Origin of the sequence: Bacillus sp. CDB3 (assembly GCF_002081505.1) — a bacterium.
GTDB classification, from domain to species: domain Bacteria; phylum Bacillota; class Bacilli; order Bacillales; family Bacillaceae_G; genus Bacillus_A; species Bacillus_A cereus_AT.
The window spans coordinates 57672-173014 of sequence record NZ_ALBR01000097.1; the positions used below are offsets into that span (position 1 = coordinate 57672).

Here is a 115343-nt window from a genome sequence, read left to right on the forward strand (position 1 = left end):
TGCGGTTTTGTTTCAGAGTCGCCTACAATCCAAACGATAATAGGGAATAAGATAGGCGCGAATAGTACACTAAAGTATGATAAAGCTGCTAATATTTTGTTTCCGTTCATATATATCACCTCATAAGTAATGTCCGTTGTTTATACCTTTAGTATGCAGTAAATTTGGCGAGCGTCCTATCGATTAACATTACAAGAATGTGACTCTTTTGTAAGATTTCTATTTTAAATAATATAATTTTCAAAAAAATCTTTTTAAATGGAAATTGTTGTGATAAAATTAATGAAAACGTTTTCTTAAACGTTTTTTATTTTAGACTTAAAGGTATGATGACCTGATAGTCTATTGATGGGGTTATGTTTATTTAAAAGGGGATTATTGAGGGGGAGAGAACAATGAACACATGGACACAAGTTTATGATCCGTTCGGGAACATTTGGATTTCTGCAGCGGTCGCACTTATTCCGATTATCTTTTTTTTCTTAGCTTTAGCAGTTTTCCGTATGAAGGGGTATGTGGCAGGATTTATTACAGTTGTACTTACAATTTTGGTGGCGTTATTTGCATATAAAATGCCATTCACAATGGCAATGGCAGCGACGGGATACGGTTTTTTATACGGATTATGGCCAATTGCGTGGATTATTATTATGTCAGTATTTTTATATAAAATTTCCGTGAAAACAGGTCAATTTGATGTTATTCGTGCATCTGTATTATCAATTACGAATGACCATCGTTTACTTGTTATTTTAATCGGTTTTTCATTTGGAGCATTTTTAGAAGGGGCAGCAGGATTTGGTGCACCAGTAGCGATTACGGCAGCGCTTCTTGCAGGTCTTGGCTTAAATCCTTTATATGCGGCTGGTCTTTGTTTAATCGCAAATACGGCACCAGTAGCATTCGGAGCGATGGGAATTCCGATTACAGTTGCTGGACAAGTAACTGGTATTGATCCACATAAAATTGGACAAATGGCTGGGCATCAATTACCGTTCTTATCATTATTTGTTCCATTCTTTATCGTATTTTTAATGGATGGATTTAAAGGAGTAAGACAAACGTGGCCTGCTTTATTTGTAGCGGGTAGCTCATTTGCAATTACGCAGTTCATTACAGCGACGTTCTTAGGACCAGAACTTCCGGATATTACATCAGCACTTGTAAGTTTAGTGAGTTTATCGCTTTTCTTAAAAGTTTGGCAGCCGAAAGAAATTTATCAATCTAAAGAAGCGAATAGTGAAGTAGCTGCGGCGACGACGGTGACATCTATGCCGAAACTAACAGTAGGAAAAGTAGTAAAAGCATGGTCTCCATTCATTATTTTAACTGTGATGGTAGTCATTTGGAGCCAAAGTTTCTTTAAAGCGTTATTTGCTCCGGGCGGTGCTTTAGAAAGTCTTGTGTTTAAGTTTGAAGTTCCGGGCTTGCACAATTTAGTAATGAAAGCAGAGCCAATTGTAAATAAACCAACGCCGTATGAAGCAATCTTGAAATTAGATATTTTATCAGCGACGGGAACAGCAATTTTAATTGCTTGTATCATTTCTATCTTTATTTTGAAAATGAGTGCAAAAGATGCAGTAGTAACATTTAAAGAAACGTTAAACGAACTGAAGATGCCAATTCTATCTATCGGATTCGTATTAGGATTCGCATTTATCGCAAACTATTCTGGTCTATCTTCTACATTAGCGTTAGCACTTGCTGGAACTGGCGGACTATTCCCGTTCTTCTCACCATTCTTAGGTTGGATTGGGGTATTCTTAACAGGGTCTGATACGTCAGCGAATGCACTGTTCTCGAATTTACAAGCGATTACAGCGCAGCAAGTCGGTGTATCTGAAGTACTTCTCGTTGCAGCAAATACAACGGGCGGTGTAACAGGAAAAATGATTTCTCCGCAATCGATTGCAATTGCTTGTGCGGCAGTTGGACTTGCTGGAAAAGAATCAGATTTATTCCGCTTTACAGTGAAGCATAGTTTGTTCTTCGTAATTATTGTTGGTATTATGACGTATGTTCAAGCATATTATTTAACGTGGATGATTCCATAAACAACAAAAGAAATAAACTTTGCATTTTTCAGATTATCGTGTATGATGGGAAAGTATTGAAAATTAAATCAGTGATAAACTAGGGGTGCCTAACGTATGCGTAGGCTGAGAGAGAAGCGCGTGAACTTCTTAACCCTTTGGACCTGATCTGGCTCGTACCAGCGTAGGGAAGTTAACGGCTTTACATAATGATGCCTTTTATGAGCCAGGTCCTTATTTTTTTATGGACCTGGCTCTTTTTATTTTGGCATGCGCTGGCCATATCTCGTCCTTGTCACGAACAGGGGGGCAACAAAGGTTATGAAACAATCTGTTTCAGCTGAGCAAATTGAATTGAAATCGAGTTTACCAGGAAGTAAGAAAGTATACGTGGATGGACCACGTGAAGGTATGAAAGTACCGATGCGTGAGATTGAACAAAGCGATACAAATGGTGTTCCAAACAAGCCGATTCGTGTGTATGATACGAGTGGCCCTTACACAGATCCTGCGTATAAAGTGGAGCTGGAAAAGGGGATTCCAACGCCGCGCCATTCTTGGATCATGGAGCGCGAGGATGTAGAGGCATACGAAGGGCGCGAAGTGAAACCAGAGGATGACGGTGTGAAGGTGGCTTCGAAACATACACCTGTTTTCCCGCAAATGGATCGCAAACCACTTAGAGCGAAGCAAGGTGAAAATGTTACGCAAATGCATTATGCGCGTAATGGCATCATTACGTCTGAGATGGAATATGTTGCGATTCGTGAAGGAGTAGAGCCTGAGTTTGTTCGTAAGGAGATTGCAGAAGGTCGTGCGATTTTACCTGCGAATATTAACCATCCGGAAGCAGAACCGATGATTATTGGCCGTAATTTTCACGTGAAGGTAAATGCGAATATCGGAAACTCTGCTGTATCTTCTTCTATTGCAGAAGAAGTAGAGAAGATGACGTGGGCAACGCGCTGGGGTGCAGATACGATTATGGATTTATCTACAGGTAAAAACATTCATACAACACGTGAGTGGATTATTCGTAATGCTCCTGTACCAGTTGGAACGGTACCAATTTATCAAGCGCTTGAAAAAGTAAACGGAATTGCAGAAGATTTAACGTGGGAAGTGTATCGTGATACGTTAATTGAGCAAGCGGAGCAAGGCGTTGATTACTTTACGATTCACGCTGGCGTATTACTTCGTTACATTCCGATTACTGCAAAGCGTACGACAGGTATCGTTTCACGCGGTGGTTCGATTATGGCGCAGTGGTGTTTATTCCATCATAAAGAAAACTTCCTATACACTCATTTTGAAGAGATTTGTGAAATTATGAAGCAGTACGATGTTTCGTTCTCTCTTGGAGATGGATTACGTCCAGGGTCGATTGCAGATGCAAATGATGAAGCACAATTCTCTGAGCTTGAAACGCTTGGTGAATTGACGAAAATTGCTTGGAAACATGATGTGCAAGTGATGATTGAAGGACCTGGGCATGTACCGATGCATTTAATTAAAGAGAATATGGAGAAAGAACTTGATATTTGTCAGGGCGCGCCGTTCTATACACTTGGACCGTTAACGACAGATATCGCACCAGGTTATGACCATATTACATCAGCAATTGGAGCTGCGATGATTGGTTGGTTTGGAACTGCGATGCTTTGTTATGTAACGCCGAAAGAACATTTAGGATTGCCGAATAAGGATGATGTCCGCGAGGGTGTTATTACGTACAAAATTGCAGCCCATGCGGCTGATCTTGCGAAAGGGCACAAAACGGCTCATCAGCGTGATGATGCACTTTCAAAAGCTCGTTTTGAATTCCGTTGGCGCGATCAATTTAATTTATCTTTAGATCCCGAACGTGCGATGGAATACCACGATGAAACATTGCCAGCAGAAGGCGCGAAAACGGCTCATTTCTGTTCAATGTGTGGACCGAAGTTTTGTAGTATGAGAATTTCACATGATATTCGTGAATATGCGAAAGAAAATGATTTAGAAACGACAGAAGCAATTGAAAAAGGAATGAAAGAGAAAGCGGAAGAATTTAAAGAAACTGGTAGTCATTTATACCAATAACACGTTACACCTCTTTACTTGATTGATCACACTGTACCTAACTTAAATATAGAAGAAGCCCCTTTGCTAAGACGGTAGCAAAGGGGCTTCTGTTGTCTATAAGGCGAAGAATAGGTGTACCCAGTAGTACAAGAGGAATAATGTGACGACTGTTGTGAGAGGAATAACGATAAGGGATACGCTTAAATAATCTTTCCATTTCACTTTAATTTTGTTTTGTCTTAGTATATACATCCAAATGAGAGAAGCTAGCGTACCGATTGGTAATAATAGTGAACCGATGTCACTTCCAATAATGTTTGCGAGATAGATAGTTTTTAATGTGACTGGGTCTAGTCCCATTTCTGTTAATGTGATTGTACCAATCATAAGTGCAGGGTGGTTATTGAAGACGTTAGAGAGGAGAGAAACGAGTCCGCCCATTGCAAAGCTAGCATAAAGTAGATGCTGACTTACAACTGGCTCGAGCCATTGTACAAGTGCGGCTGTTAACCCTGCATTGTGAAGCCCGTAAATAATTACATACATAGAGAAAGCGAAAATTAAAATGTGCCACGGTGTCTTTTTCAAAATATCGACAGGGTTTGTTCGTAAGTAGTACCATCTCCAAATGAGAAGAACGAGTGAACCGAGTACGGCAACAATTTCGATTGGAATCGATAAGAAGGATGCAACGAATAGAAGACAGCGCATAAGGAAGACGAAGCCTAATACTTTTAACATAAATTTTGTACGTTTTTGTTTCGTATCAACAGAATTTTTTCCTTTTAACGGGTGGAAGTTTTTCGTGAAGAATATTTCTTCGATATCATATGAAGAAACAGGTAATCTTTCTGGTAGCTTTTTCTTTAAAACTGTATACATAAGCCATGACATAAATAGTAGTCCTAATGTTGCTGGTACAAACATCATAGCTGTGTGCATATAAAGAGTCATATGAACGATATTTAATGCGATTAAGTTTACGATATTACTTACACCAATTGGTGCACTAGATGCAGTAGCGATTAAAGCACCGCTTAATAAATAAGGGATTTGTTGATGAGGTTTTAATTTAAGGTTTCTCAGTAGTAAAATTAAAATCGGTGTTGTAATTAAAATGCTACCGTCGTTATTGAATAAAAGAGTCATAAGAAAACAAAGTAATTGAATATACCAGTATAAACGGCGACCGGAGCCCTTTGCTAAATTTGCAAGTTTTGCTGCGGACCAGTGGAAGAAGCCGAAGCTTTCTAATATAACCGCCATAACGATGGTCGCTAATATTGTTATGGAGGCACCGCCAATTTTACTAATAATGTCCATGACGTCTGGTTTTGATACAAGCCCAGTAATCAGGATAATGGCAGCGCCAATTGCTGCCGGCCACGCCTCATTTAAACCACGAGGTCGCCAAAAGATAACAATCATCGTTAAGAAGAATACAATAATAGTAATCCATATTTCAATGCTCATATTCTGCCTACCTTTCTATTTTTCCTCGAATCAATGTAGCTTGTCTCAAGGGTTATATTGGTAGTATATTCGGCAAAAAATAAGAGGAACTAGACGTATAATAGAAGAAAGTGAATATGTGTTTTTCAAGCTATAGGACAAGTATACATACTAGTGAAATAACTATTGGGATAGACGTCTAATAAATGAGGGGCATTCTATGTACGAATGCCCCTCATTTATTATTTTTCTTTCAAAAAAGTTCGATCCTTCAAGAATAAATTCCAGAAGAAAATGAATCCGGGTAGTAAAATTGCAATTCCGATTGCGTAAAGAATAAGAAGTGCATAGAATGTTTCGACCGTCGTAAAGCTTGTAAATACAGTTACGTCTGGGTAAATGATATACGGTAAATGGGCGACACCGTAAGCGTAGCTTGCAAATGCATATTGAGCGACGACAGCTAAAACTGCAATGCGAGGAAATCCTAGTGTGCCATACTTCTTATTTGTCCACCAAAGGGAGGAATATCCGATAACAAATAAAACGATAGAGACTGTAAACCATGGGAATTGCTTTATTAATCCTTGCATAAGCCAGTGTGTTTCAGGGTCCATTACAACGAGGGCAATAATAGCAGTAACGAGCGTTGCCGGACCAAGTATGATGGCATTTCTTCTATAAATTTTATATGCATCTTCTGAACCTTGTTCTCTCGCAAAATCAGCAAGGAAGAGAGAAGATAGAAATAGTTCCGAAGTTAGTCCGAAGAGCATATAACAATAAATAACAGGACTTGAAAGAAGTTTTCCGTAAAGGAGTACTTCTTTTCCTTCAGACATTGTAATATATGCACCTTCTGTAACAGGTAAAACGGTAATTAATAGGGCTGGAATTAAGAGCCCTGTAATACCTGAAATAATCCGAAGAAGGTGTTGGTACTTTGGCAGGGAGTAGGCAAATACCATAAATGTACTACGGATTGCAACGAGTACTAGAATTAGCATGACTGGTACGAACATAACGGTTGCAAGTGTAAAGGCTGCTTTCGGAAAGAAACCAAGGAAAGCGACAACGACAAAAACGAGAAACGTATTTGTTACTTCCCAAGTTGGTGATAAGTATCGATTGGCAAGCTTGGCAGCAAGTGTCGGATGTTTAGCGTATACCATGCCCCAAAAACCCGCTCCAAAATCAATAGACCCGAGTATACTGTATACGAAAATAAGGGCCCATAAGATGATGATTGCAATGCTTTCCTCATGCACGAGAATCGCCTCCTTGGTGATGTAAGTCATTCTTTAACGGATGTTTCTTAAAGAATGTCCGTAGTACGAAGACTGTTAAAATACCGAGTCCGATATATAAAATGATGAATAGAATAAATAAAGGACCGACGAAATCAGCGCGTGTAGAAGCATCGACTGTACGTTGCATACCATAAATTGTCCACGGCTGACGACCACTACAGCTGAAAATCCATCCGAATTCAATACCGAGCATCATAACTGGCCCACATGCGGCAGCTCCCCAAAGAAGCCACTTCGGTAACTCTGATCCTTTTTTCCGGTAAACAAAGTACCAATATAAGAGAGCGATCGCTGCAACTGCAAAGGTAAAGGCAGCAGTGCCTACCATTAAGTTGAACAGAGTATGTGTGTAAAATGGTGGCCATGTTTCTTGAGGAAATTCATTTAGCCCTTTTACAACAGTGCTAGGATCGAGTCCAACTAGTAAGCTGAGCATGTTCGGAATTTCGAGTGCATAGTTTAGTTCAAGTGTATTAGGATCCACAACCCCGCCAATCGATAAAGGAGCGTGTGATGTCGTTTCAAATAAAGCTTCAGCAGATGCTAATTTTTCAGGTGAGTGCTTATGTAAGGCAATCGCTGATTCATGTCCCGAGATCCACATCGTAGCACCTGTAATAAATGTAACGACAAGCCCTAACAGTAATCCTTTTTTATGATAAGCAATTTCACGCGCACTTAAATTTTTCTTTAATAATTTAAATCCAGCGATGGAAGCGATGACGGCCGCTCCGGCTGTATAAGCTGTAATAACGACGTGGAATGCACTTGTGCCAAAGCTTGGGTTAAAGAAAGCTTTCCAAGGATCAACGTTAAAAACTGAGCCATCTGGTCCCATTGAAAAGCCCGCAGGTGTATTCATCCATGTATTTGCTGATGTAATAAGCACGGCGGATGCAGTGGCGCCAATCATAACGAAAAATAACGAGATTAACCTCATAAATGGAGGTAATTTATCAGCTGCATATACATAAATAGACATGAATAAAGCCTCTAAAAAGAAGGCGAAAATCTCAATTTGAAACGGAACGGAAATAACTTGGCCAACAATTTTGGCGAAACCAGGCCAAAGAAGTGAAATTTGTACACCAACAATTGTTCCAGTTGGAATTGCTACACCGAGAAGGATAGCAAAAGCCTTCGTCCATCTTTTTGCCATAATGGCATAGTCGGAATCTTTCTTCCAGTGATAGAGTATTTCACTTATAAAAATCATCAATGAAAGCCCGACTCCAAGTGTTGCAAAGATAATGTGGAATGCTAGTGAAGAACCAAAAAATGCTCTTGCTAATGTTACGGTATCCATATGTATACTCCTCTTCTTTTTTGCCATTATTTTCTGATTGAATTGGAAGATTTATTCAATAAAATGCCAAAAATATATATGCATTAAAAAAAAGGAATGTGTTAATATAGTTTTGAATATTCGAAAAAGAAAGAAATGTTCATTAGGTAATATTTTGTTTGTTTTTTAGAGAAGAATATTTTATAATCTTTTATGCGAACATAAGTTCTGTTTTGGCGTGTTACGTTTATGAAATGAAGAAGTTTATGTGAAATGGAGAGGGTGTCTTATGTATCCTGAAGTCATTAAAAAGATGGCATTTTCAAAAGAGCATAGAGATTTATTATTAAAGTTATATAATAAAGAAATTACGCGTCGTGAATATGATCGACTTGTGGAATCGCTATATAGACCTTCTAAAGAGGTTTGTGAGGGGTAATATAAAAAAGACAATCTAAATGATTGTCTTTTTTCAGGCTGTGGAGAAAGTCTTCTCCACAGCCTGTTTTTGTGTCTGAACCTCTTTTTATGTGTCAACACTGATAAAAAAGAGGAAAAGGAGAGATTTCTTATGATGGGTGCTTTAAAAAATCATCGCGATGAACGTGTATCTGTTTCTGTAGAAGAGTTAGTTCCACAAGATCATTTCCTTCGTGCGATTGAAGCGACAATTCGTTTTGATTTTATTGAGGAGAAGTTACGCCCTTATTACTGTGAAAACAATGGACGTCCGTCAATCCATCCTATCGTTTTATTCAAAATGATGTTTATTGGATATTTTTATGGTATTCGTTCTGAGCGTCAATTGGAAAAGGAGATTAAAACGAATATCGCCTACCGTTGGTTTTTAGGGTTTTCTCTATCAGATACTATTCCAGATCATTCTACAATCAGTTGGAATCGCCGTACCCGTTTTATTCATACAAATATTTTCGAAGAAATTTTTGATGAGATTGTGAGGCAAGCGACGGAGAACCGGATGGTGGGAGGACGTGCACTGATGACAGATTCTACACATATTAAGGCCAATGCTAATAAAAATAAATTTGTACATAAATATAAAAAAGAAAAGGCAAAGTTTTATATAGATGAACTAGAAGCTGCGGTAATCGAAGATCGTGAGGTACACGGAAAAAAGAATTAAAACCTAGAAAGGAAAGTGATACCCCTACTAAAAAAACTCGTATAAGCACTACGGATCCAGATAGTGGATTTTTAATGAGAGATGGAAAACCGAACGGTTTTCATTTCTTAGATCATCGTACAACTGATGCGAAGTACAATATCATTACAGATACCTATATAACGGCTGGAAATATGGCAGATTCCGAGCCGTATTTAGCACGTCTACAAGCTCAAATTAATAAATTCGGATTTAAGGTGGAAGCTGTAGCTCTTGATGCAGGCTATTTTACAGGTTATATCTGTAAGAAATTATCAGAAAGAAATATATTTATGGTGATGGGGTATCGCCGATTTGGAAAGCGAAATAAAGAAGTACCGAAAAGCCAATTTAAATATGTAGAAGAAATGAATGCATTTGCTTGTCCGATGGGATGTATTTTAGAGTATGCGACAACGGATCGCGAAGGATATCGTCAATATAAATCGAATCCAGAAGACTGCGCTGTTTGTCCGCTACGTGAGGTGTGCTTTTCAAAGAAACAGAAACAAAAAGTTATCACTCATCATGTATGGGAGAAATATAAAGATATCGCTAGAAAAAACAAGCTAACAGTTACAGGGAAAAAGTTGTATAAAGTACGCTGTTCAACTATAGAGCGAAGCTTTGCGGACGCCAAAGAACTCCATGGCTATCGATATGCTCGGTTTCGGGGGCTGAAGTCTGTCCAAATGCAGGCTTATCTCACCTCAGCTTGTCAAAATATGAAAAAAATAGCCCTCCATCTGACCAAAAAGGGTCTGGTGGAGGGCTATTTTTCTAAATTCTATTATTTTATGTTGTTTTCATTTGCTAAAATCAAAAAGATTTCAGAGTGTTGGGAACCCTAAAGGGTTTCCCAACACTCTGAAAAAAGACAATCTAAAGGATTGTCTTTTTTATATTCGCGTATGTTCTGATAAATTTAGGTTAGCCTTACTAAGGAGGTGAAAAGTTTGCGAAAACGTTTATATATAGGGATTGGGGTTATTCTCTTAATCGCTTTAGGAGGAATTGTATTTTGGTCGGCTTTACAAGGAAACCGTACGGAGCATTTTATTTTAAGACATATGGTAAATGAAAATGGAACACTTGCAACGTATCGTTTAGCAGATACAAAGGCAGGAACAGGTGAGGCGAAGGGTCGTGAAGCTTTATCAGAATCGGCAGGACTATGGCTACAATATACTCTTGATAAAGATGATCAGTCACTATTCGATGAACAAGTAAAGGTTATTCAAAATAATTTTGTACATAAGGATCACATCGTTTTATGGAAAATCTCTGAAAAGGGAGAAATGCAGTCAGCCACCAATGCACTTATAGATGATCTTCGTATTATTGAACAATTATATCGTGCTTATGAAATGTATCAGGAAGAGCGCTATAAAAACCTTGCTGATCAATTGAGCAATGCTGTACTTCGTTATAATAAAAAAGATAATTATTACGTGGATTATTATGATGCAGATGCAGGTAAACAAAATAAATTTACAACAACATCTTACATAAATCCTCATGCATTCTCTTATATGAAAAAGTACGGGGAAATTTCTGCACAGCAGTATCAGGAAGTCGTGCAGTTTTTAGCAAATTATCCGAGAGAGGGTTGGGCATTTCCGAAAGAGTATAAAGAAGATGGTACATTTACATACGATAAAGAAGTGAATCTTATTGATCAATCATACGTTGCGTATCATCGTAGTTTAGGTGGTCTTTCATCAGATGCTTATTTGGAGTTTATAAAGAAAAAATTCCATGAGGACGGAAAGTTATACGGTCGTTATAACTTAGAAACGGGAAAACAAACGGTAAACTATGAATCACCAGCATCTTATGGATTAACAATTTTGTACGTATTACAAACAGGTGATACAAAGTTTGCGAAGGAATTGTATGAATGGATGACTACATTCCGAAATGATAACGTATTTAGTAGATATTACGGTGGATACGTAACAGGCGAAAATAATAATACGCATATTTTCGATAATGTATTACCACTTTTAGCTGAAATGGAATTAGAGAAGAGCAAGAAATAGAAGGTGCCATTCCTAAAGGAATGGCACCTTCTCAGGCTGTGGAGAAAGTCTTCTCCACAGCCTGTTTTTGTGTCTGAACCTCTTTTTATGTGTCAACACTGATAAAAAAGAGGAAAAGGAGAGATTTCTTATGATGGGTGCTTTAAAAAATCATCGCGATGAACGTGTATCTGTTTCTGTAGAAGAGTTAGTTCCACAAGATCATTTCCTTCGTGCGATTGAAGCGACAATTCGTTTTGATTTTATTGAGGAGAAGTTACGCCCTTATTACTGTGAAAACAATGGACGTCCGTCAATCCATCCTATCGTTTTATTCAAAATGATGTTTATTGGATATTTTTATGGTATTCGTTCTGAGCGTCAATTGGAAAAGGAGATTAAAACGAATATCGCCTACCGTTGGTTTTTAGGGTTTTCTCTATCAGATACTATTCCAGATCATTCTACAATCAGTTGGAATCGCCGTACCCGTTTTATTCATACAAATATTTTCGAAGAAATTTTTGATGAGATTGTGAGGCAAGCGACGGAGAACCGGATGGTGGGAGGACGTGCACTGATGACAGATTCTACACATATTAAGGCCAATGCTAATAAAAATAAATTTGTACATAAATATAAAAAAGAAAAGGCAAAGTTTTATATAGATGAACTAGAAGCTGCGGTAATCGAAGATCGTGAGGTACACGGAAAAAAGAATTAAAACCTAGAAAGGAAAGTGATACCCCTACTAAAAAAACTCGTATAAGCACTACGGATCCAGATAGTGGATTTTTAATGAGAGATGGAAAACCGAACGGTTTTCATTTCTTAGATCATCGTACAACTGATGCGAAGTACAATATCATTACAGATACCTATATAACGGCTGGAAATATGGCAGATTCCGAGCCGTATTTAGCACGTCTACAAGCTCAAATTAATAAATTCGGATTTAAGGTGGAAGCTGTAGCTCTTGATGCAGGCTATTTTACAGGTTATATCTGTAAGAAATTATCAGAAAGAAATATATTTATGGTGATGGGGTATCGCCGATTTGGAAAGCGAAATAAAGAAGTACCGAAAAGCCAATTTAAATATGTAGAAGAAATGAATGCATTTGCTTGTCCGATGGGATGTATTTTAGAGTATGCGACAACGGATCGCGAAGGATATCGTCAATATAAATCGAATCCAGAAGACTGCGCTGTTTGTCCGCTACGTGAGGTGTGCTTTTCAAAGAAACAGAAACAAAAAGTTATCACTCATCATGTATGGGAGAAATATAAAGATATCGCTAGAAAAAACAAGCTAACAGTTACAGGGAAAAAGTTGTATAAAGTACGCTGTTCAACTATAGAGCGAAGCTTTGCGGACGCCAAAGAACTCCATGGCTATCGATATGCTCGGTTTCGGGGGCTGAAGTCTGTCCAAATGCAGGCTTATCTCACCTCAGCTTGTCAAAATATGAAAAAAATAGCCCTCCATCTGACCAAAAAGGGTCTGGTGGAGGGCTATTTTTCTAAATTCTATTATTTTATGTTGTTTTCATTTGCTAAAATCAAAAAGATTTCAGAGTGTTGGGAACCCTAAAGGGTTTCCCAACACTCTGAGAAGGTGCCATTCCTAAAGGAATGGCACCTTCTATTTGTGGCGTTATTTGTTTATAAATCGATATTCCTTGTCGATATAATTTTACGTCCTAATATTGGAGAAGTAATCAATCACGAATTCACGAAATTGCTGGGCAGTTTTTGATAAGTAACGTTTCTTCGACCAACTTAAGCCAATGGTTCGCTCACAATTAGGTTCAATAATACGTAACTTATTTGGTGCTAAAGTAGAGTTTTTTAATAAAGTTAAGCTTGGAACAAATGCGATGCCAAGACCTTGCTTAATGAGGTCGCTAATCACGGTTGGTTCATCTACTTCAAAAGCGATATGTGGAGTGAAACCAGCTTCTTTACAAAATTCATCTGTTAAGTGCCGAAATCCGTAACCAGTGTTCATACTAATGAACGGTTCGTCTTTTACTTCATGCAGATGGATACTTTCGCGGCCTGATAAACGATGGCCTGAAGGGACGACTAAGAAAATTTCTTCTGTAATAAGTGGTTCCCAAACGATCTCCTCGCCTTCAATTGGTACAGAAGAGATACAAAAGTCAATTTCTATATTATCTAGTTGCCGTTTCATAGAAGGAGTAGACGCGAGAAATTGCTGGAATCGAACGTTAGGATGTTCTAGTAAAAAAGAACCGAGCAGTTCTGGTAATATTCGCGGAATAGAAACGGCTAGCGTAATAGAGCCTTGTTGTAATTCAGCTAAGTCTTTAATTTCTCGTTCCCCTTCACTTAATTCATGAAAAATACGTTCTACTCGTTTTAAAAATACTTTCCCGAAAGAGTTTAATATAATCTGTCGACCTTGGCGATCAAATAATGGGACGCCTAAGTCCTTTTCTAGTCTAGCAATTGTTTTGCTGAGTGAAGGCTGCGCGATATGCAATTCTTCAGCTGCTTTTGTCATATGTTCTAATCGTGCGACTGTCTGAAAGTATTTTAATTGAAGAAGTTCCATTTCTAATCTCCTTTCTATAGACCAAAAGGAATGAATTTATAATTAAAGATGTATTATACAGTATGGAAAGTGACGTGTATAGTAAATCTGTTAAACCATTCGACGGGTGTTAAATTGGAAGAAGGAGTATGTTTCATGAAGGGAATTCAACTTATATTTAAAGATTGGAAGGCGATGTGGAACCATAAACATGGACGTATCGCTTTAATTTTTTGTTAATCGTTCCTTTAATTTATTCAGGATTCTTTTTAGCTGGATATTGGGATCCATACGGAAATTTAGATAAATTACCAGTTGCGGTTGTGAATTTAGATCAGGGTGCTGCGATGGATGAAAAAACAATTCATGCAGGAGACGATTTCGTTAAAAATTTAAGAGAGAATAAGGAACTGGCTTTTCATTTCGTATCAGAAAAAAATGCTGATGAGGGGCTCAAAAAAGACAAGTATTATATGGTTGTTACGATTCCAGAGGATTTCTCTAAAAAGGTAAGTACACTTATGGATGAGAAACCAGAGCCGGCAAAGTTGCAGTACAAAGTAAATCCGGGTAAAAACTTTGTAGCAGCTCAAATTGGAACGACAGCTGTTGAAAATATGAAAACAAAAATTTCAAATAGCATTACGAAATCTTATACAGAAGGTGTCTTTTCAAAGTTTCAAGATTTGGCACAAGGGTTGAGTGATGCAAGTAACGGTGCTGGGAAGTTACATGAAGGAACGACGGATGCAAAAAATGGGGCGAATCAGCTTGCAGATGGTATTCATCGTTTAAGTGACGGGACAGTGAAGTTGAAAGAAGGAAGTGGTAAGCTTGCCTCTAGCCAATCGGCGTTAACAGGGGGAGCAAATGAGCTTAGTCAAGGAGCGACATCACTTCATAGTGGTATGGAGTTACTAGCGCAAGGTGAAAAAACTTTACAATCAGGAGTTAGTGAATTAAGTGCTGGTACAAATGAATGGGTGAACGGAAGTGAGAAACTTGCTGAGGGACAAGTAAAAGCGGATGATGCGGCAAGTAGTATGAAGAAGCAATTAGAGGAGTACATGAAAAGTCATCCAGAAGCACAGCAAGACCCTGCTTTTCAAAAAATCGTTGCTACTTCTAATGGATTAGCTCAAGCAACAAATACTTTGAATAATAGCCAAAAACAATTGACACAAGGCGCGAAGAAGCTTGCTGACGGTCAGCATAAGGTTGAAGAAGGCATGAATACATTCGGAGTTAAGTTAAGTGAAGCTACTGCTGGAACGAAAAAGATAGCAGATGGCACTTCGAATTTAGCTGATGGATTTGCGAAGTGGGGGAATGGATTTACTTCTCTACAAGAAGGTGTAAATCAGCTTGCGAGTGGTGGAACGGAGCTAAATAACGGTGCTGAGAAGTTAACGAACGGACTTGTTAAACTTGACGAGGGTGCGAAAGAACTTTCCACGAAATTGGGAGAGGGCGCAGAGAAGATAGCAGATGTTCGCAATGATGATGCACGCAATACGATGTTTGCAGAACCAGTTCAATTAGTGAAGTCAACAGTTTCTGACGTGCCTAACTACGGTTCAGGTATTGCACCATATTTCTTATCACTTGCATTTTATGTTGGCGGAATTATGGCATCGAATATTTTACCGCTTGGCCGTAGACAAAATATGAAGGTAAGTGGAACGGTACACTTTGTTAATAAACTAGGATTGGTATATTTAATTGGACTTATTCAAGCGCTACTTGTAGATGTAGTTGTGCTAGGCGTTATGAAATTAGAAGTTGCCAGTGTGCCACTCTTTGTTTTATCAAGTATTGTTATTTCCTTTACGTTCATGACGTTTATTCTTATGTTAGTAACGGTATTTGGTCTTGTTGGGAAGTTCGCAGCGGTAACGCTCCTTGTCCTGCAATTAGCGACGAGTGGGGGGACTTTCCCAGGAGAATTAAACGTAGCTGTTCTTAGCAAAATTGGACAGTTTCTCCCAATGTCTCATTCCCTTAGAGGATTACAAGATGTTATCTCTTTAGGAGATTGGTCGCAATTACAAATGCAAATTTTAATATTGTTATGCTACCTCGTTGTTGCTGGAGGAATTGCTTGGATTACGAGTCATATACAGCATAGAGAAAAAAGTGCAGAACAAGTTTCTTAAAATAAAAGAAGCTATCCGAATTTTTCCGGATAGCTTCTTTTATTTCTTTTCCATTACTGCAAAGTAATTATTTTCATTATCAGCAAAGTTGAATGCTCTACCAGTAGGTAAATCTACAACTTGTCCAACTGTGACATTTTTCTCAGAAAGATCTTTATATAGTTGATCTAAGTTAGTAGAGAAGAACATAAGTGAAGGCGTATTTAAGTTTAATTCAGGTTGCATCTTCGCAATTAACGCCTTATCGTGAAGGACGATACTTGTTCCGGCTTCTTTAGTTGGCGCAATTTCAATCCAGCGAAATCCTTGACCGTTATTTTCTTCCGCAACGATTTGGAATCCTACTGTTTCTGTCCAGAATTGCACTGATTCATCTTGGTTATTTACATATAACATAATTTGTCCAATTTGATTAATCATAGGTGTGTCCTACTTTCTTTTCTTGTATGGAATTCTATTATATCAAAGATATGGTTTGAATACCTTTTCGTGATTTTTCCGAAGTACAATCTTCGCCCATTTCATATTTGTCGTAGGGGAAGGCCCTGTAATCCAAGTATGAAAGGGTAGTATGCTGCAAAGGACCATTGCTGAAATAGAGATTGTGGCCGTTAGTATAAATAATAATAGGCTATATAATATTGTGTTTTCTTGCAATGTGAATAAAGAAAGAAATTTTGTACATAGTTGTAAGAAGAAAAAATGAGCTAAATAAGCACCATACGTGTAATTTCCGATAAATCGTAAAGCTTTATATAAGAAACCGCGTCGCTGTACAATTGTAATAGATAGCACGTATAGTATGATAATTTCGCATACAATATATAGAAACATAGATGGTTTTAAATAAGTAGAAACAGTTAAATGAATAGAGTTCACACCGTAAAAACTAAATAACTCATAATTGATAAATAAAAATAAAATAAAGAATAAGATTGTTATAAGCGGGATATGTTTCATGACGAATAAACGCCAAGTTTTTAATGATACAGCAGCTATTCCTCCCATGACGAAATAGAATGAGTAAAAGAAGAAGGAACGATCTGTATAATGTAAAATGGTTGAGCTCGTCAATTTCTCTCCATTAAAAATGTAGTGAGAAGAGTACCACATTAAAAGGAAATATAGGCAAGCGAAAATGGTCATATATTTGTATATGTCTTTTTTATTTTCTGTTCGTTTTTGAAACCAATAAAATAGTGTGCATAGTAAAGGGAACAATAAGTGAATTTGGAACATCATAATAACGTACCAAAGATGAGGTGCAGCCGTTCCGAGTAATAAACTTTTTATTCCGCCTTGTAGTGTAATGGCGTCGTTTGTTGTTAATAGATAAAGAATAGACCAGAAGAAATAAGGAATGAGTAAATGTGCGGCTTTTTCATAAATATATTCTCTGTAAACGAGTTGCTTCGTATATAGCCGAATTAAATGGAAGCCGACGATAAATATGAATGCAGGTGCTGAAAATTTTGCAAGATTAAATAGCATGCCCATAATGAGGGATTGCTCGAGTAAGACATTTCCTTGATTCATTGTATATAATAAGGAACTTTGCAAAACGACAGCAAGAAATGCAATGCTTTGCAAAACTTTGAATTCTGGTGCGCTTTGAGTCATTTTATACATCTCCTTTTCCATACATGATTATAGTACGGAGAATGGATGATAGGTGTGGAATATTTGTGAAGATTATAACAAATTTGTGGCAGAATGGGATTATATTAACGTTTTTGCTAATCTATCTATCGTAACTTGAAATGTATCAACGATTTTCCAAATATATTGATTCACTGACAAATAACGACAAAAAGAGGATGCTCCAACGAGCATCCTCTTTCCATATATTAAGCAAATTTATTTTTGATCCAGTTTTTACCTTCTACAAGACGAGCTGTCATTACGGCACAAGCGTTATCTCCTGTTACGTTTAACACTGTTGCAGGAGGGTCAATGATTGTACTAATTGCTGCGATAATTGGTAATGCTTCTGGCGGGAAGCCGTATAGAGAAACGATTAACATTTCACCAATCATACCGCCGCCTGGAATAGCACCCATTACTGTTCCTACTAATAGAGAAACGACAAGTGCGATTGCCAATGTTTTCGGTCCTTCGAATTCCATGTTGAAAATACCGAATAAGAAAGCAATTTTTAATACGCCGCCTAAAACAGATCCATCTTTATGAAGTGTAGACCCAAGAAGGACAACTGTTTCACGAACGTCAGAAGAAATACCCATTTTCTTCGTTGCTTCTAAGTTAGCTGGAATACTTGCGGCACTACTACAAGTTGCAAGAGATGTAACTGTAGGAGAGACCATGTTCTTCCAAAATACTTGTACACCTTGTTTGCGACCTGCAAGGTACGCATAGAATGTAAAGAATACAAAGAAGTAAATAAGAGAAGCTGGATAGTATACCATTGCTGCTCGGAAGTAAGTTCCAAGAAGTTGCGGTCCGAATTCACCAACTAATGCTGCGAAGTAAGCAGCTAGTCCGATTGGAGCGTAGTACATAATGAAAGATACAACTTTCATTGAAATTTCTGCACCAGCTTGTAAGAACGTAGCGAATGGTTTCCCTTTTTCACCAACTGCTGAAGTTGCAACCCCCATTAAAATAGAGAAGAAAATAAGGGCTAACATGTTCTCGCGAGATAGTAACTTTGAAAAGTCTGATACTGTTAGGATACCAACAATTTGATCAGCAACACTAACTGCTTTTTCAGCTTTATCAGGCTGTGTTAGTTCTAATACAACACCTTGTGCTGGCGGGAATACTTTCACGATAATAATCATAAAAATAGCAGCTAAAATACTTGTAAATAAGAAAGTTCCAGCCATACTAGACATAATTTTACCGAAACGTTTTAATCCATCCATATTAGCAATAGATGACGCGATGCTAAAGAATACTAAAGGTACAACAATCGTAAACATTAAGTTTAAGAAAATGTCACCAAGCGGCTTTAAAGCAACTGCATCGGCACCCATGAAATAACCAATGAAACCACCAATTAGGATAGAAGATAATAAAATAAGTGGAAAGCGATATGCCTTCATAAATAAACCCTCCTATCGATTATAAAAAAAATCATACTGAATCATTATAGCGAGTTAGAGACGTCTTTACTAGGAGAATACGGATAGATGGAATAGCGCGAAAACCAAGAAATTTTTGTTTTTAAGCTCGGCATACAGTTAGAAATCTAGACATATATATTTGTAACCTAGTGGTGGCGAGGGCTGCACCATAAATTAGGTGTAGAAAAAGGGGGAGGGAAGCAGGATGAATATTTTGCTTTGCTGTGCAGCGGGAATGTCTTCCAGTTTGATAGTTACAAAAATGGAGAAAGCAGCAGGGGCAAAGGGGATAGAGGTAAAGATTTGGGCTGTATCAGGTTCAGAAGTACGAAATCATATTGATGATGCAGATGTACTTTTACTTGGGCCGCAAGTACGCTATTTATTACCGAAAATGAAAGAATTATGTAAAGAGAAGGGAATACCTGTTGATGTAATTCAATCCGTCCATTACGGGCTTTGTAATGGAGAAGCTATCTTACAAGCAGCTTTGTCAATGAAACCATGAGGAGAGTGGGATAGATGATACGGTTTTTAGAGAAATATGTGATGCCAGTGGCAGGAAAGGTTGCAGAACAGAGACATTTGCAAGCGATTCGTGATGGAATTGTTTTAACGATGCCTTTCTTGATTATTGGATCTTTTTTTCTAATCATTAGTGCTCTTCCGATACCCGGGTATAATGATTTTATGGCAGGAATCTTCGGAAAGAATTGGAATGTAGCATTAGGGTACCCAGTGGGGGCTACTTTTAATATAATGTCTTTAATAGCTGTTTTTGGAATCGCTTACAGATTGGGAGAATACTATAAAGTAGATTCGTTAGCATCTGGTGCATTATCACTTGTGACATTTTTACTTGCAACTCCATTTCAAGTTGCATATATTGTTCCGGGTACGAAAGAAAGTATACTGGTAGATGGAGTAATCCCAGCGGCATTAATGGGAAGCCAAGGTTTATTTGTAGCGATGATTATTGCAATTATATCTACTGAAATTTATCGATTTGTTGTACAGAAAAAGATGATTATAAAGATGCCAGAGACAGTTCCGCCAGCAGTAACGCGTTCATTTGCTGCGCTTATTCCAGGCTTTATTGTTGTGACGGTTGTTTGGATCATTAGATTAATTTTTGAACATACGACTTTCGGTAGCATCCATAATGTTATAGGAAAGCTTTTACAGGAGCCTCTTAGTGTACTTGGGGCTAGCCTTTGGGGTGCGGTAATCGCAGTTATCATTGTCCATGTACTTTGGGCGTGTGGAATTCATGGAGCTGCAATTGTTGGTGGTGTAATGAGTCCGATTTGGTTGTCGTTAATGGACCAAAATCGAATTGCTTTTCAGGCTGGGCAAGACGTACCGAATACGATTACTGCACAGTTCTTTGACTTATGGATTTATATGGGCGGTTCTGGTGCAACACTTGCTTTAGTTGTAGGAATGTTATTATTTGCACGAAGTCAGCAATTAAAAAGTACCGGACGATTATCGATTGCGCCAGGTATTTTTAATATTAATGAAATGGTGACTTTCGGTATGCCGATTGTAATGAACCCACTTTTACTTATTCCATTTATATTGGTGCCAGTCGTGTTAACGGTTGTTTCTTATTTTGCAATGGAATGGGGATGGGTTGCACGTCCGAGCGGAGCTGCTGTACCTTGGACTACACCTATTCTTTTTAGTGGATATTTAGGATCAGGCGGAAAAATTTCAGGGGTTGTTTTGCAGGTCGTTAACTTTGCACTTGCATTTCTTATTTATTTTCCATTCTTAAAAATATGGGATAACCAAAAAGTAGCGGAAGAAAAGGGGGAGTAAAGAACTAAAATGGATACGATAGAGACGAAAGCTTTTCACTTGATTTTGCATGGTGGTAATGCGAGAAGTTGTTCAATGGAAGCAATTGATTGCGCAAAGCGCGGTGAATTTCAGGAAGCAGAAGCGAAACTACAAGAAGCTTTAAATGAATTGCAAGAGGCGCACCGCTTACAAACAGAGCTCATACAGAAAGAGGCTGCCGGGGAAAAAAACGAAGTTACCCTGCTGATGGTGCATGCACAAGATCATTTAATGAACGCAATTACAGTGAAGGAATTGGCGAGTGAGTTTGTAGAATTATATAGGAAGATGTCGGTGGATGAATGAACCTTGCTTAGGCAAGGTTTTTTTATTTTATTAAATAATAGTGGGTTAAAATAATAAATTATTTTTCATTAAAAAAAGTTTTTTAGTGTTTTTTTGCTTAAAACACAACTAGACAACTAAACACTAATCTATTTTCATACAGTTATGTGTTAAAAGCGTGTTGTTTTATAACACACTGTGTGTTTTTTGGGGGACACACTGATTGAAAACGTTAACACACAAAGAAAACACTCGGAAAAGTGTTGATTTTAGTGGTTTTAAAAAGTTGGCACGCTAATTGCATTAATAAATAGCGTAAAGAAAAATAAATAAACATAAATTTTTTATACTATACAAGGGGGATTTTCAAATGAATATTTTATTATGTTGCTCAGCAGGGATGTCTACAAGTTTACTAGTTACAAAAATGGAAGCGGCTGCAAAAGCTCGCGGTCTAGAAGGAAAGATTTGGGCTGTATCTGGGGATGCAGTAAAAACGAATATCGATCAAGCAGATGTATTATTACTAGGACCACAAGTTCGTTACATGCTTTCTTCAATGAAAACGCTTGCTGATGAGAGAAACGTTGGAATCGATGTTATTAATCCAATGCACTACGGCATGATGAATGGAGAAGCAGTTTTAGATCACGCATTAACACTTAAAAAATAATTAGGGGGGAAGCGAAATGCAAAAGTTTATTGCATTCATGGAGAAATATATTGTTCCTGTCGCTGGTAAAATCGGATCGCAACGTCACTTAGCTGCGATCCGTGACGGATTTATTGCAGTTATGCCACTTATTTTAGTTGGTGCACTGGCATCACTAATTAATGGTTTTCCATCTGAAGTTTTCCAAGATTTCATGAAAGGTTTGTTTGGTGAAACGTGGAAACAAGTTGGCGGTGGAATGTGGACTGGTTCTTTCGCGATTCTAGCACTAATCATTGCATTTACAACAAGTTATAACTTAGCAAAATCTTACGGCGTTGATGGTTTGTCAGCAGGTATTATTTCATTTGGTGCGTTAATTATTCTTACACCAACAACACCGAAAGAAGGCGGATTGAACTTAGCTTGGACAGGGGCACAAGGGTTATTCGTAGCAATCATTGTGGCACTCCTTGTTACTGAAGTATTCCGTTTCTTTGTACAAAGAAACATTACTTTTAAAATGCCTGATGGAGTACCACCAGCAGTTTTAAGATCTTTCGCAGCTATAGTTCCAGCATTTGTTATCTTAACAGTAGTTGCAGGTATTCAATTAGCAGTGAAATTAGCTGGTACAAGTGTTCATGAATTTATCTTTAATACGATTCAATCACCACTGCAAAGTTTAGCAGGGACATTACCAAGTGCAATTATCATTGTACTTCTTGTTCATCTTCTTTGGTTCTTCGGTTTACATGGTCCGAATATCGTTGGTGGTATTATTGAGCCATTATACTTACCGGCATTAGAGAAAAACATGAATTTATTCAAAGGTGGTACATCTGCATTTGATGTTCCAAACATTATTACAAAACCATTCTTTGATACTTTCGTATATCTTGGTGGTTCTGGTGCAACATTAGCATTCTTAGTAGTGGTATTACTCGTAGCGAAAAGTGCGCAATTACGCGGTGTATCTCGTTTATCAATTGGACCAGGTGCATTCAATATTAACGAACCAGTAATATTTGGTACACCAATTATTTTAAATCCAGTTTTATTCTTACCGTTTATCATAACACCAATTGTATTAGTAATTACTTCTTATACAGCTATATCTATTGGCTGGGTACCAAAAACAGTTGTGATGATTCCATGGGCAACACCACCGATTATTAGTGGTTATCTTGTAACAGGTGGACACATTTCTGGTGCGATTCTACAGTTATTCAACTTTGTAATTGCGATGGTAATCTACTATCCATTCGTTGTATTATGCGACCGTTCTGTTGTTCGTACTGAAAAAGCAGCAGCACAAGGAAATAACAACTCTGTACCTATGTAACATAGTAATTGTTCTCACAGACAACATGATCTGTGAGAACAATTACCTTTATATCATGTTCAAAAAGATGAAACCCATCTACAAGAACACCAAACAATCATTAATAAAATAATAATTTTATAGAAATGTTCAAACTGAAGGGGTATTTAAATCGGTTGAACCATAATAGAGAGGGCGGTAATTATGATGACTACAGCAGAACAAATTCCATTCCAATTAATTTTAAATAGTGGTAATGCACGAAGCTTTGCAATGGAGGCACTTCAATTTGCCAAACAGGGGAAAATGGCAGAGGCTGATGAAGCGATGGTAAAGGCGAAAGAAGCCATTAATGAAGCGCATCATTTCCAAACAGAGCTCATACAATCAGAAGCAAGAGGAGAAAAAACAGAGATTAGTGTTCTTTTAATTCACGCACAAGATCATTTAATGAATGCGATTACAGTAAAAGAATTAGCAGCAGAATTTATTGACCTTTATAAAAAGTTAGAAGCGAAAGGGGAATAAAGCATGACTGGAATTAAAATTGCTACAATCGGCGGTGGATCTAGTTATACACCAGAGTTAATTGAAGGATTTATTAAGCGTTATGATGAGCTTCCTGTTCGTGAAATTTGGTTAGTAGATATTGAGGCAGGAAAAGAAAAGTTAGAAATCGTTGGTAACTTAGCGAAACGTATGGTGAAAAAATCTGGTTTACCAATCGAGGTACATTTAACACTTGATCGCCGCGAGGCATTAAAGGATGCTGACTTCGTAACAACGCAGCTTCGCGTAGGTTTATTAGAAGCTCGTGCAAAAGATGAAGCAATCCCATTAAAATATGATGTAATCGGTCAGGAAACGAATGGTCCTGGTGGTTTATTCAAAGCGCTGAGAACGATTCCTGTTATTTTAGATATTTGTAAGGACATGGAGGAACTTTGTCCGAATGCATGGTTAATTAACTTCGCGAATCCGGCTGGTATGGTAACAGAAGCTGTCCTTCGTTATACAAACATTCAAAGAGTAGTTGGTCTGTGTAACGTTCCAATCGGAATTCGTATGGGTCTTGCGAGATTACTTGAAGTAGATGCAAGTCGCGTACATGTAGATTTTGCAGGTTTAAATCATATGGTATACGGATTAGATGTATACTTAGACGGCGTAAGTGTAATGGATCGTGTGTTAGAGCTTGTAACAGATCCAGAAAAGCAAATCACGATGGAAAATATCGCTGCGCTTAACTGGGAGCCAGACTTTATTCGCGGTCTTCGTGCAATTCCGTGTCCATACCACCGTTACTACTACAAAACACGTGAAATGCTAGAAGAAGAGAAAGAAGCTTCGATTGAAAAAGGTACACGTGCAGAAGTAGTAAAACAATTAGAAGATGATTTATTCGAGTTATATAAAGACCCGAATTTAGATATTAAGCCACCACAATTAGAAAAACGTGGCGGAGCTTATTATAGTGATGCAGCATGTAGCTTAATTACGTCTATTTACAACAATAAAGGTGATATCCAGCCTGTTAATACACGAAACAACGGAACAATTGCAAGCTTGCCACATGATTCTGCTGTTGAAGTGAACTGTATTATTACGAAAGAAGGTCCAAAACCAATTGCGGTCGGAGATCTTCCAGTACCAGTTCGCGGTTTAGTACAGCAAATTAAATCATTTGAGCGCACAACAATTGAAGCTGCTGTTACAGGGGATTATCATAAGGCGCTGCTTGCTATGACAATTAATCCACTTGTACCATCAGATAAAGTTGCAAAACAAATTTTAGATGAAATGTTAGAAGCTCATAAAGAGTATCTTCCACAATTCTTTAAAAAGATAGAGAAATAAAGCGGCGCTATTTAGCCCGCTTTTTTTAATTCTAGTAGGAGGTATTACGATGATTAAGCTAATTGTAAATGCAGATGATTTTGGTCTTACAGAAGGTACAAATTACGGAATTATTGATGGACATAAAAATGGGCTTGTAAATTCAACGACGATGATGATGAATATGCCAGGGACAGAACATGCTGTAAGCTTAGCGAAAGAGTATAAAACGTTAGGGATAGGAGTGCATCTCGTATTAACAGCAGGAGAACCGCTGCTTACAGATGTACCATCACTTGTAAGTAGCGATGGATTGTTTCATAGACAAAGCGTCGTATGGGAAGGGAACGTAAATCCAGAAGAAGTTGAGAGAGAATGGACTGCTCAAATTGAGAAATTCCTATCTTACGGATTAACACCAACTCATTTAGATAGTCATCATCACGTGCATGGATTACCGATCTTGCACGATGTTCTTGAGAGATTAGCAGCTAAATATAATGTTCCGATTCGTCGTTGTGAGGAAGAGCGAGCAGTACGCCCGTTTTCTGACGTGTTTTACAGTGATTTTTATGCGGATGGTGTGACGGAAGATTACTTTGTAAAGTTAAAAGAAAGAGTACAAGGTGAACAAACGGTAGAAATTATGGTGCATCCAGCTTATATTGACCCAGAGCTTGTGAAACGTTCTTCTTACGTAATGGATCGTGTGAAAGAATTGCGTATTTTAACGGAGAGCGAGTTGCCTGAAGGAATAGAGCTTGTGAAGTTTTAATAGGAAAACGACGGCTAAATAGGGCCGTCGTTTTTTTAGGTTTACAAAATGAATAGAACATATCCACCAAAGGCTCCGAGTATAACGATAACCCAAGGTGGCGTTTTCCAAAAAGCGAGTAAGCAAAATAGAAGAGAAGCAAAAACGAAATCTACAGAATTCATAATTGTACTCGTCCAAATTGGATCATAAAAAGCTGCTAATAAAATACCGACAACGGCTGCATTCACTCCAAGTAGTGCGCCTTGTATGTAGGATACTCTCCTTACACTGTCCCAAAATGGTAAGACGCCAATAACGAGCAGGAAGGCAGGAAGAAAGATCGCGATTGTTGCAACAATTGCTCCGGCGGTTCCATTTAGCGCTGCGCCTATATAAGAGGCAAATGTAAATAGTGGTCCTGGTACTGCTTGTGTTAATCCGTATCCAGCTAGAAATTGTTCTTTTGCCATCATCCCGTTTTGTACAAACTCACTTTCAAGAAGAGGAAGTACGACGTGTCCTCCGCCAAATACAAGTGCACCAGAGCGATAGAAACTATCAAATAAAGCGATGTAATAAGAGAACGGTCTTAATATTGGTAGCACTATTAATAGTCCGAGGAATAGGACGAGACAAGAAACTGCTATCGTTTTTGAAATAGGTACTTTTATATTTTGAGATTGGCTAATTGGTTGGCCACGATATAAAAACCAACCAATAAAGCCAGATACTATAATGAGAATGACTTGTGTCCAACTACTTGGCCATAATAAGGCGATTGCGGCAGTTACAATCGCGATTGTTGCCCGATTTCGGTCCGGTGTTAACTTTTGAGCCATTCCCCATATTGCATGAGCGACAATTGCAACCGCTACAAGTTTCAGTCCATGAATCCAGCCCGTACTTCCAAGTTCGAACTGATTAAGGAATGAAGCGAAGAAAACTAAAACGAGCACAGACGGTAGGGTGAATCCAATCCATGAAATAATGGATCCTAATAATCCCCCGCGTAATAATCCAATCCCCATCCCGACTTGACTGCTGGCTGGTCCAGGAAGGAATTGACATAGTGCTACTAAGTCACCGTAACTTTTTTCATCCATCCATTTTCTTTTTTGTACGTATTCGTGATGGAAATAGCCGAGATGAGCGACAGGACCTCCAAATGAAGTAAGTCCTAATTTAAATGAGACGAGAAAAATCTCTAATAATGTGTGAAAGGTGTATTTGTTATTTTCCAAAATAACCTCCTAGAATGTTTTCCTAAGTGCATTATACAAGAGGCAATAAAGTGAATGAAATGATTTCTATGTAAAGATTTTGTGAATCTTTTAGTTGTAATTAAAAATTGAAAAAGTCATAAATGATTATGTCTAAACCATAAAGTAGTAGAAGTAGTACTGGGAAATTTATATAAGGAGAATGCCCGTATGACAACACATTTCTTTGCTAGGTTAACAGGGAAGAGGGAAATACCTCCTGTAAATACAGAAGCTTATGGTGTAACAGAGTTTATTTTTAGTGAGGATTTAAAGAAGTTGCAATATCGGGTCATATTGAAAAACATCGAAAAGGTTACATCATGCCAAATTCATTTAGGGAAAGCGGATCAAATTGGTCCAGTTGTTTTAAATTTGTTTGGTCCGCTAAAGCAAGGTATTAGTGTGAATGAAGGAGTTGTGACCGGTGTAGTCAATGTGGAGGATTTTGAAGGACCTTTACAGGGGAGAGCGTTTGATAGCTTACTTCAAGAAATAATTCAGGCGAATGTATATGTAAATGTTTATACGAAGTCCAATAAGAAGGGCGAAATCAGGGGGAGAATAAGGAAAGTAAAGAAATAAACGAAAAGGCTGTCCAAAAAAATTGGAACAGCCTTTTTTATTATACTGGTTGCCGTTTTTGTGAAGTATTGTCGGTAAGTTGATATATTTAAAAAATCGCCGATATAAGTTCACTTACTACGCACTAGGTACTACTCGAAAATATCGCCTAGATCAATTTTTTACAGGTTGATTTTTGATGAAGAAGTCCATTACATAAAATACTTCGTCATCTGGTATTTGTATTTCAAATGTATTTTCAATAGGTTGCAATGCTTTTTTTACTTTCATGTACATCCAGTACTCATCTTGTCTTCGTTTTTCTTTATCAGGATGAGGGAGGAGACTTTCGCCTTTTTGAAGACGGTCAACCATGCAGCTCATATGCAAAATCACACCCATTAAACTGTCAGGAGTTAGCTGTAAAGAAATTAATTCTTGAATTGTATTTAATGCATAACGAATTGTTTTAATAAGTAATGCGCCATCGTTACGCTGCATTTGTTGTTCAAGAATATCAGCCATTTTCGCATATGTTTCTTCATACGTAATTAATTCTTGAATTGGCTGAATCGCTGTGTAGTTCACAATGTCTTGGAAGTGGTATGTTAAGCATGGTACTTGTACATCGAAATTCGTGACGATACAAATGATATTACGCTCTTTTTTTATGTTCTCGATCATTTTTGTTAAATCTTTTTCGTGAACGATACTAATCGGAATAATTTCAATTAAGTCTTTATCAAAGCGTAAATAGTTCTCTAACATTTTTTGAATTGCTAAAGCACTTCCTTCGCCAGTTAAGCAAGCTGTTAAAATAACAGATTTCATTGGTGACAGCGGCTTTTTCTTTTCTTCTTGTACATTTAAATAGAACGGCGTTAAGTTCTTCACTGTTTCATATAGTGCATCTAATGAGTAGCCAAGCTGAGCTTTTCGAGCTGCTTCTAGTGCGTGTGGTGTGCTCGTCATGGAAAGAACACGTACAGGAATTTTGAATTCAGTTTCTAATATATCACCAATATAAGCGAGAGATCCCATATCAACAAGTAAGAGAAGCCCGTTTACATTTTGAAGTGTTTTCATATACACCTTAACACGCTCTAAGAAATCTTTCGGTGATTCATGCAAGGGCATATCGATACCAGTTACTTCATCAATACCGAGAAGTTCGTTTGCGACGTTTGCCATTTCTGTTGCGATGCCATTACCATGCGCTAATATTAATACTTTTACTTCTGTTTGTGAGGCAGGAATTGGGTCAACAACGAAGAACATTGTTAAAAAGCCTGCTTCATCAATAGGCATTGTTATTTGTAATTCTTCTTCTAACAGTTGAATACATTGCATAGCTACGGAAAAAGCTTCTTTATATTTCGTACGAATTTGATTTAATTGTGGGTGGTGAATTTGTTTCCCGCCCTGTAAGCGTTGTAGAGTTGTCTGTACATGTAAACTTAAAGCAAGAAACACTTTTTCATCAAAAGTCTTAGATAAATGTTTTTCAGCTAGTTCTGCAATTTTTTCACATACGGAAACGATATTACGGTCCACAATTTTAAAAACATTTTCATGACTTGTTTTTTTAGACATTTGGTTAAAATATTGAACGAAAAAGCTTTGAATATCATTTTCTATTAGTAATTCTAATTCTTCCTCTTCAATGCCGCGTGCTTGAAGTTCTTCATATTTATAATCAATATAATCGTAAATAGAAGAACGTTTTTCATCTTCTGTTTTATGCTTGCTCCAGCCTTCATCACCTGTAAATACAAATGTTTCATTTGGTATTTGGTATAGGTGACGGCTCTTTCTCTCGATAAACAGTCCTTCTTTCATATACCAAGGTAAATCTGTACTTGAAACACCGACAGAATCACGTTTTTTTGTTACGAAATCAGAATAAGCTTTCGCGCAGGCAATTTGTACATCCGTTTTCAATTGGCCGATGTTATTTGGGCAATTGTAAAAGACGAAGGATCGCATTGCGTTTGGACTAACATGAATCTCTTTTCGTAGCCGAATCGCTTCATTTGTGAAAAATAGTTGCAACAAAGCAAAGCGTTCTTTATGCGTTCGCTCACGAAGTGGTGGAAGCGTAACGGTCATTGGAATACGTCTTGTAAATGTTTTTAATAAAAATGAGTTTGGTTCTTCTGTTGTTGCAGTAATAATTAATACTTGTGCCTTACGTTCATTTTCTGTTTCTCCAAGGCGGCGATATACTCCGCGATCAATAAATGTGAAGAGCATTTCTTGTCCTTCTGGAGGGAGACGATGTACTTCATCTAAGAAAAGGATTCCTTCATGGGCCTTTTCAATTAAACCTTTTTGATCACTGGCACCTGTATAAGCTCCTTTTTTTATCCCAAATAACTGTCCAAGTAGTAGTTGTGGATTGTTTGCATAATCAGCACAGTTAAAGACGATAAAAGGCGCATCTTTTGGAAGTTGTTCCACTTCAATTGCATATTCGTGCATTAAAGAAGCGAACATCGATTTTCCGACACCTGTTTCTCCAAGTAGTAAAGTATGCATACCGTTTGGAGGGTAGAGAATAGAAGCTTTTGCTTTTTCAATTGCAATTTTTAGGCTTGTATTTTCAATTGCAAATGTATCTAATGAAGTGCCCTTTATTGAATGCGTTTCCAAGGAAGTATTCGTTTCTATATAAAAACGGACAGGACGTGTACTCGTTTTTAATAAACGATTATCTTTCACGAGCTTGTTTAAGTCGCTACTAACATTTGCACGGTCTAACTGTAGAAGTGTAGCGAGTTCAGATGCTGTTACACCTTCTGTATAATTCCCTTTTTGTATTGCGTTAAAAATGAGATCTATTCGTTTCATTTCTATTCACCTCGAAACTTCATCACTATTTAAAATTTTACACAAAAATGGGAAGTGTGGGAAGAGAAAAATAAAACAGCTTTAGTATATAGGCACTAAAGCTGTTACAATCTTGTGTCTTTCCAAAAATTCACTTCGAGATGGGAAGATGGATTGTAGGGAAGTAGTTCATATCCTTGTGATTGCAAATAATCAATTACTTTTGGAAGTATTTGCACTGTGACACTAGAATCATGCATTAAAATAACCTCTACTTGTTCATCGCTTTGATTTCGCACTCTTTCTAGTATTGCGGAAGGATTATCATAGCTTTTCCAGTCATATGTATCAATTGTCCAATCCCACATTTTATACTTGGAAGATACGAGTGCGTCGCGATAATTCTTTTTTAAATAAGGCATGCTACCGTATGGGACACGAACGAGATGTGTATTTAGATGTGTAACTTGCCAGACAATATTCTGGGTTTGCTCCATTTCTTCAATTAAAATTGATGGATCGCCAGTATAAAGACGTTTTACATCATGTGACATACTATGGAGACCAATATAATGTCCATCTTTAATCAATCGCTCCATCGTTTTTTTATAATGTGGCACTTTTCCGCCAATAACGAAGAAAGTTGCTTTCCCGTTCTTCTCTTTTAAAATATTTAAAATTTGTGGTGTGTATTTATTCGGTCCGTCATCAAATGTTAAGTACGCAATTTTTTTTGTAGGAGAGGTAGTTTGAGTGCTTTGTTGATCTTCTGCTTGAATGTCTGTAGTTGCTTCCGTATTAGATGATGCGTACATAGTAATAGTTAAAAATAAAATTATACATTGAAGTAATCGCTTGATCATAACATTCACCCTCAGTTTGACAATCAAGATGTAAAAATGAAAATTTGATACTTTTTTCGTTATACGTATATCTTTCTCCAATAGAGGCACTCTCAAACAATCTATATTTTGGAAATGGGGAATAAGGATTAAAAAATAAAAAATAGCATCCTCTTTTTCATAAGAGGATGCTATTTGAATATTTCATAAAAGTAAAGGCTATACTACAATTAGTCTTCGCGTTTTTTCACTTTTTTATAGAAGGAAATAATTGGTTTGTAACGTTCATGTACAAGACCGATTACTTCAGCAATAATTTCTGTAAAGAAGATTAAAACGAAAAGAAGAATAATGGATAACCATAATGTCGCACTACTGAAAATGATTGCATTTACGCTAAAGAAAATACCAAGTGCGTAAATAATTAGTACCGTTTTACGATGAGAGAATCCCATTGCAAGCAAACGGTGATGTAAATGCGACTTATCTGGTGCTGAAATAGGCTTTTTATTGACGATACGGCGGATGATTGCAAATGTCGTATCAAATACAGGTACACCTAAAATGATAACTGGAACGATAAAGCTGAATAACGTTACGCTTTTGTATAATCCAAGTAACGAAATAACAGAAATACAGTATCCTAAAAATAGTGCTCCTGTATCTCCCATGAAAATTTTTGCTGGATGGAAGTTATAGAATAAAAATCCAATTGTACTTGCTAATGTAATCAGTGCTAGAGGTAATATAATAGCCGCTCCAGTACCCCACGGACTAACGAAGGCCATATATGCTAGCGTTGCAAGTACGATAGATGAAATCCCAGCGGATAATCCATCTAATCCATCAATTAAGTTGATGGCATTTGTGATACCTACAATCCAAAATACTGTAATTGGATAAGCAAGCCATCCGAGTTCAGTATCTCCGAGGATTGGAATATATAATACTTGCACTAATAATCCACTTTTTACAATCATGATGGCAACTAATAGTTGTCCACCGAATTTTACCTTCGCAGATAGTTCGTACATATCATCTAAAATCCCGATGATAACAATAATGATAGCACCTAAAGTTATCGATAGCATTCTTTGTTCGTACAATCCACCGACAATAAATCCTACAGCTACACCGATAAAAATTGCTAACCCGCCAAGACGAGGCATAATTTTTTGGTGTACTTTACGTGCGTTTGGTTTATCTGTTGCTCCTATTTTGAAAGCTAATTTAATAACTAAAGGAGTAACGACGAGTACAGTGATGAAAGATGCCAAAATGGCATAAATCACTTGTGAGTCCATTAATACCCCACCTTTTATAGTTTAACGTAATTTTTCTAATTGTATTTATCTGAAAATTATGATGTTTATTTACAGGCTCATAACATATGGTATCACAAAAAGATTAGAATTCAATCTTTTTTTCTTTTAGCTGTAAATGGAAGTGCATAGAATATATGACAATTGTATATAGAATGTTGGATCGTTTGAGAAGGTTGTTCATATTGCGACTTGAAATATGACAGTATATCTGCCTCGTATATAACAAGTATTTTATTATAAGTGTTGCACGTAAAAATGAGTAAGTTTCGTGTTAAAATGTGGGAATTTACATTTTATATATATTGCATCATTTAACTTTACAAAATCTTAAAAATGAATAAAAAAGACAATTCATATAATAAAGAAGAAAAGAAGTTTTCTTATTTTTAGCGAGAGAGGGGGAAGCACAGGGGGACTTCTGTGTATTCGTATATTTTCTTATATATATATTCCTGTGCGAAAGGAAAATGAAAATTACGATAATAGGTACCGGATATGTTGGATTGATTACAGGAGTAGGATTGGCGAAATTGGGACATTCAGTCACATGTTTTGATATAAATAGTGAAAAAATTGAACGGATCATACAAGGCGAGTTACCTATTTATGAGTGTGGATTAAATGAATTAATAAATGAAGAGTATGAGAACAATCATTTAACTTTTACAGCAAGCAGATCAACTGCATTTAATGATGTAGAGTTTATATTTATTGCAGTTGGAACACCATCTTTATTAGATGGAACAGCAGATTTAACGTATATTCGTAGTGCTTGTGATGATATTGGAGCATATGTGAATAACGATATTATTGTTGTTACGAAAAGTACGGTTCCAGTAGGTACAAATGATGTGATGAGAGAATGGATTGAGGAGAAACTACAAGGTAGACACGAATTACATATCGTATCGAATCCAGAATTTTTAAGGGAAGGTTCTGGTATTTATGATTTTTTTCATGGTGATCGCATCGTAATTGGAGCATGTAGTGAGGAAGCAGCAAGGAAAGTAGAGAATTTGTACAGCAAATTAAGCTTACAAACGTATATTACGGATATTCGAAGTGCTGAGATGATTAAATATGCATCTAATGCTTTTTTGGCTACGAAGATTAGTTTTATTAATGAGATTTCCAATATATGTGAGCAGGTGGGTGCAGATATATTAGATGTATCTACAGGGATGGGGATGGATAAGAGAATTGGTGCATCTTTTTTAAATGCAGGTATTGGATATGGAGGGTCTTGTTTTCCGAAAGATACGAAAGCACTTGTGCAAATTGCAGGGAATGTTTCTCATGATTTTCACTTGTTGAAAGCAGTCATTGAAGTGAATAATAAACAACAGTTGTTGTTAATTGAAAAAGCGAAGAAAATGATAAATATGAAGAAGAAGCGGATTGCGGTTCTTGGTGCAGCATTCAAACCGAATACTGACGATATTAGGGAAGCGCCATCTCTTATTATAATAGAAGAATTAATTAATATAGGTGCGGATGTGGTTGTATATGACCCGCAGGCTATTCAAAATGTAAAAGGTATATTTGGAAATGCTATACGATACGCTGAGTGTATAGATGAATCGATTAGAGCGGCAAATGCAGTTTTTATCGTAACAGAATGGGAATCAATTCGAAATTATCCGCTAGAGAAGTATGTACAGCTTATGAGGGAGCCTATTCTATTTGATGGGAGGAATTGTTATACTAATGAGGATGCCGAGAAGCAGGGGGTAGATTATTACTCAGTTGGGCGAAAAGGCGTCTGTAATAGTAATGTTTCTCAAGTACGTTAAAAAGTGTATTTTCACATGCATATTTTTATATGCGATAATAGAAGTTGTAACTAGTGAAAGAAAAGAGGCAATGAAATGACTGAACGTTTAAAAGTAATGACAATTTTCGGGACACGACCAGAAGCAATTAAAATGGCACCTCTTGTATTAGAGTTGCAAAAGCACCCAGAAAAAATCGAATCGATTGTGACTGTAACAGCACAACATCGTCAAATGTTAGATCAAGTATTAAATATCTTTGGAATTACACCAGATTTCGATTTGAATATCATGAAAGATCGTCAAACGTTAATTGATATCACAACACGTGGTTTAGAAGGTTTAGATAAAGTAATGAAAGAAGCGAAGCCTGATATCGTACTTGTACACGGTGATACAACGACGACATTTATTGCGAGCTTAGCTGCTTTCTATAATCAAATTCCAGTAGGACATGTTGAAGCTGGGCTTCGTACATGGGATAAGTATTCTCCATATCCAGAAGAGATGAATCGTCAATTAACAGGTGTAATGGCAGATCTTCATTTCTCACCTACAACAAAATCAGCAACGAACTTACAAAAAGAAAATAAAGATGAGTCACGCATTTTCGTAACAGGAAATACAGCAATCGATGCACTGAAGACGACTGTAAAAGAAACTTATAGTCATCCGGTGCTCGAGAAGCTTGGAAACGATCGTCTTGTACTTATGACAGCACATCGTCGTGAAAACTTAGGAGAGCCAATGCGCAATATGTTCCGTGCAATTAAGCGTCTTGTTGATAAGCACGAAGATGTACAAGTTGTATACCCTGTCCATATGAATCCTGTTGTTCGCGAAATAGCGAATGATATTTTAGGCGAGCATAGCCGCATTCATTTAATTGAGCCGTTAGATGTAATTGATTTCCATAACGTAGCAGCTCGTTCATACTTAATGTTAACTGATTCTGGTGGTGTACAAGAAGAAGCACCATCACTAGGTGTACCGGTTCTTGTTCTTCGTGATACGACGGAACGCCCAGAAGGTATCGAAGCAGGTACACTGAAATTAGCAGGAACAGATGAAGAAACAATCTTTGGTCTTGCTGATGAGTTGTTATCAGATAAAGAAGCTCATGATAAGATGACGAAAGCATCTAATCCTTATGGTGATGGTCGTGCATCAGAGCGTATTGTAGAAGCGATTTTACAACACTTCAAGAAGTAAAGTGAAATTTTAATCAGTGGGGGATATCCCCCACTGATTATTAGCCCGCACCAATCAGGGTAAATGAAAAGAGAGCCAAATCGTATGTGATTTGGCTCTCTTTTATTATTGTTGATTCCTCATAATCCACTCTGCATGAGCATTTGTAGAAGGGGGAGGAGGTGGTGGTGTTTTGTTCTCACTCGGCTCCTTCTTTGCTTTTGCGCTGGAGTTAGAATTTGAATCGGAATTTGTATTCTCATTTTTCGTAGTCTCTGTTGGAACTTTTGCTTTTTCTCCTATTTCCTTTTCAATTTCGTTACGTACAGTCTCTACACTGATTGGATCTGGAAGGAAGTAATAAATACCGCCAATTTTTCTGTCTTCTCCTTCAAGTTTTAACGTTTGTATTGTAGAAGGATCGAATCCAGAAATTTTATTGTAAAGAGCAAGTCCGTCTGAAATAGGAATGTCGGTTTTTATATATTTTCCAACGACAGTCGTTAAATCTTTAATTTTAAATACAGTAGAGGCGGAATTTAGTTTTTGAGCAACGGCGGCTAGTAATTGTCTTTGTCTAGCTGCCCGACCATAATCGCCGTTTGGATCCTGCTTTCGCATACGGACGTAAGCAAGTGCTTCTTCGCCGTTTAAATCTTGTTTCCCTTGTTTAAATTGGATTTTTTTGTCGTAATCCACATCAGAACGTTCCCAAAAATCGAAGGGAACATCGACTGTAACACCGCCAACAGCATCAACGATACCTTTAAATCCTTGGAAATCAATTTTAATATAATGATCAACAGGAACTTTTAAAAACTCTTCGACGGTGTCAATTGTCATTTTTTCTCCACCGTAAGCATGAGCGGCGTTAATTTTGTCTTCTTTATTTTTGCCAACAATCTTAACACGAGAATCGCGCGGGATACTCATAAGTGAAACCTTTTTTGAGTTTGGATTAACTGTCGCGAACATAAGTGAATCCGTTCGCCCATTTTGACCATCAGTTGCATAATCTTCAATACCCATAATGAGTATTGTGAAAGGTTTTTTTGTGATCTCCACATCTGCTGCTCGCAATTTAGATTTTTCACGGTTAAATCCACTGTACATCCCCATGAGAGAAGTGTAGGAATTTAACATATAAAGTCCTAAGCTACCAAATAAAAATGCGAATATAAGGAAGTAGAAAAATTTTCTTCTACGTTTCTTTTTTATTCTGCTATTTTGGAGATGATAATAACGTTCTTCCATATATAATCTCCTTAGTTCATTTGTAGGGAATTAATTCACTACATTAATCTTTAAAGGGGATAAGTTAGCTATTCTTAGTTAACGTCTTGTTCTAAGTACAACATATCTCCTTCTTTAATTGTACATTTCCCGTTTGTTAATTCAATCATCCAATTTGTAAATGTTTGTTTTTGATTTTCTTCTACATACGTATCGAATGTGACATTTTCGAGATAATGTATATCTTTAATGGCATATTCTGAATTGCGTAATTCATTTTCAACTTTGCCAAGCAATGTATAATCAATTTCTGTTTGCATAACGCGCATTAGTTTTCGCACAACAATGCCTACGTGATTAAGTCCTTCACTTGTACATTTTCCATATGCACGAATTAATCCACCAGCACCAAGCTTAATACCACCAAAATAGCGCGTGACGACAACGACAGTATCTTTTAGACCTCGTTTTTTTAATACCTCTAACATAGGTACACCAGCGGTACCACTTGGTTCTCCGTCATCGTTTGCTTTTTGAATTTGATCTTGTTCACCGATTAAATATGCGGAACAATTGTGTGTTGCATTCCAATGTTGTTTTTTTATTTTTTGTATAAATTCTTGGGCTTCCTCTTCGGTTGTGGCTCGACTTACATAGCAAATGAACCTTGATTTTTGAATGACAATCTCGTGCTCACCGTAGCCTTTAATTGTTAAATATTGTAATAACAATGGTATACGCCCCTATCTTTCAAAATGACTAGTACTTTACATTTTAAAAGCGGTTGTTTTTATATTCAAACATTTTTTGCAAATATGTTGAAATTTTTGATGAGTATTTTATCTTTTTGTTGTAATTTGTCGAGTGGGTGATTGTGGTTTCTAACCGGCATTTTTATGTATGGATGCACCTTTTCTAGTTTTCGTGTAAAATTAGGGGATAAAAATTTTTTATAAGGCAGGTACGAAAATGAAAACAGCTATTGTTACTGATAGTACAGCATATATACCGAAGCATATTCGTGATGAACTCAATATATATATGATTCCATTAAACGTTGTGTTTGGAACGGAATCTTGTCAAGAAGAGGCTGAAATTTCAGCAAATGATTTTTACGTAAAAGTACGTGAACAAGAAGAACTTCCGAAAACTTCGCAACCAGCAATTGGAAAGTTTTTAGAGCTATATGAAGAGTTAGCTAAAGAATATGATGCAGTTATTAGCATTCACCTTTCCAGTGGAATTAGTGGTACATACCAAACGGCAACAACAGCTGGACAGATGGTAGATGGTATCGATGTATATACGTACGACTCTGAAATTAGTTGTGAAGTACAAGGATTTTATGTGCGTGAAGGTGCGAAATTAGTAAGTGAAGGGAAAGCTCCAGAAGAGATTATCGCTCGCTTTGATGAAATGAAAAAAACGATGGATGCTTATTTTGTAGTAGATGATTTACATCATTTACAACGCGGTGGAAGATTAAATAGCGCGCAAGCTTTCATCGGCAGTTTGTTACAAGTAAAACCAGTATTATACTTTAGAGATAAAATAATTATTCCATTCGAAAAAATTCGTACGCGTAAAAAAGCGTTAAAGCGTATCATTGAAATCTTTGATGAGCAGGCAAGTAAAGGTGTGCCTATGGAGGCTGTTATTATTCATGCGAATCGTGAAGAGGAAGCTAATGAATGGAAACAAGAATTAGAAGAGATATACCCTCATGTTACAATTCGTACGAGTTATTTCGGAGCTGTAATTGGGACGCATTTAGGTGAAGGTGCGCTTGGTTTAGGCTGGTATACGAAGTGATAAAGATGTAAAAGCTCTCTTGTTGAAGAGGGTTTTTTTACGGGTATTTTACGAAGATTTGACAAGTTAATATTTGGGAATGGTAAAATGTACGTAAAATTAAATAATGAGGAAAGTTTTATTACTTACTTTTTACAAGAAACTATCTTATAATAGAAGAGAGGTGAAACATATGGAGCATAATTCTTGTTTATGTCCAAAGTTTGAGTCAGCTTTTACAATGCTTAGTAAGAAATGGACTGGCTTAATTATTAAATCTTTGCTTGAAGAGCCAAAACGTTTCAGAGAAATCGCAGATATTATACCGAATATGAGCGATCGTATGTTGTCAGAACGTTTAAAGGAATTAGAAGGTGAAGGTATTGTAGTTCGTGATGTTTACCCAGAAGTACCAGTTAGAATCGAGTACGGTTTAACTGATAAAGGGAAAGCGTTGGAAAGTGTTATGGATGAGGTCCAAAATTGGGCTGAGAAATGGATGAAGTAACGTTTCTATCTCATTCATATGGGAGTATTTTCAAAACGTAAGGGAATCCCTTACGTTTTTTTCAATTCTATAAAAAACGGCGTAAGGCTCTTGAAATTCTACATATATATACAAATTTAGATATACTTTGCTATAGAGATAAATGTAATATTACATTTATTTTACAAAACCGTAACATTAGCAAAAAAACTCCCGAATTATGGTATAAATTTTAATAGGTTATATACGGAAAATGAAAAAAGAAAGCGGTGTAAAAAATAAAATGAAAAAGCTAAAAATGGCATCTTGCGCATTAGTTGCAGGGTTAATGTTTTCAGGGCTAACACCAAATGTATTTGCAGAAGATAAAATTTCTGACGTGAAATCACAAATTAACATACAAAATGATACTTTACATAAACAACAACAAGAACGTGATGAATTACAAAAACAAATGAATGATTTAAACAAAACAATTCAAGGTTTAGATAAGTCTGTTCAAGAGAACGCTACAAAACTTGATGAAACAACGAAAAAAGTTTCTGACACTGAGCAATTAATTGAAAAGAAAAATAAAGATATTGCAGAATTACAAACAAAGATTGCAAAACGTGAAGAGTTATTAAGAAAACGTTTAGTTGCACTACAAGAACAACCGAACACGAACGTTGTAACAGAAGTTCTTGTAAACTCTAAAAACATTGCAGATTTAGTGGATCGTTTCAATTCTATGTCTAAGATTCTTGAGTCTGACGAAGATATCATGAAAACTCAACAAGAAGATCAAACGAACGTGAAAAAAGATGTTGAGACAGTAAAAGAAAAACAAAAAGAATTAAAAGAAGCACAAGCTCAAATTGAAACTGCTAAGAAAGAACTTGACGCTGAAAAAGAGAAAAAAGCAACAGCGGTAAACGATTTAAGCGGTAAAATGGATACAGTTGTAACTACGATGACAAGCACGGAAAGTCAATTGAAAGATCTTGAGAAACAAGCACTGCAATTACAACGTATTGCGGAAGAAGAAGCGCAAGCAAAAGCGGCACAAGAAGCTGCTGCTCAAAAACAAGCAGAACAAGCTGCTAAAGAGGCACAAGCTCAGCCAGCACCAGCACCTGCAGAGCAAGCTGCACCGGCAAACAATGGTGGACAAGCTCAAAAAGAAGAACCTAAAAAAGAAGAGCCTAAAAAAGAAGCACCTAAACAAGAAAAGTCGGCACCAGCACCAGCACCAGCTCCAAATGCGGGTGGCGTAATTGGTAAAGCACAACAATACTTAGGTATGCCTTATGTTTGGGCAAGTGCATCTCCATCAAACGGTGGTTTTGACTGTAGTGGATTCATTTCTTACATCTTTGGTGTAGGACGTCAAGATGTTGCAGGTTACTGGAACTCAGTTTCTAAAGTAAGTAGCCCACAACCTGGAGATTTAGTATTCTTCCAAGGTACTTATAAAGCAGGTCCATCTCACATCGGTATTTATGTTGGGAATGGACAAATGATTCATGCGAGTGATAAAGGGATTGCGTACGGTGATATTAACAGTTCGTACAACCAAAAACATTTCTTAGGATACGGTAGATTCTAGGATTTATAATTGAATAAAAAACGTGTATAAAGTCGATAGCTTACTATTTTATAAGTAGGTTATCGGCTTTTTTGAGTTTTTACGAGATAAAGAGAAGGATTTATAGTAGTGCTGGAGGTGGTTATTGATGATGTTAGCTGGTAGACAGTTATTGTTAGAAGAACTTTCTTCAGATTTGCAGAATAAATTGGATTATTTGAAAAGGAACCGAGAAGTCGTTTGTGTGCAAGGTGTAATTAAGAAATTTTCAAAATATACGTGCCAGCGTTGCGGGAATATGGAGCAGCGACTATTTGCGTCATTTTTATGTAAGAGGTGCAGTAAAGTATGTGCGTATTGTCGTAAGTGTATAACGATGGGCAGGGTAAGTGAATGTACTGTACTTGTTCGCGGTATTGCTGAAATAAGCGGAGAAAATTATTTGAATCCGTTACAGTGGGAAGGCTTTTTGTCTGATGGTCAGGAGTTAGCTGCGCAAAGTGTCGTTGACGCTGTTAAGCAGAAAGAATCATTTTTTATTTGGGCGGTGTGCGGGGCTGGAAAAACAGAAATGTTGTTTCGCGGAATTGCAGAGGCGCTACAAAAGGGAGAGAGAGTTTGTATTGCAACACCGAGAACGGACGTTGTACTTGAATTAGCACCAAGATTACAAGAAGTGTTTCCAAATATAAATGTAGCAGCTTTATACGGAGGGAGTGTAGACCGAGAAAAGGGTGCGGCGTTAATCGTTGCAACTACACATCAATTGTTACGTTATTATAGAGCATTCCATGTCATGATTGTAGATGAGATAGATGCTTTTCCGTATCATGCGGATAAGATGTTGCATTATGCAGTAAACAAAGCGATGAAAGAGGAGGCAGCACGTATTTATTTAACTGCAACTCCAGATGAAAAGTGGAAGCGTAAATTGCGGAATGGTAAGCAAAAAGGGGTTATTATTTCAGGACGTTATCATCGTCATCCATTGCCAGTTCCACTATTTCGATGGTGCGGAAATTGGAAAAAGGGTCTTATGCGTAAAAAAATTCCTCGTGCTTTATTACAATGGTTAAATATGTACTTATCTAAACAATATCCCATTTTTCTATTTGTTCCTCATGTACGATATGTAGAGGAAATTAGCCAGTTATTAAAATCATTAAACAACCAAATTGATGGTGTGCATGCAGAAGATCTGGCGAGAAAAGAGAAGGTAGCAGCTTTCAGGAAGGGAGAGATCCCCTTATTAGTTACAACGACGATTTTGGAACGAGGAGTAACTGTGAAAAATTTACAAGTGGCAGTTTTAGGGGCTGAGGAAGAAATATTTTCAGAAAGTGCTCTCGTTCAAATTGCAGGGCGTGCTGGTAGAAGTTCTGATGAACCACATGGAGATGTCATCTATTTTCATTATGGAAAGACAGAGGCGATGGTGCGCGCGAAAAAACATATTCAAAGTATGAATAAAAATGCTAAAGAACAAGGGTTGATAGATTAATGCATTGTCTGCTTTGTGATGAATATATTTCGTGCGCGATTAGTTGGTACACTTTTTTTGTTAAGCTTCAAAAAAAGTATATATGTGATAGATGTGAACAAAATCTTTCCTATATTATAGGAGAGATTTGCAAGGAGTGTGGTCGACCTTTAGAACTTGTACCAGCTGAATATAAAAACGGAGATATTTGCATGGACTGCATAAGGTGGACGAACGAGCAGAGGTTTCCGTCTCTCATAAATCGTTCGTTGCATGTGTATGATGAAAGGATGAAAGAAATATTAGCACAGTTTAAATTTCGAGGAGATGCTGAATTAGTGCATATTTTCCATCAGTCTTTTCGAAGTCTTTTTCAAAAATATTTTGCGAATGTTTCAGTTGTCATTCCGGTTCCCCTTAGTGAAGAGCGAGAATACGAACGTGGTTTTAATCAAGCTGAGTTATTAGCCTCTTGTTTGCCTGTCAAAATATCTGGTACATCATTAAGAAGAATAGAAACTGAAAAACAAAGTAAGAAGAAGCGTAAAGAAAGGATATCGGGAGTTAATCCTTTTTATTTTCAGGGAGAAGAGATGTTTCATGAGCAACATGTTTTAATCGTGGATGATGTGTATACGACAGGAATTACTGTTAGGCAAATTGGAAGCCTTTTGTATGATCGAGGAGCGAGAGAAGTTTCTTGTTTGACGCTTTGTAGAGGGTAATATGTGAATGTCGAAAGGAGTAATAAAAAGACGACAGGTCTTCTTTGACTTACAGTCTTGTCATTCGTTATAGTCAGAATATGGGGCGAATGCCCTGATTTTAAGAGTGAAGGGAATGGAATGAATATGCAAGGACGAGTAAAATGGTTCAATGCAGAAAAGGGATTTGGGTTTATTGAGCGTGAAGATGGTGACGATGTGTTTGTTCATTTTTCTGCTATTCAACAAGATGGGTATAAGTCGTTAGAAGAAGGTCAACAAGTGGAGTTTGATATTGTTGATGGAGCACGTGGACCACAAGCAGCTAATGTTGTGAAACTGTAAAAATTAAGTTTTTGGAAAAGATAGAGCTGTATTTTTAGCAGCATTATATAGATGGCGAAAGCTCTTGCTCGTAACAAGGGCTTGTTTGTTTTGGAGAAGTTGTCAAAAAGTTGTTTCTTTTCTGTAACCAATTGTCCACAGTTACATTCGTTATTCACGATGTTAATAGGATAAAATAAAGATAGAAACGATGCATCTTTTCATTTCAACAAAAAACGATAAAAAAATCGCAATTCCACTAATTTTTTAAAAAATTAGAAGGAGTTTTTAAGCCAATGTCGAAATTATAGTACATAGGCTTGAAAGGAGGAATTCATCTATGAAATTCAACATTCGTGGTGAAAATATTGAAGTAACTCCAGCATTAAAGGAATATGTAGAGAAAAAACTAAGTAAATTAGAGCGTTATTTTGATACATTCCCAGAGATTAAAGTTAATTTAAAAGTATACTCTGACAAGCAACGTATCGAGGTAACAATTCCATTTACAGATTTATTACTTCGTGCAGAAGAAACAAATAGCGATATGTACGCTGCGATTGATTTAGTGGTTGATAAACTTGAGCGACAAATTCGTAAACATAAAACAAAAGTAAACCGTAAATTACGTGAAAAAGGTTCTGTGAAAACTAACTTTATCCTTCCAGAAGCAGTAGCTGTTCTGGATGCGGTAGAAGAGGATGAATTAGAACTTGTACGTACAAAACGATTCGATTTAAAACCGATGGACGTTGAAGAAGCGATCTTACAAATGGATATGCTAGGACATAATTTCTTCGTCTTCACAAATGCTGATACAAATGAAACTAATGTTGTATATGGTCGTAAAGATGGGAAATATGGTTTAATCGAAACAAAATAATCATTCAAAAGCGTAGCCAAAATGGCTACGCTTTTTTTAGATGTTTTTTACTTCCTTATCTTGTAATGTTGATATGAATTTTAATGGCTAATTCGTAATGAAATTTAGAAGTCATGTTTTGTCACGGTTAATTGTATTACTATTCCAAAAGGATCTCGCACAATGGCATAACCCGGGCTGAAGGAGTTTTTTTCAAAAGGTGTTAAAATATAAACCTCATCATGTTGAATTAGATTGTGATAGAGTGTTTCAATGGTTTGGAAATCTTTAGATTGAATGCATAATGATGAGCTATTACTTAATTGCCAAGGGCGTGTGGAATCCACTGCCTGTTCTGCAATCATAATTTTATTAGTACCAATTTGTAAAACGGAATGGGTAATATAATGTTCTTGGCTTTCTTTATACGTGAAATTCGGATCTATTTCTTTCATTTCTTTATAATTCTTTTTAAATAAAACTTTAGCACCTAAATACTGTTCGTAAAATGTAATTGCTTTAGCACCTTGCCCATTTAATGATAAAAAAGTGATTACTTCAAAGTTCATTGTATTGCCTCCTTCATATATGTTTACACTTATTACTATACAAGTATAAGGTGCCACACATTGGCACCTATAGGGAGAGTTTATGAAAAAAGTTGAACGTTTAAATCAGATGCTACGCTTTATTAATCAAAAACAAACATTCACATTGAAAGATTTAATGGATGAATTTCAAATTTCAAAAAGGACAGCTTTACGTGATATTGCATCTTTAGAGGAAATGGGTGTACCTCTTTTTGCAGAGTATGGTCGGTATGGAGGGTATCGTTTAATAAAAACGATGACATTACCACCGATTTCATTTACAAATCATGAAGTTTTTGCGCTTTATTTTGCAATGCAAGCACTAAGTAGTTTTGTAAGTATTCCCTTTCAAGTCTCGTTTCGTTCCATCAATAAGAAATTTTTAGATAGTGTTTCGTCAAAACAGCGTGAGCAAATTGAAAACTTGCAAAAAAGAGTCTCCTTTTTTCATTTGGAACAAGCACATGAATGTGGTTATCTAGAAGAGATTTTGTTAGCTGCTGTTCAAAATAGGGCTTTAACTATAAACTATGTAACGCCGAAACAAACGACAATGCGCCGTATTCAACCGATTTCGATTTATGCAATGAAAGGTTATTGGTATTGTCAGGCTTACGATTTAGATAAAGCTGCTTATCGAGTGTTTCGCTGTGATCGTATTAGGTCGTCAGAAATAGTAGATGCTCAGGATAGTCTGGATTTGGAAAATATAAATATACATAACGCACATAGTCTTTGGAAAGCAACTGAACAAGCTATTCAATTTAAATGCTCAATTACTGCGAAGGGGATAGAGATATTTAAGCAACAACAATATCCTTCGATGAGATTATGGGAGGAACATGAAGGGACATATTTAATAGGAACTTATGAGCCTGCTGAAATCAACTTTATCATCTCGTATCTAGCTAGTTTTGGTAAAACTATAAAAATAATTGAGCCATCTTCTTTAAAAGAGAACTTAAAAGAATACTACTTAGATTTAATACAAAATTTGTAACGAAGAGAGATTAGTTTGTTGGAACAAATGAAATACAAACTTTTTCTGAATATAGGGCTAGACATTTGGACGATTGTTGTCATAGTTATAAGACAAGTGTTACAATTATCATTAGGTTTATACATTTTAGTTTTTTTAATTAGGAGAAAAATTGGCATAACATATATTTGATTTTTATAACGACTGATTGTAAAGAGAGAAAGAAAAAAGCAATCGGGAGTTTTATTTTAATAAAAAGAGGAGCGTATTCCCTATGATCGGTATTTTAAAAAAGGTGTTCGATGTTAACCAACGCCAAATTAAACGTATGCAGAAGACAGTTGAGCAAATTGATGCATTAGAATCATCTATTAAGCCACTAACTGATGAGCAATTAAAAGGAAAGACGCTTGAATTTAAAGAGCGTTTAACAAAAGGCGAGACAGTAGACGATCTACTTCCTGAAGCTTTTGCGGTTGTTCGTGAAGCAGCAACTCGTGTTCTTGGAATGCGTCCATATGGTGTGCAATTAATGGGTGGTATTGCCTTACATGAAGGGAATATCTCTGAGATGAAAACGGGTGAAGGTAAAACGTTAACGTCTACTTTACCTGTATATTTAAATGCTTTAACAGGAAAAGGCGTTCACGTTGTTACAGTCAATGAATACTTAGCGCAACGTGATGCGAGCGAAATGGGACAACTTCATGAGTTTCTTGGATTAACAGTAGGAATTAACTTAAACAGTATGTCACGCGAAGAGAAACAAGAGGCTTATGCTGCTGATATTACGTATAGCACAAATAACGAGCTTGGATTCGATTACTTACGTGACAACATGGTGTTATATAGAGAGCAGTGCGTTCAGCGTCCACTTCATTTTGCTATTATCGATGAAGTCGATTCTATTCTAGTCGATGAAGCACGTACGCCGCTTATTATTTCTGGACAAGCTCAAAAATCAGCAGAGCTATATATGTTTGCAAATGCATTCGTTCGTACATTAGAAAATGAAAAAGAATATTCATTTGATGTGAAAACGAAAAATGTAATGTTAACAGAAGATGGTATTACGAAAGCTGAGAAAGCTTTCCATATCGATAACTTATTCGATTTAAAACATGTAGCACTTCTTCACCATATTAATCAGGCGCTTCGTGCACACGTTGTTATGCACCTTGATACAGATTATGTTGTACAAGAAGGCGAAATCGTAATTGTAGACCAATTCACTGGTCGTCTTATGAAAGGTCGTCGTTATAGCGAAGGTTTACACCAAGCTATTGAAGCAAAAGAAGGCGTAGAAATTCAAAATGAAAGTATGACACTCGCAACAATTACGTTCCAGAACTATTTCCGTATGTATGAAAAGTTATCTGGTATGACTGGTACAGCGAAAACGGAAGAAGAAGAATTCCGTAATATTTACAATATGAATGTTATCGTAATTCCAACGAACAAAGATATTATTCGTGATGACCGTGCTGATTTAATCTTCAAATCAATGGAAGGCAAATTCAATGCAGTTGTTGAGGATATTGTAAATCGTCATAAACAAGGGCAACCTATTCTTGTTGGTACAGTTGCAATTGAAACGTCAGAGCTTATTTCAAAAATGTTAACACGTAAAGGTGTACGCCATAACATTTTAAACGCGAAAAACCATGCGCGTGAAGCAGATATCATTGCAGAAGCTGGTATGAAAGGTGCTGTAACGATTGCGACGAATATGGCTGGTCGTGGTACGGATATTAAGCTTGGAGACGATATTAAAAACGTTGGTCTAGCAGTTATCGGTACAGAGCGTCATGAAAGCCGTCGTATTGATAATCAGTTACGTGGTCGTGCTGGTCGTCAAGGGGACCCTGGTGTAACGCAGTTCTACTTGTCTATGGAAGATGAACTAATGCGCCGCTTCGGTTCTGATAATATGAAAGCGATGATGGATCGTCTTGGTATGGATGATTCACAGCCGATCGAAAGTAAAATGGTTTCTCGTGCGGTAGAATCTGCACAAAAACGTGTAGAAGGAAATAACTATGATGCACGTAAACAGTTACTGCAGTACGATGATGTACTTCGTCAGCAACGTGAAGTTATTTACAAACAGCGTCAAGAAGTAATGGATTCTGAGAACTTACGCAGTATTATTGAAGGTATGATGAAATCTACGGTAGAACGTGCTGTTGCGCTTCATACACAAGAGGAAATTGAAGAAGATTGGAACATTAAAGGTCTTGTTGACTACTTAAATACAAACCTTCTGCAAGAAGGAGATGTAAAAGAAGAAGAATTACGTCGCCTTGCTCCAGAGGAAATGAGCGAGCCAATTATCGCGAAGTTAATAGAGCGTTACAACGACAAAGAAAAGCTTCTGCCAGAAGAGCAAATGCGTGAGTTCGAAAAAGTTGTTGTATTCCGTGTTGTAGATACGAAATGGACAGAGCATATTGATGCGATGGATCATCTTCGTGAAGGTATTCATTTACGTGCTTACGGTCAAATTGATCCACTTCGTGAGTATCAAATGGAAGGATTCGCAATGTTCGAGTCAATGATTGCTTCTATCGAAGAGGAAATTTCTCGTTACATTATGAAAGCTGAAATTGAACAAAACTTAGAGCGTCAAGAAGTTGCTCAAGGTGAAGCTGTTCATCCATCTAGCGATGGCGAAGAAGCGAAGAAAAAACCGGTTGTAAAAGGTGACCAAATGGGACGCAATGATTTATGTAAATGCGGTAGTGGCAAAAAATATAAAAACTGTTGTGGCATTGGGCAGTAATAGGAAACTATAGTTCAGACTGCTTTGCAAACTTTTACATCAAAAATGTAGGATAAAAAGGATTAAACTCTCTCCGTAATAAGCGGAGAGAGTTTCCCTTGTTTTCATATGAAAGTAACAGCAATTACATAGAGGTGAAGGAAATGGAATTAGTAGAAATTAGGCAAGAATTAGAAAAAATGGCTAAGAGATTAGCGGCTTTTAGGGGGTCTCTTTGACCTTCCTACTAAGGAAAAGCAAATTGCAGAGTTAGAAGAAAAAATGATGAGCGCAGGATTTTGGGATGACCAACAAGGCGCACAAGCTGTAATTAATGAAGCGAATGCGCTGAAAGATATGGTTGGAAGTTTCCGTCAGTTAGATGAGACGTTCGAAAACTTAGAAATGACGCATGAACTGTTAAAAGAAGAGTATGATGAGGATTTACATGAGGAATTAGAGTCAGAAGTGAAAACTTTAATTCAAGAGATGAATGAGTATGAGCTTCAGTTACTGCTAAGCGATCCGTATGATAAAAATAACGCTATTTTAGAATTACACCCAGGTGCAGGTGGAACAGAGTCACAAGACTGGGGTTCTATGTTATTACGTATGTATACACGCTGGGCTGAAAAACGTGGATTTAAAGTAGAAACGGTTGACTACTTACCGGGTGATGAAGCTGGTATTAAGAGTGTTACTTTATTAATTAAAGGTCATAACGCTTACGGTTACTTAAAAGCAGAGAAAGGTGTACATCGTCTTGTACGTATTTCACCGTTCGATTCTTCAGGCCGTCGTCATACATCATTCGTATCTTGTGAAGTTGTACCTGAGTTCAATGATGAAGTTGAAATTGAAGTGCGTACAGAAGACTTGAAAATTGATACGTACCGTGCAAGTGGAGCTGGTGGGCAGCACATTAATACGACAGATTCAGCAGTTCGTATTACGCATACACCGACAAATACGGTTGTAACATGTCAGTCAGAGCGCTCTCAAATTAAAAACCGTGAGCACGCGATGAAAATGTTAAAAGCGAAATTATATCAAAAGAAATTAGAAGAACAACAAGCACAATTAGATGAAATCCGTGGGGAACAAAAAGAAATCGGATGGGGTAGCCAAATCCGTTCTTACGTATTCCACCCGTATTCTCTTGTGAAAGACCACCGTACAAATACAGAGGTGGGTAACGTACAAGCAGTTATGGATGGAGAAATTGATCCATTTATTGATGCGTATTTACGTTCTCGCATTTAATAAGAGAAAAAGCCAACAGGATTGTTGGCACATGCTGAGGTAAAAGAGGGTATAAAGAGGTTTATCTTATTTATATTGATGAAATAATGAGGAAGAGAAGTTGAAAACGACAACTTCTCTTTTTGATGAGATTATATGTAGAATACAACGCTGCATATTGTTTTGTAAAAAGTAGAGAATAGTAAAACAAAGAGGTAATAGAGTAGGACCGTATATGGAATTTTTTTGATTCACTTTGAAGAAAGAGGTTTTTTATAGAACTTTCTAAGGTGTTCACAGAATTGAAACAATTTGTGAAAGCTTTATTTTATTAGGCTTCTCGATATATTTATAAAAAATATGAAATACACCTTAGTTTTTCTATATAAAGATAATGCTTATAATGAATATTGAGTGTGTTATGAGGACTATTGCCTAGTTATGAATGAAAAGAATATCAACAATGGGGAGTGATAGAAGTGAAAAAGAAATTGTTGGCTATTGCGTTAGGAACATCAGTCGTTTTTGCTTTAGGAGCATGTGGAAATAAAGAAGAAAGTAAACCTTCGAAACAATCTGCAAGTACAGATAGTGCAGAACAAATTTTCCAAAGAAGTTGTGCTGGATGTCACGCGAAAGATTTATCAGGGGCAACTGGACCTGATTTAAGAAAAGTAGGTGGTAAGTATGATGCTGCAGATATCGAGGAAATTATTAAAAAAGGACGCGGTTCAATGTCACCAGGACTTATTCAAGGCGAGGACGCGAAAAAAGTAGCTGAATGGTTAGCTGAACATAAATAAGAAACGTAATTAATAAACGAGCTGATTGTATAACTTGACCGAAAAGCGTTTTTGGTTAAGTAATTACATTAGCTCGTTTACCTTTTTTCGGGATGTAACATAACTGTAACAAAATTGTATCCGAACTGGAAACCGATTGATGTTACAATGAGGTTTGTAGAATTTTGATGAAATATATTACATAGAGTAGCATTGCTAATAAAAGCATGAATGGAAGCTACCTTCAACAAGAATGGTCAAGCGAGAATAAGGTTTTCTTTTATTTTCAAATGTACAGAAAAGTATTTCGAAAAAAATCATTAAGTATTGGGTGATAAATAATGATAAAAATGACGAATGTTTATAAGGAGTACCCAAATGGTATGAAAGCCATTGCTGGTCTCACAGTTAACATTAAACAAGGTGAATTCGTATACGTAGTTGGACCGAGTGGAGCCGGAAAATCTACATTTATTAAAATGATGTATCGTGAAGAGAAGCCATCTACAGGATCAATTAATGTAAATGGACTTGTAATTGAAACATTAGCAGAAAGAGATGTTCCATATTTCCGTCGTCAATTAGGCGTAATTTTCCAAGATTTTAAATTGCTACCTAAATTAACGGTATATGAGAATGTTGCGTTTGCTTTAGAGGTAATTGAAGAAGAACCAGATGCGATTCGTGAACGTGTTACAGAAGTGTTGGGTCTTGTAGGTCTAGATGATCGTGCAGATGCACTTCCAAGTGAACTTTCAGGCGGAGAGCAACAACGTGTGGCTATTGCGAGAGCGATTGTAAATAGACCAAAGGTTGTAATTGCCGATGAGCCAACAGGTAACTTAGATATTGAAACGGCTCTTGATATTATGAAGATTTTTAAACGTATTAATGAGCGTGGTACAACGATTGTTATGGCGACACATAACGCAGATATCGTAAATACAATTCGTCATCGCGTAATTGCAATTGAAGGCGGAAAAATTGTTCGAGACGAGATTGAGGGAGGATACGGATATGAAGGCTAAGACCCTTAGTCGACATTTGCGAGAAGGTGTAAAAAATCTATCCCGTAACGGATGGATGACATTTGCTTCTGTAAGTGCAGTAACAGTTACATTATTACTTGTAGGTGTCTTTTTAACAGCGATTATGAATATGAACCATTTTGCGACGAAAGTAGAGCAAGATGTAGAAATTCGTGTGCATATTGATCCAGCAGCAAAAGAAGCTGATCAAAAGAAATTAGAAGAAGATATGAGTAAAATTGCGAAAGTAGATTCTATTAAATATTCTTCTAAAGAAGAAGAGTTGAAACGTTTAATTAAAAGCTTAGGCGATAGTGGAAAAACGTTCGAATTATTTGAGCAAGATAACCCACTGAAAGATGTATTTGTTGTAAAGGCGAAAGAACCAACAGATACGGCAACAATTGCGAAAAAGATTGAGAAAATGCAGTTTGTAAGTAATGTTCAATACGGTAAAGGTCAAGTTGAAAAATTATTTGATACTGTAAAAACTGGTCGTAACATCGGGATTGCGTTAATTGCTGGTCTTCTATTCACAGCGATGTTCTTAATCTCTAATACAATTAAAATTACAATTTATGCTCGTAGTACTGAGATTGAAATTATGAAACTTGTTGGTGCAACAAACTGGTTTATTCGTTGGCCGTTCTTGTTAGAGGGATTATTCCTAGGAGTATTAGGATCAATTATTCCAATTGGCCTAATTTTAGTTATATATAATTCATTGCAAGGTGTGTTTAATGAAAAACTTGGCGGAACAATTTTCGAGCTTCTACCATACAACCCATTCGTATTCCAATTAGCTGGTTTATTAGTGTTAATCGGTGCATTAATCGGTATGTGGGGAAGTGTAATGTCAATTCGTCGCTTCTTAAAAGTATAAAAAGTTGCAAACATAATTCGTACAAGCTTATCATATAGTAGAAATAGGTAAAGGCATCACACATCGTGTGATGCCTTTTGCTACACCACCTGTGTGTTCTGGAAAGGGGAATTCCGCATTGAAACGTAGAGTTGCAATTATTGGAATGGTTGTTGCATTTTTAATTGGTGCTGGCGGGATGTTTGGTGGTATGTACTGGTTTGGGATAAACCCAGCGTATGTAACGCAAACAGTATCGAATGGTAATGCTGGCACAGCGCAAGGGAATTTGGCAAAAATTAATGAGGCGTATGCACTAATTGATTCACGTTATGTGGAAGACGTGAAAGACGACAAGTTAGTCGAAGGTGCAATACAAGGCATGTTGTCTACGCTGAAGGACCCTTATTCCACGTATATGGATAAAGAAACGGCAAAACAGTTTAGCCAATCACTAGATCCTGAACTTGAAGGGATTGGAGCTGAAGTGAACAAAACGGACGGTAAGCTTATTATCGTATCGCCAATTAAAGGTTCACCAGCAGAAAAGATAGGAATTAAACCAAATGACCAAATTTTATCTGTAGATGGAAATAGTGTGAAAGATTTATCACGTGAAGAAGCAGTATTGAAAATTCGTGGTAAAAAAGGAACGACTGTTGCAATTGAAATTAAGCGCGCAGGAGTGGCTGATCCGATTGTATTTAAAATTAAGCGTGAAAAGATTCCAATCTTCACTGTATTTAGTTCTGTAAAGCAAGAGAGCGGAAAAGATATCGGTTATATGCAAATTACTTCTTTTGCTGAAAATACTGCGAAAGAATTTAAGGATCAGTTAAAAGAATTAGAGAAGAAACATATAGCAGGCTTAGTTATTGACGTACGTGGTAATCCTGGTGGCTATTTAAATAGTGTAGAAGACATACTAGGAGACATCATGACAGATAAAAAGCCAATGTTGCAAGTAGAACAGCGAAATGGTGAGAAGAAGAAATTCTCTACGGAACTGAAAGAAAGAAAGTCATATCCAATTTCAGTATTAATTGATAATGGAAGTGCTTCTGCTTCAGAGATTTTAGCGGGCGCGCTGAAAGAGGGAGAAGGATACGACTTAATTGGTGAAAAAACGTTTGGTAAAGGTACTGTCCAACAAGCTGTTCCATTTAAAGATGGCAGCAACATTAAATTAACAATGTTTAAATGGTTAACACCGGACGGTAATTGGATTCATAAAAAAGGAATCGCGCCAACTGTAGAAGTGAAGCAACCAGATTATTATCACGCGACACCAATTCAAATTGAAAAGACACTTTCGTACAATTCAAATGATGTGCAAGTAAAACACGCGCAAGAAATGCTTAAGAGCTTAGGATATGTACCAGGCCGTGAAGATGGATACTTTAGCAAAGAGACAGAATCAGCACTGAAAGCATTCCAAAATACAAATGAGATGGAAGCGACAGGACAACTTGATAAAAAGACAGCTGAAGCAATTCAAAATAAAATCATTGAAAAAATCCGTTCTGGAGAAAACGATTTACAATTACAAACGGCATTGAAATTAATAGCGAAATAAGAAAGAATACAGGCACTTTGATGCCTGTATTTTTTTATGTGTTAAATATGATAAGATAAAAAGAAAGAATGATATAAATGGTGGTGAATGAATTCGTGGAGGCATGGCTTTTTGAAATACTACGAGCAGTTGGACGTTTTTTCTTACACCCTGCTGTCTATGTATTTTTAATTAGTAGTATCTTCGTTGGATACTTACGTATATTAAGAGAACGAAAAGATTTTTCTTTTAAAGTATATGATATTTGGTTTGAACTGCGAACAACTCTATTTGCAGGTATTAAGTACGGATTAATCGTATCTATTATTACGGTTGGGCTCGGGCTCGTCGTTTCAAAAGCGAGTTTATGGGCAATTTTACTTTGGACGTTATTATTTGGATTAACTGCTATGTATCGATATTTATCTGTAGCTTATACGTTCGGTATCGCTATTGCATTCGTGTTGTTATCGTCTAAGATACCAGTTTCCTTCTTACAGCTTGGAGAAGGTGAAGAGGGTACGATTGTATCCCTTGCTATTTTACTAGGCGTTATGCTCGTTGTAGAGGGTTTATTAATCTCTAAAAATGCAGTGCGATATTCTACGCCGAAAATTAAAAAAGGTAAGCGTGGGCTACGAATTGGGCTACATGAATCAAATCGTTTATGGCTTGTACCAGTATTTATTCTTATACCAGGAGACGCGGTGACAGGATTTATTCCTTGGTGGCCTGTCGTTTCAATAGGCTCAACTACATACTCTTTATTCCTCGTTCCATTTTTAATTGGATTTATGAGAACGATTAGAAGTTATGAGCCAACGGAAGCTTTATTATTTACAGGAAGACGTGTATATGGACTAGCAGGACTCGTGCTCGTTTTAGGAATCGCAAGTTATTGGTGGCACGTACTCGCGATAATCGCGATGGGAGTTGCAATGCTTGGGCGTTTCACAATTTCAATGCAAGAGAAAATTACGGATGAGACAAGACCAGCATACTTTGCCGCACGTAATGATGGGCTCGTTGTGCTAGATACAATTCCGAATACAATTGGGGCAGAGATGAATTTAAAGCCTGGAGAAGTTATTACGAAAGTAAATGGAGTCATTCCAAGAAGTACAGAAGAGTTTTATGATGCGCTTCAAACGAAGACAACAGGAGCATTTTGTAAATTAGAAGTATTAGATACAAATGGAGAGCTTCGTCTTGCTCAAACGGCATTATACGCTGGGGGCCATCACGAATTAGGTGTTGTGTTTATTCAGCAGGAGCATGAGTGGGATTCAGAAGCTATATAATAAAATGAGGGTGTCACCATTAGGTGACACCCTTTTCTTTTGGTTTAGATGGGATAGGTAGTAAATGAAATTTATATTAGCGATTATTAAAATATATCGACTTTCCGGCAAAAAACGACAACTATCGCGCTAATCTTATTTTTAGTTTCATAGACGGATAACTTGAAAAAATATTTGATAATGGTTATCATTTAGGGAGTCTTTTAATTTGGAAAAGGGAGGGGAAATATGCTACGTAAATTTTTTTCTTACTATAAACCGTACAAAGGTTTATTTATACTCGATTTTTCTTGCGCAGTTATCGCAGGATTACTGGAACTTGGTTTCCCGCTTATCGTAAATCAATTTATTGATAAGTTATTACCAGGACAAAACTGGACACTTATTTTATGGGCTTGTTTCGGTTTATTCGCAGTTTATGTGTTAAATGCAGGTTTGCAATACGTCGTTACATATTGGGGACATATGCTTGGCGTTAACATTGAAACTGATATGAGACAGAAATTATTTGATCACATTCAAAAGCTATCATTCAGATTTTTTGATAATAATAAAACAGGTCATTTAATTTCACGTCTTACAAACGATTTAATGGAAATTGGAGAAATTGCTCACCATGGGCCAGAAGATTTATTCATTGCTGTTATGACTTTAGTTGGAGCATTTTCATTTATGATGATGATCAACTGGAAATTGGCACTTCTAACATTCTTCGTGATTCCATTCTTATTATGGTTGGCACTTTATTTCAATAAAAAAATGACAGGTACGTTTAGACGTTTATTCTCAGACGTTGCTGATTTCAATGCATGTATTGAGAACAACGTTGGTGGTATTCGCGTTGTACAAGCATTCGGAAATGAAAAATTTGAGAAAGAACAGTTTGGTGTTAACAACGCCCGTTTCCGTACTACGAAGTTAATGGCGTATAAAATTATGGCGTTAAATTCTTCGATTAGTTATATGTTGATGCGTCTTGTAACACTCTTTGTATTAATATGTGGTACATGGTTTGTTCTGCAAGGTGAATTAACGTACGGTGGATTTATTGGATTCGTTTTATTAACGAATATTTTCTTCCGCCCAATTGAAAAAATTAATGCGGTTATTGAAAGTTATCCGAAAGGAATCGCTGGTTTTAAAAGGTATGTAGAACTTCTTGAAACAGAGCCTGATATTGTGGATTCTAAAGATGCGATAGAAGTAAAGCATGTACACGGTGATATTCAATATAACAACATTACGTTCGGATATGAAAATAAAGAACCGATTTTAAATGATATTAGTTTGAAAATACACGCAGGTGAAACAGTTGCCTTCGTAGGGCCATCAGGGGCAGGGAAAACAACACTATGTAGTTTATTACCACGTTTTTATGAACAATCATCTGGATCGATTCAAATTGATGGCATTGATACGAAAGAGATGACGTTGTCGTCACTTCGTAAGCAAATTGGAATTGTGCAGCAAGATGTTTTCTTATTCTCAGGAACAATTCGTGAAAATATCGCTTACGGAAACTTAAAAGCCTCAGAAGCTGATATTTGGCAGGCGGTAAAACGTGCCCAGTTGGAGGACTTAATTTACTCGCAACCAGAGGGCTTAGATACAGTTATCGGTGAACGTGGTGTAAAACTTTCAGGAGGACAAAAGCAACGCTTAGCAATTGCTCGCATGTTCTTGAAAAACCCACCGATTTTAATTTTAGATGAAGCAACTTCTGCGCTAGATACAGAGACGGAACTTGCTATCCAAAAATCACTTGCAGAATTAGCTGTTGGCCGTACAACATTAGTTATCGCTCACAGACTTGCAACTATTAAAAATGCAGATCGTATCGTCGTTGTAAATAAAGATGGTATTGCAGAACAAGGTTCGCATGAGGAACTAATTGAGCAAGGCGGAGGGTATAGCCGATTATACGAAGCTCAGTTTAGTTTGTAAAGATAATTTCTGCTGAATTAGTGCACCATAAGTAAGTGAAAATCTTATATGGGAGGCTATAAAGCATGATTGTAACAACAACTTCTACAATCCAAGGGAAAGAAATTATTGATTATATCGATATCGTCAATGGGGAAGCAATTATGGGGGCGAATATCGTTCGTGACCTGTTTGCTTCTGTTCGCGACGTTGTCGGTGGTCGTGCTGGCGCTTATGAAAGCAAATTAAAAGAAGCGCGCGATATTGCAATGGAAGAGATGAAAACTCTTGCAAGACAAAAAAATGCGAACGCAATTGTTGGTATCGACGTGGATTACGAAGTCGTTCGCGAAGGGATGCTAATGGTTGCGGTGAGCGGGACTGCTGTCCGTATATAAAGTGAAACTTTAATCAGTGGGGGTTTTGTTCATCCCCCACTGATTATTAGCCCTCACCAATCGGGCGTTTACGGGCAGCCCGACTCCCACAAATAGCGGGATAAAGTAAAAAGCCGTGCTGATGCACGGCTTTTTGTTGTTATTGTGTCTAACATGATAGGTAGGACGATATTCTATGTCGAAGCCTCGATATTTCTTGGGAAATGTGGAAGGTCCCGTCGATATATGGGGAAGACATTAGAGTGCTTCTTTACACTGCTGAATTCGAACTAATAATTTTTCGTATTCTTGTTCGAGAAATGTGATGTCATCATGCTGATTTGGGATAGAAATCCGGCTGATGATTTCTGTTAATTTTGTTTGTAATCGTAATAATTCTTGTTCAGTAACGTTTACAGAAGCTTGGGTGGTTCTTTTTGTGTATTGCTCGTAATTGCCGTGGAATATTCTTGGTTCGCTCTCATCTACTTGTAGAATATGGTTTGCAACAGAACGAATAAAGGCACGGTCATGGCTAATGAAAAGTATTGTGCCAGGATACTCCTGTAACATGCTTTCTAATTCTTCTTGTGTTGCTAAGTCTAAATAGTTCGTCGGCTCGTCGAGTAGCAGCATATTATAATTCCCTAAAAATACTTTTGCGAGTGCAACCTTCATTCGTTCCCCACCACTTAAGACGTGCACAGGTTTATGAACATCTTCACGGCGGAAAAGGAGCCTTGCAAGTATTGTTCGAACGAACGATTCAGTATAGTTCGTTTCTTCTAGAACATTTTCTAAAATTGTTTTACCTGTGTTTAAAATAGATAATGTTTGTTCAAAGTATCCGATTTTACAACTCTTTGAAAGTTGGATGCCGCGCTCATTTGCAAGAAGCATGTTGAACAAAGTTGTTTTTCCACTTCCGTTTGCTCCTACAATAGCAAGCTTTGCACCAGGGGCGATTGTCCCGTTCATATTTTTAAATAGTGTGCGGTGGCATATTTTCTTCGTTGTGTTATTAAACTGTACAATCGCTTTACTATGAATGGGTGTATGATATTGCACATCAAACTGAGCTTGAGAAAAATCTTTCGGTTTTTCTTTCTTTTCCAATTTTTCAAGACGTGTCTCTAACGCTTTCGCTGCTTTGCTAACATTTTCTTGACCGTGTGCACCACTTAATTTATAAAGTTTAGATTCAGATGAACTGAACCGCGTTGGGACTTTTGTCATGCTAGAAGCACGTTGCTTTCTTTGTAAAATTGATTGCTCTAAACGATTTTTTTCGTTTACATATTGCTCATATTCCGCTTGTTTTTGTATTCGCTCACGTTCTTTTTGTTTTCGATAGTTTGAATAATTCCCTTTATATTCTTGAATAGTACCATCTTCAATTTCGATGATTTTTGTACATATGGCATTTAGGAAATCACGATCATGTGATATTAAAACTAGTGCACCTTTATAAGATAAAAGTGCCTTTTCTAATTGCTCTGTACCGAGCATATCTAAGTGACTTGTTGGTTCATCAGCAAATAGAATGCCTGCATCTTGTTCGAGGGCATGGGCAATCTTTAGGCGCATTCGTTCCCCGCCGCTCATTGAGTCAGCAACGTTTGAAATACTCCATTTTCCTTTTGCAAGAGAAGAAGCGATTTCCGGTATTTCTTCGCTAAGCTGAGGAATGATGGCGATAGAACTATGATGAGTTACTATGCCTTTGTCAGCTTCTATTTCTTTACTTAATATTTGTAATAATGTAGATTTTCCAGCTCCGTTGACTCCGACAATTCCTATACGATCCTGCGCTTGAATTTCCAGTGATGGTAACGTAAATAGGGTGCGATCCCCAAAGCTCTTTTCAATATTACGTGCGAATAAAATAGTCATAAAAAAACCTCCCTAGTTTCACTAGAGAGGATAAACGTCGCCCTTGCATGTAAAAAATCGTACATAAATAAACGATTTTTTTACATGATCGTTTCGAAAGAAAGTATCGACAAATGGACAGACTAATCCTCTGCTAGTTTTCATCATTTTTGTTCACTATTTGTGATGGATGAAATAAATAAGAGAATTAGAACTTCATTGGTCAAAGTACCTTCCTTTCATAATGTTATTTTTATTGTATGCGCATACAAATGGATTTGTCAAACTTATTTCTGTTTGCTATTTTTGAATTTATTATTATACAATTGTGCTTTTGCTAGTGCCTCAGCATCGTTCTTGATTTCATCTAGTCCATTCGCATCCCCAATAATATACCCTTCAAATGATGAACCAACAAAATCAAAGATATATTGAAACTGGGCGATAAGCGGCAATGCTTTCAGTTTCGGATTGTCTCCGCCAACGATGACAACGTACATTTTTTTACCTTTCATTTTCTCTTTGAAATGAAGAGATGTATTACGTAAGCTTTGTGACCAGCGATCAACGAAGTTTTTCATATGGCCGCTCATTCCGTACCAGTATAACGGTGTAGCGAAGATAATCGTGTCGTGCTCTAGCATACGCTCGATTAACTGCTCGTAGTCATCGTTTACAGGTTGGAATCCTTCTGCATCATGACGTTGATCTGTAATTGGATGGACTGTATGGTCGCGCAAGTAAATTTGTTCTGTTTCAATTCCATCAATCATCATATGTGTTAAAGCTTCTGTATTTCCGTTTTGTCTGGAACTGCCGTGTATAACAAACATGTCATCATCCCTTTTCTTTTGCTTGTTTTAGGAGTGAAACGTGTTTTTGCAAATTCGTTTGAATGCTGGAAAGTAATGAGATTTGTCTTGTTACTTCATTGAGTTTATCTTCATAAAGTGCAAGGATACTGCTGCAAGGATTTTCGTACAGGTGTGGTTCAATTTCAAGGCAGCGCATCATTTTTGTCGTCTCTTCTAAATTTAAGCCAAGCTGTAAGTACATTTGAATAAGCTTTACTTTTTCAATGGCACTTTCGTCGAAATCACGATAGCCGTTTGTGAGGCGATTTGAAGGGAGCAATCCCTTTTCTTCATAATGTCTTAGTGATCTTTCGCTAACGCCAGTTTCTTTTGATAACTCTCCGATTCGCAATGTGTTTCACTCCTTTTACATGTATTGTAAACCTTCACACTAATGTGAAGGTCAATGTTGTTTTTTCGCAAAAGAATCTACATAATGTAAAAATACTTGAATGGCTTTAGATGGAATGAAATATTTGCCGCGCACGATGGAGAATGGCCGGATTAGTTGTTCATTTGGAACTTCGACGTGGAATAGCTCTTTTGCCAGTAGCTCTTTCCGTACAGTCCAATCAGAAAGGATAGCGATGCCAAGCCCGGCAGCGACGGCTTCCTTTACGCTTTGTATACTACTGAATGTAAAGAATCGCTTCATTTTTAAATGGTGTTGATGAATAAAGCGGTCACTATAAGCACGTGTCCCAGAGCCACTCTCTCTTAATACCCATACTTGGTCTTGGAGAGTAGCTTCGTTTATATCCTTGGTGTGAAGTAATGGATGGCTTGGAGGGACGACGAGCTTCATTTCATCTTGCATAAACGTTTCAACGTCTACATCGGCGTATACGACTTGGCCTTCTACTAAGCCGATATCAATTTGATTAGAGCGAAGGCTTTGCAAAACTTCTTCCGTATTGGAGATAAAGGTATGAACTTCGACGTGTGGATTTTCATTGGCAAAGCGTGCAAGTATTTTTGGAAGTAAGTATTCGCCAATTGTAAAACTAGCACCGATGCGAAGTGTTCCTGTTACAACGTTATGCAGCTCGTTAATTTCCTGTTTTGCATCTTCATAAAGTGAAAGCATTTGCTTTGCGTGTATGTATAATATGTTTCCAGCTTCCGTAACTTGGACGTGCTTGGGGGAGCGCTGAATAAGTGTAGTTCCAAATTCATTTTCCAAGTTGCGAATGTGCATGCTTACGCCAGGTTGTGAAAGGTTTAATAGTTCCGCAGCACGCGAAAAATGTTTTTGTTCAACGACAGTAACAAAGATTTTCAAAATGTCGACGTTCATTTGTTAGGCCCCTTTATTTTTGTTTTTATTTTATCATAAGTATTTCTGATGATAGAGATTCAATATTGATATTAAACTTATTATAAAAACTCTCTTATAATGTAACTAGAAAGAACATGCATGTTCCAATATGATTATTGGGGTGGTACAAAGTGGAACAAACACTTGTTATACAAAAGAAGAAGAGCTTTGGATTTTCGCAAGGTATTGGGATTACGTTATTAATCGCCATTGTCGCGAAATATTTAGCAGAGCTTCCATTTTTAAATATTATGGGACAATTAGTAATCGCTATTCTAATCGGGATGGTTTGGCGCGCGGCAATCGGGATTCCTCAAGAAGCGATAGCGGGAACGAACTTTGCGAGTAAGAAGTTGCTTCGCTTTGGGATCATCTTACTTGGAATGCGGTTGAATCTTGTAGATATTGCAAAGGCGGGACCGAAAGTATTGGTCATCGCTGCAGTTGTTATTACATTTACAATTTTCGTTGTATATGGACTAACGAAAGTATTTAAAGTAGAGAAGAAATTAGGGATTTTAACGGCGTGTGGGACAGCGATTTGCGGTGCTGCTGCGGTCGTGGCAATTGCACCACAAGTGAAAGCAAAGGACGATGAAACGGCGGTTGGCGCCGCAATCATTGCTATTTTAGGTACGATATTTACGCTTGTTTATACGTTATTATATCCAGTGCTTGGCTTATCTCCGTACGGTTACGGTGTATTCTCGGGAGCGACGCTGCATGAAATTGCTCACGTTATTGCGGCTGCAGCGCCAGGCGGTAGCACGGCTGTAGACATCGCAGTTATTGTGAAATTAACGCGCGTAGCGATGCTTGTGCCAGTAGCAATTTTAATCGGATTATGGTTTGGCAAGAGCGAGGGAAGCAAAGAAAAAAGATCGTGGCGCGACCTTCCAATTCCTTGGTTCATCTTCGGATTTTTAGCGATGAGTGCGGTTCATTCGCTTGGAATTATCCCGGAAGTTGTTGCGGGATACATCGTTGTTCTTGCTTACATGCTTATCGCAATGGCGATGGCGGGGCTTGGTTTAAATGTAGAGTTTAAAACGTTCCGTAAATTAGGAAGCAAAGCATTTGTGGCAGGGCTGATTGGCTCGATTTGCCTATCGGTACTTGGGTACGTTCTTGTATATGCATTGGGCTTCATGTAATAGCGAAGAAGGAGGCATCTCTTTAGATGCCTCCTTCTTTTTCGTGTTGCAGTAAATCCAGCATAGTAGATAATTCCCTTTCCACATCAGTAAATCGCTTTTCATTCATAAGCTGGATTACTTTCTGAGTTCGTCTAAAGCGAAATGGGCGCACGACTTGTATGATGAGAGATAAAGTTTCTTTTTCGAGTTTAGAGAGAGGTCGTTCCTTCATATAAGCGGATAAAAATTCGTAAAAGCACTCATCTTTATCATCACCCATAAGTTCATATGCTAAAAAAATTCCTTCTCCGGCAAGGTGGTTAATAAACACCTCATTTCCAGCAATATTGAAGTCAATTAGGGATTGGAATGCACCATTATCGTCTAACAAAATATTGTTTGGAGAGAGGTCACCTTGTACAGCTCCTTTTGGGAGTTCGCTCCATACTTTATATAATTGTTTGCGTTTTTCATTAAAAACTGTGAAAACTTCATCTACTAATGTTTGATTGATTACACTTTCTTGTAAACATTTTTTTAAGTTATTTGCTTCTAATTCTATATCATCATATATTCCTGGTTCGTCGGAAGTATTTCCACCAAACATTCCCCAATATGTACCGTAATCGAAATGGATATGGTGTTTTTCGGACACCGCATGTGTTGTACCTAACAGTCTTCCTAACGTGTGTAATAGCGATTTAGTTACTTCTTGATCTTCCATCTCTCTTCCTGGCAGCCATTCTTCCACCGTAATAGGAAAGGGAATTTCAAATGAATGAGCAGGTAAGTAATAGTGTCCACCAGCTGTTTGGAATCGCTTTGATACTGGTATGCCATTTTTAATAAAAGCATGGCAAAGTTCCCCTTGTGTTTGAAGCCCTTCTATTGTTGTGAAAGAGTCTCTATAAAGCCGGATTAATAGTTTATATGTAGTTGTAGAACATGCGATAAGTATATCTTTATCTTTTGAAAAACGTGTGACTTCGTAGTGAAATGGCTCGTGTATATGGAATTCTTGTAAAATACGTTGGATTGTAGTGTTTTCAAACATAATAGTTTCCTCTGATAAAAGGTGCTTGAATGTATATTTCCATACTGAGAATTATTTACCTTTTTTTGTAAAGATATCTTTACTTGTATTTGGAAAATATTTATAATTAAAGTAAAGATATCTTTACTTTCGAAGGTGGAGCCTATGGGTGTAAAAAATAAAATTAAAGAATTACGAAAACAACATCATATAACGCAAATTGAAATGGCAAAGGCGATGCAAGTGACGCGGCAGACAATCGTGGCAATTGAGAACCATCACTATAACCCGAGTCTAGAGTTATCCCTAAAAATCGCCAAATATTTTGAGATGAAGGTGGAAGAAATATTTATGCTGGAGTAAGGGGAGAGGAAATGAACGATACTAAAAAGTTGTATATCGCTACTGTCTTAGGATTATGTGGAGGAGACGTTTTAGTTCGGCTTATGGACCCATCTATACCAATGTTACCGCTAATAGTTAGTAACATTTTAGCAATTCTACTTTTAACAGTTTATGTGTATTACAAAAAGCGTAAGTACAGAAAAGAAGAAATTCCAGATATAGATGAGCGAGTAAATGAAAATATAAAAAGGCATGTAAATGTCTCGCTTATATTCGCATTTGTCCTTCTTATTGCTTACATTGGTGCGAGCAAAGTCGTAGGCAGAGATGTCATACCTACGCCAGAAATATTCATTGTATGTAGTTTTTTATTTGCTGCTAGTCTCATCATAGGAGTAATGGCGGGAAAACGAGCATAGCGATAGGAGGAATGAAAATGCAAGATGAGTTTGAGAGATTTCAATCGGATAAAGCGTTTAAATATTTAGGGTTATTTTTAACAATTAGTTTAGCGATATGGAGTTTGTACAATTTAATTGTTTATGGAAATGCGGGCATGCCATTTGTTTTATTTGTATTAGGGCAGTTTGTTTATTTCTTTGTGAACTATTGGCCGAAATGGAAATATAGAAATCAAAAAGAGGCTGATCATGTATGAGTAAGCGGTTTGTAGGGAGCTTATCTTTAGCGGGGCGTCAACGAGTGTATTAGCAACAAGGGAAATCAAATAAATATATAAAGGGGAAACGGGATGGGATTAGCGGTATTATGTGTTGCGACGGCTATATTTGCACTTTTGTGGGGGATGCAAAACTTCTCTCGTAATCCAGTGCCAAGTGTATGTATTATGATTGGTGCTGTAGGTTTATCATACTATTTATTAGTTTTAGCCCATTATCATAAAACGGCAACAAGTGTTGTTGTTGGGGCAATTATTTTATCTTGTGGGCGTGCCGTGCAAAAGGGGTTATTTCCATAAAAGCTGTTATACAAAGGTATAACAGCTTTTTGTATTTTTTTACAAACTACTTGAAAGTTACGTTACGTCACCTTTTATAATGAAGGAGAAGAGGTGATGGAGTTGATTTCAATTCAAGAACTAACGAGGGAAACAGGGGTTACGGTAAGGACGCTACGATATTATGATCAAATCGATTTATTAAAGCCGAGTGGGAAAACTGATGGGGGACATCGGTTATATAGCGAGAGAGACGTTGTTCGTTTGCAGCAAATTTTATTTTTAAAAGAAATGGGTTTTTCATTAAAAGAGATTACGAATATGTTAATAACGGATGAGCTCAATTTAAAAGTATCGCTTGAAAAGCAACTTAAGTTTGTACAAGAAGAACAGAAAAAATTTAATCGAATGGAACGTATTTTACAAGCAGTTGTTTATTCAGTAGATGTGGAAGGGGAACTGGATTGGAAAGTTATGTTTGAACTCATTCAGCTTTCGAAACAGTCTCCGCGAATACGTGAGATGTTTCAAAATGAAGTTTTTTCTAGGGGAGAACAAAAGTTGCTTCATAATTTGCCGAACATGAGTGAAGAAGATTCAAATGTTTTAGAGTGGGTAGATTTATTAAAACAATTGCGTAACTTTATGAAAGACGGTAAGGAAGCATCATGTGATGAAGTACAAGGTGCAACAAAGAAACTAATGCAGAAGTGTTTGGAGATGGCAAATGGTGATGAAGCATTTTTAGATAAATTGTGGGAAGTAAGAAAGTCAAAAGAAGATTCACAGAAAATGAGTATGTATCCAATTGAGGAAGAGCTTCTAGTATATATGGATGAGGCTTTTCGTATATATGATGAAAGGGAGAGGGATAAATGAGTATACTCGCAGAATATCGATGGTACTTTTTAATTGGTGCAGAGATTGTATTTTGGCTATCAGCTATTGGATTCTTTTTACTAAGGTATGGATTTCGCTTGAAAAAGGCGAGCTTTATTATGGGGATTGTGCTACTCATAAATGAAGTGTTTATTTTAATCTTAGGGGTAGTGGACTATTATCAAACGGGAAAGTTTTCTAACTTCCAGATTATCACAGTAATCATTTTATTATATGCAGTATTTTACGGGAAAAAGGATTTAAAGAAGCTAGATATATATGTGCAAAAACTAGTTGCAAAGTGGCGGAATGAACCGGCGCCTATTATCGAAGAACCACTTGAAGTAACAGGCATGGCGCACGCGAAGCAGGAAATAAAAAATTGGGCCTTACATCTTATTTTGTTTGTTGCGGTTCATATATTCTTTTTCTTCATGTATGGGCTTATTCCAGTGGAACAGTGGGGAAATTGGTTAGAGTCAGGAATCGTTTTAAATAAAACAGCAAGCCGTGTAAGCCAAGTATGGGCTATTATTCTTTTAGCAGATACTGCGATTTCATTTTCATATGTTATTTTTCCGAAGAAGGAGAAAGGAAACAAGAAGCTATTTTCATAGAGGAAAGTAGCTTTTTCTAGTATACCAATAGTTTGTATAGGAGAGGATAACAATAGGAAAAAGAACAGGTTTTATATGCTTATTTCTCTTTAGTTTAGTAGCGTGTTCACAACCTAACAATGCAATTGATAAGAAGAATGATGTCGTTGCAAAGGGGGCAGAAATTTCTAATCTAGATAAATTCGAGAAGTTCGTTTGGAATGTGGAACAAGGGAAAGTTGATAAAATAGGAATTGTACAGTATACACATGAAGGTGACCCGATTTTTCAAACGTTAGAGCATAGTGAGAAAGATATAATTTATGTGTTAGATAATAGACAAGACCAATTTGCTGGTGACCATAAAGGGTTACATAAAGATAGTTGTAAAAGGATTGTTAAAGAGCAACGTGAATCAGAAACGGCATATGGGTTAATAGATTGTACGAATGAAAATGGGCGCAATGGATATGACTTATTATATGTACTTAAAAAATAGAGTTAGTAGAGGAAGGAAGTATTTATTCCTTCCTTTTTTATGTATATATTGTCGAAAGTTTTACCGAATATCTGTTCGTTTTTTAGGTTTTTTATGAGCATTCGTGGTAAAATAATAATACAGATTTTTATGAGGAGGTCGGTTTTTAGTTGGAACATCCATTTGAAATTATCTCAGAGTATTCCCCGCAAGGTGATCAGCCGGGAGCGATAGAGAAGCTTGTAGAGGGAATTAATAGTGGTAAGAAAAAGCAAGTGTTGCTTGGAGCAACAGGAACGGGTAAGACATTTACGATTTCAAATGTCATTAAAGAAGTGCAGAAGCCAACACTTGTAATGGCTCATAATAAAACGCTAGCGGGACAGCTATATAGTGAGTTGAAAGATTTCTTTCCTAACAATTCTGTTGAGTATTTTGTTAGTTATTACGATTATTATCAGCCGGAAGCGTACGTACCACATACGGATACATTTATTGAAAAAGATGCGCAAATTAATGATGAAATCGATAAATTACGTCACTCGGCAACGTCTTCTTTATTTGAACGAGATGATGTTATTATCGTTGCGAGTGTGTCGTGCATATACGGTTTAGGTTCACCGGAAGAATACCGCGAGTTAGTTGTTTCACTTCGAGTTGGTATGGAAAAGGACCGTAATCAATTGCTTCGTGAACTTGTTGATGTACAGTATGGACGTAATGATATTGATTTCAAGCGTGGTACATTCCGTGTGCGCGGAGATGTAGTTGAAATCTTCCCGGCATCACTCGACGAACATTGTATTCGAATTGAATTTTTCGGTGATGAAATAGATCGTATTCGAGAAGTAAATGCATTAACGGGTGAAGTATTAGCAGAACGTGATCATGTAGCAATCTTCCCGGCATCTCACTTCGTTACACGTGAAGAAAAGCTGAAGGTCGCTATTGAAAATATTGAAAAAGAATTAGAAGAACGTTTAAAAGAATTAAATGATAACGGTAAATTGTTAGAAGCGCAGCGTATAGAACAACGTACACGCTATGATTTAGAAATGATGCGTGAGATGGGCTTTTGTTCAGGGATCGAAAACTATTCCCGTCAATTAACACTTCGTCCAGCAGGTTCAACACCATATACACTGTTAGACTATTTTCCAGAGGATTTCTTAATTGTTATGGATGAATCGCACGTATCGGTGCCGCAAGTAAGAGCGATGTATAACGGAGACCAAGCGCGTAAGCAAGTACTTGTGGATCATGGATTCCGTCTGCCATCAGCTTTAGACAATAGGCCGCTCACGTTTGATGAGTTTGAAGAGAAAACGAATCAAGTTATTTACGTTTCGGCAACGCCAGGACCGTACGAGTTAGAGCAGGCACCGGGAGTAATAGAACAAATTATTCGTCCAACAGGGCTGTTAGATCCACCAATTGATATACGACCAATTGAAGGGCAAATTGACGATTTATTAGGAGAAATTCAAGATCGCATTGTAAAAAATGAACGTGTATTAATTACGACTTTAACGAAAAAAATGTCAGAGGATTTAACGGATTACTTAAAAGATGTAGGAATTAAAGTGAACTATCTTCACTCTGAAATTAAAACGTTAGAACGTATTGAAATTATCCGTGACCTTCGCCTTGGTAAGTTTGATGTACTCGTCGGTATTAACTTATTACGAGAAGGATTAGATATTCCAGAAGTATCACTTGTAGCTATTTTAGATGCAGATAAGGAAGGGTTCCTACGTTCAGAACGTTCGTTAATTCAAACGATTGGTCGTGCGGCGCGTAATGAAAACGGCCGCGTTATTATGTACGCAGATCGCATAACGAGATCAATGGGAATTGCAATTGAAGAAACGCAGCGTCGTCGTACTATACAAGAAGCTTACAATGAAGAGCATGGTATCACGCCGAAAACGATTCAAAAAGGCGTTCGTGATGTAATCCGTGCAACGACAGCGGCTGAAGAACCGGAAACATATGAAGCAACTCCTGCTAAGAAGATGACGAAGAAAGAACGTGAGAAAACAATCGCTAAGATCGAAGCAGAGATGAAAGAAGCGGCAAAAGCGTTAGACTTCGAGCGTGCAGCTGAATTAAGAGATTTACTATTAGAATTAAAAGCGGAAGGGTGAAAAGAGTGAGCATGAGCAAGGATTTTATTGTTGTAAAAGGTGCTAGAGCACATAACTTAAAAAATATTGACGTAACCATTCCGAGAAATCAGCTTGTTGTTGTAACGGGATTGTCTGGTTCAGGGAAATCATCATTAGCGTTTGATACAATTTATGCAGAAGGACAGCGCAGATACGTAGAATCGTTATCTGCGTATGCACGTCAGTTTTTAGGGCAAATGGATAAACCTGATGTGGATACGATTGAAGGATTGTCACCAGCGATTTCGATCGATCAAAAAACGACGAGTCGTAATCCGCGTTCAACTGTCGGAACAGTGACGGAGATTTATGATTATTTACGTTTATTATTTGCGCGAATTGGTACGCCAATTTGTCCGAATCATGGAATTGAAATTACATCGCAAACAGTAGAACAGATGGTAGACCGTGTTCTTGAATATCCTGAACGTACGAAATTACAAGTGTTAGCTCCTATCGTGTCAGGACGCAAAGGTGCACATGTAAAAGTGCTTGAAGATATTAAGAAGCAAGGTTATGTTCGTGTACGTGTCGATGGTGAAATGCTTGATGTATCTGAAGAGATTACGTTAGATAAAAATAAGAAGCATTCTATAGAAGTTGTAATTGACCGTATTGTTGTAAAAGAAGGAATTGCGAGTCGTCTTGCAGATTCACTCGAAAGTGCTTTAAAGCTTGGCGGGGGCCGAGTTTTAATCGACGTTATGGGAGAAGAAGAACTTCTCTTTAGTGAGCATCACGCATGTCCGCATTGTGGTTTTTCAATTGGTGAATTAGAGCCGCGTATGTTCTCGTTCAACAGTCCGTTCGGCGCATGTCCTTCTTGTGATGGACTTGGCTCAAAGCTAGAAGTAGATTTAGAGCTTGTTATTCCGAATTGGGATTTATCATTAAATGAACATGCGATTGCTCCGTGGGAACCGACAAGTTCACAATATTACCCGCAACTTTTACAATCTGTATGTAATCACTACGGCGTTGATATGGATATGCCTGTGAAAGATATACCGAAAGATTTATTTGATAAAGTATTGTACGGAAGCGGGGAAGAGAAAGTTTATTTTCGCTATGTGAATGAATTTGGTCAAGTAAAGGAAAATGAGATTTTATTTGAAGGTGTTATTCCGAATATCGAGCGTCGTTATCGTGAGACGAGTTCTGATTATGTTCGTGAGCAAATGGAGAAATATATGGCAGAGCAAGCTTGTCCGAAGTGTAAAGGCGGACGCTTAAAGCCTGAGAGTTTAGCTGTTTTCGTTGGGGATAAAACGATTGCCGATGTTACAAAGTATTCTGTTCAAGAAGTACAGGAATTCTTCTCGAATGTTGAGTTAACGGAGAAACAACAAAAAATTGCTCATTTAATTTTAAGAGAAATTCAGGAGCGCGTTGGATTCTTAGTGAACGTTGGTTTAGATTATTTAACGTTAAGTCGTGCTGCAGGAACTTTATCAGGTGGTGAGGCACAGCGTATTCGTTTAGCGACACAAATTGGTTCTCGTCTTACGGGTGTGCTTTACATTCTTGATGAGCCTTCTATCGGTTTGCATCAACGTGATAATGATCGTCTTATTCGCACATTGCAGGAAATGCGTGATTTAGGAAATACGTTAATTGTTGTTGAGCATGATGAAGATACGATGATGGCTGCTGATTATTTACTTGATATCGGACCGGGTGCAGGTATTCATGGTGGTCAAGTTGTATCAGCGGGTACACCAGCTGAAGTGATGCAAGACGAGAATTCATTAACTGGGAAATATTTAAGCGGTAAAGAGTTCATTCCAGTACCACTTGAAAGACGTAAAGGTGACGGACGTAAAGTGGAGATCGTCGGTGCGAAAGAAAACAACTTGAAAAACGCGAAAATGTCATTCCCTCTAGGTACATTTGTAGCGGTAACAGGTGTATCTGGATCTGGAAAAAGTACGATGATTAATGAAGTGTTATATAAAGCGTTAGCTCAAAAGCTATATAAAGCGAAAGCGAAGCCAGGGGCTCATAAAGAAATTAAGGGTCTTGAGCAGTTAGATAAAGTTATTGATATTGATCAATCACCAATCGGGCGTACACCACGTTCCAACCCAGCTACGTATACAGGTGTATTCGATGATATTCGTGATGTGTTTGCGCAAACGAATGAAGCGAAAGTGCGCGGATATCAAAAGGGACGTTTTAGCTTTAACGTAAAAGGTGGCCGTTGTGAAGCGTGCCGCGGTGATGGAATTATAAAAATCGAAATGCATTTCTTACCAGACGTGTATGTACCGTGCGAAGTTTGTCACGGTAAACGCTACAACCGTGAAACGTTGGAAGTTAAATATAAAGATAAGAACATTTCTGAAGTATTAGCAATGACGATTGAAGATGGGGTAGAGTTCTTTGCTAATATCCCGAAAATTAAGCGTAAACTTCAAACGCTTGTAGATGTAGGGCTTGGTTATATGAAATTAGGGCAACCAGCTACAACGTTATCAGGTGGCGAGGCGCAACGTGTGAAATTAGCTTCTGAATTGCACCGTCGTTCTACAGGGCGTACATTATACATTTTAGATGAGCCAACGACTGGCTTACATGCCCATGATATTGCACGTCTTTTAGAAGTGTTGCAACGTCTTGTTGAGAGTGGCGAGACAGTACTTGTAATTGAGCATAATTTAGATGTTATTAAAACAGCGGATTATATCATTGACCTTGGACCAGAAGGCGGAGACAAAGGCGGACAAATCGTTGCTTCTGGAACGCCAGAACAAGTAGTGAAAGAAGAACGCTCGTATACAGGTAAGTATTTAAAAGAGATTTTAAATCGTGATAAAGCAAGAATGAAAGAGAAGATAAAAGAAGTAGAGTTATCGCAATAAGTTTATAGATGAAAACCGAGTGGAAATGACACTCGGTTTTTATTTCACTAAGGAAAACTGATAAGGTTGTTAGTAGGTATATGAGTATAAAGAATAGAATAAATTGGTATAAGAGTTTGTATGATACTTGCGTTTATTGTCTATTAGCGTATGATGAAATATATATGTCAAAAGGATGTGTAAAGAAATGAGATGGATTGTATCACTTCTTGTAAATAGCGTTGTGTTAATCGCTGTATCAGGACTTTTAAAAGGGGTTGCACCAGACGCATTTTACATAGCAAATATACAAACTGCAATTATTGCGAGTATTATATTGGCGATTTTAAACGTATTTGTAAAGCCACTTTTAATTTTAATTACGCTACCAATTACTGTTGTAACTTTCGGTTTCTTCTTAATTGTTATTAATGCGATTACGTTAAAAATGGCAGATTCATTATTAGGAGATGCTTTTAATATATCAGGATTTGGTGTAGCGATTGTTGCGGCAATTTGTATTTCGATTTTTAATATGATAATTGAAAAGGCAATTGTTGAACCGTTATATGAAAAAAAGAGAAAATGACAAAAAGAAAAACATTTCATGATTCGTATGAAATGTTTTTTTCTATTTATTAGAAACCGTATTTCTTGTTTCCAGAAAAAAATGGTACAATATCCGGTAGAATGGAATTTTACATCAAATGAGACTGAACCCGCAGCGGAGTGGAGGTTTATACATATGCCAAAAGTAAGGACAAAAGATTTAATTGAACAATTTCAATTGGAGTTAGTAAGTGGTGAAGAAGGAATTCATCGTCCAATTGATACAAGTGATTTATCACGACCTGGAATTGAAATGGCAGGATTTTTTACATATTATCCAGCTGATCGTGTACAGCTTCTTGGAAAAACAGAGCTTACGTTCTTTGATACGTTAACGACAGAGCAAAAGCAAGAGAGAATGAAAGCGCTTTGTACTGAGGAGACGCCATGTATTATTGTAACTCGTAATCAAGATGTGCCGGATGAGTTATTACAAGCATCACGCGAATCAGGTGTGCCTTTATTACGTTCTTCTCAAACGACGACGAGATTATCAAGTCGTTTAACAAACTATTTAGAAGGTAAGTTAGCGCCAACAACAGCTGTTCATGGTGTGTTAGTGGATATTTATGGCGTTGGTGTTTTAATTACAGGTCAAAGTGGTGTCGGTAAAAGTGAGACAGCACTGGAGCTTGTAAAACGTGGTCACCGTTTAGTCGCAGATGATAGCGTAGAAATTCGTCAAGAAGATGAAGACACATTAGTAGGAAGCTCACCTGATTTAATTGAGCACTTATTAGAAATTCGTGGTCTAGGTATCATTAACGTAATGACGTTATTCGGTGCAGGGGCGGTACGAAATTATAAGCGTATTACACTTGTTATTAATCTTGAAATTTGGGATCAAAAGAAAAATTATGATCGCTTAGGTCTTGATGAAGAGAAGATGAAGATTATTGATACAGAACTTACGAAGATTACACTTCCAGTTCGTCCTGGTCGAAACTTGGCTGTTATTATTGAAGTAGCAGCGATGAATTTCAGATTAAAACGTATGGGAGTCAATGCGGCACAGCAGTTTTCTGAACGATTAATGAGTGCGATTGAGTTAGGAAATCAAGAGTAGACTCTGGAGAGGGAGGTCATACATATGCTGCTAGGTTCCGTACCACAGCTTGACCGTGTAGCAATTCAGCTCGGACCGTTCCCTGTTTATTGGTATGGGGTTATTATCGGTACAGGTGTGCTATTAGGTCTTTGGCTAGCGACTCGCGAGGGAGAAAGGCTAGGTATTCGCAAAGATACATTTATCGATCTTGTATTAATCGCAGTACCAATTGCCATTCTTTTTGCGAGAATGTATTATGTCATTTTTGAATGGGAATATTATTCGCAAAATCCGAGTCAAATTATTAATATTCGTCAAGGTGGTTTGGCGATTCATGGTGGTTTAATCGGGGCTGTTATTACAGGGATTCTTTTTGCGAAACGACGCGGGCTTTCATTCTGGAAGTTAGCGGATATTGCTGCGCCAAGTATTTTACTAGGACAAGCAATTGGCCGATGGGGAAACTTTATGAACCAAGAGGCGCATGGTGATGAAGTAACGAGACAGTTTTTAGAAGGTCTTCATTTACCAGATTTTATTATTAATCAAATGTACATTGATGGTGTGTATTATCACCCAACGTTTTTATATGAATCATTATGGAACTTTGCAGGTGTTATTTTATTACTCGCGTTACGAAAAGTGAATTTACGCCGCGGGGAACTATTCTTCACATATTTAATTTGGTATTCAGTGGGACGCTTCTTTGTAGAAGGTTTGCGTACAGATAGTTTAATGTTAGGACCACTTCGTATTGCACAAGTAATGTCTATTGGAATTGTTGTTATTTCTATCATTTTCATTATTGTGAGACGAAAGATGGGGCAAGCTGATAAAAGATATTTAGAAAATTAGAGAAAAGTAGCATCTTATATAAGATGCTGCTTCTTTCATATTCAGGTAATGAAAGGATTAAGGACGATGAAAATAAATACAGTGCTATTTGATTTAGATGGAACGTTAATTAATACAAATGAACTTATTATCTCTTCTTTTTTGCATACGTTACATACATATTATCCAAATCAATATAAGCGTGAAGATGTATTGGCATTTATCGGTCCATCTTTGCATGACACTTTTAGTAAGATGGATACAAGTAAGGTTGAAGAAATGATTGCATGTTATCGCCAATTTAATCATGAGCATCATGATGAATTAGTGGAAGAATATGAGACTGTATATGAAACTGTTCAAGAGTTGAAGAAGCAAGGCTATAAAATCGGTATCGTTACAACGAAAGCGAGACAGACGGTTGAAATGGGATTAAAGCTTTCAAAACTTGATCAATTTTTTGATGTTGTTGTGACGATTGATGATGTGGAACATGTGAAACCACATCCAGAACCACTTCAAAAAGCATTGAAATTATTAGATGCAAAACCAGAAGAAACATTGATGGTTGGTGATAATCATCATGATATCGTCGGTGGACAAAATGCAGGTACGAAAACAGTAGCGGTTTCATGGACATTGAAAGGTAGAGCGTACTTAGAAGCGTATAAACCAGATTATGTGCTAGATAAAATGAGTGATTTACTACCGATTTTATCTGGTATTAACCACTCATAAAGGTCCAAGTAATCAAGTAGGGGATATGTTTCTCTACTAACTTCAAGTTTCACTTTTTTTAGTAGAGGAGAGAGTTAAGTGCGACGGACAACGCGCTATCCTGTTTCAGGAGAGAATTCATTGTGGAATGTGTATAAAACAGTTTCTTTTTGGAAGGTAATGAAAAACTTTATTATTATCCAAATCGCACGTTACACGCCCGTTTTATCCGTGAAGAATTGGTTGTATCGCACGTTTTTGCGGATGGAGGTAGGAAAGAAAACGTCGTTTGCACTTATGGTAATGCCAGATATTATGTTTCCAGAAAAGATTACTGTGGGAGACAATTCAATTATCGGCTATAATACAACGCTTTTAGCGCATGAATATTTAATTCGTGAGTATCGACTCGGAGAAATCATCATAGGGAATGAAGTTATGATTGGAGCGAATACGACAATTTTACCAGGTGTAACGATTGGAGATGGTGCTATCGTTTCTGCTGGCACACTTGTCCATAAAGATGTACCAGAGGGCGCTTTCGTAGGCGGAAATCCGATGCGTATTATTTATACGAAAGAGGAAATGGCCACTAGAGAAGGTTGATGTTAAAAATGTAACATTTCCCTTCTCTTTTTATGAATAAAAAGGAAATAATTGATTATAATATACTGTTTTGTTTTTTACGGAATCGTTTATACTTATAGATAGAAGAATGTGTGAACGAAGAAAACAAAAAACTGGAGGATATATGGGGAAAAATCAAAGAATATATAAGGAGAACGGACAAGTTATCTCTTTTAATCAATTAGCGGACTTCTTTTATAAAAAAGGGATGAGGGCTTATAAAGGGCAAAAATTGCAAGATGCAATTAAATATTTTCGAAGAGCGGCACAAAGCGAGAAGGAGCCGTTTATTTTATGCCAACTAGCAATAGCATTATCTGAATCTGGTGAATATCAAGAATCGAATCAGATATTTCTAAAGCTTGTTAGATCCAATCCGGAACTTGAGCAATGCTATTATTTTATTGCAAATAATTATGCATATATGGGCTTGTTTCAACAGGCAAAAAAGTATGCAGAGCAATATTTAGAAGTTGCGGAAGAGAAGGAATTTGTAGAAGATACGTTAGATTTGCTTGAGATTATGGAAGAAGAAGCAATGGGTGCGGAAGAGATTGAAGATGAAGATGAGTTAATTGTTATGCAGGAAGAAGCGAACCGTTACATTCGTAACGGACAATTAGAAGAGGCGATTGCTACACTAGAAGTTGTTACGAAAGAATATCCAGAATTTTGGTCGGGTCATAATAATTTAGCGATTGCACATTTCCAATCAGGTAATGTAGATCAAGCGCTTAAGTTAACAGAAATGATTTTAGAGGAAAATCCTGGTAATATTCATGCGCTTTGTAATACGCTTATTTTTCTATATTCAATTGGAGAACATAAACAAGTAGAAGCATTAGCGGGACAGCTCGTTTCAGTATATCCGATTTCATTTGAACATCGTTTGAAGCTTGCAACGACGCTTGCAACAATTGGTCATTTCGAGTGTGCCTATAAATGGTTCAAAGTATTAAAGCGTCAAGGATACGAGGGAGACGTTAGTTTTTATTACTGGTTTTCATACTCTGCGTATATGGTGAAGGAACAGCAAGTAGCTGAAAAAATGTGGCAACATGTTGTAGAATTGCATCCTGATAAAAAAGGAAAAGAACCGTGGAATGCACTGAATTTAGCAGATGAAGGACAAAATCTTTTATTTGAAGAGTTACGAAAATCATTTCAAAAAAGTACGACGCTAGAAGAGAAGATGCTAGCTTTATATTTAATGAATGAGTTGTCAACACCAGAGAAAGTCGGATTCTTCTTTGATGTAACGCAAGCGAAAAATGGTGTTCCAATCGTATCGCAACTTGCAAAGTATTTCTTTTTACTTAATAGTCATAAAAGCATCCCAGCTGATTTACAGCAATTTGAACAGTGCGTACGAATTGCGGATGCATTATACAATTATACGAAAAAAGACGATGAATTAATCGAAGAGTGTTTAAACTTTTGGTTTTGTACGTTCATACGTTTATATACATCTGGAGCGACTTTTACAAATGTGTACGGTTGGTCAGCGGCAATTGAATACATTGTGCGCGGCGAACAAAGAAATAAGATGACACAGGCAGAGCTTGGTGATGTATATAATGTATCTGTAGCGACTGTACGAAAGTATGTGCAGGCTGTTAAGCGCACGCACAAGTAGGATAGGCAAATCATTGGGAAAAAAGTGATGCTAACAGTATAATGAGGGTAACTTAATGTGTATGAATGGGAGTGAATAGTGTGTCAGAAGAAAAAATTTATGATGTCATTATTATTGGGGCAGGACCAGCTGGTATGACAGCTGCGGTATATACATCTCGTGCGAATTTAAGCACATTGATGCTTGAGCGTGGTATTCCAGGTGGACAAATGGCAAATACAGAAGATGTAGAGAACTATCCAGGTTATGAGTCTATTTTAGGACCAGACTTATCAAATAAAATGTTTGAGCATGCGAAGAAATTTGGTGCTGAATATGCATACGGTGATGTGAAAGAAATCATCGATGGTAAAGAGTACAAAACAATTATTGCTGGTAAAAAAGAATATAAAACACGTGCAATTATCGTTGCAAGCGGTGCAGAGTATAAAAAGATTGGTGTGCCAGGTGAAGCAGAACTTGGCGGCCGCGGTGTATCATATTGTGCAGTATGTGATGGCGCATTCTTTAAAGGTAAAGAACTTGTTGTTATTGGCGGCGGAGATTCTGCTGTTGAAGAAGGTGTATTTTTAACACGCTTCGCATCAAAAGTAACAATCGTTCACCGTCGTGACACTCTTCGTGCACAGAAAATTTTACAAGATCGTGCTTTCCAAAATGAGAAAGTAGATTTCATTTGGAATCACACGATTAAAGAAATTAACGATGCAAATGGTAAAGTAGGAAGCGTAACACTTGTAGATGTAAACAGTGGAGAAGAACAAGAAGTTAAAACTGACGGCGTTTTCGTATACATCGGTATGTTACCATTATCAAAACCGTTTGTTGAGTTAGGTATTACAAATGAAAATGGTTATGTTGAAACGAACGAGCGCATGGAAACGAAAGTTCCTGGTATTTTCGCAGCTGGTGATGTTCGTGAAAAAATGCTTCGTCAAATTGTAACTGCAACAGGCGATGGTAGTATTGCGGCGCAGAGTACACAGCACTACGTAGAAGAGTTATTAGAAGGATTAAAAACTGTAACAGAAAAATAAGGGGATTTTTCCTTTTGAGAAGAAAGCTACCGATGGGTGGCTTTCTTTTTTGTTCAAATGTCAAACTTTTGTCAAAAATAATTAAGAATTTAATACTTCTTATTGTTATACTAGAATTTACGGAAAAAATCACTATAAGAAATGAGGAATTTATTCAGTATGGAATGGCGTAATATATATCGTGGATTTTGTATGGGTGTTAGTGATTTAATTCCTGGTGTGAGCGGCGGAACAATCGCCGTTGTGTTAGGGATTTATGAACAATTACTTGCGGCAATTAGCGGATTCTTTAGTCGCGAATGGAAAAAACATTTAGCATTTTTAATCCCACTTGCAGCTGGTGTAGCGGCAGCTTTTCTAACGTTAAGTCACGTTATTAAATATTTATTAGCAAATCATTATGAACCGACTCAATTTTTCTTCCTCGGTTTAATTATTAGTATATTACCGATGTTAATGAGAGAAGCGGATGCAAAGGCAACGTTTAAAGGTGGTCATATTGCCCTGTTAATAATTGCAGCAATTCTTGTTGCGATAACAGCATTCTTTAAACCAGATAAGGCAGCTGATCCAATTACGACGTTAACAATTTTAAATGCAATTGGTTTATTTTTCGCAGGATGGATGGCTAGTATGGCTATGCTTCTTCCTGGAATTAGCGGATCGTTTATTTTATTAATTATTGGTGTGTACCCGACAGCAATTAACGCTTTAACTACACTCAATTTACCGTTAATCGCGGTTATTGGTGCCGGCGTTATGGTTGGATTTGTTGTAAGTAGTAAAGGAATTAGCTTTTTATTAGATCGTTATAAAAGTATGACATTTGCGACAATTATTGGACTTGTTATCGGTTCAATTGTCATTGTGTTCCCTGGCATTCCGACTGGTGGAATTTCAATTGTAAGTTCAATTATTACTTTTATTTTAGGATTTGCGGTTGTTACTTATTTCGGTAAGAAATAAGGATTTTTCGTCCCCTTAACGGTAAAAACGTTAAGGGGATTTTTATGTGCTATTCATGGGAAGTAAGGCATTTTGATTGCTTGTTATAGAAAAAATTTACAATTGCTTAGCGAAAGGGGACTGGCACCTTCGTTGTAGCAAACTGTTTTTGATAGTATAATGAAATGAGTATGCAGTGAGAAATTTTGCTGCAAGTAGCTGAGGTGAAGAAACATGCAAAGAGTGACAAACTGTGTGTTAATTAGAGATAATGAAGTACTCTTACTCCAAAAACCTCGCCGAAATTGGTGGGTTGCACCAGGCGGAAAGATGGAGCGTGGTGAGACGGTAAGAGATTCCGTTGTTCGCGAGTATCGTGAAGAAACAGGTATTTATTTAAAGAACCCAGCATTAAAAGGGGTCTTCACCTTTGTCATCCAAGAAGGTGATAAGGTTGTTTCTGAATGGATGATGTTCTCCTTTTTAGCAACAGATTTTGCAGGAGAAAACAAATTAGAGAGCGAAGAAGGCATCATTGGTTGGCATACATTTGATAAAATTGATGATTTAGCAATGGCACCAGGAGATTATCACATTATTGATTATTTAATTAAAGGGAATGGTATAATCTACGGTACATTTGTATATACCCCAGATTTTGAGTTGCTTTCATATCGATTAGATCCGAGTTAAACCTGCAAGGAGAGGATACGATGACAGAGAATAATGATATAAAAATGGTAATTATTACAGGGATGTCTGGAGCTGGAAAAACGGTAGCGTTACAAAGTTTTGAAGATTTAGGATATTTTTGTGTAGATAATTTACCACCGATGTTATTGCCGAAGTTTATTGAACTTATGGCGGATTCAAAAGGTAAAATGAATAAAGTGGCACTCGGTATTGATTTACGTGGCCGAGAGTTTTTTGAGTATTTATGGGGAGCACTTGATGATTTATCAGAACGCACATGGATTATCCCTCATATTTTATTTTTAGATGCGAAAGATAGCACGCTTGTAACTCGTTATAAAGAAACGAGACGTTCGCATCCACTTGCACCAACTGGCTTGCCGTTAAAGGGAATTGAAGCTGAGCGCGGTTTATTAACTGATATGAAGGCGCGAGCGAATATTGTGCTTGATACATCAGATTTGAAACCGAAAGAATTAAGAGAAAAAATTGTTCACATATTCTCAACAGAAACTGAGCAAGCGTTCCGTGTAAATGTTATGTCATTTGGATTTAAGTACGGAATTCCAATTGATGCTGATTTAGTATTTGATGTTCGTTTTTTACCAAATCCATACTACATTCCACATATGAAGCCATTAACAGGACTGGATGAAGAAGTTTCGTCGTATGTGCTGAAATTTAATGAGACACATAAGTTTTTAGAGAAATTGACGGATCTTATTACTTTCATGCTGCCTCATTATAAAAGAGAAGGTAAGAGTCAACTTGTAATTGCGATTGGATGTACAGGGGGACAACATCGTTCTGTTACGCTTACAGAGTACCTTGGGAAACATTTGAAACCAGAGTATAGCGTTCATGTATCTCATCGTGATGTGGAGAAGAGAAAGGGCCATTAAGGGATGAAAATAGAGAGAAAACCTAAAATTGTCATCATGGGAGGAGGAACTGGACTTTCTGTTTTATTAAGAGGATTAAAACAATATCCTGTTGATATTACGGCAGTTGTAACAGTAGCCGACGATGGAGGCAGTTCAGGTAGACTACGTGATGAGCTAGAAATTCCACCCCCAGGTGATATTCGTAACGTACTTGTTGCGTTATCGGATGTAGAACCATTAGTGGAAGCTTTATTCCAGCACCGTTTTACAACTGGAGACGGACTGAAAGGTCATGCGTTAGGAAATTTATTATTGGCAGGTATGACTTCGATTACAGGAGACTTTTACCACGCGATTACGGAGACAAGTAAAGTATTAAATGTCAGAGGACGTGTATTGCCAGCAGCGAATCAAAGTGCGGTACTTCATGCAGAGTTAGAAGATGGGGAAATTGTAACAGGTGAATCAAAGATCCCTTATTTCGGGAAGAAGATTAATCGTGTCTTTTTAACTCCAGAAGATGTAGAACCGCTATATGAAACGTTGATGGAAATTAAACGGGCTGATTTACTTGTTTTCGGTCCAGGAAGTCTGTACACGAGTATATTACCGAATTTAGTTGTTAATAAAATTGGGGACGCTGTTCTTGCTGCAAAAGCGAAGAAGGTATATGTGTGTAATGTTATGACGCAAGCGGGTGAAACGATGGGGTATACTGCGTTCGATCATGTGCAGGCGTTACATGATCATTTAGGTAAACCATTTATCGACACTGCAATTGTAAATAATCGTGATATTCCTTGTGAATTACGTAAGTTATATGAGGAAGAAATGTCGGGACCAGTTGTAGTGGATACAGATCGTTTTGCTGCAAATAATATCGAAATCATTCAAGATCAATTAGCGAAGTATGATGAGCGTGTTGTAAGACATGATACATTAAAGTTAGCTTCGATTTTATATTCACTGCTATAAATGTGCGTTGCCTCGTTTGAGGTAACGCTCCTCATTCATATAGGACAAGATTTTTGTTCCAAAATAATCGTATAAGGAGGTGTTGACTGTGTCATTTGCATCGGAAACCAAGAAAGAGTTGACCAATCTTGAAATGAAGGAATGCTGTGAGAAAGCGGAATTATCGGCGTTGCTTCGAATGAACGGATCGCTTTCTTTTTCAAACCGTCGCTTATCTATCGATATTCAAACGGAAAATGCAGCAATCGCAAGAAGGATTTATACGCTTTTGAAAAAAGGATATGATGTGACGGTAGAATTACTTGTGCGTAAAAAAATGCGATTGAAGAAAAATAATGTATATATCGTGCGGCTTGTTGAGAAGTCTCGCGAAATATTAGCAGATCTTCATATTGTTCGAGATGACTTTTCGTTTATTCGAAATATATCGCAGGAATTAATCGAGAAGAAATGTTGTAAACGATCGTATTTACGCGGTGCATTTTTAGCAGGTGGTTCAGTAAATAACCCAGAAACATCATCTTATCATTTAGAGATCTTTTCGTTATATAAGGAACATAATGATGCTATATGTGAACTGATGAACGGATTTGATTTAAATAGTAAGACGTTGGAAAGAAGAAAAGGGTACATTACGTATTTGAAAGAAGCTGAGAAAATTACTGAGTTTTTAAATATTATAGGTGCTCATAATGCACTTTTAAGATTTGAAGATATTCGAATTGTTCGCGATATGCGTAATTCAGTAAATCGTTTAGTTAACTGTGAAACAGCTAATTTAAATAAAACAATTGGTGCAGCGCTAAGGCAGATCGAGAACATCCGCTATATTGATGAGACGATTGGACTTGATATTTTGCCAGATAAACTACGAGAAATTGCGCAACTACGAAGAGATTATCAAGATGTAACATTGAAAGAGTTAGGTGAGATGGTATCCGGGGGGAAAATTAGTAAATCGGGTATTAATCATCGTTTGCGTAAAATCGATGAAATTGCAGAGAAATTACGCGCGGGGGAAACAGTAGCAAAAAAATAAGAGGCTAAAGGGGAAATGGAGCTGTGGTTCAAAAACTGGTTAAAGTTTCATTAAAAAACGGCTTACAAGCACGTCCGGCTGCGTTGTTTGTGCAAGAGGCAAATCGTTTTCATTCTGATATTTTCATCGAGAAAGATGGAAAGACAGTTAATGCAAAGAGCATAATGGGGATTATGAGCTTAGCAATCGGAACTGGTAGCATGATTACAATTACAACAGAAGGTTCAGATGCAGAGGAAGCTTTAGAAGCATTAGCTGCATATGTACAATAAAAGGCTATCGCGAATGTGCGATAGTTTTTTTGTTTTGCTGTTTGTGAGTGCGGCCTGGTTGGTGGGGGATGTAGACGAAAGTGCATAATAAAAAAGCGTCCTGTGTATAGGGCGCTTCCGCTTTAAATGTATCTAGCTTCAGCGGCAAGCTCTTCGTGTCTAAGAACCTTCCGCATAAGAAGGCAAAAAGCGCCTTTTATGCGAAAGAACCTTAGCCAGTCAGAGCTGAACGAGCCGCCTCTGCTTTTAGTTATTAACGATTTGTAAAGATCTTATCGATTAAGCCGTATTCTAGAGCTCTTTCTGCTGTCATGAAGTTGTCGCGGTCTGTGTCGCGTTGTAGAACTTCAAGTGGTTGACCTGTACGGTCAGCAAGAATTTGGTTTAGTTTTTCACGTAAGAATAGGATACGTTTTGCAGCGATTTCGATTTCAGTCGCTTGACCTTGTGCACCACCAAGTGGTTGGTGAATCATTACTTCACTGTTTGGAAGTGCATAACGTTTTCCTTTTTCACCTGCTGCAAGTAAGAATGCACCCATAGATGCAGCCATACCGATACAGATTGTTGATACTTGTGGTTTAATAAACTGCATTGTATCGTAAATTGCCATACCTGCTGTGATAGAACCACCAGGGCTGTTGATGTAGATGTGAATATCTTTGTCTGGATCTTGAGATTCCAAGAATAAAAGCTGGGAAACGATTGAGTTAGCTACGTTGTCATCAATTGCACTACCAAGCATAATGATGCGGTCTTTTAATAGTCGAGAGTAAATATCGTAAGCGCGTTCTCCACGATTTGTTTGTTCAATTACTGTAGGAATTAAATTCATCTGTTATTTCCTCCTTCTAAAGCTTTCTTAGTCTTATAATACAATTATGGTCAATAAAGGTCAAACGAAACCACTTTAAATCAAAAAAATATGTAGTTGTACCATGAAATATTCGCTATGTTTTTGAAATTCCCTGCTTATGTATCTTCAACATCATAACCGATTTACATAAATTTAAACGTTATGAAAGCTGGAGAAAAAAGAAAAGAACGCCTTTTTACTGAAGCGTTCTTTCGAGAGTTATTCTTTTAAAAGGTAGGTTACTCTATTTAAAATCTTTTCGATTTGTTTCGCGTTTTTACTATACATTTCGCTTGCTGATTTCGACTTTGTTTCTAAGGAAAATAGTTCAAGATCAGCATGACATTTTTTTAAAGATGCCAATAACAAAGGTTTGTTTTGAGGAGAAGGCATTTGTAGTTTGTCATTATAAATGTCGATAGTAAGTTGTCCGTATGAATCAACTTGACCGAGAAAGACATTTTCAATAACAACACCGAGTTTTTCTAGTTCAGCATGTAACCAAGCACGGTTATGTCCACTAGAGGATAGAGGTTCATCTAAGACATTGCCATCCATAATAACAGTTTGTGGTTCTTTTTCGTTCGGCACTTTTAAACCGATATCTTTTGCTGTAAGTGGTTGGCGATCTTTCTTCAGTAATACATTTAATTCTCCGCTCGGTTCTAATACTGCAAATTCAACATCAGCTACGCTGAACGCATCTTTTCCGCGGAGAAGTTCTAATAATTCGTCACTTGTATATTTTTCTTTCTTTAAGTTATCTTCGAGTATCTTTCCATCTTTTATTAATACGGTAGATTTCCCTTCAAAAAAATCCCGGGCTGTTTTGTTCTTTAGGGAGAGGATTCCTGTGAAAAAAGGTACCACAGCGAAAATGAGTATCGCAAAGACGCCGTGGAAAAATTTTGAATCGAGCCCTGTAGATACTTGGGCAGCGATGTCACCGATTGTCATTCCGGCTATGTATTCAAAAAAGGAGAGCTGAGAGATTTGTCTTTTTCCTAACCATTTCGTAATAGCGAATAAAATGATTAATATGAATACAGAGCGGAGAATAACGAGTGTCCATTCGGGCAGGTGAGACATAGTCATTCCTCCAGTTTACTTAAAACCCTTTATATTGAGGTTCTTCACGTTCTAATACTGAAACTCTATTCTGTAAATCAGCGATGACGCTGTCCATTTCTAACATACATTCATGAAATGCGCGTTTTGATTCTTCGTCTTGTGAATTTAATGAAAGGGAGCTTAAACTTGCTTGAGCCCCTCTTACACTGGCAAGGCAAGTTTTTACGCTAGCGATAACAGTCATGCAGACACCTCTTATCCTTTCGGTTTAAATAGTAATGCTCCGATGAATCCGAAAATGATAGCAGCAGAAACACCAGCACTTGTTACTTTAAACATACCGGTAATAACGCCAACAATTCCGTGTTTTGCAGCTTCTTCCATAGCGCCGTGAACGAGGGCGTTACCGAAACTTGTAATGGGTACTGTTGCCCCAGCTCCAGCGAAATCAATTAATGGTTCATACAAATTGAATCCATCTAATATAGCTCCGGCAACAACGAGTGTTGCCATTGTATGAGCTGGTGTTAGCTTGCCGACATCAAACATAAGTTGTCCGATTACACATATGAGTCCGCCAATGACGAAAGCCCAGAAAAAAATCATTGTGTTGCACCTCCAAATTCGATCGATACAGCATGAGCGATACATGGAATTGTTTCTTCTTGTTGGAATGTAAGGGGAGATAGTAAAGCACCTGTCGCAACAACTAGTATCTTTTTGAATTCTCCTTTTTTCATTCTATTTAATAAATGTCCGTACACGACTGTTGCTGAACAGCCTGGGCCACTTCCGCCGGCTATTACAGGTTGACCTTCTCTATAAATGATGATTCCGCAATCTTGAAATTGCTCGCTCTTTACTTTTGTCCCATGTTTATGTAGTAAGTCATAAGCAATTTCGCGTCCAACATGTCCGAGGTCGCCTGTTACGATTAAATCGTAGTGAGATGCATCGAGATTTCTTTCTCTTAAATGAGCCTCAATTGTATCGACAGCAGCTGGAGCCATTGCGCCTCCCATATTAAATGGATCAGTTAATCCCATATCAACAACTCGCCCAATCGTTGCAGATGTAACCCTTGGGCCATGTCCAGTATCGCTCAAAATAGCGGCTCCTGCTCCAGTCACTGTCCACTGGGCGGTAGGAGGTTTTTGTCCCCCGTATTCAGTTGGATAACGAAATTGTTTTTCCACGGCAGCGTTATGACTTGAAGCTCCAGTTAATAAATATTTTGCGCCTTTTGCATTTACAATACTTGCACCGAGCGCTAAACCTTCCATAGAAGTAGAACAAGCACCAAATAATCCGAGATAAGGTGTGCCAAGTGTGCGGCATGCAAAGCTTGTTGGAGTTATTTGATTAATTAAGTCTCCAGCGAGGACAAATTGAATATCATCTTTCCTAAGTTTGGCTTTTTCTGTAGCGCGGCTACAAGCCTCTTCAAACAAAATTTTATGTGCTTTTTCATAGGAGTCTTGTCCGAGCCATAAATCTTCATGCAGGGTATCGAAATCTTCAGGGATTTTTCCATTTGCTTCAAATGGGCCGCCGACTACACCTGTTGAGATGATAACTGGTTTGTTTTCGAATACCCATGTTCGGTGTCCTTGTAACATTTACAGCCCTCCCCATTGAAAGAGAATCGTTTTAATAAGTGCGATGACGAAAGCGGAAAATACGCCAAATAAGATGACCGATCCTGCTAGTTTAAACATGTTACCACCAACGCCGAGAACGAATCCTTCTGTACGGTGTTCAATACATGCGGCAATAACAGAGTTACCAAATCCAGTAACGGGCACCGCAGTACCAGCGCCAGCGAATTGCCCAAGGCGATCGTAGACGCCAAATCCCGTCAGTAGCATGGAGATAAAAATAAGAGTTGCAACGGTAGGATTTCCAGCAGATCTTTCAGTGAAATCGAAATAAGTAATATAAAAGGTGGAAATCAGTTGGCCTATTAAACAGATTAATCCCCCGACGAAAAAAGCTTTTATACAATTTTTTAAAACGGGTCGCTTCGGTTCGCGCTGTTGTTCAAATTTTTTATATTCTTGTTGTACAGGTGTTAAATTTTTATCTTTACTAGACATTTGAATCCTTCCTTCTCTTTTAGAAAGCTTAAATATTAGATCCCATTTCTGATTGGATGAGTTTCAATTGTTTTTTGATGCCATCCTTGCTTACTTTCTTTTTCTTGATTTTGTTTTCAAGTTCTTCTATGAGCATAAAAATCTTTTTGTCTGTACTTACACGAATATCGAAAGTAGGATTTTCATCACTTAGCTTCTTTTTAATTTACTTCGTAACGGTTTTAAACCAAACCTTTCGTGATGTTCAGGTTTGATAGCTATGTAAAGATCTAAATTTGTATTAACTGCGGTAGCTTCTATAATTCCATCTATAGCGAGAGCTTTTTTCTTAGCTTCTTGCGATATAGATTGATTAAAGGATTCTGTACTCATTTTTGTTAACTTGGGGCCCTTTTCTTCTTTCGTTCGTTTTGCTTCTTCTTTCTTTACCTTTTTATCTAACGGGCTATTATCACATCCGGTAAGTGAACCGAATAGGAGCATAAATAACGCGGTTATGATTCCGAGTTTTCGCATTATAATCATTCCATTTCTATTGCATTATGTAATGTGAGAGAAAAAGGATGATTGCATATCATCCTTTTTCTCAAATTGTGTACCATTAGATGAAATGGTACTTTCGGTTATTGCTGTGTGTATTGTGGTTCTTCTTGCTGGACTTCTTCAACACGTGGGTTTAAAGAATCGATAATTGTTTGTGTTTGCTCTGCAGCTGTTTGGAAAAGTTGCTTAGCTTGTTGGTTATCCGTATCAAGAGCGAATCCCTCTAAGCTAGCTTGTGCACTTTTTAATCCAGAAACAGTTTGCTTTAGTTTTGTAATTACAGTCATTGAATGAAGCCCCCTTTGGAATATCAATTCAAAGATTATAATTTGTGAGTTGGGGTGAATTTATGATTGGAAAATTTAGGTGTGCTACATGTGTAGATTACAATTTTGTAATGGATATGTAAGGGAAAGCGATAGTGGAAAAAACTTTTTCTCCTAGAATAAAGAAAGTAAAGCAAGTTAAAAGGACATTTGAAGGAGAGAAAAATGAAGAAATTATTATTAGGTTTAATTGGACTTTTTATATTAGTTATTGGTGTGGCAAGCTTTTCTCATAATGAGGTGACTGATAGATATAATCCGCTTGTGAAAGAAGACTTTGTATATGTAAAAGCGAAAGAATCTGGCCGACTATCTACAGTTGGAGAGGTAGCTGGAGACTATAAACTTACTGGTTATTATGCTTCAGGTGAAGGAAGAGACGTTAAGTTTTATGCGCCTCGTGGGCTTAGAGAGGGAGCGTATGTTAAGGTTAAAACGAAAGGTGAATATATTGAAACATACCAAGAAGTACAGCCGGATGAAATTCCAAAAGAGATTAAAGAGAAATTAGATAAATAAAACCGTTAAGAAATGCCTCCTAAATGTAGAAATTAGGGGGCATTTTCATGCGGAAAATAGCGTATATACAATGTGCTATCAAAGAGTTTTTATTGATTTAAATGGTTTTTATTGCTATTATTATGAAGAGAAAATGAAGTATAATTTATAATCATGCGCCCATAGCTCAGTCGGATAGAGCGGTGGTTTCCGGTACCACGTCTGCCGGGGGTTCGAATCCCTCTGGGCGCGTAAAAAGGTCCTAACTTACATTTGTAAGTTAGGACCTTTTTTTATTTCTCTCTTGTTATATCTGGTTATAAGATTTACTATTAGTATGTGGTAATAACTTTTGTGCGTTATTATTTTCTTTCAATATTATTCAAATTTCGGTTGTAAGATGTAAATCTCATTAATACATATAAATTAATAATATTTTGGAATGGGTGTCTGTGATAGCATTCTCCTTTTACCAAACTTATTGTACAATAGAAACAAGGGGGAGATTAGTTTGAAGGCAAGTCTTTTACAAGAACAAAGCTTACGTTTGGCAATGACACAAGAGTTAAGGCAAGCGATTACAATGCTCCAGTATAATGTACAAGAATTATCGGAGTTTTTGTATGAGCAATCGTTAGAGAATCCCCTTATTGAGTTAGGTGGTTTCGAGAGGGAGAAGAAAAAGAGCTCTAACACAAGTAAAAGTACCGGCAAACAAGTCGAGAATCAAATGGAAATCTACAGTGTGGATTCTACAACGATTCAGCAACATTTATTAAATCAAATACAGTATTATAAAATAGAGGAAGAAGAGCGAAAAGTAGCTTCTTTCATTATTATGAACATGGATGGAAATGGGTATTTACAAGAAACGAATGAAGAGTTAGCAAATCTTCTTTCCGCACCGATTTATGTAGTCGACCGTTCTGTAGAGCTTGTCCAATCACTTGAGCCAGCAGGGGTAGGAGCGCGTAATATTCAGGAATGTCTAACTTTGCAATTGAAGCGCTTACAAAGACGGAATGGATTGGCAGAAGAGGTTATAGAAGATAATTTCGCTTATTTCGTGAAGAAAGATTGGCGAAAGCTTGTTCAAGTGTTGAAGTGTAGCAATGAAGAATTGCAGGATGCGGTAAATTGTATAACATCATTGCAACCAAAGCCAGGTCTTGCGTTTTCTTCTGATAAACCACTTTATATTGTGCCTGATATGGCAGTGAAAAAAGATGGTGATCGTCTTGTTTTACAGATGAATGAGAGAAATATGCCAAGAATTGAAATTCATTCTGAGTATAGTGCGCTTCTTAATAATAGTGAGAGTGAAGTAGCATCTTACGTATCAGAAAAGTATCAGCATGTGCAGTGGATTATGCGCAGTTTGAAACAGAGAAAACAAACGCTTCTGCAAGTGATGACCATTATTATGGAAAAACAACGTGATTTCTTCTGGGAAGGTCCAGCGTATTTAAAGCCGCTCGCTTTAAAAGAGGTGGCGGAAGAGTTAAGTGTGCATGAATCTACAATTAGTCGTGCAACGCGAAATAAATATGTGCAAACGCCACACGGTTTATTTGAGATGAAATCGTTCTTTAGTAATGCAGTTTCGACGACAGAGGATGAGGCAGTTTCAACGAAGCGAGTGAAACAGCTTATTCAAACGCTTGTGGAAGCAGAGAATAAGAAAAAGCCACTCTCAGATCAAAAGATTTCAAAATTATTAGAAGAAGAGCATGAAATTGTTATTTCTCGAAGAACAGTGGCGAAGTATAGAGAACAAATGCATATTCCAGCTTCGTCATTACGAAAAACAATCGGATAGGTGAAGAAGATGAAAGTTGTACTATATACAAAAGTAGATTGTGGTCTTTGCGTGCAGGCAAAACAAGTTTTACAAGAAGTACAATGTGAATATTCTTTTCAAATCGAGGAAATAGATATATATGAAGATAATGACCTTTTAGAAAAATATCATTTAATGATTCCGGTTGTAGAAATAGGCGGAAAACAAGTAGAATATGGTAACATTCACAAAGGTGTCATAATAAACTATATAAAGAATGCAGTTAAGAGTTGAATAAGTTTCTATCTCCTGTTACAATAATACACGTAGCAGGGATTATTTTTTTAACCTATGTGGGACATAAAATGTCACTACGGGACACAAAGTGACCACAAGGGAAAATGAACCAATGTAGTGAGGAGAAAAGATATGCGCTCATGGATTCAGAACACAAAAAAATTATTACCTGATCTGCTACCTGTTATGCAAACGAGAATGCAAGTTCTTCAATACATTAGGCTCATGCAGCCGATTGGAAGAAGGAACTTATCAGCAAGTCTCGGTATGACAGAACGAGTATTGCGAAGTGAAGTTCAAGTTTTGAAAGAACAAAACTTAGTTCACGTCGCTTCTTCTGGAATGACTTTGACAGAAGAAGGAACAGCTTTAGTTCTTGCTTTGGAAGACTTTATGAAAGAAATTTCCGGGTTAAAGGTTTTAGAAAAACAACTTAAGGAAACATTAGACTTGGATGAAGTTTTCGTTGTCCCTGGTGATAGTGATGAATCACCTTGGGTCAAACTGGAGATGGGCCGTGCTTGTGTGACTTGTATAAAAGACCGTCTGACAGTGAATAATATCGTTGCTGTGGCTGGAGGAACTACGCTAGCTGCTGCTGCGGACATGATGCAACTTGATTGCAAAGATTTACATATGCTATTTGTCCCAGCACGTGGTGGAATTGGAGAAGGTGTTGAGTTAGAAGCCAATACCATTTGCGCCAAAATGGCACAAAATACGATGAGTAATTATCGCTTATTGTATGTTCCAGATCACGTTAGTAGCGAAGCATATGCGTCCATTGTAACAGAGCCCTCCGTGAAAGAAGTTCTTGAGTTGATTCGATCTTCCAATATCGTCATTCATGGAATTGGTGATGCGTTAACAATGGCACGTCGCAGAAATACTTCAGAAGCAGATTGGTTAAAGATTCAGGCAAGCGAAGCAGTTGGCGAAGCTTTCGGTTACTACTTTAATGAACAGGGAAATGTTGTTCATAAAGTAAGAACGGTTGGTATGCAACTTGAAGATTTACAAAATGTATCTCACGTTGTTGCAGTCGCTGGAGGTTCTTCAAAGGCAAAGGCAATACAGGCTGTAATAAAGCAAGGGCACACTTCAATTCTAATTACAGATGAAGGTGCAGCAAAACAGTTAACAAAGGGTATTACCCTTTAAATATAATCCCCCAAGGAGGAAATTCAAATGACTAAAATTGGTATTAATGGATTTGGACGTATCGGACGTAACGTATTCCGCGCAGCTCTTAACAACTCTGAGGTAGAAGTAGTAGCAATCAACGACTTAACAGATGCTAAAACATTAGCTCACCTTTTAAAATATGACACAGTTCACGGAACTTTAAATGCAGAAGTATCTGCTAACGAAAACAGCATCGTTGTTAACGGTAAAGAAATTAAAGTTATCGCTGAGCGTGACCCAGCTCAATTACCATGGAGCGACTACGGAGTAGAAGTAGTAGTAGAATCTACTGGCCGTTTCACTAAAAAATCAGACGCTGAGAAACACTTAGGTGGATCAGTTAAGAAAGTTATCATCTCAGCTCCAGCTTCTGACGAAGATATCACTGTAGTTATGGGTGTTAACCACGAACAATACGATGCAGCTAACCACAACGTAGTATCTAACGCTTCTTGTACTACAAACTGTCTAGCTCCATTCGCTAAAGTATTAAACGAAAAATTCGGCGTAAAACGCGGAATGATGACAACAATTCACTCTTACACTAACGACCAACAAATCTTAGACTTACCACACAAAGATTTACGTCGTGCTCGTGCAGCAGCTGAAAACATGATCCCAACATCTACTGGTGCTGCTAAAGCTGTAGCATTAGTATTACCAGAACTTAAAGGTAAATTAAACGGTGGCGCTGTACGTGTTCCAACTGCTAACGTTTCTCTTGTTGACTTAGTTGTTGAACTTGACAAAGAAGTAACAGTTGAAGATGTAAACGCAGCATTCAAAGCAGCAGCTGAAGGCGAATTAAAAGGTATCCTTGGATACAGCGAAGAGCCATTAGTATCTATCGACTATAACGGATGTACAGCTTCTTCTACAATCGATGCATTATCTACAATGGTAATGGAAGGTAACATGGTTAAAGTACTTTCTTGGTACGATAACGAAACTGGTTACTCTAACCGCGTAGTAGACTTAGCAGCATACATGACTTCTAAAGGTCTTTAATTCTTAAGTATATAAGCAATCAATGACAAAACGAGGGAGAGGGTTTGTTCCCTCTCTCTCTTCTTTCGTTTTAGAAGCAAATGTGTTAAGCTTTTGAATGGGTTTTGTCAATCCTAACTAGTAGTCGGAGGGAAATCCAATGAACAAAAAATCAATTCGTGACGTAGATTTAAAAGGTAAGCGTGTATTTTGCCGCGTTGATTTCAACGTACCTATGAAAGAAGGCAAAATTACAGATGAAACTCGTATCCGTGCAGCTCTTCCTACAATTCAATATTTAGTAGAGCAAGGTGCGAAAGTAATTTTAGCAAGTCATTTAGGCCGTCCAAAAGGTCAAGCAGTAGAAGAATTACGTCTTACTCCAGTAGCAGCACGTTTAGGCGAGCTTCTTGGTAAAGATGTTAAAAAAGCGGACGAAGCATTCGGACCAGTTGCACAAGAAATGGTTGCAGCAATGAACGAAGGCGACGTATTAGTTCTTGAAAACGTACGTTTCTATGCGGGCGAAGAAAAGAACGATGCAGAACTTGCGAAAGAATTTGCAGCTCTTGCTGATATCTTCGTAAACGATGCATTCGGTGCAGCTCACCGTGCTCACGCTTCTACAGCAGGAATCGCAGACTACCTACCAGCAGTATCTGGTCTATTAATGGAAAAAGAGTTAGATGTATTAGGTAAAGCACTTTCTAACCCAGAACGTCCATTCACAGCTATCATCGGTGGTGCGAAAGTAAAAGATAAAATCGGTGTAATTCGTCATCTATTAGACAAAGTAGATAACTTAATCATCGGTGGCGGACTTGCTTACACATTTGTTAAAGCTTTAGGTCATGAAATTGGTCTATCTCTATGTGAAGACGACAAGATCGAACTAGCTAAAGAATTTATGCAACTTGCAAAAGAAAAAGGCGTAAACTTCTACATGCCAGTTGATGTTGTAATCACAGAGGAATTCTCTGAAACTGCAACAACTCAAATCGTAGGTATCGACTCTATCCCTTCTACTTGGGAAGGCGTGGACATCGGTCCTAAAACACGTGAAATTTATGCAGATGTAATTAAAAATTCTAAGCTTGTTGTATGGAATGGACCAATGGGTGTATTCGAAATGACTCCATTCGCAGAAGGTACAAAAGCAGTAGGACAAGCATTAGCAGATGCAGAAGATACATACTCTGTTATCGGCGGTGGTGACTCTGCAGCAGCTGTTGAAAAATTCGGTATGGCTGATAAAATGAGCCACATTTCTACTGGCGGCGGTGCGTCATTAGAATTCATGGAAGGCAAAGAACTTCCAGGTGTAGTTTGTCTTAACGACAAATAAGTAGCAGCCAAAGAAAAAGGACGGTGCAAAGCATGCGTAAACCAATTATCGCAGGTAACTGGAAAATGAATAAAACTCTATCTGAAGCAGTTAGCTTCGTAGAGGAAGTTAAAGGTCAAATCCCAGCAGCTTCAGCTGTTGATGCAGTAGTTTGCTCTCCAGCTCTATTCTTAGAGCGTTTAGTAGCGGCAACTGAAGGAACTGACTTACAAGTAGGTGCACAAAACATGCACTTCGAAAAAAATGGTGCATTCACTGGCGAAATTAGCCCAGTAGCACTTAGCGACTTAAAAGTAGGCTACGTAGTACTTGGCCACTCTGAGCGTCGTGAAATGTTTGCTGAAACAGACGAGTCAGTAAACAAAAAGACTCTTGCAGCATTTGAACATGGTTTAACACCAATCGTATGTTGTGGTGAGACTTTAGAAGAGCGCGAAAGCGGAAAAACATTTGATCTAGTAGCAGGTCAAGTGACAAAAGCACTTGCAGGTTTAACAGAAGAGCAAGTTAAAGCAACTGTTATCGCTTATGAGCCAATCTGGGCTATCGGTACAGGCAAATCTTCTTCTTCTGCAGATGCAAATGAAGTATGTGCGCACATCCGTAAAGTTGTTGCAGAAGCTGTTTCTCCAGAAGCTGCAGAAGCTGTTCGTATTCAATACGGCGGTAGCGTAAAACCAGAAAACATTAAAGAGTATATGGCACAATCTGACATCGACGGCGCTTTAGTTGGCGGTGCTAGCTTAGAGCCTGCTTCGTTCTTAGGTCTTCTGGGGGCGGTAAAATGAGAAAGCCAACAGCTTTAATCATTCTTGATGGTTTCGGACTACGTGAAGAAACTCACGGGAATGCTGTAGCACAAGCTAAGAAACCTAATTTTGATGGTTACTGGAACAAATTTCCTCACACAACGCTTACAGCTTGTGGTGAGGAAGTAGGTCTTCCAGAAGGTCAAATGGGTAACTCTGAGGTTGGTCACTTAAATATCGGTGCAGGCCGCATCGTATACCAAAGCTTAACACGCGTAAACGTTGCAATTCGTGAAGGTGAGTTCGATCAGAACGAAACTTTCCAAAATGCAATTAAAAGCGTAAAGGAAAAAGGTACTGCTCTTCATTTATTCGGTTTACTTTCTGATGGTGGTGTGCACAGTCACATGAACCATATGTTTGCTCTTCTTCGCTTAGCTGCAAAAGAAGGCGTGGAGAAAGTTTATATCCATGCATTCTTAGACGGCCGCGATGTTGGACCACAAACGGCAAAAGGTTATATCGATGCAACAAATGAAGTAATTAAAGAAACAGGTGTAGGACAATTCGCGACTATCTCTGGTCGTTATTACTCCATGGATCGTGACAAGCGTTGGGATCGCGTAGAAAAATGTTACCGTGCTATGGTGAATGGTGAAGGACCTACTTATAAATCAGCAGAAGAGTGTGTAGAAGACTCTTCTGCAAATGGTATCTACGATGAATTCGTATTGCCGTCTGTAATTGTTAACGAAGATGACACGCCAGTTGCAACAATCAATAATGATGATGCAGTTATCTTCTATAACTTCCGTCCAGACCGTGCAATTCAAATTGCTCGTGTATTTACAAACGAAGACTTCCGTGAGTTCGATCGTGGTGAAAAAGTACCTCACATTCCTGAATTCGTTTGTATGACACATTTCAGTGAAACTGTAGATGGTTACGTGGCATTCAAGCCAATGAACCTTGATAACACATTAGGTGAAGTTGTTGCGCAAGCGGGATTAAAGCAACTTCGCATCGCGGAAACTGAAAAGTATCCGCACGTGACATTCTTCTTTAGCGGTGGTCGTGAGGCTGAATTCCCAGGAGAAGAGCGTATCTTAATTAACTCACCGAAGGTTGCAACGTATGACTTGAAACCTGAAATGAGCATTTACGAAGTAACGGACGCTTTAGTAAATGAAATTGAAAATGATAAACATGATGTTATCATTCTTAACTTTGCAAACTGTGATATGGTTGGCCATTCTGGGATGATGGAACCAACAATTAAAGCAGTAGAAGCAACTGACGAATGTTTAGGAAAAGTTGTAGAAGCGATTCTTGCAAAAGATGGTGTAGCACTTATTACTGCTGACCATGGTAATGCTGATCAGGAGTTAACTGCTGATGGTGGACCAATGACAGCTCATACAACTAACCCGGTTCCTTTCATCGTTACAAAAAATGATGTAGAGCTTCGTGAAGGTGGTATTTTAGGAGATATCGCTCCAACAATGCTTACACTTTTAAATGTGGAACAACCGAAAGAAATGACAGGTAAAACAATTATTAAATAATTTGCTTATATAAAAAGGAGAGAATTTATTATGTCAACAATTATTGATGTTTATGCTCGCGAAGTCCTTGACTCTCGTGGTAACCCAACTGTAGAAGTAGAAGTTTACACAGAAAGCGGCGCTTTCGGACGCGCTATCGTACCAAGTGGTGCATCTACTGGTGAGCACGAAGCAGTAGAATTACGTGACGGTGACAAATCTCGTTACCTTGGAAAAGGTGTTATGAACGCAGTAAACAACGTTAACGAAGCAATCGCTCCAGAAATCGTTGGTTTCGACGTAACTGACCAAGCTGGTATCGACCGTGCTATGATCGAATTAGATGGCACTCCAAACAAAGGTAAACTAGGCGCTAACGCTATCCTTGGTGTATCTATGGCAGTAGCTCACGCAGCAGCTGACTTCGTAGGTCTTCCATTATACCGTTACCTTGGTGGATTCAATGCAAAACAATTACCAACTCCAATGATGAACATCATCAACGGTGGTTCTCACGCTGATAACAACGTAGACTTCCAAGAGTTCATGATCTTACCAGTTGGTGCTCCAACATTCAAAGAATCAATCCGTATGGGTGCTGAAGTATTCCATGCACTTAAAGCTGTATTACATGACAAAGGTCTTAACACTGCAGTAGGTGACGAAGGTGGATTCGCTCCAAACCTTGGTTCTAACCGTGAAGCATTAGAAGTAATCATCGAAGCTATCGAAAAAGCTGGTTACAAAGCTGGCGAGAACGTATTCTTAGGAATGGACGTTGCTTCTTCTGAGTTCTACAACAAAGAAACTGGTAAATATGACCTTGCAGGCGAAGGCCGTACTGGCTTAACTTCTGCAGAAATGGTTGATTTCTACGAAGAGCTTTGCAAAGACTTCCCAATCATCTCTATTGAAGATGGTTTAGACGAAAACGACTGGGATGGTCACAAATTATTAACTGAGCGTATCGGTGATAAAGTACAATTAGTTGGTGACGATTTATTCGTAACTAACACTCAAAAACTTGCTGAAGGTATCGAAAAAGGTATCTCTAACTCAATCTTAATTAAAGTTAACCAAATCGGTACTTTAACTGAGACTTTCGAAGCAATCGAAATGGCTAAACGTGCTGGTTACACAGCAGTTGTATCTCACCGTTCTGGTGAAACTGAAGATGCTACAATCGCTGACATCGCAGTTGCAACTAACGCTGGCCAAATCAAAACTGGTTCTATGAGCCGTACTGACCGTATTGCTAAGTACAACCAATTATTACGCATCGAAGACGAACTAGGCGAAATCGCTGTTTACGATGGTTTAAAATCTTTCTACAATATCAAACGATAATTGCAGAAAATAACGACAGACCGTGAGAAATCACGGTCTGTTTTTTTTATGCTAAAATTGCTCACCCGTCATAAGTGACATGAAATGTTTAAAGAAACGGTTATAATCAAAATCGATTGCTATTTGATGACTCGGCCAATCAATAAAAGGACTCGGCTGAACTCGAGATCGAAACTCTCCAATGCTTGTTCCTTGTGCATAAGATTCTGTCATGACAACAATAGGTGACTTGTGATAAGTGAACATAGAGTTATCAAATAAAGCGAGTATTGGTATTGTGTCATGAAAGGGGCTTCCCTTTAAATGCGGCAAGGCATCTTTATAATATCCGTAGTAATAATGATCGAATAACGGTTTGACAAGTGGAGCTTTTCCTTTTGTTTCAATGTACTCAGCCATGTCAGGTGTAACGATAGAATACTGCGTTACATTTAATGGGTATATGTACATGTTAGATGCGGATTGTAATACAATGTTAGCCGCGATTGGATCACCATAAAAATTCGCTTCCGATAATGGAGTTACATTACCTGGATGTAAAAAGGCACCACCCATTAGGTAATAAGACTTGATTTGCTGCATTAAATTTTTACATAAAATAAATAAAATAGCTAGGGAAGTGAGTCGTCCTAAACTTACAATGACTAGTTCGTCTTTATATTGCTCAATAAGAGGAATAACTTCAAAGAAATTCTCCATTTCTCCGTTTTGTAAATTTTCATTTGGGATGATTGGTCCTAATCCTTTTTCACCGTGAACATCCGTAAAAAAAGTGGGCGGACCTCCATTGAGAGGACGTTCTGAACCACCAAATATTTTCATATCTCCATTTCTTGATTTTTGTTTAAGAAAATGAGCATTTTGTACGGCCATTTCTTTTGGAACATTGCCGTAATCAGCGACAATTCCAACGACTTCAATTTCATCGATAAAAAACGCGAGGAGGAGGGCTATCGTATCGTCGATTCCAGGATCACAAAAAATGAGAACTTTTTTAGACATATGTTCACCACCTATCCTTATATATATGTGTGCTAGATAGAAGGCAGAATAAAAATGGAGTGAAGGATTTTATTTTAGTGAAATAGGAACTGTTAAAATTCAGAAAATATAAACTTTATATAATAGGTCAAGGTTTTTGACGTAAATTAAGTTCGGAAACGCAGACGTATCAAGGGTGTAAGCGTGTAACACAAGGTTTTTTTGCGACTGATTGGATAAATTGCAGCTTTTTACAATTTATACTATGATAAAGATATTAACAGAAGATCGTATAAACATGAGGGATGATGAAGATGAAATTTACAAAGATTCTTGTCCAAATTGCTGCTCTTTATGTGTTTTATATGGTTGGAAATTGGGTGCAAGAAATGTTGAATATTCCGATTCCAGGAAGCTTGATTGGGATGTTTTTCTTACTTGTTTTACTTAGCCTAAAAGTACTTCCAGTGAAATGGTTTGATTTAGGGGCAGAAACACTCGTTGCTATTATGCCGTTTTTATTAATTCCGCCAACGCTTGGCCTAATGAATTACGGTGCTTTTTTTATGAGTAAAGGAATTTCTCTTTTCATTACAGTTGTAGCGAGTACGTTTTTAATTATTATTGTCGCAGGACATACAGGACAATATCTTGCGAATAGAAAGGAAAAAGAGACACAATGAGCCAAATATTAATCGGAATCGGTTGGGTTCTTTTTACGGTGCTATTATATCAATTATCTAAAAAAAATCTATAAATTATTTCCAACACCATTCACCATTCCAATGCTTGTAGCGACAGGATTAATGGCTTTCTTATTTATAGTGCTTGATATACCATATCAAAATTACATGGAAAGCGGTGGTGGCTGGATTGCGAAGCTACTTGGACCAGGTGTTGTAGCATTTGCAATTCCGCTTTATAAACAACGCCACGTTCTGCAAAAATATGTTGTACCAATTGCTGGTGGTGTATTGGTAGGTACAACAGTGGCGATTGCAAGTGATTTCGCTATCGCCACGCTTATGGGAACAGATAAAAGTTTAATTTTATCTTCTTTACCAAAGTCAGTGACAATGCCAGTTGCGATGAGTGTATCTGAACAAGTGGGCGGTGTCCCTTCCTTAACAGCGGCCTTCGTCGTTATCGCAGGGATTACTGGAACGATTACAGGACCAATTTTATTAAAATGGAGCCGCGTTACAAACTCAGTTGGTAAAGGGATTGGCTTTGGATGTGCATCTCATATTATGGGTGTTATGAGAGCGATGAAAAATAATGAGCATGAAGGTGTTATTGGATCGGTAACAATGACATTAACAGCAATTTTGACATGTTTGCTCGGACCGTTATTTGCAATGATGTTTATGTAATAGAAGAAAAGCGAGAGCGACCCTATAGCTCTCGCTTTTCTATAGGATTTATGCTACAGTTGAAATAACTGAATCTTTGTAGGAGGTACGCCAAGTGCATACGTTATTATCCGTTTTACTTATTATTGTATCGATTTTAATGATTGTTATGGTACTTATGCAGTCTAGTAATAGCTCAGGCCTTTCAGGTGCAATTTCAGGCGGTGCAGAGCAATTATTTGGTAAGCAAAAAGCACGTGGAATTGAAGCGGTATTAAACCGTATTACAGTTGTTTTAGCTGTATTATTCTTTGTATTAACAATTGCTGTTACGTACTTAAACTTATAAAATTAAAAGAAGAAGCGTTAGCCGATTATGCTAATGGTTCTTCTTTTTTATTTGTTATTCAAAAAAAGTTTCTAATTAGATTATAGAATTATAAATATGGTACACTAAGAATAGAAAGAATACGACTAGATTACAGAAGAGAAAGAGGAGAAGTACATGATGAAATTAGCATCTCCAAAACCATTTACATTTGAAGGTGGAGACCGCGCTGTTTTATTATTACATGGATTCACAGGGAACTCAGCTGACGTACGCATGCTAGGGCGTTTCTTAGAGAAGAAAGGCTATACTTGTCATGCGCCAATTTATAAAGGACACGGCGTACCACCAGAGCAGCTTGTTCATACAGGTCCTGAAGACTGGTGGGAAGATGTAATGAATGCCTACCAGCATTTAAAAGATCAAGGTTACGAGAAAATAGCTGCGGTTGGATTATCATTAGGTGGAGTATTCTCATTAAAACTTGCTTATACATTACCGATTTTAGGTGTTGTACCAATGTGTGCACCGATGTACATTAAAAGTGAAGAAATTATGTACCAAGGTATATTGGCATATGCTCGCGAATATAAAAAGCGTGAACAAAAATCACCTGAGCGAATTGAACAGGAAATGTTTGAATTTAAACAGACACCGATGAATACATTAAAAGCATTACAAGAGTTGATTCGTGACGTACGCAATAATGTTGATATGATTTATGCACCAACATTCGTTGTGCAAGCACGTCATGATGAAATGATTAATACAGATAGTGCTAACATTATTTATAACGGTGTAGAATCTACGTTAAAAGACATTAAATGGTATGAAGACTCTACGCATGTCATTACACTTGATAAAGAACGTGATGTGCTACATGAGGATGTATATAACTTCTTGGAGCAACTAGATTGGTAAGGTCTAGTTGCCTCTTTTTTTCATAAGGGAATTTTTTATCCCGATGGTTGTGGGCTAATAATCAGTGGAGATGGATAACCCTCTACGGATTAAAGTTTCATTTTATGAAAACTGTAAAAAATCATTGGGAGATGATTAAAGTTTCGCTTTATACATCCCCCATCTTTCGGATACACTAAATAATATAAGGGTTTAAAGGAGGTATTTCTGCTTGGAAGAAATCATACAAGAACATATTGATAAGTTGTTATTATTTATGAGAGAAGAAGCGTATAAACCGTTAACAATACAAGAGTTAGAAGCGGCATTTGGAATTGAAGGTTCTGAAGGCTTTAAAGATTTTGTAAAGGCACTTGTAATGATGGAAGAGAAGGGACTTGTTATCCGCACACGTAGTAATCGCTACGGTCTTCCAGAAAAAATGAATTTAGTACGTGGTAAGTTAATTGGACATGCACGTGGCTTTGCATTCGTTGTACCAGACGAGAAGAAAACGGGAGACGATGATCTTTTCATCCCGCCTACAGAGTTAAATGGTGCACTTCATGGCGATACAGTATTAGCACGCGTTAGCTCACAATCAAGTGGATCACGCCAAGAAGGTTCAATTGTACGTATTTTAGAGCGTGGAACGAAAGAACTAGTTGGTACATATACAGAATCGAAAAACTTTGGGTTTGTTATACCTGACAATAAGCGCTGGACGAGTGATATCTTTATCTTGAAAAGTGCATCAATGGGTGCTGTAGAAGGCCATAAAGTAGTTGTGAAAATTACGAGCTATCCAGAGAATCGTTTAAGTGCAGAAGGTGAAGTTATTCAAATTCTAGGTCATAAAAATGATCCAGGGGTAGATATTTTATCTGTCATCCACAAACACCATTTACCTTTAGCATTTCCTGAAGAAGTGATGGAGCATGCAAACAGTGTACCAGAAACGATTTCAGAAGAGGATTTAAAAGATCGCCGTGATTTACGTGATCAAATGATCGTAACGATTGACGGTGCAGACGCGAAAGATTTAGATGACGCTGTTACAGTAACGAAGCTCGAGAACGGTAACTACAAGCTTGGTGTTCATATTGCGGATGTAAGTCATTACGTTGAAGAAGGTTCTCCAATTGATGTTGAAGCAGCGGAAAGAGCGACGAGTGTATATCTTGTTGATCGTGTAATTCCAATGATTCCACATCGTCTATCTAACGGTATTTGTTCATTAAATCCGAAAGTAGACCGTCTGACACTGTCTTGTGAAATGGAAATCAACAACTTAGGTGATGTTGTCAAACACGAGATTTTCCAAAGTGTGATTAAAACGACAGAGCGTATGACATATGCTGACGTAAGAAGCATTTTAGAAGATGAGGACGAAGAGTTAATCAAACGCTATGAGCCGTTAGTACCGATGTTTAAAGAGATGGGCCAATTGGCACAAATTTTACGTGAAAAACGTATGCGCCGCGGTGCAATTGACTTTGACTTTAAAGAAGCGAAAGTATTAGTAGATGAAGAAGGAAAACCGACAGATGTTGTCATGCGTGATCGTTCTGTATCAGAGAAGTTAATTGAAGAATTTATGCTTGTTGCGAACGAAACAGTAGCAGAGCACTTCCATTGGATGAACGTACCGTTTATGTACCGTGTCCATGAAGATCCGAAAGAAGATAAGTTAGAGCGTTTCTTCGAGTTTGTAACGAACTTCGGATATGCGGTAAAAGGACGTGCGAATGAAGTACATCCTCGTGCGCTACAACAAATTCTTGAAATGGTTCAAGGACAGCCTGAAGAAGTAGTAATTTCAACGGTTATGCTTCGTTCTATGAAGCAAGCACGTTACGATTCGGACAGCTTAGGACATTTCGGCTTATCAACTGAGTTCTACACGCATTTCACATCGCCAATTCGTCGTTACCCAGATACGATCGTTCATAGATTGATTCGTGAATACGTCATTAACGGTAAAGTCGACAGTGAAACACAAGCGAAATGGCGTGAAAACTTACCGGAGATTGCAGAGCACTCTTCTAATATGGAACGTCGTGCTGTTGAAGCAGAGCGTGAAACAGACGAAATGAAAAAAGCAGAGTATATGGTCGATAAGATTGGTGAAGAGTATGACGGTATGATTAGCTCTGTAACAAACTTCGGTTTATTCGTAGAGCTTCCAAATACAATTGAAGGTCTTGTACACGTTAGTTACTTAACGGATGATTACTACCGTTACGACGAGAAGCATTTCGCAATGATCGGAGAACGTACAGGTAACGTATTCCGCATCGGTGACGAAATTACAATTCGCGTTATTAACGTAAATAAAGACGAGCGCGCAATCGACTTTGAAATCGTTGGCATGAAAGGCACACCTCGTCGTAAGTTCAAAGATCGTCCAGTCGTGATTGAACAGCCAAGAACAGGTAGAAAGAAACGCGGTGGACGTAGCGAGCGTAGTAATGAGCGCGGTGGCGAACGTGGCACGGGTAGAAAATTTGACCGTGACGGCAAAGGAAAAGGCAAAGGAAGAGGAGCCGCATCAGCATCCGCATCAGGGGCAGCATCCGCGAGTCAGCCAGGGAAAAAAGATGGTAATGGCAAGAAGAAAAAAGGATTCTTCGAAAATGTACCAGGATTCAAGAAGAAAAAGAAAAAGCGTAAGTAAGAAAAGGGTGGCTTCGCTTTGATGAAAAGCGGGGCCTTTTTCTTTTTTGTTGGTGGCTTGAGAGCGAGCCACTTTCGCTTTTTGTTTACATTTGTTACAATAGTAAAAATAGAGGAGGGACGTTATATGCCAAAAGGTACAGGTAAGGTTATTGCACAAAATAAAAAAGCATTTCATGATTATTTCATCGAAGAAACATACGAAGCAGGGCTTGTCCTTCAAGGAACGGAAATTAAGTCGATTCGCGCTGGTCGCGTGAACTTGAAAGATGCGTTTGCACGTATACATGATGGTGAAGTATGGGTTCATAATATGCATATTAATACGTACGAGCAAGGGAATCGTTTTAACCATGATCCGCTTCGTACGAGAAAATTACTTCTTCATAAAAAAGAAATTGATAAGCTAGCGGGAGCTGCAAAAGAAACGGGTTACGCATTAGTTCCACTTAGAATCTATTTGAAAAATGGATTTGCAAAAATGGCACTTGGTTTAGCAAAAGGTAAGAAACAATATGATAAACGTCATGATTTAAAAGAGAAAGAAGCGAAACGTGAAATTGCACGCGTGTTCCGTGATCGCCAAAAGATGTAATACAGATATTTACATTTGTAAAACGGCGCGCGTATGATATAATAACTTATGTAAGGTTGTTGCACATTGAAAAACAGCTCTTAGTAGCTATCACGATATTTCTTCGTATGCTCCATTTTTATCATGGGGACGTTACGGATTCGACAGGGATAGTTCGAGCTTAGGTTGCGAGTCGAGGGGATCGGCCTCGTTAAAACGTCAAAGCCTATAATTGGCAAACAAAACAATCTTTCTTTAGCTGCTTAATTGCACTAAAGGTTCCTCCCTCCATCGTCCATGTGGTAGGGTAAGGGACTCAAACTAAGTGGACTACGCCGGAGTTCGCCGTCTGAGGGCGAAGGAAGAGAATAATCAGACTAGCAACTTGGAAGCCTGTCGATAGGCCGAAGAGTTCGCGAAATGCTAATATATCGACTACACTCGTAGAAGCTTAAGTGCCGATATTTTTGGACGTGGGTTCGACTCCCACCGTCTCCACCAATACATATTTGGTGGTTTTTTTATTTTGTATGATATGAACCATAACTTTGCCAGGTTGGCGGGGTTATGGTTCTTTTTGTTTGTGGCAAAGTTATGCTTCCAGGATTTGAAGAATATTTTTAATGTCGCCTTTAAATAAAGTCGCGACTTTTAGGGATAGTCTCACATGCCCATCAACTTAAGAAAATTTATTACTCCCAAGCATCAAAAAACGTTATTATTTCTAAACGGCATAGTGACAGTGTTCCTGCTCTAGTCCACAGTAGCGTTTTCATAATAAGTAAATACAATTAAAGATATAATCGTGTATCTTCCTAGTTTATTAAACAGTTATACTTAGGGCATATATTCATTTTAGAAAGGATTTTAAAAATGGAAATAGAAAATTTACTTAGAGTTAAGACGCGAGGGGAATTAAGAGATTGGCTTGAGGAAAATTCAAAAACAGAAAGATTTTGCTGGGTGATAGTAAGTATGACGGAACAATCAGAAGTGATTCAGTATTTAGATGCAGTTGAAGAAGCATTATGTTTTGGTTGGATTGATGGCATAAAGAAGAAAATATCAAATACTGAACTTGCTCAAAGGCTCTCACCAAGAAAGAAAAACAGTAATTGGACAGAATTAAATAAGGAAAGAGTAAGGAGATTATATAAATTAGGTTTGATGAAAGAAGAAGGACTGAGAGTTCTTCCTGATATGCGACCTGAATCTTTTACTGTAGATGTGGATATTGAAACTCGTCTGAAAGAAGATGAGCAATTATATGAAAACTTCATTAATTTTCCTGATCTATACAGAAGGATTAGAATTGATACGATACAAAGTTATAGAAATGAACCTAATATTTTTAATAAAAGATTGGATAAGTTTATTGAAAATACCAGGGAAAATAAAATGTACGGTCAATGGAATGACAATGGTCGCTTAACCAATTATTAAGGGAAGGAAATAAGAATTGAAATTAGAACGTTTGATATCAATCATATTTAAGCTCCTAAATAATGAAATTTTGTCAGCTTCTAGTTTAGCTGATGAATTTCAAGTATCACCACGGACAATTTATAGAGACATCGAAGTTATTTGTGCTGCTGGAATTCCAGTTGTTTCTTACCAAGGGACTAACGGGGGATTCGGTATAATAAAGGGCTACAAATTTGATAAAAGCTTAATGGGTTCTTATGACATTCTGAATTTAATTACAGTGTTAAGTAGTTTATCAAATGTTTTTAAGGACAAAGAAATTGAACATACGATAGATAGACTAAAATCACTGGATACAAGCAGTAATTTTAAGTCTTTATCGGTTGACTTGGAAAGCCATAGAACAGAACCCAATTCATTAATGAACCTACGAAAAGCTATACATGAAAAAAAGGTAATCCACTTTAATTATATAAGCAATAAAAATGAGTTTACATCTCGCGAAGTAGAACCTATTCACCTTCATTATAAGTTCCGTAACTGGTATATGTATGGTTATTGTAGAGAACGGCAGAATTATAGAGAGTTTAGGATATCACGTATGATGGGTGTAACTCTGACACAAGAAGGGTTTCTACAAAATCACGAAATTAAAGATGAAATATTTTATTCAAAACGTAATTTGGTGGGATTTGAGGATGTAGTAATCTGGGTGAGTCCTAATTCCTTAGCAGAAGCATTAGACCAATTCCAAAATTCTTCAAGAACCATTAACGATGACGGAAGTATGACAATTACAATTTCTGTTTATCAACCTCTACAAGCTGGATGGCTTAAATCGATTCTTTTAAGCTTTGGTAGTGGTGCTAAAATTGTAAAACCGATGGAACTGCAATCATTTTTAATAGATGAGGCAAAAAAAATAATAAAAGTTTATGAAGATATATGACAAACTGCTGTCATATATCTTTTTTTATAATCTAGATATCAACTTAAAAAAACGAGAACTAAAGGAGTAGCTGTTAAATGAATCATGCAATAAATATGTATAAGTACCATCTTTGGGCTAATAAGGTGTTACTAGAAAGAATAAAAGAATTACCAAGTAATGTCCTATATAAAGAAGCTAATAGTTCATATCCAAATATTGCTCAAACGTTTAGCCATATCTATGTAGTAGATGTTATGTGGTTACAAGTACTTAAAGGAATTGGTATGCAAGAAGCATTGGAAGCGTCTATGGCATTATTAGAAAAGATGAATTTATATTCTGTAGATGAATTTATTGAGTCTTTCGAAGAACTAGCTTCACAGTATGAAGAATGGATGAATAGCCAAAAAGATTTAGAACAAAAAATTAATTTAAATAATCCTTGGTCAGGTACTAGAGAGACTGCATACTCAGAAATTTTATTTCATGTTGCTAATCATGGTACCTATCATCGAGGGAACATAACAACCATGCTAAGACAACAGGGACACGCTTCAATAATGAATGACCTCTTTTTATATTGGTATCAGAGTTAGGTCAAATAGTACTTGTAAATTAATGATAGTTCATATGAGAATTCAATAAAATATTCATCTGTTTTCTATAATAAAAGTCCTTTAATTAAATTAACGGGGGCATTAGCTTAATATGGTGACCCCAATAAGACAAAATAAATAATAGTTCCCAATCGGGCACTTTTCTGGAGTAACAAAAAAGTCCTATTTCCCAATTTTAATACTGAGAAATAGGACTTTTTAATATTGTAATTTCTTTAACGTTATAAATCCGCATTTTCCTGACGGTACCCCAATATAAACTCAATAGGTTATAGTTGGAAATAAAAGTAAGCCTATGACCTGTTTTTACACGTACCTCGGCTGTACCCCTTATTTAATAAGAGATACTCCTTTTTATTTGTTTTTGATAATCATTTATTATTTTACACCTAATTTTTCTTTTGTTTTTGCAGGTAAATCAGCTTTTTGTACTTCTTCATAAGATTTAACTTCTGTGTCCGGTATATCTGTTTTCTTTTCGTCCTCTTGTTTAATGTAAAGGCGTAAAAATGCATTTTCTTTCATTTTTTCATTATTTGGTTTTTCGCTAGTGAAAGTAACTTTCTTTTCGTCTCCATCTTCATTATAAGTAGGTAAAGTATAGACACGTCTATTATCTTTGATTTCACCTTCGCCTTGGATTTGAACGTAGTATTCTTCTGTGCCAAGTTTACTTGGAGAAGATACATCACATCCTACCGCAAAGCTAGCGAATAGTGCGAAAGTAGCGCATGAAGCAAGTAATTTTTTCATATAAAAACTCCTCTATAAGTTATTTGTGTGTTTAAAATGGACTAACTAGTTATTAGTTTACAAGGAATAAATGTGTGCAAACATCGATGTATCTAACTGGTAGCTTACATTTTTGTAATGAACCCTTATTTTGAAATCTATCTATATAAAAAGTGATTTTTAGTCATCTTGAATGATTTTAAATGTAAAGTAGTAATGAAAATATTACATGAAAAGTTGTTGAGCGATTTTAATAATAGCAGCAACACCAGATAGTAAAACGAAACCGCCTAAGCAAGAAACAGTAACAATTTGGTTGAATAATAAGTCTTGATTTTCTCTCATAAGAATTCGCTCCTTTAATTAATTTGATAATTTATGATTGCAATGAAAGTAAAAATGTATATTACATGAAAAGTTGTTGAGCAATTTTGATAACAGCAGCAACACCAGATAATAAAATGAAACCACCTAGGCAAGAAACAGTAACAATTTGGTTGAATAATAAGTCTTGATTTTCTCTCATAAGAATTCACTCCTTTAATTAATTTGATAATTTATGATTGCAATGAAAGTAAAAATGTATATTACATGAAAAGTTGTTGAGCGATTTTAATAACAGCAGCAACGCCAGATAGTAAAATGAAACCGCCTAAGCAAGAAATAGTAACGATGTAGCTGAATAATAAGTCTTGGTTTTCTTTCATGAGAATTCGCTCCTTTAAAAGTGTTTTTATTGTTGATTGATTATCTATCTTTAGTTTATATGGAATGTAAGATCGGAAACATAGAAGTGACTAACGATTGGCTTACAGTATTGTAAGGAAGCTTACAGAAGTATGAAAAAAGGCTATTCTATTGAAAGAATAGCCGAAGTCAGAAGTAGGTGTTTTTATGTAGTTCTCTCATCTAACTTCATGTTTTTTATGAATTGCTTCGTTTCTGGATTCATAAGGAGAAGTAAGCGGAATGATGTTCCACCGTAATAGACACATTTCTTAATTTTAGTCACTATTTTTTGTTTTTGTATTGGAGAAAGACGATCGATATCATTTTCTTCTAGCAAATAAATAACATCTAACATATTCTTTTCTGCTTTTTGGGCGATACGATTAGATTTTAACTTTATATACATAAAATTAATGGTTGCGCCAATTGTATAAGGTAATAAAGCCAATTGAGCTTTCTTTTCTAAATTCGTTTTAAAATCATTCATATTAAAATTCATTTCCTCACCAATTAGTAAAGAAACGTCTTGAATAAAAATAACTAGTAATAATAGCGTTGTTGCAATCATTGAATTGGATATAAAAAAAGCATTTTCTGTACGACTTAGCTGATAAGGAGGTCGTATCCATACAATTCCCATTTGAACAATAATGCCAATGAAAATTGTTAAGATGATAGAGAAGTTATTTAAAAGGTCAAAATGAGTTATACTGCCTATTGTTGATAATAAACTAGTACTTATTATCGCTCCAGTGATAACTGAAGAGAGTATTAATAGTATGGTCATTAATATATTTGTCCATTGTAGTGCAAGATAAAGGCTGGTTACTGTTACTGCACTTAGAAGTAAAATCATTTGCATCACATTAGATATTAGGTCTGAAAAAGACGTTGAGATGGATGCATTAATTTGTAATAAGCTATTGAAGCTCGATGCAGCGATGAGCAAGCTATACAATATTTTTGTATAGCACTTGTAAGTGTATCTTCGATAAGGTAGTTCTTTATGGGAATCAAAGAGAGAAAAGAAGGCTAATTCTTTCACCTTTTGATGTTCTTGTTTCATTTCGAAGTAAATATTTTTAGCGAAATATAGATAAAGTAACATGACCATAAGCCAACTAATATTAACGAGCCATAACCCATAAGACTCTTTGAGATTAAAGAGAACAGAAATAATTTTTGTTCCTATATACATATAAATAGCAATACGAATAAATACGTTTGTTTTTTTTCCTAAGCTATAGGCGAAAAATTTTCTGATTTGTTTGCTGAAGAAAAAGTATAGAGAATTTCTTAGTAGTTGTTTCACATGTTGCAATAAAATAGCTCCTTTCGTTTATTCATATCAGTTGTTGAAATTTTAAAATAGAATTAAGTGCATATATTAGTATAGTGGATAAATGATTAATATGGGATATAAAAAAAGCTGATGACAGCATGTCACCAGCTTTTTTATTATCTTTCTTTCGGAAGTACAATACCTTTATACAATTGAACTGTAATTAAGTAATAAACAGTATAGATTACTGCGGAAATTTCCAGTGGAACCCAAATACGGAAGTATGGGTCAACCATAATGAAGGAGAACATATTCATACCAACAATTACATGGGAGATGCCAATGGTAGCTGGGAATAAGAATACTAACAATAACTCCTTATAGATTGATCTCGCTAATAGCTCACGACGAACTCCTATTTTACGCAACATTTGATAGCGCTTTGTATCTTTCGTTGCGCCAGATAGGATTTTGAACATTAAGCAACTTGCCATCATAGCTAAGAAAGCAATTCCTAAGAAGAAGCCCATAAAGACTGTACCACTTGTGAAAGTGTACATAATTTCGTAAAAGCTAAATTTACTATTTAACTGATCCTTAGTTATATCTTTATATTTTACTAATTGTAATTGATCAAGTTCTTTCCATTCTTTCTTATACGATGCAAAGTCATTTGTTTTTCCGATTACAACATATTGTTCCGTTGTTTTTATTTGATTGTACATTTTTTGGTCTACAATTTTTATATGCTGTTGTTTGTATAAGTATTCAGGCTGTATTTCTTTGAATACATTCTTCCATTCTTCAGAAAGAGTAGGACCGTCAATTGTATCGTTTTGACCTTTCTTTACAATTGCTCCGACTGGAAGTTCACTTGCAGTTCTTTCTACTTTACCGATTTTCTTTTGCTCAAATCCAATTTGAACGAGAGGTCGATTCTTTTCTAAGTCTTCTTTCAAGTAGTAAACAAATTGCTGATCTACTTTGTAGCGATAGTCCGCTTGTTCTTCAAATTTGATCTTTTTTAATATTTTTTTCTCATCTGCTGTTGGGTTGTGAACTGATACGTCGTATAGGTTAGAAATATCAATAGCTAGGCTAATATTGTTTTTAAAAGCCATTCCACCAGCAATTGCTCCAACTGCAAGTGCAATTAACATCGCTACAGTTGCTAGTACCTTCGTTAAATCATTTACGCGGAAGGTTAATTGAGAAAAAGTAAAAGAATTTAATCCTTTTTCATTTAATGGTTTAATTCTTTTCAGTAATTTCATAGTTAGCGGTAATAAAGAGATGAAAATAAGATATGTTCCTAATGTCGTTGCTACTGTAGCGATAGGAAATCCAGCAAAGGATAAAGTCTCTATGTTTATTAATGCCGCATATCCAATTGCTAATGAACCAGCACCAATTACTGATACAAAGAATGTTTTAATTCCTTTTACTGAAGGTTTGTCTGTTTTCATCTCAGAATGAACGAGTTGTAATATTGTAATGCGAGATAGTTTCGCTGTATTCATAATGGCAGCTAAGAAAAACAGAATGAAGAAAAATATTACTGTTACACGAATAGATGGAATATAAAGAGCTTGGTATCCATCAGAAGCAAACTCCAATTCTTTCATGAGAAGTTGTCCAATTATTTTAGAAAGTCCGATACCTAGTCCAATCCCAATAATAAGTGAAGTGATACCAATAGCTAAAGTTTCCATAAACATGAGTAGTGTAATTTTATATTTTTTCGCACCTAACATCATATACATACCGAACTCTTTTTGTCTTAATGACAGTAAAAATGAATTAGCATATAAGATGTAGAAGAAGGTGATAGTCGCTAATAAAAACGAACCAATTTGAAAGATGATTCCAATAGAGCTAATCATTGAATTTGCTTTAATAAATGAATCATTCATTGCTAGTGTTTGGAACATATAAAAGATTGAAATGGACATAACAAGTCCAATTAATAAGACAATGTAGTCTCTTATTTTACTTTTTAGTCCTGACATGGAAAGTTTGAGTAACATGTTGTAAATTCCTTTCTTATGCTTTTTGTGTACCCAAATCAGCAAGTACATTTAAAATTTCTTTATAGAACATTTCACGGTTTGTTGTACGATGTAGTTCCCTATACAGCTCTCCATCTTGAATGAACAGAATACGTCGGCAGTAACTTGCACTAAATGGATCGTGGGTAACCATCATAATTGAAACATTTTGCTCTTCATTGAGACTTTTCATTGCATCTAAAAGGCTAGTTGCATTTTTAGAATCAAGTGCTCCAGTTGGTTCATCTCCTAAAATTATCGCTGGCTCATGAACGAGTGCACGTGCAGCGGCAGAACGTTGTTTTTGTCCACCGGATACTTCTGAAGGATACTTTTGAAGAATTGCTGAAATTCCTAACATCTCTGCTACTTTTGTTACTTTTGGTCCAATTTTTCGAGAAGGAACACCTTGTAAAGAAAGTGGCAATGCAATATTTTCATAGATTGATAAATTTTCTAAAAGGTTAAAGTCTTGAAAAATAAAGCCTAATTTTTTGGAACGGAAATCAGAGAGTGCGCCTTGCTTCATTTTTGTAATATCCGTACCTGCAATTTCAACTTTGCCGTCTGTTGCATGATCTAATGTAGAAATTACATTTAATAATGTAGTTTTTCCTGAACCAGATGGTCCCATAATTCCTACAAATTCACCTTCACGGATTGAAAATGATACACCTTTTAAGGCGTATGATTGATTTTCACCTTTTTTACCATATACTTTCTGAACGTTTTTTACGTCTACAACAGGTCTTTGCATTTTTGTATCCTCCTATATGTTATTTCTTACTATTATTTTTTTCGGATAGGCATTAAGTTCCAATAAGTTAAGCAGCGCCAAATCCATTCTACAGGTCCAAAATTAAAATGTTTTAGCCAAACGTTGCTAAGCGTGATTTGGACAATCCATGTTAGTAAACACACACTTACCATAGCGAATGCTGGTGAAAATACGTTTAGGAATAGTGGTAAAATGAACATTCCCATAACGGTCTGTCCTAAATAATTACTCATTCCCATCCTTCCGTAAGCTTGTAAGGGTTTTAATACAGTGCTTCCTATCGTACTCTTCAATAAAGCTACAAGGATTAAAGTGTAAAGTAATGCAAGAAGAGGTTGTAAAATAATTTTTAGGATGAAATATGCCTTTGCACTCGTTATTAGAAACTGTATAGTTACCCCAACGATACAAATGCTACTAAGAATAAGAATGAGCGCTGTATGAAGCTTAGGACTCTTCTTTAATTTTTTTAGAGCATCGATCTGCATTAGTGAGAAACCTTCTATAAAGTATATTAAAGGTGAAACTAATGAAGTAATTAGCTGAAGAATATTGAGTAATGGTGGCATGTTAGGGTGCCCGCCTATTGTATAATCATAGGCTAATGTATTAATGATAATTCCCATTACATGTAAGGTTATAGAAATTATCAATAACCATTTACCTGGTAATTTATGAAGGGCCAATAGCAGTAAGCCAATGATCGCATATAAACGTAGTATATCTCCGCCCCAAACACTAGCATGTAATAAACCGATTAGGGCTAGTACAACCATGCGGCGTATATATACAAAATATGGTTGACCTTTTGCTTTTGCCCGAGTTAGGAATAGAGATGCCCCTGCACCAAATAACAAAGAAAAAATCGCGTAAAATTTGGCATCGACAAGCATGTCAACCCACTTGGCACCTGGTAATCCCTCATTGGAGAAACCTGCTTCATAAAAAAACATAGATATATTCACTAAGAAAATGCCAATTAAGGCAAAACCTCGTATGACGTCTAAATCAACGATTCGATTTTTTTGAGGTAAACTTTGTTTCATTACATCCATAATCTATCTATCCTCTCTATGATGATTTTTAGTACATGTATTAAATCCGCGATGACAACCGATTACGGTCGAAGTGTTGCTTGATTAACTATTGTCAGTTTACAAGGAATTAAAAATTGCAAACATCGAAGTGTCTAACTGGAATCTTACATTTTTGTAAGGAACTATTTTGTGCTGCGCATTTTCAAACGAGATAAGTGTTTGTTCTACGAAAAAAATGAGTAAATTATATCATGTGATAGCCTTTAAAAAGAATAAATAAAAAAAGCATCTGTTAAGATGCTTTTTTTCAGAGTGTTGGGAAACCCTTTAGGGTTCCCAACACTCTGAAATCTTTTTGATTTTAGCAAATGAAAACAACATAAAATAATAGAATTTAGAAAAATAGCCCTCCACCAGACCCTTTTTGGTCAGATGGAGGGCTATTTTTTTCATATTTTGACAAGCTGAGGTGAGATAAGCCTGCATTTGGACAGACTTCAGCCCCCGAAACCGAGCATATCGATAGCCATGGAGTTCTTTGGCGTCCGCAAAGCTTCGCTCTATAGTTGAACAGCGTACTTTATACAACTTTTTCCCTGTAACTGTTAGCTTGTTTTTTCTAGCGATATCTTTATATTTCTCCCATACATGATGAGTGATAACTTTTGTTTCTGTTTCTTTGAAAAGCACACCTCACGTAGCGGACAAACAGCGCAGTCTTCTGGATTCGATTTATATTGACGATATCCTTCGCGATCCGTTGTCGCATACTCTAAAATACATCCCATCGGACAAGCAAATGCATTCATTTCTTCTACATATTTAAATTGGCTTTTCGGTACTTCTTTATTTCGCTTTCCAAATCGGCGATACCCCATCACCATAAATATATTTCTTTCTGATAATTTCTTACAGATATAACCTGTAAAATAGCCTGCATCAAGAGCTACAGCTTCCACCTTAAATCCGAATTTATTAATTTGAGCTTGTAGACGTGCTAAATACGGCTCGGAATCTGCCATATTTCCAGCCGTTATATAGGTATCTGTAATGATATTGTACTTCGCATCAGTTGT

The 115343-nt window shown here is 37.2% G+C and carries 109 protein-coding genes, 1 tRNA gene, 1 other RNA gene, 5 pseudogenes and 1 riboswitch (2 of these 117 cut by a window edge); of the genes and pseudogenes, 78 read left to right on the plus strand and 38 right to left on the minus strand.

Annotated elements, in window-relative coordinates; all coding sequences use genetic code 11:
- Positions 1–110, minus strand: the 5' end (the start) of a protein-coding gene (locus CDB3_RS24455) for a magnetosome magnetite crystal formation protein family (protein WP_128856266.1). The gene continues 208 nt to the left of window position 1, outside the view; 110 of the gene's 318 nt are visible here — the first part of the coding sequence; it begins with the start codon at positions 108–110; the stop codon falls past the left edge of the window.
- Between the two features lie 285 nt (positions 111–395).
- Here CDB3_RS24455 and lldP point away from each other — a divergent pair, with 285 nt between their 5' ends.
- Both lldP and thiC read left to right on the plus strand, forming a co-directional pair.
- Positions 396–2057, plus strand: a complete 1662-nt coding sequence (gene lldP / locus CDB3_RS24460; RefSeq protein WP_097832395.1) for an L-lactate permease — start codon at positions 396–398, stop codon at positions 2055–2057.
- A gap of 71 nt (positions 2058–2128) precedes the next feature.
- Positions 2129–2244: riboswitch (TPP riboswitch) on the plus strand.
- 113 nt (positions 2245–2357) lie between these two features.
- Positions 2358–4118 carry a phosphomethylpyrimidine synthase ThiC gene (gene thiC / locus CDB3_RS24465; RefSeq protein WP_128856267.1) on the plus strand — a complete coding sequence of 587 codons (1761 nt, stop codon included), beginning with the start codon at positions 2358–2360 and terminating at the stop codon, positions 4116–4118.
- A gap of 96 nt (positions 4119–4214) precedes the next feature.
- Here thiC and CDB3_RS24470 read toward each other — a convergent pair whose 3' ends face one another.
- The 3 genes from CDB3_RS24470 to cydA form a co-directional block, all read right to left on the minus strand.
- Positions 4215–5573, minus strand: a complete 1359-nt coding sequence (locus tag CDB3_RS24470; protein ID WP_128856268.1) for an arsenic transporter — start codon at positions 5571–5573, stop codon at positions 4215–4217.
- 221 nt (positions 5574–5794) lie between these two features.
- Positions 5795–6820, minus strand: coding sequence for a cytochrome d ubiquinol oxidase subunit II (locus tag CDB3_RS24475; RefSeq protein ID WP_097832392.1), 1026 nt, complete (start codon positions 6818–6820; stop codon positions 5795–5797).
- Entirely contained in the window at positions 6813–8168 is a 1356-nt protein-coding gene (cydA, locus tag CDB3_RS24480; RefSeq protein WP_128856269.1) for a cytochrome ubiquinol oxidase subunit I, read from the minus strand. The genes CDB3_RS24475 and cydA overlap by 8 nt, the downstream gene beginning before the upstream one ends.
- 268 nt (positions 8169–8436) lie before the next feature.
- Between cydA and CDB3_RS31845 the strand changes: the two genes are divergently transcribed.
- The 4 genes from CDB3_RS31845 to CDB3_RS24495 all read left to right on the plus strand — a co-directional run bounded on the left by CDB3_RS31845 (position 8437) and on the right by CDB3_RS24495 (position 12923).
- Positions 8437–8586 carry a hypothetical protein gene (locus CDB3_RS31845; RefSeq protein ID WP_000283176.1) on the plus strand — a complete coding sequence of 50 codons (150 nt, stop codon included), beginning with the start codon at positions 8437–8439 and terminating at the stop codon, positions 8584–8586.
- A gap of 132 nt (positions 8587–8718) precedes the next feature.
- Positions 8719–10160 (plus strand): IS1182 family transposase gene (locus CDB3_RS24485; protein ID WP_372708522.1). Its coding sequence is split into 2 segments (ribosomal slippage): positions 8719–9280 and positions 9280–10160, totalling 1443 coding nucleotides; the frame shifts between segments, so codons are not numbered across the junction.
- A 105-nt stretch (positions 10161–10265) separates the two neighbouring features.
- Positions 10266–11351: a transcriptional regulator gene (locus CDB3_RS24490; RefSeq protein WP_128856270.1), complete on the plus strand. Its 1086-nt coding sequence runs from the start codon at positions 10266–10268 to the stop codon at positions 11349–11351.
- 130 nt (positions 11352–11481) lie between these two features.
- Positions 11482–12923, plus strand: a protein-coding gene (locus CDB3_RS24495; RefSeq protein WP_372708522.1) for an IS1182 family transposase whose coding sequence is annotated in 2 segments (ribosomal slippage) — positions 11482–12043 and positions 12043–12923 — 1443 coding nt in all. Because the reading frame shifts where the segments join, the coding sequence is not laid out codon by codon here.
- A gap of 102 nt (positions 12924–13025) precedes the next feature.
- Here the strand turns inward: CDB3_RS24495 and CDB3_RS24500 are convergent.
- Positions 13026–13910, minus strand: a complete 885-nt coding sequence (locus tag CDB3_RS24500; RefSeq protein WP_128856271.1) for a LysR family transcriptional regulator — start codon at positions 13908–13910, stop codon at positions 13026–13028.
- Between the two features lie 135 nt (positions 13911–14045).
- Between CDB3_RS24500 and CDB3_RS24505 the strand changes: the two are divergent.
- Positions 14046–16045: pseudogene (locus CDB3_RS24505) on the plus strand (YhgE/Pip family protein).
- A 39-nt stretch (positions 16046–16084) separates the two neighbouring features.
- Here CDB3_RS24505 and CDB3_RS24510 read toward each other — a convergent pair.
- The 3 genes from CDB3_RS24510 to CDB3_RS24520 form a co-directional block, all read right to left on the minus strand.
- Positions 16085–16465 carry a VOC family protein gene (locus tag CDB3_RS24510; RefSeq protein ID WP_128856272.1) on the minus strand — a complete coding sequence of 127 codons (381 nt, stop codon included), beginning with the start codon at positions 16463–16465 and terminating at the stop codon, positions 16085–16087.
- A gap of 42 nt (positions 16466–16507) precedes the next feature.
- The gene (locus tag CDB3_RS24515; protein ID WP_128856273.1) at positions 16508–17665 is read right to left on the minus strand and encodes an acyltransferase; all 1158 of its coding nucleotides are present in this window, start codon (positions 17663–17665) and stop codon (positions 16508–16510) included.
- Positions 17666–17892: 227 nt separating this feature from the next.
- Entirely contained in the window at positions 17893–19110 is a 1218-nt protein-coding gene (locus CDB3_RS24520; RefSeq protein WP_105585649.1) for a dicarboxylate/amino acid:cation symporter, read from the minus strand.
- A gap of 226 nt (positions 19111–19336) precedes the next feature.
- Between CDB3_RS24520 and CDB3_RS24525 the strand changes: the two genes are divergently transcribed.
- The 8 genes from CDB3_RS24525 (at position 19337) to chbG (ending at position 25848) form a co-directional block, all read left to right on the plus strand.
- Positions 19337–19639, plus strand: coding sequence for a PTS sugar transporter subunit IIB (locus CDB3_RS24525; protein WP_071743925.1), 303 nt, complete (start codon positions 19337–19339; stop codon positions 19637–19639).
- A gap of 14 nt (positions 19640–19653) precedes the next feature.
- The gene (celB, locus tag CDB3_RS24530) at positions 19654–20955 is read left to right on the plus strand and encodes a PTS cellobiose transporter subunit IIC (protein WP_128856274.1); all 1302 of its coding nucleotides are present in this window, start codon (positions 19654–19656) and stop codon (positions 20953–20955) included.
- A gap of 9 nt (positions 20956–20964) precedes the next feature.
- A complete protein-coding gene (locus CDB3_RS24535) occupies positions 20965–21282 on the plus strand; it encodes a PTS sugar transporter subunit IIA (protein WP_044439402.1) in 318 nt (105 codons plus the stop codon).
- Between the two features lie 349 nt (positions 21283–21631).
- Positions 21632–21934 carry a PTS sugar transporter subunit IIB gene (locus CDB3_RS24540; protein WP_001023569.1) on the plus strand — a complete coding sequence of 101 codons (303 nt, stop codon included), beginning with the start codon at positions 21632–21634 and terminating at the stop codon, positions 21932–21934.
- Positions 21935–21950: 16 nt separating this feature from the next.
- The gene (celB, locus tag CDB3_RS24545) at positions 21951–23258 is read left to right on the plus strand and encodes a PTS cellobiose transporter subunit IIC (RefSeq protein ID WP_128856275.1); all 1308 of its coding nucleotides are present in this window, start codon (positions 21951–21953) and stop codon (positions 23256–23258) included.
- Positions 23259–23441: 183 nt separating this feature from the next.
- Positions 23442–23765, plus strand: coding sequence for a PTS lactose/cellobiose transporter subunit IIA (locus CDB3_RS24550; RefSeq protein WP_000989050.1), 324 nt, complete (start codon positions 23442–23444; stop codon positions 23763–23765).
- Between the two features lie 3 nt (positions 23766–23768).
- Positions 23769–25094, plus strand: a complete 1326-nt coding sequence (gene celF, locus CDB3_RS24555) for a 6-phospho-beta-glucosidase (RefSeq protein ID WP_128856276.1) — start codon at positions 23769–23771, stop codon at positions 25092–25094.
- A gap of 49 nt (positions 25095–25143) precedes the next feature.
- Entirely contained in the window at positions 25144–25848 is a 705-nt protein-coding gene (gene chbG, locus CDB3_RS24560; RefSeq protein ID WP_128856277.1) for a chitin disaccharide deacetylase, read from the plus strand.
- A 41-nt stretch (positions 25849–25889) separates the two neighbouring features.
- On the opposite strand, the gene CDB3_RS24565 is transcribed toward chbG, so the two are convergent.
- On the minus strand, positions 25890–27071 hold the full coding sequence (locus CDB3_RS24565; protein ID WP_128856278.1) for a chromate transporter: 1182 nt from the start codon (positions 27069–27071) through the stop codon (positions 25890–25892).
- 189 nt (positions 27072–27260) lie between these two features.
- On the opposite strand from CDB3_RS24565, the gene exsM reads away from it, so the two are divergent.
- Positions 27261–27674, plus strand: coding sequence for an exosporium regulatory protein ExsM (gene exsM, locus CDB3_RS24570; protein ID WP_128856279.1), 414 nt, complete (start codon positions 27261–27263; stop codon positions 27672–27674).
- A 153-nt stretch (positions 27675–27827) separates the two neighbouring features.
- Here the strand turns inward: exsM and CDB3_RS24575 are convergent, their stop codons facing one another.
- The 3 genes from CDB3_RS24575 to CDB3_RS24585 form a co-directional block, all read right to left on the minus strand.
- The gene (locus CDB3_RS24575) at positions 27828–30503 is read right to left on the minus strand and encodes a sigma-54-dependent transcriptional regulator (protein ID WP_128856280.1); all 2676 of its coding nucleotides are present in this window, start codon (positions 30501–30503) and stop codon (positions 27828–27830) included.
- 104 nt (positions 30504–30607) lie between these two features.
- Complete coding sequence (locus tag CDB3_RS24580; RefSeq protein WP_128856281.1) at positions 30608–31345, minus strand: polysaccharide deacetylase family protein; 738 nt, start codon at positions 31343–31345, stop codon at positions 30608–30610.
- Positions 31346–31554: 209 nt separating this feature from the next.
- Positions 31555–32628 carry a UDP-N-acetylglucosamine--undecaprenyl-phosphate N-acetylglucosaminephosphotransferase TagO gene (locus tag CDB3_RS24585; RefSeq protein ID WP_128856282.1) on the minus strand — a complete coding sequence of 358 codons (1074 nt, stop codon included), beginning with the start codon at positions 32626–32628 and terminating at the stop codon, positions 31555–31557.
- Positions 32629–33116: 488 nt separating this feature from the next.
- Here CDB3_RS24585 and CDB3_RS24590 point away from each other — a divergent pair, with 488 nt between their 5' ends.
- Positions 33117–34442, plus strand: coding sequence for a UDP-glucose dehydrogenase family protein (locus CDB3_RS24590; protein WP_128856283.1), 1326 nt, complete (start codon positions 33117–33119; stop codon positions 34440–34442).
- Between the two features lie 75 nt (positions 34443–34517).
- On the plus strand, positions 34518–35633 hold the full coding sequence (gene wecB / locus CDB3_RS24595; protein ID WP_000140119.1) for a non-hydrolyzing UDP-N-acetylglucosamine 2-epimerase: 1116 nt from the start codon (positions 34518–34520) through the stop codon (positions 35631–35633).
- A gap of 105 nt (positions 35634–35738) precedes the next feature.
- Here wecB and CDB3_RS24600 read toward each other — a convergent pair whose 3' ends face one another.
- Both CDB3_RS24600 and CDB3_RS24605 read right to left on the minus strand, forming a co-directional pair.
- A complete protein-coding gene (locus CDB3_RS24600; protein WP_128856284.1) occupies positions 35739–36866 on the minus strand; it encodes an LCP family protein in 1128 nt (375 codons plus the stop codon).
- A 74-nt stretch (positions 36867–36940) separates the two neighbouring features.
- A complete protein-coding gene (locus tag CDB3_RS24605) occupies positions 36941–37576 on the minus strand; it encodes a YigZ family protein (protein WP_128856285.1) in 636 nt (211 codons plus the stop codon).
- 238 nt (positions 37577–37814) lie between these two features.
- Between CDB3_RS24605 and CDB3_RS24610 the strand changes: the two genes are divergently transcribed.
- From CDB3_RS24610 to hpf, 7 genes and pseudogenes are all read left to right on the plus strand, one after another.
- A complete protein-coding gene (locus tag CDB3_RS24610) occupies positions 37815–38657 on the plus strand; it encodes a DegV family protein (protein ID WP_128856286.1) in 843 nt (280 codons plus the stop codon).
- A 172-nt stretch (positions 38658–38829) separates the two neighbouring features.
- Positions 38830–39144 carry a winged helix-turn-helix transcriptional regulator gene (locus CDB3_RS24615; protein WP_128856287.1) on the plus strand — a complete coding sequence of 105 codons (315 nt, stop codon included), beginning with the start codon at positions 38830–38832 and terminating at the stop codon, positions 39142–39144.
- Positions 39145–39291: 147 nt separating this feature from the next.
- Positions 39292–40711 (plus strand): annotated as a pseudogene (locus tag CDB3_RS24620) (coiled-coil domain-containing protein).
- A 130-nt stretch (positions 40712–40841) separates the two neighbouring features.
- Positions 40842–42191, plus strand: coding sequence for an ATP-dependent helicase ComFA (gene comFA, locus CDB3_RS24625; protein ID WP_128856453.1), 1350 nt, complete (start codon positions 40842–40844; stop codon positions 42189–42191).
- On the plus strand, positions 42191–42895 hold the full coding sequence (locus CDB3_RS24630; RefSeq protein WP_128856289.1) for a ComFC family protein: 705 nt from the start codon (positions 42191–42193) through the stop codon (positions 42893–42895). Before comFA ends, CDB3_RS24630 begins: the two co-directional genes overlap by 1 nt.
- A gap of 126 nt (positions 42896–43021) precedes the next feature.
- Positions 43022–43219 (plus strand): cold shock protein CspC, encoded by a 198-nt coding sequence (cspC, locus tag CDB3_RS24635; RefSeq protein ID WP_001990088.1) that lies wholly within the window; start codon positions 43022–43024, stop codon positions 43217–43219.
- 319 nt (positions 43220–43538) lie between these two features.
- A complete protein-coding gene (gene hpf, locus CDB3_RS24640; RefSeq protein ID WP_000671183.1) occupies positions 43539–44081 on the plus strand; it encodes a ribosome hibernation-promoting factor, HPF/YfiA family in 543 nt (180 codons plus the stop codon).
- Between the two features lie 104 nt (positions 44082–44185).
- On the opposite strand, the gene CDB3_RS24645 is transcribed toward hpf, so the two are convergent.
- On the minus strand, positions 44186–44629 hold the full coding sequence (locus CDB3_RS24645) for a VOC family protein (protein WP_128856290.1): 444 nt from the start codon (positions 44627–44629) through the stop codon (positions 44186–44188).
- Between the two features lie 82 nt (positions 44630–44711).
- On the opposite strand from CDB3_RS24645, the gene CDB3_RS24650 reads away from it, so the two are divergent.
- From CDB3_RS24650 to CDB3_RS24695, 10 genes are all read left to right on the plus strand, one after another.
- On the plus strand, positions 44712–45650 hold the full coding sequence (locus tag CDB3_RS24650) for a helix-turn-helix transcriptional regulator (RefSeq protein ID WP_128856291.1): 939 nt from the start codon (positions 44712–44714) through the stop codon (positions 45648–45650).
- 253 nt (positions 45651–45903) lie between these two features.
- The gene (gene secA / locus CDB3_RS24655; RefSeq protein ID WP_128856292.1) at positions 45904–48411 is read left to right on the plus strand and encodes a preprotein translocase subunit SecA; all 2508 of its coding nucleotides are present in this window, start codon (positions 45904–45906) and stop codon (positions 48409–48411) included.
- 143 nt (positions 48412–48554) lie between these two features.
- Positions 48555–49653 (plus strand): peptide chain release factor 2 gene (gene prfB / locus CDB3_RS24660; RefSeq protein ID WP_128856293.1). Its coding sequence is split into 2 segments (ribosomal slippage): positions 48555–48626 and positions 48628–49653, totalling 1098 coding nucleotides; the frame shifts between segments, so codons are not numbered across the junction.
- A gap of 458 nt (positions 49654–50111) precedes the next feature.
- Positions 50112–50435, plus strand: a complete 324-nt coding sequence (cccB, locus tag CDB3_RS24665) for a cytochrome c551 (protein ID WP_097904135.1) — start codon at positions 50112–50114, stop codon at positions 50433–50435.
- 320 nt (positions 50436–50755) lie between these two features.
- Complete coding sequence (ftsE, locus tag CDB3_RS24670; RefSeq protein WP_097832366.1) at positions 50756–51442, plus strand: cell division ATP-binding protein FtsE; 687 nt, start codon at positions 50756–50758, stop codon at positions 51440–51442.
- The gene (gene ftsX / locus CDB3_RS24675) at positions 51432–52325 is read left to right on the plus strand and encodes a permease-like cell division protein FtsX (RefSeq protein ID WP_097832365.1); all 894 of its coding nucleotides are present in this window, start codon (positions 51432–51434) and stop codon (positions 52323–52325) included. The genes ftsE and ftsX overlap by 11 nt, the downstream gene beginning before the upstream one ends.
- 118 nt (positions 52326–52443) lie before the next feature.
- Positions 52444–53880, plus strand: coding sequence for a S41 family peptidase (locus CDB3_RS24680; RefSeq protein WP_483861151.1), 1437 nt, complete (start codon positions 52444–52446; stop codon positions 53878–53880).
- Positions 53881–53975: 95 nt separating this feature from the next.
- Positions 53976–55160, plus strand: coding sequence for a PDZ domain-containing protein (locus CDB3_RS24685; RefSeq protein WP_179139754.1), 1185 nt, complete (start codon positions 53976–53978; stop codon positions 55158–55160).
- A 228-nt stretch (positions 55161–55388) separates the two neighbouring features.
- Positions 55389–57104 carry an ABC transporter ATP-binding protein gene (locus CDB3_RS24690; RefSeq protein ID WP_128856295.1) on the plus strand — a complete coding sequence of 572 codons (1716 nt, stop codon included), beginning with the start codon at positions 55389–55391 and terminating at the stop codon, positions 57102–57104.
- A 65-nt stretch (positions 57105–57169) separates the two neighbouring features.
- Positions 57170–57481 carry a YbjQ family protein gene (locus CDB3_RS24695; RefSeq protein WP_002112849.1) on the plus strand — a complete coding sequence of 104 codons (312 nt, stop codon included), beginning with the start codon at positions 57170–57172 and terminating at the stop codon, positions 57479–57481.
- Positions 57482–57718: 237 nt separating this feature from the next.
- Here the strand turns inward: CDB3_RS24695 and abc-f are convergent, their stop codons facing one another.
- From abc-f to CDB3_RS24720, 4 genes are all read right to left on the minus strand, one after another.
- Complete coding sequence (abc-f, locus tag CDB3_RS24705) at positions 57719–59353, minus strand: ribosomal protection-like ABC-F family protein (protein ID WP_128856296.1); 1635 nt, start codon at positions 59351–59353, stop codon at positions 57719–57721.
- A 266-nt stretch (positions 59354–59619) separates the two neighbouring features.
- Positions 59620–60165: a flavodoxin family protein gene (locus tag CDB3_RS24710; RefSeq protein WP_128856297.1), complete on the minus strand. Its 546-nt coding sequence runs from the start codon at positions 60163–60165 to the stop codon at positions 59620–59622.
- A 4-nt stretch (positions 60166–60169) separates the two neighbouring features.
- Positions 60170–60538 carry a MerR family transcriptional regulator gene (locus CDB3_RS24715; RefSeq protein WP_128856298.1) on the minus strand — a complete coding sequence of 123 codons (369 nt, stop codon included), beginning with the start codon at positions 60536–60538 and terminating at the stop codon, positions 60170–60172.
- A gap of 51 nt (positions 60539–60589) precedes the next feature.
- Positions 60590–61483, minus strand: coding sequence for a LysR family transcriptional regulator (locus tag CDB3_RS24720; RefSeq protein ID WP_128856299.1), 894 nt, complete (start codon positions 61481–61483; stop codon positions 60590–60592).
- 152 nt (positions 61484–61635) lie between these two features.
- Here CDB3_RS24720 and CDB3_RS24725 point away from each other — a divergent pair, with 152 nt between their 5' ends.
- Positions 61636–62658: a YeiH family protein gene (locus CDB3_RS24725; protein ID WP_128856300.1), complete on the plus strand. Its 1023-nt coding sequence runs from the start codon at positions 61636–61638 to the stop codon at positions 62656–62658.
- A gap of 22 nt (positions 62659–62680) precedes the next feature.
- Here the strand turns inward: CDB3_RS24725 and CDB3_RS24730 are convergent, their stop codons facing one another.
- On the minus strand, positions 62681–63694 hold the full coding sequence (locus CDB3_RS24730; RefSeq protein WP_128856301.1) for a phosphotransferase enzyme family protein: 1014 nt from the start codon (positions 63692–63694) through the stop codon (positions 62681–62683).
- Positions 63695–63838: 144 nt separating this feature from the next.
- Here CDB3_RS24730 and CDB3_RS24735 point away from each other — a divergent pair, with 144 nt between their 5' ends.
- From CDB3_RS24735 to CDB3_RS24840, 22 genes are all read left to right on the plus strand, one after another.
- Positions 63839–64036: a helix-turn-helix transcriptional regulator gene (locus CDB3_RS24735; protein WP_097832356.1), complete on the plus strand. Its 198-nt coding sequence runs from the start codon at positions 63839–63841 to the stop codon at positions 64034–64036.
- 11 nt (positions 64037–64047) lie between these two features.
- Complete coding sequence (locus CDB3_RS24740) at positions 64048–64437, plus strand: hypothetical protein (RefSeq protein ID WP_128856302.1); 390 nt, start codon at positions 64048–64050, stop codon at positions 64435–64437.
- A 17-nt stretch (positions 64438–64454) separates the two neighbouring features.
- Positions 64455–64676 carry a hypothetical protein gene (locus CDB3_RS24745; protein WP_128856303.1) on the plus strand — a complete coding sequence of 74 codons (222 nt, stop codon included), beginning with the start codon at positions 64455–64457 and terminating at the stop codon, positions 64674–64676.
- A gap of 93 nt (positions 64677–64769) precedes the next feature.
- The gene (locus CDB3_RS24750) at positions 64770–64997 is read left to right on the plus strand and encodes a hypothetical protein (RefSeq protein WP_000521907.1); all 228 of its coding nucleotides are present in this window, start codon (positions 64770–64772) and stop codon (positions 64995–64997) included.
- A gap of 96 nt (positions 64998–65093) precedes the next feature.
- On the plus strand, positions 65094–65855 hold the full coding sequence (locus CDB3_RS24755; protein ID WP_128856304.1) for a MerR family transcriptional regulator: 762 nt from the start codon (positions 65094–65096) through the stop codon (positions 65853–65855).
- Positions 65852–66472 (plus strand): hypothetical protein, encoded by a 621-nt coding sequence (locus CDB3_RS24760; protein ID WP_128856305.1) that lies wholly within the window; start codon positions 65852–65854, stop codon positions 66470–66472. Before CDB3_RS24755 ends, CDB3_RS24760 begins: the two co-directional genes overlap by 4 nt.
- A 46-nt stretch (positions 66473–66518) precedes the next feature.
- Positions 66519–66950: a DUF4362 domain-containing protein gene (locus CDB3_RS24765; protein WP_128856306.1), complete on the plus strand. Its 432-nt coding sequence runs from the start codon at positions 66519–66521 to the stop codon at positions 66948–66950.
- A 149-nt stretch (positions 66951–67099) separates the two neighbouring features.
- Entirely contained in the window at positions 67100–69076 is a 1977-nt protein-coding gene (gene uvrB, locus CDB3_RS24770; protein WP_128856307.1) for an excinuclease ABC subunit B, read from the plus strand.
- An 11-nt stretch (positions 69077–69087) separates the two neighbouring features.
- Positions 69088–71958 (plus strand): excinuclease ABC subunit UvrA, encoded by a 2871-nt coding sequence (gene uvrA, locus CDB3_RS24775; RefSeq protein WP_071748022.1) that lies wholly within the window; start codon positions 69088–69090, stop codon positions 71956–71958.
- 187 nt (positions 71959–72145) lie between these two features.
- Complete coding sequence (locus CDB3_RS24780; RefSeq protein ID WP_001267314.1) at positions 72146–72526, plus strand: phage holin family protein; 381 nt, start codon at positions 72146–72148, stop codon at positions 72524–72526.
- A 156-nt stretch (positions 72527–72682) separates the two neighbouring features.
- On the plus strand, positions 72683–73612 hold the full coding sequence (hprK, locus tag CDB3_RS24785) for an HPr(Ser) kinase/phosphatase (RefSeq protein ID WP_001127254.1): 930 nt from the start codon (positions 72683–72685) through the stop codon (positions 73610–73612).
- Between the two features lie 24 nt (positions 73613–73636).
- On the plus strand, positions 73637–74449 hold the full coding sequence (gene lgt, locus CDB3_RS24790) for a prolipoprotein diacylglyceryl transferase (protein ID WP_128856308.1): 813 nt from the start codon (positions 73637–73639) through the stop codon (positions 74447–74449).
- A 66-nt stretch (positions 74450–74515) separates the two neighbouring features.
- Positions 74516–75166, plus strand: coding sequence for a pyrophosphatase PpaX (gene ppaX / locus CDB3_RS24795; protein ID WP_128856309.1), 651 nt, complete (start codon positions 74516–74518; stop codon positions 75164–75166).
- 78 nt (positions 75167–75244) lie between these two features.
- Positions 75245–75751, plus strand: coding sequence for an acyltransferase (locus tag CDB3_RS24800; protein WP_071748026.1), 507 nt, complete (start codon positions 75245–75247; stop codon positions 75749–75751).
- 145 nt (positions 75752–75896) lie between these two features.
- Positions 75897–77408, plus strand: a complete 1512-nt coding sequence (locus CDB3_RS24805; RefSeq protein WP_128856310.1) for a tetratricopeptide repeat protein — start codon at positions 75897–75899, stop codon at positions 77406–77408.
- An 80-nt stretch (positions 77409–77488) separates the two neighbouring features.
- Positions 77489–78445: a thioredoxin-disulfide reductase gene (gene trxB / locus CDB3_RS24810; protein ID WP_128856311.1), complete on the plus strand. Its 957-nt coding sequence runs from the start codon at positions 77489–77491 to the stop codon at positions 78443–78445.
- 159 nt (positions 78446–78604) lie between these two features.
- Positions 78605–79411, plus strand: coding sequence for a DUF368 domain-containing protein (locus tag CDB3_RS24815; RefSeq protein ID WP_128856312.1), 807 nt, complete (start codon positions 78605–78607; stop codon positions 79409–79411).
- A 213-nt stretch (positions 79412–79624) separates the two neighbouring features.
- Positions 79625–80083, plus strand: coding sequence for an NUDIX hydrolase (locus CDB3_RS24820; protein ID WP_001190080.1), 459 nt, complete (start codon positions 79625–79627; stop codon positions 80081–80083).
- Positions 80084–80103: 20 nt separating this feature from the next.
- Entirely contained in the window at positions 80104–80985 is an 882-nt protein-coding gene (gene rapZ / locus CDB3_RS24825) for an RNase adapter RapZ (protein WP_000138460.1), read from the plus strand.
- Between the two features lie 3 nt (positions 80986–80988).
- On the plus strand, positions 80989–81942 hold the full coding sequence (locus tag CDB3_RS24830; protein WP_097832343.1) for a gluconeogenesis factor YvcK family protein: 954 nt from the start codon (positions 80989–80991) through the stop codon (positions 81940–81942).
- An 88-nt stretch (positions 81943–82030) separates the two neighbouring features.
- Positions 82031–82981 (plus strand): DNA-binding protein WhiA, encoded by a 951-nt coding sequence (gene whiA / locus CDB3_RS24835; protein WP_128856313.1) that lies wholly within the window; start codon positions 82031–82033, stop codon positions 82979–82981.
- Between the two features lie 23 nt (positions 82982–83004).
- Positions 83005–83253 carry an HPr family phosphocarrier protein gene (locus tag CDB3_RS24840; RefSeq protein ID WP_000250255.1) on the plus strand — a complete coding sequence of 83 codons (249 nt, stop codon included), beginning with the start codon at positions 83005–83007 and terminating at the stop codon, positions 83251–83253.
- A 253-nt stretch (positions 83254–83506) separates the two neighbouring features.
- On the opposite strand, the gene clpP is transcribed toward CDB3_RS24840, so the two are convergent.
- From clpP to CDB3_RS24880, 8 genes and pseudogenes are all read right to left on the minus strand, one after another.
- Positions 83507–84088 (minus strand): ATP-dependent Clp endopeptidase proteolytic subunit ClpP, encoded by a 582-nt coding sequence (clpP, locus tag CDB3_RS24845; RefSeq protein ID WP_128856314.1) that lies wholly within the window; start codon positions 84086–84088, stop codon positions 83507–83509.
- A 240-nt stretch (positions 84089–84328) separates the two neighbouring features.
- On the minus strand, positions 84329–85198 hold the full coding sequence (locus tag CDB3_RS24850; RefSeq protein WP_128856315.1) for a DUF421 domain-containing protein: 870 nt from the start codon (positions 85196–85198) through the stop codon (positions 84329–84331).
- Between the two features lie 19 nt (positions 85199–85217).
- Positions 85218–85424: a DUF1657 domain-containing protein gene (locus tag CDB3_RS24855; protein ID WP_128856316.1), complete on the minus strand. Its 207-nt coding sequence runs from the start codon at positions 85422–85424 to the stop codon at positions 85218–85220.
- A gap of 11 nt (positions 85425–85435) precedes the next feature.
- On the minus strand, positions 85436–85786 hold the full coding sequence (spoVAE, locus tag CDB3_RS24860) for a stage V sporulation protein AE (protein WP_000575919.1): 351 nt from the start codon (positions 85784–85786) through the stop codon (positions 85436–85438).
- Entirely contained in the window at positions 85783–86799 is a 1017-nt protein-coding gene (gene spoVAD, locus CDB3_RS24865) for a stage V sporulation protein AD (protein ID WP_097832341.1), read from the minus strand. Before spoVAD ends, spoVAE begins: the two co-directional genes overlap by 4 nt.
- The gene (spoVAC, locus tag CDB3_RS24870; protein WP_002034730.1) at positions 86800–87276 is read right to left on the minus strand and encodes a stage V sporulation protein AC; all 477 of its coding nucleotides are present in this window, start codon (positions 87274–87276) and stop codon (positions 86800–86802) included.
- Between the two features lie 28 nt (positions 87277–87304).
- Positions 87305–87792: pseudogene (locus tag CDB3_RS24875) on the minus strand (YhcN/YlaJ family sporulation lipoprotein).
- Between the two features lie 107 nt (positions 87793–87899).
- The gene (locus tag CDB3_RS24880) at positions 87900–88106 is read right to left on the minus strand and encodes a DUF1657 domain-containing protein (RefSeq protein WP_002124076.1); all 207 of its coding nucleotides are present in this window, start codon (positions 88104–88106) and stop codon (positions 87900–87902) included.
- Between the two features lie 204 nt (positions 88107–88310).
- On the opposite strand from CDB3_RS24880, the gene CDB3_RS24885 reads away from it, so the two are divergent.
- From CDB3_RS24885 to eno, 10 genes are all read left to right on the plus strand, one after another.
- Positions 88311–88664 carry a YxeA family protein gene (locus tag CDB3_RS24885; RefSeq protein ID WP_000734941.1) on the plus strand — a complete coding sequence of 118 codons (354 nt, stop codon included), beginning with the start codon at positions 88311–88313 and terminating at the stop codon, positions 88662–88664.
- A gap of 155 nt (positions 88665–88819) precedes the next feature.
- Positions 88820–88895 (plus strand) — tRNA-Arg (locus tag CDB3_RS24890).
- Positions 88896–89154: 259 nt separating this feature from the next.
- On the plus strand, positions 89155–90462 hold the full coding sequence (gene rpoN / locus CDB3_RS24895; protein WP_128856317.1) for an RNA polymerase factor sigma-54: 1308 nt from the start codon (positions 89155–89157) through the stop codon (positions 90460–90462).
- 9 nt (positions 90463–90471) lie between these two features.
- Positions 90472–90717, plus strand: a complete 246-nt coding sequence (locus CDB3_RS24900) for a glutaredoxin family protein (RefSeq protein ID WP_000869744.1) — start codon at positions 90472–90474, stop codon at positions 90715–90717.
- A gap of 135 nt (positions 90718–90852) precedes the next feature.
- On the plus strand, positions 90853–91881 hold the full coding sequence (cggR, locus tag CDB3_RS24905; protein ID WP_001258192.1) for a gapA transcriptional regulator CggR: 1029 nt from the start codon (positions 90853–90855) through the stop codon (positions 91879–91881).
- Between the two features lie 27 nt (positions 91882–91908).
- The gene (gene gap / locus CDB3_RS24910) at positions 91909–92913 is read left to right on the plus strand and encodes a type I glyceraldehyde-3-phosphate dehydrogenase (RefSeq protein ID WP_000161234.1); all 1005 of its coding nucleotides are present in this window, start codon (positions 91909–91911) and stop codon (positions 92911–92913) included.
- Positions 92914–93052: 139 nt separating this feature from the next.
- Positions 93053–94237: a phosphoglycerate kinase gene (locus CDB3_RS24915; RefSeq protein ID WP_001036333.1), complete on the plus strand. Its 1185-nt coding sequence runs from the start codon at positions 93053–93055 to the stop codon at positions 94235–94237.
- 32 nt (positions 94238–94269) lie between these two features.
- On the plus strand, positions 94270–95025 hold the full coding sequence (gene tpiA, locus CDB3_RS24920; protein ID WP_001231042.1) for a triose-phosphate isomerase: 756 nt from the start codon (positions 94270–94272) through the stop codon (positions 95023–95025).
- On the plus strand, positions 95022–96551 hold the full coding sequence (gpmI, locus tag CDB3_RS24925; protein WP_128856318.1) for a 2,3-bisphosphoglycerate-independent phosphoglycerate mutase: 1530 nt from the start codon (positions 95022–95024) through the stop codon (positions 96549–96551). The genes tpiA and gpmI overlap by 4 nt, the downstream gene beginning before the upstream one ends.
- A 30-nt stretch (positions 96552–96581) precedes the next feature.
- Entirely contained in the window at positions 96582–97877 is a 1296-nt protein-coding gene (eno, locus tag CDB3_RS24930; RefSeq protein WP_002124088.1) for a phosphopyruvate hydratase, read from the plus strand.
- A gap of 51 nt (positions 97878–97928) precedes the next feature.
- Here eno and CDB3_RS24935 read toward each other — a convergent pair whose 3' ends face one another.
- A complete protein-coding gene (locus CDB3_RS24935) occupies positions 97929–98879 on the minus strand; it encodes a nucleoside hydrolase (RefSeq protein ID WP_128856319.1) in 951 nt (316 codons plus the stop codon).
- 284 nt (positions 98880–99163) lie between these two features.
- On the opposite strand from CDB3_RS24935, the gene CDB3_RS24940 reads away from it, so the two are divergent.
- The 10 genes and pseudogenes from CDB3_RS24940 to CDB3_RS24985 all read left to right on the plus strand — a co-directional run bounded on the left by CDB3_RS24940 (position 99164) and on the right by CDB3_RS24985 (position 107640).
- Positions 99164–99541, plus strand: a complete 378-nt coding sequence (locus CDB3_RS24940; RefSeq protein WP_179139755.1) for a CidA/LrgA family holin-like protein — start codon at positions 99164–99166, stop codon at positions 99539–99541.
- Positions 99538–100231: pseudogene (locus CDB3_RS24945) on the plus strand (LrgB family protein). The gene CDB3_RS24940 and the pseudogene CDB3_RS24945 overlap by 4 nt, the downstream one beginning before the upstream one ends.
- 94 nt (positions 100232–100325) lie before the next feature.
- A complete protein-coding gene (gene secG / locus CDB3_RS24950) occupies positions 100326–100559 on the plus strand; it encodes a preprotein translocase subunit SecG (RefSeq protein WP_128856322.1) in 234 nt (77 codons plus the stop codon).
- A 159-nt stretch (positions 100560–100718) separates the two neighbouring features.
- Complete coding sequence (locus CDB3_RS24955) at positions 100719–101459, plus strand: alpha/beta hydrolase (RefSeq protein WP_179139758.1); 741 nt, start codon at positions 100719–100721, stop codon at positions 101457–101459.
- A gap of 211 nt (positions 101460–101670) precedes the next feature.
- Positions 101671–104115, plus strand: a complete 2445-nt coding sequence (rnr, locus tag CDB3_RS24960) for a ribonuclease R (RefSeq protein ID WP_128856324.1) — start codon at positions 101671–101673, stop codon at positions 104113–104115.
- A 126-nt stretch (positions 104116–104241) separates the two neighbouring features.
- A complete protein-coding gene (smpB, locus tag CDB3_RS24965) occupies positions 104242–104709 on the plus strand; it encodes an SsrA-binding protein (protein WP_128856325.1) in 468 nt (155 codons plus the stop codon).
- Between the two features lie 125 nt (positions 104710–104834).
- Positions 104835–105189: a transfer-messenger RNA gene (gene ssrA / locus CDB3_RS24970) on the plus strand.
- Between the two features lie 372 nt (positions 105190–105561).
- A complete protein-coding gene (locus tag CDB3_RS24975; protein ID WP_128856326.1) occupies positions 105562–106131 on the plus strand; it encodes a YdeI/OmpD-associated family protein in 570 nt (189 codons plus the stop codon).
- 16 nt (positions 106132–106147) lie between these two features.
- Positions 106148–107062 (plus strand): helix-turn-helix transcriptional regulator, encoded by a 915-nt coding sequence (locus CDB3_RS24980; protein ID WP_128856327.1) that lies wholly within the window; start codon positions 106148–106150, stop codon positions 107060–107062.
- Positions 107063–107139: 77 nt separating this feature from the next.
- The gene (locus tag CDB3_RS24985; RefSeq protein WP_128856328.1) at positions 107140–107640 is read left to right on the plus strand and encodes a DinB family protein; all 501 of its coding nucleotides are present in this window, start codon (positions 107140–107142) and stop codon (positions 107638–107640) included.
- A gap of 399 nt (positions 107641–108039) precedes the next feature.
- On the opposite strand, the gene CDB3_RS24990 is transcribed toward CDB3_RS24985, so the two are convergent.
- The 9 genes and pseudogenes from CDB3_RS24990 to CDB3_RS25030 all read right to left on the minus strand — a co-directional run.
- Entirely contained in the window at positions 108040–108414 is a 375-nt protein-coding gene (locus CDB3_RS24990; RefSeq protein ID WP_128856329.1) for a YxeA family protein, read from the minus strand.
- Positions 108415–108618: 204 nt separating this feature from the next.
- Positions 108619–108738 carry a DUF4027 family protein gene (locus CDB3_RS24995; protein ID WP_128856330.1) on the minus strand — a complete coding sequence of 40 codons (120 nt, stop codon included), beginning with the start codon at positions 108736–108738 and terminating at the stop codon, positions 108619–108621.
- Between the two features lie 61 nt (positions 108739–108799).
- Entirely contained in the window at positions 108800–108919 is a 120-nt protein-coding gene (locus tag CDB3_RS25000; protein ID WP_128856331.1) for a DUF4027 family protein, read from the minus strand.
- 61 nt (positions 108920–108980) lie between these two features.
- A complete protein-coding gene (locus CDB3_RS25005; RefSeq protein WP_128856332.1) occupies positions 108981–109100 on the minus strand; it encodes a DUF4027 family protein in 120 nt (39 codons plus the stop codon).
- 185 nt (positions 109101–109285) lie between these two features.
- On the minus strand, positions 109286–110443 hold the full coding sequence (locus tag CDB3_RS25010) for an AcrB/AcrD/AcrF family protein (protein WP_128856333.1): 1158 nt from the start codon (positions 110441–110443) through the stop codon (positions 109286–109288).
- Positions 110444–110580: 137 nt separating this feature from the next.
- Positions 110581–112431 carry an FtsX-like permease family protein gene (locus CDB3_RS25015; RefSeq protein ID WP_128856334.1) on the minus strand — a complete coding sequence of 617 codons (1851 nt, stop codon included), beginning with the start codon at positions 112429–112431 and terminating at the stop codon, positions 110581–110583.
- A 16-nt stretch (positions 112432–112447) separates the two neighbouring features.
- Complete coding sequence (locus CDB3_RS25020) at positions 112448–113209, minus strand: ABC transporter ATP-binding protein (protein ID WP_128856335.1); 762 nt, start codon at positions 113207–113209, stop codon at positions 112448–112450.
- Between the two features lie 32 nt (positions 113210–113241).
- Positions 113242–114285 carry a DUF418 domain-containing protein gene (locus CDB3_RS25025; protein WP_128856336.1) on the minus strand — a complete coding sequence of 348 codons (1044 nt, stop codon included), beginning with the start codon at positions 114283–114285 and terminating at the stop codon, positions 113242–113244.
- Positions 114286–114594: 309 nt separating this feature from the next.
- Positions 114595–115343, minus strand: a pseudogene (locus CDB3_RS25030) (IS1182 family transposase); it runs 692 nt beyond the window's last position.

What these genes read in the sequence shown, in the direction of transcription:
- CDB3_RS24470 (WP_128856268.1), bottom strand. Translation starts at nt 5,573, where the DNA reads ATGAGCATTGAAATATGGATTACTATTATTGTATTCTTCTTAACGATG.
- exsM (WP_128856279.1), top strand. Translation starts at nt 27,261, where the DNA reads ATGACAACACATTTCTTTGCTAGGTTAACAGGGAAGAGGGAAATACCT.
- CDB3_RS25000 (WP_128856331.1), bottom strand. Translation starts at nt 108,919, where the DNA reads ATGAGAGAAAATCAAGACTTATTATTCAACCAAATTGTTACTGTTTCT.
- comFA (WP_128856453.1), top strand. Translation starts at nt 40,842, where the DNA reads ATGTTAGCTGGTAGACAGTTATTGTTAGAAGAACTTTCTTCAGATTTG.
- secA (WP_128856292.1), top strand. Translation starts at nt 45,904, where the DNA reads ATGATCGGTATTTTAAAAAAGGTGTTCGATGTTAACCAACGCCAAATT.
- CDB3_RS24520 (WP_105585649.1), bottom strand. Translation starts at nt 19,110, where the DNA reads ATGAAGGCATATCGCTTTCCACTTATTTTATTATCTTCTATCCTAATT.
- CDB3_RS24575 (WP_128856280.1), bottom strand. Translation starts at nt 30,503, where the DNA reads ATGAAACGAATAGATCTCATTTTTAACGCAATACAAAAAGGGAATTAT.
- CDB3_RS24900 (WP_000869744.1), top strand. Translation starts at nt 90,472, where the DNA reads ATGAAAGTTGTACTATATACAAAAGTAGATTGTGGTCTTTGCGTGCAG.
- CDB3_RS24710 (WP_128856297.1), bottom strand. Translation starts at nt 60,165, where the DNA reads ATGTTTGTTATACACGGCAGTTCCAGACAAAACGGAAATACAGAAGCT.
- CDB3_RS24510 (WP_128856272.1), bottom strand. Translation starts at nt 16,465, where the DNA reads ATGATTAATCAAATTGGACAAATTATGTTATATGTAAATAACCAAGAT.
- spoVAE (WP_000575919.1), bottom strand. Translation starts at nt 85,786, where the DNA reads ATGATTTTTTTCTGGGCTTTCGTCATTGGCGGACTCATATGTGTAATC.
- CDB3_RS24940 (WP_179139755.1), top strand. Translation starts at nt 99,164, where the DNA reads ATGATGAAGATGAAATTTACAAAGATTCTTGTCCAAATTGCTGCTCTT.
- CDB3_RS24540 (WP_001023569.1), top strand. Translation starts at nt 21,632, where the DNA reads ATGAATATTTTATTATGTTGCTCAGCAGGGATGTCTACAAGTTTACTA.
- smpB (WP_128856325.1), top strand. Translation starts at nt 104,242, where the DNA reads ATGCCAAAAGGTACAGGTAAGGTTATTGCACAAAATAAAAAAGCATTT.
- CDB3_RS24590 (WP_128856283.1), top strand. Translation starts at nt 33,117, where the DNA reads ATGAAAATTACGATAATAGGTACCGGATATGTTGGATTGATTACAGGA.
- CDB3_RS24990 (WP_128856329.1), bottom strand. Translation starts at nt 108,414, where the DNA reads ATGAAAAAATTACTTGCTTCATGCGCTACTTTCGCACTATTCGCTAGC.
- CDB3_RS24650 (WP_128856291.1), top strand. Translation starts at nt 44,712, where the DNA reads ATGAAAAAAGTTGAACGTTTAAATCAGATGCTACGCTTTATTAATCAA.
- CDB3_RS24880 (WP_002124076.1), bottom strand. Translation starts at nt 88,106, where the DNA reads ATGACTGTAATTACAAAACTAAAGCAAACTGTTTCTGGATTAAAAAGT.
- CDB3_RS24975 (WP_128856326.1), top strand. Translation starts at nt 105,562, where the DNA reads ATGGAAATAGAAAATTTACTTAGAGTTAAGACGCGAGGGGAATTAAGA.
- cggR (WP_001258192.1), top strand. Translation starts at nt 90,853, where the DNA reads ATGCGCTCATGGATTCAGAACACAAAAAAATTATTACCTGATCTGCTA.
- CDB3_RS24735 (WP_097832356.1), top strand. Translation starts at nt 63,839, where the DNA reads ATGGGTGTAAAAAATAAAATTAAAGAATTACGAAAACAACATCATATA.
- CDB3_RS24580 (WP_128856281.1), bottom strand. Translation starts at nt 31,345, where the DNA reads ATGATCAAGCGATTACTTCAATGTATAATTTTATTTTTAACTATTACT.
- thiC (WP_128856267.1), top strand. Translation starts at nt 2,358, where the DNA reads ATGAAACAATCTGTTTCAGCTGAGCAAATTGAATTGAAATCGAGTTTA.
- eno (WP_002124088.1), top strand. Translation starts at nt 96,582, where the DNA reads ATGTCAACAATTATTGATGTTTATGCTCGCGAAGTCCTTGACTCTCGT.
- CDB3_RS24615 (WP_128856287.1), top strand. Translation starts at nt 38,830, where the DNA reads ATGGAGCATAATTCTTGTTTATGTCCAAAGTTTGAGTCAGCTTTTACA.
- CDB3_RS24815 (WP_128856312.1), top strand. Translation starts at nt 78,605, where the DNA reads ATGGAATGGCGTAATATATATCGTGGATTTTGTATGGGTGTTAGTGAT.
- CDB3_RS24745 (WP_128856303.1), top strand. Translation starts at nt 64,455, where the DNA reads ATGCAAGATGAGTTTGAGAGATTTCAATCGGATAAAGCGTTTAAATAT.
- CDB3_RS24525 (WP_071743925.1), top strand. Translation starts at nt 19,337, where the DNA reads ATGAATATTTTGCTTTGCTGTGCAGCGGGAATGTCTTCCAGTTTGATA.
- CDB3_RS24720 (WP_128856299.1), bottom strand. Translation starts at nt 61,483, where the DNA reads ATGAACGTCGACATTTTGAAAATCTTTGTTACTGTCGTTGAACAAAAA.
- CDB3_RS24955 (WP_179139758.1), top strand. Translation starts at nt 100,719, where the DNA reads ATGAAATTAGCATCTCCAAAACCATTTACATTTGAAGGTGGAGACCGC.
- CDB3_RS24805 (WP_128856310.1), top strand. Translation starts at nt 75,897, where the DNA reads ATGGGGAAAAATCAAAGAATATATAAGGAGAACGGACAAGTTATCTCT.
- lgt (WP_128856308.1), top strand. Translation starts at nt 73,637, where the DNA reads ATGCTGCTAGGTTCCGTACCACAGCTTGACCGTGTAGCAATTCAGCTC.
- CDB3_RS24750 (WP_000521907.1), top strand. Translation starts at nt 64,770, where the DNA reads ATGGGATTAGCGGTATTATGTGTTGCGACGGCTATATTTGCACTTTTG.
- CDB3_RS25020 (WP_128856335.1), bottom strand. Translation starts at nt 113,209, where the DNA reads ATGCAAAGACCTGTTGTAGACGTAAAAAACGTTCAGAAAGTATATGGT.
- CDB3_RS25005 (WP_128856332.1), bottom strand. Translation starts at nt 109,100, where the DNA reads ATGAAAGAAAACCAAGACTTATTATTCAGCTACATCGTTACTATTTCT.
- CDB3_RS24645 (WP_128856290.1), bottom strand. Translation starts at nt 44,629, where the DNA reads ATGAACTTTGAAGTAATCACTTTTTTATCATTAAATGGGCAAGGTGCT.
- CDB3_RS24985 (WP_128856328.1), top strand. Translation starts at nt 107,140, where the DNA reads ATGAATCATGCAATAAATATGTATAAGTACCATCTTTGGGCTAATAAG.
- CDB3_RS24610 (WP_128856286.1), top strand. Translation starts at nt 37,815, where the DNA reads ATGAAAACAGCTATTGTTACTGATAGTACAGCATATATACCGAAGCAT.
- CDB3_RS24535 (WP_044439402.1), top strand. Translation starts at nt 20,965, where the DNA reads ATGGATACGATAGAGACGAAAGCTTTTCACTTGATTTTGCATGGTGGT.
- abc-f (WP_128856296.1), bottom strand. Translation starts at nt 59,353, where the DNA reads ATGACTATTTTATTCGCACGTAATATTGAAAAGAGCTTTGGGGATCGC.
- CDB3_RS31845 (WP_000283176.1), top strand. Translation starts at nt 8,437, where the DNA reads ATGTATCCTGAAGTCATTAAAAAGATGGCATTTTCAAAAGAGCATAGA.
- CDB3_RS24915 (WP_001036333.1), top strand. Translation starts at nt 93,053, where the DNA reads ATGAACAAAAAATCAATTCGTGACGTAGATTTAAAAGGTAAGCGTGTA.
- clpP (WP_128856314.1), bottom strand. Translation starts at nt 84,088, where the DNA reads ATGAATTTAATTCCTACAGTAATTGAACAAACAAATCGTGGAGAACGC.
- uvrA (WP_071748022.1), top strand. Translation starts at nt 69,088, where the DNA reads ATGAGCAAGGATTTTATTGTTGTAAAAGGTGCTAGAGCACATAACTTA.
- CDB3_RS24885 (WP_000734941.1), top strand. Translation starts at nt 88,311, where the DNA reads ATGAAGAAATTATTATTAGGTTTAATTGGACTTTTTATATTAGTTATT.
- CDB3_RS24730 (WP_128856301.1), bottom strand. Translation starts at nt 63,694, where the DNA reads ATGTTTGAAAACACTACAATCCAACGTATTTTACAAGAATTCCATATA.
- cspC (WP_001990088.1), top strand. Translation starts at nt 43,022, where the DNA reads ATGCAAGGACGAGTAAAATGGTTCAATGCAGAAAAGGGATTTGGGTTT.
- CDB3_RS24550 (WP_000989050.1), top strand. Translation starts at nt 23,442, where the DNA reads ATGATGACTACAGCAGAACAAATTCCATTCCAATTAATTTTAAATAGT.
- CDB3_RS24690 (WP_128856295.1), top strand. Translation starts at nt 55,389, where the DNA reads ATGCTACGTAAATTTTTTTCTTACTATAAACCGTACAAAGGTTTATTT.
- CDB3_RS24935 (WP_128856319.1), bottom strand. Translation starts at nt 98,879, where the DNA reads ATGTCTAAAAAAGTTCTCATTTTTTGTGATCCTGGAATCGACGATACG.
- celB (WP_128856275.1), top strand. Translation starts at nt 21,951, where the DNA reads ATGCAAAAGTTTATTGCATTCATGGAGAAATATATTGTTCCTGTCGCT.
- hpf (WP_000671183.1), top strand. Translation starts at nt 43,539, where the DNA reads ATGAAATTCAACATTCGTGGTGAAAATATTGAAGTAACTCCAGCATTA.
- ftsX (WP_097832365.1), top strand. Translation starts at nt 51,432, where the DNA reads ATGAAGGCTAAGACCCTTAGTCGACATTTGCGAGAAGGTGTAAAAAAT.
- CDB3_RS24780 (WP_001267314.1), top strand. Translation starts at nt 72,146, where the DNA reads ATGAGATGGATTGTATCACTTCTTGTAAATAGCGTTGTGTTAATCGCT.
- rapZ (WP_000138460.1), top strand. Translation starts at nt 80,104, where the DNA reads ATGACAGAGAATAATGATATAAAAATGGTAATTATTACAGGGATGTCT.
- CDB3_RS24695 (WP_002112849.1), top strand. Translation starts at nt 57,170, where the DNA reads ATGATTGTAACAACAACTTCTACAATCCAAGGGAAAGAAATTATTGAT.
- CDB3_RS24740 (WP_128856302.1), top strand. Translation starts at nt 64,048, where the DNA reads ATGAACGATACTAAAAAGTTGTATATCGCTACTGTCTTAGGATTATGT.
- CDB3_RS24755 (WP_128856304.1), top strand. Translation starts at nt 65,094, where the DNA reads ATGGAGTTGATTTCAATTCAAGAACTAACGAGGGAAACAGGGGTTACG.
- CDB3_RS24820 (WP_001190080.1), top strand. Translation starts at nt 79,625, where the DNA reads ATGCAAAGAGTGACAAACTGTGTGTTAATTAGAGATAATGAAGTACTC.
- ppaX (WP_128856309.1), top strand. Translation starts at nt 74,516, where the DNA reads ATGAAAATAAATACAGTGCTATTTGATTTAGATGGAACGTTAATTAAT.
- spoVAC (WP_002034730.1), bottom strand. Translation starts at nt 87,276, where the DNA reads ATGTCTAGTAAAGATAAAAATTTAACACCTGTACAACAAGAATATAAA.
- wecB (WP_000140119.1), top strand. Translation starts at nt 34,518, where the DNA reads ATGACTGAACGTTTAAAAGTAATGACAATTTTCGGGACACGACCAGAA.
- CDB3_RS24600 (WP_128856284.1), bottom strand. Translation starts at nt 36,866, where the DNA reads ATGGAAGAACGTTATTATCATCTCCAAAATAGCAGAATAAAAAAGAAA.
- CDB3_RS24630 (WP_128856289.1), top strand. Translation starts at nt 42,191, where the DNA reads ATGCATTGTCTGCTTTGTGATGAATATATTTCGTGCGCGATTAGTTGG.
- gpmI (WP_128856318.1), top strand. Translation starts at nt 95,022, where the DNA reads ATGAGAAAGCCAACAGCTTTAATCATTCTTGATGGTTTCGGACTACGT.
- lldP (WP_097832395.1), top strand. Translation starts at nt 396, where the DNA reads ATGAACACATGGACACAAGTTTATGATCCGTTCGGGAACATTTGGATT.
- tpiA (WP_001231042.1), top strand. Translation starts at nt 94,270, where the DNA reads ATGCGTAAACCAATTATCGCAGGTAACTGGAAAATGAATAAAACTCTA.
- CDB3_RS24500 (WP_128856271.1), bottom strand. Translation starts at nt 13,910, where the DNA reads ATGGAACTTCTTCAATTAAAATACTTTCAGACAGTCGCACGATTAGAA.
- CDB3_RS24995 (WP_128856330.1), bottom strand. Translation starts at nt 108,738, where the DNA reads ATGAGAGAAAATCAAGACTTATTATTCAACCAAATTGTTACTGTTTCT.
- CDB3_RS24830 (WP_097832343.1), top strand. Translation starts at nt 80,989, where the DNA reads ATGAAAATAGAGAGAAAACCTAAAATTGTCATCATGGGAGGAGGAACT.
- ftsE (WP_097832366.1), top strand. Translation starts at nt 50,756, where the DNA reads ATGATAAAAATGACGAATGTTTATAAGGAGTACCCAAATGGTATGAAA.
- CDB3_RS25025 (WP_128856336.1), bottom strand. Translation starts at nt 114,285, where the DNA reads ATGGATGTAATGAAACAAAGTTTACCTCAAAAAAATCGAATCGTTGAT.
- CDB3_RS24515 (WP_128856273.1), bottom strand. Translation starts at nt 17,665, where the DNA reads ATGACTCAAAGCGCACCAGAATTCAAAGTTTTGCAAAGCATTGCATTT.
- hprK (WP_001127254.1), top strand. Translation starts at nt 72,683, where the DNA reads ATGCCAAAAGTAAGGACAAAAGATTTAATTGAACAATTTCAATTGGAG.
- CDB3_RS25015 (WP_128856334.1), bottom strand. Translation starts at nt 112,431, where the DNA reads ATGTTACTCAAACTTTCCATGTCAGGACTAAAAAGTAAAATAAGAGAC.
- CDB3_RS24760 (WP_128856305.1), top strand. Translation starts at nt 65,852, where the DNA reads ATGAGTATACTCGCAGAATATCGATGGTACTTTTTAATTGGTGCAGAG.
- spoVAD (WP_097832341.1), bottom strand. Translation starts at nt 86,799, where the DNA reads ATGTTACAAGGACACCGAACATGGGTATTCGAAAACAAACCAGTTATC.
- chbG (WP_128856277.1), top strand. Translation starts at nt 25,144, where the DNA reads ATGATTAAGCTAATTGTAAATGCAGATGATTTTGGTCTTACAGAAGGT.
- cydA (WP_128856269.1), bottom strand. Translation starts at nt 8,168, where the DNA reads ATGGATACCGTAACATTAGCAAGAGCATTTTTTGGTTCTTCACTAGCA.
- celF (WP_128856276.1), top strand. Translation starts at nt 23,769, where the DNA reads ATGACTGGAATTAAAATTGCTACAATCGGCGGTGGATCTAGTTATACA.
- gap (WP_000161234.1), top strand. Translation starts at nt 91,909, where the DNA reads ATGACTAAAATTGGTATTAATGGATTTGGACGTATCGGACGTAACGTA.
- CDB3_RS24585 (WP_128856282.1), bottom strand. Translation starts at nt 32,628, where the DNA reads ATGGACTCACAAGTGATTTATGCCATTTTGGCATCTTTCATCACTGTA.
- celB (WP_128856274.1), top strand. Translation starts at nt 19,654, where the DNA reads ATGATACGGTTTTTAGAGAAATATGTGATGCCAGTGGCAGGAAAGGTT.
- CDB3_RS24850 (WP_128856315.1), bottom strand. Translation starts at nt 85,198, where the DNA reads ATGTCTCACCTGCCCGAATGGACACTCGTTATTCTCCGCTCTGTATTC.
- CDB3_RS24855 (WP_128856316.1), bottom strand. Translation starts at nt 85,424, where the DNA reads ATGACTGTTATCGCTAGCGTAAAAACTTGCCTTGCCAGTGTAAGAGGG.